This is a genomic window from Pseudoalteromonas porphyrae (assembly GCF_001298125.1).
In the GTDB taxonomy this organism is placed as follows: Bacteria; Pseudomonadota; Gammaproteobacteria; order Enterobacterales; family Alteromonadaceae; genus Pseudoalteromonas; species Pseudoalteromonas neustonica.
In genome coordinates, this window is record NZ_LHPH01000001.1 from 1 (window position 1) to 115,343 (window position 115,343).

Annotated in this window: 92 protein-coding genes and 4 pseudogenes; 48 read left to right on the forward strand and 48 right to left on the reverse strand. The window is 40.8% G+C overall.

Annotated elements, in window-relative coordinates; translation table 11 throughout:
- Positions 1-33: 33 nt before the first annotated feature.
- Positions 34-129, forward strand: a pseudogene (locus ADS77_RS22585) (phage integrase N-terminal SAM-like domain-containing protein); the annotation flags it as partial.
- A 75-nt stretch (positions 130-204) separates the two neighbouring features.
- Positions 205-1,131: an integron integrase gene (locus ADS77_RS00005; RefSeq protein WP_054452671.1), complete on the forward strand. Its 927-nt coding sequence runs from the start codon at positions 205-207 to the stop codon at positions 1,129-1,131.
- A 93-nt stretch (positions 1,132-1,224) separates the two neighbouring features.
- Here the strand turns inward: ADS77_RS00005 and ADS77_RS00010 are convergent, their stop codons facing one another.
- From ADS77_RS00010 to ADS77_RS00025, 4 genes are all read right to left on the reverse strand, one after another.
- Positions 1,225-1,893: a GntR family transcriptional regulator gene (locus tag ADS77_RS00010; protein WP_054205919.1), complete on the reverse strand. Its 669-nt coding sequence runs from the start codon at positions 1,891-1,893 to the stop codon at positions 1,225-1,227.
- 344 nt (positions 1,894-2,237) lie between these two features.
- Positions 2,238-3,734 carry an aldehyde dehydrogenase (NADP(+)) gene (locus ADS77_RS00015; protein ID WP_054452171.1) on the reverse strand — a complete coding sequence of 499 codons (1,497 nt, stop codon included), beginning with the start codon at positions 3,732-3,734 and terminating at the stop codon, positions 2,238-2,240.
- A 13-nt stretch (positions 3,735-3,747) separates the two neighbouring features.
- Positions 3,748-4,749, reverse strand: a complete 1,002-nt coding sequence (locus ADS77_RS00020) for a 4-hydroxyproline epimerase (RefSeq protein ID WP_054452173.1) — start codon at positions 4,747-4,749, stop codon at positions 3,748-3,750.
- Between the two features lie 3 nt (positions 4,750-4,752).
- Positions 4,753-4,971: a hypothetical protein gene (locus tag ADS77_RS00025; protein WP_054452175.1), complete on the reverse strand. Its 219-nt coding sequence runs from the start codon at positions 4,969-4,971 to the stop codon at positions 4,753-4,755.
- 269 nt (positions 4,972-5,240) lie between these two features.
- Here ADS77_RS00025 and ADS77_RS00030 point away from each other — a divergent pair, with 269 nt between their 5' ends.
- The 3 genes from ADS77_RS00030 (at position 5,241) to ADS77_RS00040 (ending at position 8,591) form a co-directional block, all read left to right on the forward strand.
- Complete coding sequence (locus ADS77_RS00030; protein ID WP_054452178.1) at positions 5,241-6,530, forward strand: NAD(P)/FAD-dependent oxidoreductase; 1,290 nt, start codon at positions 5,241-5,243, stop codon at positions 6,528-6,530.
- A gap of 25 nt (positions 6,531-6,555) precedes the next feature.
- Positions 6,556-7,776, forward strand: a complete 1,221-nt coding sequence (locus tag ADS77_RS00035) for a M24 family metallopeptidase (RefSeq protein ID WP_054452180.1) — start codon at positions 6,556-6,558, stop codon at positions 7,774-7,776.
- A gap of 155 nt (positions 7,777-7,931) precedes the next feature.
- On the forward strand, positions 7,932-8,591 hold the full coding sequence (locus ADS77_RS00040; protein ID WP_054452182.1) for a DsbA family oxidoreductase: 660 nt from the start codon (positions 7,932-7,934) through the stop codon (positions 8,589-8,591).
- Between the two features lie 75 nt (positions 8,592-8,666).
- On the opposite strand, the gene ADS77_RS00045 is transcribed toward ADS77_RS00040, so the two are convergent.
- The gene (locus tag ADS77_RS00045; protein ID WP_054205912.1) at positions 8,667-9,167 is read right to left on the reverse strand and encodes an AAA family ATPase; all 501 of its coding nucleotides are present in this window, start codon (positions 9,165-9,167) and stop codon (positions 8,667-8,669) included.
- A gap of 403 nt (positions 9,168-9,570) precedes the next feature.
- On the opposite strand from ADS77_RS00045, the gene ADS77_RS00050 reads away from it, so the two are divergent.
- From ADS77_RS00050 to ADS77_RS00065, 4 genes are all read left to right on the forward strand, one after another.
- Positions 9,571-11,607 carry an ATP-binding protein gene (locus tag ADS77_RS00050; protein WP_054452184.1) on the forward strand — a complete coding sequence of 679 codons (2,037 nt, stop codon included), beginning with the start codon at positions 9,571-9,573 and terminating at the stop codon, positions 11,605-11,607.
- Positions 11,600-13,813, forward strand: coding sequence for an EAL domain-containing protein (locus ADS77_RS00055; protein WP_054205910.1), 2,214 nt, complete (start codon positions 11,600-11,602; stop codon positions 13,811-13,813). Before ADS77_RS00050 ends, ADS77_RS00055 begins: the two co-directional genes overlap by 8 nt.
- A gap of 306 nt (positions 13,814-14,119) precedes the next feature.
- A complete protein-coding gene (locus ADS77_RS00060) occupies positions 14,120-15,415 on the forward strand; it encodes a hypothetical protein (protein ID WP_054452186.1) in 1,296 nt (431 codons plus the stop codon).
- A gap of 254 nt (positions 15,416-15,669) precedes the next feature.
- On the forward strand, positions 15,670-17,082 hold the full coding sequence (locus tag ADS77_RS00065; protein ID WP_054452188.1) for a YfcC family protein: 1,413 nt from the start codon (positions 15,670-15,672) through the stop codon (positions 17,080-17,082).
- 150 nt (positions 17,083-17,232) lie between these two features.
- On the opposite strand, the gene ppiC is transcribed toward ADS77_RS00065, so the two are convergent.
- The 4 genes from ppiC to ADS77_RS00085 all read right to left on the reverse strand — a co-directional run bounded on the left by ppiC (position 17,233) and on the right by ADS77_RS00085 (position 22,231).
- Complete coding sequence (gene ppiC / locus ADS77_RS00070) at positions 17,233-17,511, reverse strand: peptidylprolyl isomerase PpiC (protein ID WP_054205907.1); 279 nt, start codon at positions 17,509-17,511, stop codon at positions 17,233-17,235.
- A gap of 93 nt (positions 17,512-17,604) precedes the next feature.
- Complete coding sequence (locus ADS77_RS00075; protein ID WP_054452189.1) at positions 17,605-18,030, reverse strand: thiol-disulfide oxidoreductase DCC family protein; 426 nt, start codon at positions 18,028-18,030, stop codon at positions 17,605-17,607.
- Between the two features lie 63 nt (positions 18,031-18,093).
- Complete coding sequence (gene ygjK, locus ADS77_RS00080; RefSeq protein WP_054452191.1) at positions 18,094-20,472, reverse strand: alpha-glucosidase; 2,379 nt, start codon at positions 20,470-20,472, stop codon at positions 18,094-18,096.
- A complete protein-coding gene (locus tag ADS77_RS00085; protein WP_054452193.1) occupies positions 20,462-22,231 on the reverse strand; it encodes an MFS transporter in 1,770 nt (589 codons plus the stop codon). Before ADS77_RS00085 ends, ygjK begins: the two co-directional genes overlap by 11 nt.
- A 68-nt stretch (positions 22,232-22,299) precedes the next feature.
- On the opposite strand from ADS77_RS00085, the gene ADS77_RS00090 reads away from it, so the two are divergent.
- Entirely contained in the window at positions 22,300-24,792 is a 2,493-nt protein-coding gene (locus tag ADS77_RS00090; protein WP_082355564.1) for a hypothetical protein, read from the forward strand.
- Positions 24,793-24,842: 50 nt separating this feature from the next.
- Here the strand turns inward: ADS77_RS00090 and ADS77_RS00095 are convergent, their stop codons facing one another.
- The 4 genes from ADS77_RS00095 to ADS77_RS00110 all read right to left on the reverse strand — a co-directional run bounded on the left by ADS77_RS00095 (position 24,843) and on the right by ADS77_RS00110 (position 29,891).
- Positions 24,843-26,981 (reverse strand): TonB-dependent siderophore receptor, encoded by a 2,139-nt coding sequence (locus tag ADS77_RS00095; RefSeq protein ID WP_054452197.1) that lies wholly within the window; start codon positions 26,979-26,981, stop codon positions 24,843-24,845.
- A gap of 123 nt (positions 26,982-27,104) precedes the next feature.
- Positions 27,105-27,557, reverse strand: a complete 453-nt coding sequence (locus ADS77_RS00100) for a hypothetical protein (protein ID WP_054204175.1) — start codon at positions 27,555-27,557, stop codon at positions 27,105-27,107.
- A gap of 274 nt (positions 27,558-27,831) precedes the next feature.
- Positions 27,832-29,058, reverse strand: coding sequence for an MFS transporter (locus ADS77_RS00105; protein ID WP_054452199.1), 1,227 nt, complete (start codon positions 29,056-29,058; stop codon positions 27,832-27,834).
- Entirely contained in the window at positions 29,058-29,891 is an 834-nt protein-coding gene (locus ADS77_RS00110) for a nicotianamine synthase family protein (RefSeq protein WP_054452201.1), read from the reverse strand. Before ADS77_RS00110 ends, ADS77_RS00105 begins: the two co-directional genes overlap by 1 nt.
- Before the next feature lie 131 nt (positions 29,892-30,022).
- On the opposite strand from ADS77_RS00110, the gene ADS77_RS00115 reads away from it, so the two are divergent.
- Together ADS77_RS00115 and ADS77_RS00120 are read left to right on the forward strand one after the other, a co-directional pair.
- Positions 30,023-31,192, forward strand: coding sequence for an efflux RND transporter periplasmic adaptor subunit (locus ADS77_RS00115; RefSeq protein ID WP_054452203.1), 1,170 nt, complete (start codon positions 30,023-30,025; stop codon positions 31,190-31,192).
- Complete coding sequence (locus tag ADS77_RS00120; RefSeq protein WP_082355565.1) at positions 31,189-34,326, forward strand: efflux RND transporter permease subunit; 3,138 nt, start codon at positions 31,189-31,191, stop codon at positions 34,324-34,326. Before ADS77_RS00115 ends, ADS77_RS00120 begins: the two co-directional genes overlap by 4 nt.
- A 74-nt stretch (positions 34,327-34,400) precedes the next feature.
- On the opposite strand, the gene ADS77_RS00125 is transcribed toward ADS77_RS00120, so the two are convergent.
- Entirely contained in the window at positions 34,401-37,175 is a 2,775-nt protein-coding gene (locus ADS77_RS00125) for a collagenase (protein WP_054452205.1), read from the reverse strand.
- 151 nt (positions 37,176-37,326) lie between these two features.
- Here ADS77_RS00125 and ADS77_RS00130 point away from each other — a divergent pair, with 151 nt between their 5' ends.
- Positions 37,327-38,358, forward strand: a complete 1,032-nt coding sequence (locus ADS77_RS00130) for a LacI family DNA-binding transcriptional regulator (RefSeq protein ID WP_054452207.1) — start codon at positions 37,327-37,329, stop codon at positions 38,356-38,358.
- 373 nt (positions 38,359-38,731) lie between these two features.
- Here ADS77_RS00130 and gtfA read toward each other — a convergent pair whose 3' ends face one another.
- On the reverse strand, positions 38,732-40,204 hold the full coding sequence (gtfA, locus tag ADS77_RS00135; protein WP_054452209.1) for a sucrose phosphorylase: 1,473 nt from the start codon (positions 40,202-40,204) through the stop codon (positions 38,732-38,734).
- Positions 40,205-40,379: 175 nt separating this feature from the next.
- Between gtfA and ADS77_RS00140 the strand changes: the two genes are divergently transcribed.
- The 5 genes from ADS77_RS00140 (at position 40,380) to ADS77_RS00160 (ending at position 47,534) form a co-directional block, all read left to right on the forward strand.
- Positions 40,380-41,609: an MFS transporter gene (locus ADS77_RS00140; protein ID WP_054452210.1), complete on the forward strand. Its 1,230-nt coding sequence runs from the start codon at positions 40,380-40,382 to the stop codon at positions 41,607-41,609.
- Between the two features lie 168 nt (positions 41,610-41,777).
- A complete protein-coding gene (locus ADS77_RS00145) occupies positions 41,778-44,174 on the forward strand; it encodes a TonB-dependent receptor (protein ID WP_054452212.1) in 2,397 nt (798 codons plus the stop codon).
- 63 nt (positions 44,175-44,237) lie between these two features.
- Positions 44,238-45,188 carry a carbohydrate kinase family protein gene (locus ADS77_RS00150; RefSeq protein ID WP_054452214.1) on the forward strand — a complete coding sequence of 317 codons (951 nt, stop codon included), beginning with the start codon at positions 44,238-44,240 and terminating at the stop codon, positions 45,186-45,188.
- A gap of 180 nt (positions 45,189-45,368) precedes the next feature.
- Entirely contained in the window at positions 45,369-46,907 is a 1,539-nt protein-coding gene (locus tag ADS77_RS00155; RefSeq protein WP_054452216.1) for a catalase, read from the forward strand.
- A 105-nt stretch (positions 46,908-47,012) separates the two neighbouring features.
- The gene (locus ADS77_RS00160; RefSeq protein ID WP_054452218.1) at positions 47,013-47,534 is read left to right on the forward strand and encodes an ankyrin repeat domain-containing protein; all 522 of its coding nucleotides are present in this window, start codon (positions 47,013-47,015) and stop codon (positions 47,532-47,534) included.
- Between the two features lie 44 nt (positions 47,535-47,578).
- Here ADS77_RS00160 and ADS77_RS00165 read toward each other — a convergent pair whose 3' ends face one another.
- Entirely contained in the window at positions 47,579-50,080 is a 2,502-nt protein-coding gene (locus tag ADS77_RS00165; RefSeq protein WP_054452220.1) for a S8 family serine peptidase, read from the reverse strand.
- 134 nt (positions 50,081-50,214) lie between these two features.
- Here ADS77_RS00165 and ADS77_RS00170 point away from each other — a divergent pair, with 134 nt between their 5' ends.
- From ADS77_RS00170 to ADS77_RS00190, 5 genes are all read left to right on the forward strand, one after another.
- A complete protein-coding gene (locus ADS77_RS00170) occupies positions 50,215-50,424 on the forward strand; it encodes a hypothetical protein (protein WP_054452222.1) in 210 nt (69 codons plus the stop codon).
- A gap of 233 nt (positions 50,425-50,657) precedes the next feature.
- Entirely contained in the window at positions 50,658-52,172 is a 1,515-nt protein-coding gene (locus ADS77_RS00175; protein ID WP_054204159.1) for a curlin, read from the forward strand.
- A gap of 56 nt (positions 52,173-52,228) precedes the next feature.
- Positions 52,229-52,609, forward strand: coding sequence for a curli production assembly/transport protein CsgE (locus ADS77_RS00180; protein WP_231658990.1), 381 nt, complete (start codon positions 52,229-52,231; stop codon positions 52,607-52,609).
- A 16-nt stretch (positions 52,610-52,625) separates the two neighbouring features.
- Complete coding sequence (locus tag ADS77_RS00185) at positions 52,626-53,039, forward strand: curli assembly protein CsgF (RefSeq protein WP_054204189.1); 414 nt, start codon at positions 52,626-52,628, stop codon at positions 53,037-53,039.
- Complete coding sequence (locus tag ADS77_RS00190) at positions 53,040-53,825, forward strand: CsgG/HfaB family protein (RefSeq protein ID WP_054204157.1); 786 nt, start codon at positions 53,040-53,042, stop codon at positions 53,823-53,825.
- Positions 53,826-53,893: 68 nt separating this feature from the next.
- Here ADS77_RS00190 and ADS77_RS00195 read toward each other — a convergent pair whose 3' ends face one another.
- From ADS77_RS00195 to ADS77_RS22590, 5 genes and pseudogenes are all read right to left on the reverse strand, one after another.
- On the reverse strand, positions 53,894-54,265 hold the full coding sequence (locus tag ADS77_RS00195) for a hypothetical protein (protein WP_054452224.1): 372 nt from the start codon (positions 54,263-54,265) through the stop codon (positions 53,894-53,896).
- Between the two features lie 44 nt (positions 54,266-54,309).
- Positions 54,310-54,771 carry an HIT family protein gene (locus ADS77_RS00200; RefSeq protein WP_054452226.1) on the reverse strand — a complete coding sequence of 154 codons (462 nt, stop codon included), beginning with the start codon at positions 54,769-54,771 and terminating at the stop codon, positions 54,310-54,312.
- A 36-nt stretch (positions 54,772-54,807) separates the two neighbouring features.
- Complete coding sequence (locus tag ADS77_RS00205; RefSeq protein ID WP_054204154.1) at positions 54,808-55,500, reverse strand: helix-turn-helix transcriptional regulator; 693 nt, start codon at positions 55,498-55,500, stop codon at positions 54,808-54,810.
- Between the two features lie 163 nt (positions 55,501-55,663).
- Positions 55,664-55,771, reverse strand: a pseudogene (locus ADS77_RS22010) (trehalase family glycosidase); the annotation flags it as partial.
- Between the two features lie 99 nt (positions 55,772-55,870).
- A complete protein-coding gene (locus tag ADS77_RS22590) occupies positions 55,871-56,446 on the reverse strand; it encodes an RHS repeat-associated core domain-containing protein (RefSeq protein ID WP_054452231.1) in 576 nt (191 codons plus the stop codon).
- A gap of 514 nt (positions 56,447-56,960) precedes the next feature.
- On the opposite strand from ADS77_RS22590, the gene ADS77_RS00220 reads away from it, so the two are divergent.
- Together ADS77_RS00220 and ADS77_RS00225 are read left to right on the forward strand one after the other, a co-directional pair.
- Positions 56,961-59,057, forward strand: coding sequence for an LruC domain-containing protein (locus tag ADS77_RS00220; protein ID WP_054452233.1), 2,097 nt, complete (start codon positions 56,961-56,963; stop codon positions 59,055-59,057).
- 9 nt (positions 59,058-59,066) lie between these two features.
- Entirely contained in the window at positions 59,067-59,534 is a 468-nt protein-coding gene (locus tag ADS77_RS00225; protein ID WP_054452236.1) for a hypothetical protein, read from the forward strand.
- A gap of 29 nt (positions 59,535-59,563) precedes the next feature.
- Here ADS77_RS00225 and ADS77_RS00230 read toward each other — a convergent pair whose 3' ends face one another.
- From ADS77_RS00230 to ADS77_RS00240, 3 genes are read right to left on the reverse strand one after another with little or no spacing between them, the layout of a single operon-like run.
- Complete coding sequence (locus ADS77_RS00230; RefSeq protein ID WP_054204148.1) at positions 59,564-60,208, reverse strand: GDSL-type esterase/lipase family protein; 645 nt, start codon at positions 60,206-60,208, stop codon at positions 59,564-59,566.
- A complete protein-coding gene (locus ADS77_RS00235) occupies positions 60,209-60,733 on the reverse strand; it encodes a DsrE family protein (protein ID WP_054452237.1) in 525 nt (174 codons plus the stop codon).
- Between the two features lie 42 nt (positions 60,734-60,775).
- The gene (locus ADS77_RS00240; RefSeq protein ID WP_054204146.1) at positions 60,776-61,240 is read right to left on the reverse strand and encodes a flavodoxin family protein; all 465 of its coding nucleotides are present in this window, start codon (positions 61,238-61,240) and stop codon (positions 60,776-60,778) included.
- Positions 61,241-61,456: 216 nt separating this feature from the next.
- Here ADS77_RS00240 and ADS77_RS00245 point away from each other — a divergent pair, with 216 nt between their 5' ends.
- The 7 genes from ADS77_RS00245 to ADS77_RS00275 all read left to right on the forward strand — a co-directional run bounded on the left by ADS77_RS00245 (position 61,457) and on the right by ADS77_RS00275 (position 71,820).
- On the forward strand, positions 61,457-62,926 hold the full coding sequence (locus tag ADS77_RS00245; RefSeq protein ID WP_054452239.1) for an SWIM zinc finger domain-containing protein: 1,470 nt from the start codon (positions 61,457-61,459) through the stop codon (positions 62,924-62,926).
- On the forward strand, positions 62,917-64,455 hold the full coding sequence (locus ADS77_RS00250) for a DUF5691 domain-containing protein (RefSeq protein WP_054204144.1): 1,539 nt from the start codon (positions 62,917-62,919) through the stop codon (positions 64,453-64,455). The genes ADS77_RS00245 and ADS77_RS00250 overlap by 10 nt, the downstream gene beginning before the upstream one ends.
- A 100-nt stretch (positions 64,456-64,555) precedes the next feature.
- Positions 64,556-65,635, forward strand: coding sequence for an ATP-binding protein (locus ADS77_RS00255; protein WP_054452242.1), 1,080 nt, complete (start codon positions 64,556-64,558; stop codon positions 65,633-65,635).
- Positions 65,636-65,644: 9 nt separating this feature from the next.
- The gene (locus ADS77_RS00260; RefSeq protein WP_054452243.1) at positions 65,645-67,990 is read left to right on the forward strand and encodes a DUF5682 family protein; all 2,346 of its coding nucleotides are present in this window, start codon (positions 65,645-65,647) and stop codon (positions 67,988-67,990) included.
- Positions 67,987-69,210, forward strand: coding sequence for a VWA domain-containing protein (locus ADS77_RS00265; RefSeq protein ID WP_054452245.1), 1,224 nt, complete (start codon positions 67,987-67,989; stop codon positions 69,208-69,210). Before ADS77_RS00260 ends, ADS77_RS00265 begins: the two co-directional genes overlap by 4 nt.
- Before the next feature lie 29 nt (positions 69,211-69,239).
- A complete protein-coding gene (gene soxR, locus ADS77_RS00270; protein ID WP_231658988.1) occupies positions 69,240-69,728 on the forward strand; it encodes a redox-sensitive transcriptional activator SoxR in 489 nt (162 codons plus the stop codon).
- A gap of 238 nt (positions 69,729-69,966) precedes the next feature.
- On the forward strand, positions 69,967-71,820 hold the full coding sequence (locus tag ADS77_RS00275; protein WP_054452247.1) for a S8 family serine peptidase: 1,854 nt from the start codon (positions 69,967-69,969) through the stop codon (positions 71,818-71,820).
- A gap of 181 nt (positions 71,821-72,001) precedes the next feature.
- On the opposite strand, the gene ADS77_RS00280 is transcribed toward ADS77_RS00275, so the two are convergent.
- A complete protein-coding gene (locus ADS77_RS00280) occupies positions 72,002-72,436 on the reverse strand; it encodes a GNAT family N-acetyltransferase (protein ID WP_054452251.1) in 435 nt (144 codons plus the stop codon).
- Between the two features lie 9 nt (positions 72,437-72,445).
- A complete protein-coding gene (locus ADS77_RS00285; RefSeq protein WP_054204137.1) occupies positions 72,446-73,072 on the reverse strand; it encodes a LysE family translocator in 627 nt (208 codons plus the stop codon).
- An 88-nt stretch (positions 73,073-73,160) separates the two neighbouring features.
- Between ADS77_RS00285 and ADS77_RS00290 the strand changes: the two genes are divergently transcribed.
- From ADS77_RS00290 to ADS77_RS00300, 3 genes are all read left to right on the forward strand, one after another.
- On the forward strand, positions 73,161-74,555 hold the full coding sequence (locus ADS77_RS00290) for a PLP-dependent aminotransferase family protein (RefSeq protein WP_054452253.1): 1,395 nt from the start codon (positions 73,161-73,163) through the stop codon (positions 74,553-74,555).
- 340 nt (positions 74,556-74,895) lie between these two features.
- Complete coding sequence (locus ADS77_RS00295) at positions 74,896-75,531, forward strand: hypothetical protein (protein ID WP_054452255.1); 636 nt, start codon at positions 74,896-74,898, stop codon at positions 75,529-75,531.
- Positions 75,521-76,606 carry a rhomboid family intramembrane serine protease gene (locus ADS77_RS00300; protein ID WP_054204134.1) on the forward strand — a complete coding sequence of 362 codons (1,086 nt, stop codon included), beginning with the start codon at positions 75,521-75,523 and terminating at the stop codon, positions 76,604-76,606. The genes ADS77_RS00295 and ADS77_RS00300 overlap by 11 nt, the downstream gene beginning before the upstream one ends.
- A gap of 82 nt (positions 76,607-76,688) precedes the next feature.
- Here the strand turns inward: ADS77_RS00300 and ADS77_RS00305 are convergent, their stop codons facing one another.
- Positions 76,689-77,903 carry an iron-containing alcohol dehydrogenase gene (locus tag ADS77_RS00305; RefSeq protein WP_054452257.1) on the reverse strand — a complete coding sequence of 405 codons (1,215 nt, stop codon included), beginning with the start codon at positions 77,901-77,903 and terminating at the stop codon, positions 76,689-76,691.
- 45 nt (positions 77,904-77,948) lie between these two features.
- Positions 77,949-78,308: a DUF1294 domain-containing protein gene (locus ADS77_RS00310; protein WP_054452259.1), complete on the reverse strand. Its 360-nt coding sequence runs from the start codon at positions 78,306-78,308 to the stop codon at positions 77,949-77,951.
- Positions 78,309-78,357: 49 nt separating this feature from the next.
- Here ADS77_RS00310 and ADS77_RS00315 point away from each other — a divergent pair, with 49 nt between their 5' ends.
- Positions 78,358-78,885 carry a hypothetical protein gene (locus tag ADS77_RS00315; protein WP_054452261.1) on the forward strand — a complete coding sequence of 176 codons (528 nt, stop codon included), beginning with the start codon at positions 78,358-78,360 and terminating at the stop codon, positions 78,883-78,885.
- Positions 78,886-78,953: 68 nt separating this feature from the next.
- On the opposite strand, the gene ADS77_RS00320 is transcribed toward ADS77_RS00315, so the two are convergent.
- Positions 78,954-79,496 (reverse strand): carboxymuconolactone decarboxylase family protein, encoded by a 543-nt coding sequence (locus tag ADS77_RS00320; RefSeq protein WP_054204130.1) that lies wholly within the window; start codon positions 79,494-79,496, stop codon positions 78,954-78,956.
- 108 nt (positions 79,497-79,604) lie between these two features.
- Between ADS77_RS00320 and ADS77_RS00325 the strand changes: the two genes are divergently transcribed.
- Positions 79,605-80,195 (forward strand): TetR/AcrR family transcriptional regulator, encoded by a 591-nt coding sequence (locus tag ADS77_RS00325; protein WP_054204129.1) that lies wholly within the window; start codon positions 79,605-79,607, stop codon positions 80,193-80,195.
- A 66-nt stretch (positions 80,196-80,261) separates the two neighbouring features.
- Here ADS77_RS00325 and ADS77_RS00330 read toward each other — a convergent pair whose 3' ends face one another.
- The 4 genes from ADS77_RS00330 to ADS77_RS00350 all read right to left on the reverse strand — a co-directional run bounded on the left by ADS77_RS00330 (position 80,262) and on the right by ADS77_RS00350 (position 85,229).
- On the reverse strand, positions 80,262-82,382 hold the full coding sequence (locus tag ADS77_RS00330) for a methyl-accepting chemotaxis protein (protein ID WP_054204128.1): 2,121 nt from the start codon (positions 82,380-82,382) through the stop codon (positions 80,262-80,264).
- A gap of 124 nt (positions 82,383-82,506) precedes the next feature.
- On the reverse strand, positions 82,507-84,117 hold the full coding sequence (locus tag ADS77_RS00335; protein WP_054452263.1) for a PepSY-associated TM helix domain-containing protein: 1,611 nt from the start codon (positions 84,115-84,117) through the stop codon (positions 82,507-82,509).
- A gap of 21 nt (positions 84,118-84,138) precedes the next feature.
- Positions 84,139-84,426: a hypothetical protein gene (locus ADS77_RS00340; protein WP_054204126.1), complete on the reverse strand. Its 288-nt coding sequence runs from the start codon at positions 84,424-84,426 to the stop codon at positions 84,139-84,141.
- Between the two features lie 374 nt (positions 84,427-84,800).
- The gene (locus ADS77_RS00350; protein ID WP_054452265.1) at positions 84,801-85,229 is read right to left on the reverse strand and encodes an organic hydroperoxide resistance protein; all 429 of its coding nucleotides are present in this window, start codon (positions 85,227-85,229) and stop codon (positions 84,801-84,803) included.
- A 128-nt stretch (positions 85,230-85,357) separates the two neighbouring features.
- Here ADS77_RS00350 and ADS77_RS00355 point away from each other — a divergent pair, with 128 nt between their 5' ends.
- The 5 genes from ADS77_RS00355 to ADS77_RS00375 all read left to right on the forward strand — a co-directional run bounded on the left by ADS77_RS00355 (position 85,358) and on the right by ADS77_RS00375 (position 89,557).
- The gene (locus ADS77_RS00355; protein WP_054204123.1) at positions 85,358-85,789 is read left to right on the forward strand and encodes a MarR family winged helix-turn-helix transcriptional regulator; all 432 of its coding nucleotides are present in this window, start codon (positions 85,358-85,360) and stop codon (positions 85,787-85,789) included.
- Positions 85,790-85,887: 98 nt separating this feature from the next.
- Positions 85,888-86,898 (forward strand): zinc-binding alcohol dehydrogenase family protein, encoded by a 1,011-nt coding sequence (locus tag ADS77_RS00360; protein WP_054452267.1) that lies wholly within the window; start codon positions 85,888-85,890, stop codon positions 86,896-86,898.
- 569 nt (positions 86,899-87,467) lie between these two features.
- Entirely contained in the window at positions 87,468-88,814 is a 1,347-nt protein-coding gene (astB, locus tag ADS77_RS00365; protein ID WP_054452269.1) for an N-succinylarginine dihydrolase, read from the forward strand.
- A 3-nt stretch (positions 88,815-88,817) separates the two neighbouring features.
- On the forward strand, positions 88,818-89,156 hold the full coding sequence (locus ADS77_RS00370) for a hypothetical protein (RefSeq protein ID WP_054452270.1): 339 nt from the start codon (positions 88,818-88,820) through the stop codon (positions 89,154-89,156).
- Between the two features lie 26 nt (positions 89,157-89,182).
- Positions 89,183-89,557, forward strand: coding sequence for a GNAT family N-acetyltransferase (locus ADS77_RS00375; protein ID WP_082355566.1), 375 nt, complete (start codon positions 89,183-89,185; stop codon positions 89,555-89,557).
- Positions 89,558-89,641: 84 nt separating this feature from the next.
- On the opposite strand, the gene ADS77_RS00380 is transcribed toward ADS77_RS00375, so the two are convergent.
- The 7 genes from ADS77_RS00380 to ADS77_RS00410 form a co-directional block, all read right to left on the reverse strand.
- A complete protein-coding gene (locus ADS77_RS00380) occupies positions 89,642-91,960 on the reverse strand; it encodes a family 20 glycosylhydrolase (RefSeq protein ID WP_054452274.1) in 2,319 nt (772 codons plus the stop codon).
- Entirely contained in the window at positions 91,953-92,909 is a 957-nt protein-coding gene (locus tag ADS77_RS00385) for a sugar kinase (protein ID WP_054452276.1), read from the reverse strand. The genes ADS77_RS00380 and ADS77_RS00385 overlap by 8 nt, the downstream gene beginning before the upstream one ends.
- Positions 92,902-94,350, reverse strand: a complete 1,449-nt coding sequence (locus ADS77_RS00390; RefSeq protein WP_054452282.1) for a sodium:solute symporter family protein — start codon at positions 94,348-94,350, stop codon at positions 92,902-92,904. Before ADS77_RS00390 ends, ADS77_RS00385 begins: the two co-directional genes overlap by 8 nt.
- 166 nt (positions 94,351-94,516) lie before the next feature.
- The gene (locus ADS77_RS00395) at positions 94,517-94,900 is read right to left on the reverse strand and encodes a RidA family protein (protein ID WP_054452287.1); all 384 of its coding nucleotides are present in this window, start codon (positions 94,898-94,900) and stop codon (positions 94,517-94,519) included.
- Positions 94,893-96,362, reverse strand: a complete 1,470-nt coding sequence (locus ADS77_RS00400) for an N-acyl-D-amino-acid deacylase family protein (RefSeq protein WP_200909628.1) — start codon at positions 96,360-96,362, stop codon at positions 94,893-94,895. The genes ADS77_RS00395 and ADS77_RS00400 overlap by 8 nt, the downstream gene beginning before the upstream one ends.
- Complete coding sequence (locus tag ADS77_RS00405; RefSeq protein WP_054204114.1) at positions 96,362-97,213, reverse strand: MurR/RpiR family transcriptional regulator; 852 nt, start codon at positions 97,211-97,213, stop codon at positions 96,362-96,364. The genes ADS77_RS00400 and ADS77_RS00405 overlap by 1 nt, the downstream gene beginning before the upstream one ends.
- Before the next feature lie 12 nt (positions 97,214-97,225).
- Entirely contained in the window at positions 97,226-98,458 is a 1,233-nt protein-coding gene (locus ADS77_RS00410) for an amino acid deaminase (protein ID WP_054452289.1), read from the reverse strand.
- Positions 98,459-98,674: 216 nt separating this feature from the next.
- On the opposite strand from ADS77_RS00410, the gene ADS77_RS00415 reads away from it, so the two are divergent.
- Positions 98,675-101,632, forward strand: coding sequence for a TonB-dependent receptor (locus ADS77_RS00415; protein WP_054452292.1), 2,958 nt, complete (start codon positions 98,675-98,677; stop codon positions 101,630-101,632).
- A gap of 140 nt (positions 101,633-101,772) precedes the next feature.
- Here the strand turns inward: ADS77_RS00415 and ADS77_RS00420 are convergent, their stop codons facing one another.
- The 3 genes from ADS77_RS00420 to ADS77_RS00430 form a co-directional block, all read right to left on the reverse strand.
- On the reverse strand, positions 101,773-102,312 hold the full coding sequence (locus ADS77_RS00420) for a hypothetical protein (protein WP_054452293.1): 540 nt from the start codon (positions 102,310-102,312) through the stop codon (positions 101,773-101,775).
- Between the two features lie 429 nt (positions 102,313-102,741).
- A complete protein-coding gene (locus ADS77_RS00425) occupies positions 102,742-103,209 on the reverse strand; it encodes a GNAT family N-acetyltransferase (RefSeq protein WP_054452296.1) in 468 nt (155 codons plus the stop codon).
- A 166-nt stretch (positions 103,210-103,375) separates the two neighbouring features.
- Complete coding sequence (locus ADS77_RS00430) at positions 103,376-104,095, reverse strand: SIR2 family NAD-dependent protein deacylase (RefSeq protein ID WP_054452298.1); 720 nt, start codon at positions 104,093-104,095, stop codon at positions 103,376-103,378.
- A gap of 184 nt (positions 104,096-104,279) precedes the next feature.
- On the opposite strand from ADS77_RS00430, the gene ADS77_RS00435 reads away from it, so the two are divergent.
- Together ADS77_RS00435 and ADS77_RS00440 are read left to right on the forward strand one after the other, a co-directional pair.
- Positions 104,280-105,473: a TonB-dependent receptor gene (locus tag ADS77_RS00435; protein WP_054452300.1), complete on the forward strand. Its 1,194-nt coding sequence runs from the start codon at positions 104,280-104,282 to the stop codon at positions 105,471-105,473.
- A 27-nt stretch (positions 105,474-105,500) separates the two neighbouring features.
- Positions 105,501-106,523 (forward strand): annotated as a pseudogene (locus ADS77_RS00440) (TonB-dependent receptor domain-containing protein); the annotation flags it as partial.
- A 28-nt stretch (positions 106,524-106,551) separates the two neighbouring features.
- Here ADS77_RS00440 and ADS77_RS00445 read toward each other — a convergent pair.
- The gene (locus tag ADS77_RS00445; protein WP_054204108.1) at positions 106,552-107,577 is read right to left on the reverse strand and encodes a Kelch repeat-containing protein; all 1,026 of its coding nucleotides are present in this window, start codon (positions 107,575-107,577) and stop codon (positions 106,552-106,554) included.
- Positions 107,578-107,596: 19 nt separating this feature from the next.
- On the reverse strand, positions 107,597-108,622 hold the full coding sequence (locus ADS77_RS00450) for a GGDEF domain-containing protein (RefSeq protein WP_054204107.1): 1,026 nt from the start codon (positions 108,620-108,622) through the stop codon (positions 107,597-107,599).
- 486 nt (positions 108,623-109,108) lie between these two features.
- On the opposite strand from ADS77_RS00450, the gene ADS77_RS00455 reads away from it, so the two are divergent.
- Genes ADS77_RS00455 through dld form a run of 3 tightly spaced genes read left to right on the forward strand, consistent with a single transcriptional unit; the run spans position 109,109 to position 111,795 of the window.
- Complete coding sequence (locus ADS77_RS00455) at positions 109,109-109,666, forward strand: DJ-1/PfpI family protein (protein WP_054204106.1); 558 nt, start codon at positions 109,109-109,111, stop codon at positions 109,664-109,666.
- A 34-nt stretch (positions 109,667-109,700) separates the two neighbouring features.
- Positions 109,701-110,099 (forward strand): ribbon-helix-helix domain-containing protein, encoded by a 399-nt coding sequence (locus ADS77_RS00460; protein ID WP_054204105.1) that lies wholly within the window; start codon positions 109,701-109,703, stop codon positions 110,097-110,099.
- A gap of 7 nt (positions 110,100-110,106) precedes the next feature.
- On the forward strand, positions 110,107-111,795 hold the full coding sequence (dld, locus tag ADS77_RS00465) for a D-lactate dehydrogenase (RefSeq protein ID WP_054204104.1): 1,689 nt from the start codon (positions 110,107-110,109) through the stop codon (positions 111,793-111,795).
- A 115-nt stretch (positions 111,796-111,910) separates the two neighbouring features.
- Here dld and ADS77_RS00470 read toward each other — a convergent pair whose 3' ends face one another.
- The 3 genes and pseudogenes from ADS77_RS00470 to ADS77_RS00475 all read right to left on the reverse strand — a co-directional run bounded on the left by ADS77_RS00470 (position 111,911) and on the right by ADS77_RS00475 (position 115,148).
- Positions 111,911-113,653 carry an SWIM zinc finger domain-containing protein gene (locus ADS77_RS00470; protein WP_054452304.1) on the reverse strand — a complete coding sequence of 581 codons (1,743 nt, stop codon included), beginning with the start codon at positions 113,651-113,653 and terminating at the stop codon, positions 111,911-111,913.
- Positions 113,654-113,747: 94 nt separating this feature from the next.
- A pseudogene (locus ADS77_RS22935) lies at positions 113,748-113,861 on the reverse strand (hypothetical protein); the annotation flags it as partial.
- Between the two features lie 27 nt (positions 113,862-113,888).
- The gene (locus tag ADS77_RS00475) at positions 113,889-115,148 is read right to left on the reverse strand and encodes an IS4 family transposase (protein ID WP_054452306.1); all 1,260 of its coding nucleotides are present in this window, start codon (positions 115,146-115,148) and stop codon (positions 113,889-113,891) included.
- Between the last annotated feature and the right edge of the window lie 195 nt (positions 115,149-115,343).

The window sequence follows — 115,343 nt, forward strand, 5'->3', positions numbered from 1 at the left end:
AAATCCCCTTTTCTTAATAGTATTATCAACTATATGTATAGCCATCACTATGCTAAAAAATCTATTGAAACTTATGTATTTTGGATTACTGCCTATATCCATTTTCATAATAAGCGGCACCCTACCAGTATGGGCAATAATGAAGTAGAAATATTTTTAAATCACTTAACAGTCACTAAAAAAGTGGCAGGTATTATCAACTATATGTATAGCCATCACTATGCTAAAAAATCTATTGAAACTTATGTATTTTGGATTACTGCCTATATCCATTTTCATAATAAGCGGCACCCTACCAGTATGGGCAATAATGAAGTAGAAATATTTTTAAATCACTTAACAGTCACTAAAAAAGTGGCAGCGAGAACACAAGCAACCGCTTTAAATGCACTTGCTTTTTTATATAAACATATTATTAAGAATGAGCTTTCATTAGATTTAAATTTCATTAAAAGTAACCGTCAGCAGAAACTTCCTGTCGTACTTACACAAACTGAGGTATCGCTATTTTTTAGAAATATAAATAAACGACATTATTTGATAGCAAGCCTGCTATATGGAAGTGGTTTACGGCTGATGGAAGCAGTAAAAATAAGAGTTCATGATATTGACTTCGACTATAAAAACATACGTATTTGGAACGGAAAAGGTAATAAAAATCGTATTGTGACACTTGCTGAAGAATTAATACCAATGCTAAGAAATCAAATAATTCAAGTTGATGAATATTTACAGTTAGATTTAAAAAATGATGCGTACGCCGGTGTATGGATGCCTTATCGACTTAGTAAAAAATACCCAATCGCTAATAAGTCATTACAATGGCAGTTTCTGTTCCCATCACATAAATTAAGTACAGACCCTGAAACAGGAGAAATAAGACGCCACCACTTAGATCATTCAGGGGTAAGAAAGGCAGTAAAATTGTCTTCGGCAAGAGCACAAATTAATAAACACATTACTCCGCATACCTTACGCCATTCTTTTGCAACACATTTACTACAAAGTGGTGCTGATATTAGAACGGTTCAAGCGCAACTAGGCCATAGTGATGTGCGAACAACTCAGATATATACGCATGTTTTACAACAAGGTGCAAATGGCGTGATTAGTCCATTCTCTAGGTTATAAAACAGGTAAAAAGGACAGCCGTATATTTTTGTCAAATAAATTTAACGCGTTAAAGCACATTATATGAATGTGCTAGCAAAAGTTTACGAAAAGCTACCTTTTTTCGTCTTCTATTTTAAGTAGTAGCTTTTTAATGTCGTTTTTGGCACCCAATATATGTTTTTTCAAAAAGTCACAGGCTTTTTTAGTATCTTTTGCGCGGCAAAACTCTAGTAAAGTACGGTGTTCTTCTGGCGCTGTGGTTAGGCCACCGGCTAACAATATATGCATACGAACATAACGCTCTGAATTTTTACTATACATGTCAACCAGCTCACGGGTTTGTGGTCTCTCTGCGCGGCTATAGAGTTTGCCATGAAAACGGCTATTTAAATCGCCCGTTGCTAGGTGAGTATCGCCTGCATCCATGGCGCTTTCAAGCTCAGTTAAAATAAGCTCTGCGTCGATTAAATCTTGATCTGTTAAACCACCTATTGAATGGCTTAGTAGCTCGGCTTCAAGCAACGCTCTTAAATCAAAGATTTCATCAATTTGTGATGCTGAAAGCTCTGTGGCCGTGGCTCCTTTGTGTGCTTCGAAGTTAACAAGCCCTTCGGCTTCAAGCTGCAATAGAGCTTCACGTACAGGAATACGGCTTACGTTCATCTCTGTTGCCAGTGCCGCTTGACGTAAAGGTTCGCCGGCTTTAATTTCACCAGAAAGAATTTTTGCGCGAATTGCTTCTGCGACTAATTGGGTACGGGTTTTGTGCTCGATAGCCATGGTGATCCTCTTATACCAATCGTGTTAAGTTACTGACCAATTATAGCGACAGGTAAATGGAGTGATAACAAGGCATAAATTTTGACATGGTGTTGCTCTCGGCAATTGCTCCTGCATTGCTCTACCTCCTGCATCCATGCAGTCGTACATGAAAAATTTATAACGCAGTTAGCGCTTTATTTAGCTCGCTAGAATGGTTAAATATTTAAGTCGATTGGTATTATATTGCATTTGGCATACATTATACTCAAATTCACTCATATGCCAAGTTAGAATCTGCCTGAACCCTCTATAAATAGGGGATAAGCGGGAAAATACAATCTGTAAATCCCGCCCAATAAATCTTATGCTTGATAACAAATTGGTCGCATAAAACGTAACATTGCATTTGTGCCCACAGAGGTGCTGCGTACATCGGTTGAGCTGGGGAATGGCCCACCGTGGTTCATTGAACCGCACACTTCAACACCTGTTGGCATCTGATTTTTTATCAAACGGCCTACTTTATATTGCAGCGCTTCGATAAGGCTATCGGCTTTGTTTAAATCAGCTTCAGTGCCATGAACACTGGCTGTCAGCTGCCCTTGTAATTGGTTTATCAATGTCATGAGCTGGGCTTCACTGTCGTAGCGCACCACTAATGCAGCAGGACCAAACACTTCATCTTGCAAAGCAGGGGTTGTTAAATAATCATCGGCATTGCACGCGAATACATGCGCATTGGCATGAAACGCGTGCTCAAGCTTGCCTTTACCCAATACGCTTAGCTGATCAAGTTGGCAACGTTCTGCTATTTGCTGTTTAAACGTGTTAACAATTCCTGGTGTAAGTAAAGTGTCTGACGCGGCATCATTAATGCACGTGGTAATGTGTGCTTCAAGCTCATCACATCCGGTTGGTACTAACCAAAGCCCAGGGCTGGTACAAAATTGCCCGTTGCCCATAAGCATTGACTGGCAAAGTGACTGTGCGATTTCTTTGCTGTTTTCAATCGCTTTATTGGGCAAAATAACTTGTGGGTTAATACTGCCTAATTCGCCATAAAATGGGATTGGCTCTTCACGATTCGCAATCGTTGCTTGCAGCTTGCTTGCCACATTAAATGATCCGGTAAAACCCACCGCTTTAATTGATGATGCTGCAACTAGCTGATGCGACATGTCATACGCTTTGCTTTGTATCATTGCAAATACCCCTAAAGGCATCGCACATTCTTTTATAGCGGCAAACGCTGCACGTGCCATTAGCTCACCTGTACCAGGGTGCGCTGTGTGGTTTTTTACAATCACTGGGCAACCTGCTGCCAATGCTGCTGCCGTATCGCCACCAAGTGTTGAAAAGGCATACGGAAAATTAGATGCACCAAATACAGCAACAGGCCCCAGTGGTAAATAGTTAAGCTCAGTATGTGGTTTTGGTAACGGTGCTCTTGTTGCATCGGCCTCATCCACTATTTTTAAACCCAGTGGTGATGCAGGGTTTTCGCGCAAGGCACTGGCAAACGCTTTAAGTTGATTTACGGTGCGCATGCGCTCGCCTTGTAAGCGTGCAAGCGGTAGGTTGGTTTCTTGATGTGTTTGCTCAAGTAACTCATCCCCAAGCGCTAGAATGTGATCAGCAATACACGTTAAAAAATCAGCTCGTTGTGCAAAACTGGTTTTACGGTACTCATAAAATGCCGATTGCGCGGCCTCTATGGCACCGTCTAATTCAGTGGCACTGAGATTAAAAAAGCGCGTTGGTAGTGGTTCATTGCGTGCTGGAGAAAATGCGTTAAATTCACCATTCGCTGAATCACCAACCCATTGCCCTGCGACTAAACTTTGTCCTGTTAATGTCATGCTTTGCTCCTCATTAAATTACTTGAAACCCAAATGCGTATGGGTCATCGTCATCCACAGTGATCGCGCTTGTGCCCGTCACCCTAGACCAGCCTTGAATACTTGGTAAAATAGCTGTTATGCCTGCGATTTTTGTTACGTGTTCAATGCAACCAATAAACTGGCTGCCAATATAACTTTCGTGAATAAACTTTTGCCCTTGAGCCAACTGCCCTTTGGCAAATAGCTGTGCCATACGCGCGCTGGTGCCTGTTCCACATGGCGAGCGGTCAATGGCTTTATCGCCATAAAAAACAGCATTTGCTGCATCTGAATTGGCACTTTTTGGTGTGCCTGTCCATAAAACATGGCTTGCACCTTGAACGGTTGGATCAAGCGGGTGAGTACATTGAACTTTCGCGTTTATCGCATCACGCACCAGCGGGCTATACTGCAAAATTTGCCCAGCGGTTAAATGTTCAATGCCTTTATAATTACACTGTGGCTCAACAATAATGTAGAAGTTGCCGCCATAGGCGATATCTACTGTCAGCTCGCCCAGCTCAGGTATATCAATAACTATCGATTCGTGCGCTAAATAGGCAGGAACATTATAAATTTTTACCCACTGCACTTTGCCATCAGTCATTTCATAATTGATTTGTACACGCCCAGCAGGCGTGTCCAACAGCAGGATTCCGGGTACTTTTGCATGTAATAAGCCATGCTCTAAAGCAAACGTGACTATGCCCATTGTGCCGTGGCCACACATGGGTAAACACCCTGATGTTTCAACAAATAAAATGGCTGCATCGCCATCTTCTGTGGTGGGTGGATATAAAAATCCTCCCGACATCATGTCATGACCACGAGGCTCAAACATCAGTGCTTGGCGTATCCAATCATGATTTTGCAAAAAATCTTGACGCTTCTCACTCATACTCAGCCCGCTCAATTGTGGATGACCACTGGTTATGAGCCTAACGGGGTTACCACAGGTATGCCCGTCAATACAAAAAAAGGTCCCTTTGAGCATAACTTAGTCCAATTTAAATTTTGTTAAGTTAATAGGGCTTGCCATCACTTGACTATAAAGCGAGACGTCAGCTGCTTGCTCCTTTGCCATTACAATCATGCCGTGAACACCTTCGTTATTAAGTTCATCGATCATTTTTACTGTTGTTGCACAATTAATGGCGTCGTCTGCATAAAACTGAGTCGTTACTGCTGCACAGACACCTTGCCAAGTTACTGTCATTTTAATTACCTGATTGATGTTTAGACTTGATATAGTAAGTATATTGTATACAATAATCAATATCCCGACTTAAAGTTTGTTAGAAGGTTTATCTTTTGAGGCTTTTTAAAAGTTGGGAACAACCATTTAAGCAGCTGAAAAACAATGCTTATTTACTGATTTAAAACAGCAGGATTTTTTTCATAAATCACGGTTTAAAGTGAGATGCAATGTATACGCGCCTGTAAATCAAGTGCTTAGTATTACTTTTATAGAAGAGGTAAGTTATTTTGGCGGATAAAAAAAACCAGCAAGTCGCCGTTATCGGCGCCGGTATTATTGGTATTTGTAGCGCATTACAATTACAGCGCGCAGGTTTTGCAGTCACCTTATATGATGAAAGTGGTTTAGCGCAAGGGTGCTCTAAGGGCAATGCAGGCCACTTTGCTACTGAGCAAGTGTTTCCGCTTGCGCACCCTTCTCTATTAAAAAAGCTACCCGGTATGTTATTCAATCCATTAGGGCCACTTCGGATTGATTGGCGTTATGGGTTTAAAGCCCTGCCTTGGTTTTGGCAATTTGTTAAAAATATGCCAAGTAAAACTTATCGCGCTAACACACAGGCACTTAAGGCATTAAACCAACTAGCGATCCCCGCTTATGAGCGCTTACTCAGTGAGTATCATTTAGGCCATTTATTAACTAAAAAAGGCAGCTTATTGACCTTTGAAACCACTCCTCTTAGTAAAATTAAATCCATGCTAGACAGCTATCTTGATCAGGGTATTGCAGTGGAGTTACTTGATGACGAACACGTACGCCTACTAGAGCCCAATTTGGCTAAAACAATTACCTACGCTTTATTATTTAAAGACGTGGCCCACAGTGTTGATCCGCATTTATTTTGCCTGCACTTAGCTGAGCAATTCAGCGCTTTGGGCGGCCAATTTTGCCAACAAAAAATAACCGCGATACAACCAGTAAAGCAAGGTTATACACTCAGTTATCATGATCAAAAAGTCACAGCTGATAAAGTAGTCATCGCCGCAGGCGCATGGAGTAAAACACTCCTTAAACCTTTAGGCTATAAAGTCCCCCTTGATACTGAACGTGGTTACCATTGTATGCTAGCCAGTAATTACGGCCTTTCACGCCCAGTGGCCTCTGCCGAACGTCACTTTATTATGACCCCGATGAGTCAAGGCCTGCGTATTGCAGGCACCGTAGAATTTGCCGGCACCGAGCGTAAAATGAATAACAAACGCGCATTGGCATTATTACCTAATGCTAAAGCACTCCTTAATAAGTCAGCCATTTCATTACATGCTAGCAGTACCTGGATGGGGTGTAGGCCATCGCTACCAGATTCATTACCTATCATTGGCAGCGCCCCAAACCACGATAACCTGTATTTTGCTTTTGGCCACCAGCACTTAGGATTAACGCAAGGCGCTGTAACCGCAGAATTAATAACCGCACTGTGTTTAAACCACCCGCCGCAAATAGATATACAACCTTATTGTGTTAGCCGCTTTTCAACGCAACCCGCTTGCAGTAAAGCACAGCCACACGCACAATAGCCGCATATAAATAAAGGAGAGCACCATGACAACATTCGGTATTGGTACGCAAAATAAAGAACAAGCACTCGCAAGCCTAAGCGATATGACGGGCGATTTAACGCCTATTCAAGCTGATGAACACCTAGCACGTATTGCCAACGCACAAACCTACATGCAAACCAATGGTATTGATGCAATTTACCTAAATGCAGGAACTAACCTAACCTACTTTACCGGCATGCGTTGGTATGCCAGTGAACGAATGGTGGGTGCAATATTACCGGCTAAAGGCGACGTACAATACATAGCTCCGTTTTTTGAAATTGGCTCACTTAATGGTTTTAAAGTTATTGATGGGCCTATTCGCGGTTGGCAAGAGCACCAAAACCCTTATGCCTTATTTGTTGAAATACTCGCAGAAATGGGCATTGCTGCTAATGGCACTGTTGGCATTGACGAAAGCGCACAGTTCTTTATTTTTGATGGTATAAACAAAGCACAAACCGGCTTAAAACTGGTTAATGCACAACCCGTTACCGCACATTGTCGTATGCATAAATCTGCCAACGAATTAGCATTGATGCAACGCGCTATGGACATGACTTTAGCAGTACACCAAGCAACAGCCAGCATGCTACATGAAGGCATTAGCACGAGCGAAGTAGAAGCTTTTATCAAGCAAGCGCATCAAAAAGTCGGCGCGCCAGGCAATTACTTTTGTATCGTATTATTTGGGCTGGCAACGTCATTTCCTCATGGCGTAAAAGACCCACAAATTCTTAAAAAAGGCGATATGGTATTGATTGATACGGGTTGTAAAGTGCATGACTATCTATCAGACATTACGCGTACCTATGTATTTGGTGAAGCAACGCCGCGCCAACGCCAATTTTGGGATTATGAAAAAGCCGCGCAAATTGCCGCCTTCAACGCCGCAAAAATTGGTGCGCCTTGTGAAGCAGTCGATGCCGCCGCGCGCAGTTACTTGGCTGCCCAAGATTTAGGCCCAGAATATCAAACGCCAGGTTGCCCGCATCGCACTGGTCACGGCATTGGTTTAGACATACATGAATGGCCTTATTTAGTGGGTGGCAATAAAACCCCACTCGCAGCAGGCATGTGTTTTAGTAACGAACCTATGTTAGTTGTACCTGATGAATTTGGCGTACGCTTAGAAGATCATTTTTACATGACTGATAACGGCCCTAAATGGTTTACCCAGCCGAGCCACAGCATAGAAGACCCATTTGGTTTAGCTAATTAATTTACTCTCAACTAGCCTATCATTATTCACTGCACGGTAAATTTTTACCGTGCAGTTTACGCACTTATTTTTATAAATTGAAAATCACGCCACTTGAATTAACCCCTTAACGCCTGCATATAGACCTGTACACACTGTAAAAAATAAGCTCACCGATGAAAAAGCTAAAAATCGACATCGTTTCAGACGTAATGTGCCCGTGGTGCATTATTGGTTATAAAAACCTTGAAACAGCCCTTAAGCAATTAAGTGACGAATTTACAGCTGAGATCAGCTGGAAACCATTTGAGTTAAATCCGGATATGCCAATCGAAGGGCAAGATTTAAGCGAACATTTAGCACAAAAATACGGCCTGAGCGAAGAGCAAGGCGAGGAAAACCGCAAACGTATTTTAGAAATGGGCGAACAAGCGGGTTTTGCCTTTAACTTTGATGGTAAACGCATCATGATCAACAGCTTTGATCTGCACCGCTTACTCACTTGGGCTGCCAGTAAAGGCAAACAAACCGAGCTAAAACTGGCATTATTTAAAGCCCACTTTACCGATTTAGTCTTTTTGAACGAGCAAGAAAACCTACTTGATGTAGTACAAAGTGTTGGCCTTGATAGAGCCCGCGCAAAAGAGATTTTAGACTCAGGTGAGTATTTTCAAGACGTTCGCAGCGAGCAAAACGCGCTACAGCAAATGGGTATCACCTCAGTGCCAACGTTTATTATCAACGATCAATTCGCGCTTACTGGCGGCCAACCAAGCGACGCATTTGTGCAAGCATTTAAACAAATAACCGAGCAAGAAGCGCAACAACAGCAGTAAAATAACAAGCCACGTAATTCAGAAGGTCACCTCTTAACTTTACGTGGCTGTTTTAACAAATGATAAATTTTTATTCTAAGTTTTACTTCTTATTATCTCTTTGTAATTACTAAACTCGCTCGGGCTTGGCTCTTCAAAATACTGGGTAACTTGATTAAACACTGCTTTTGTATCAAAGTTAGCTCTTGCGGGCTGCTCAATGCATCGTTGCGCTATTTGCTTAAGACATAACTCATTACTGACTTTTAAATAAGTAAACTCAATTTTCGTATCAGTCGTAGTTGCTAAACTTTTTAACCAAGCTCGCTGCTTTGTGGTATTTGCGGGGAAGTCCATAACGACACTCGCCCCTGTTTGCAAAATATTTTTTACATGGATTGTGAGCAAAGGCCTGAGTAAACGTGAAAATTTCATGTAATCGTTAAACGATTCGATTTGTTCTGGGTAAAGTGCTGCTAACCACTCATCTTCACTGAGTAGTACTGCATTTTGCTCTGCAGCCACTTTTTTAGCGGCAGTCGATTTACCTGCCCCCATTTTTCCACAAAATAAAAATAACTTTCCTTTCACCAGCATAAACGTTCCTTAATTCATTACTGTACTTAAATTCAAGTATTATGTTTGCTGCACACAAAACATAGCATGCACCATAAAATCACAATACAAATTTAAATACCCACTTTAGGCAGTACTTGTTATCAGAATTTAGGCTTCTAGTATGAAGTAATATCATAAGATTAGCTTATCAGCCTAGTGAATAAAACTTTAATTACGCTAATATTAAAGGTTGTATTAAACGCATCACAAAAACACACTCTAACAGCGAACAACTACCTCTAAGTAAAACCAGTAATGCGTGTTCTTTCTTATTTTTAAATAACTTATGAATAGTTATATAAAATGTAAATGAATTAGCAAGTTTACTATTTCTGACTAGACTTAGTTAAAAGTAATGAGTTAAATTTAGTCAAGGCAATCAATGAGTACCAAAAAACAGTCCATCGCCACCCGCATTAATATTTTATTAGCCGTAGTTTCCTTAGTGATTATTACTTTTTCTACGACAGTGATCTATTTAAGTTCTAAAATTAGCAGTGCTACTGAACGAGTCGCTAATAATGACTTACCTGAAGCACTAAATACATTAGCGATGCTTGAAGAGTTAGGAGATATGAACTCCAACTTATTAGAATACTTATTAGGGGAAGAAGAAGAGCAGCAAGAGTATTTTGGTAACTTTGATGAATTTATTCGCTTTCATGCGCTTATCCCAAATACCACAAAAGATTATAATACACTTGAACAAGTCGTTAGGCTTGTTGAGGGTCATAAAAAACAAGCCATATCACAAGTCTTTGAAATATATCATCCTGAAAATGAGCGCCGTGCAACAAAACAAATTAATGATTTAATTATTAATGTGGGTAAACCATTAGAAGCATTGCTTGATGAAATGAAAGAAGAAGAAATTGCTGATGTAGGCTCAGGTGATGACCCAACCGATATTATTAATGATGACTTGCCTGGCGTACAGTATTACCTAGAGCTGGTGGACGAAGCTGGCGATATGCTCGCTGATTTAGATCGCTTTGTATTAGATGATACTGGAGCAAAACGTAGTTTTTATGAAAACGCACTACAATTTGAAAGCTATTTTGCTAGATTAAAACCGTTAGAACAAAAACCACAAGAGTTAATTCGTATCAATGAAATAGAGCGACTATTTTTTGAATTGAAAAATGGTGGTACTGAAATTTTTCGAGTTTATCAAACCAACAGTAAAGACATGGCAACCAAAGCCATTGACAACTTAGAGCATCAAACTTTCAGCGTCGCTGAAGATTTGCTAGATAAACTCTCAAACAATGCCCGGGCTGAAGTTCAAACATCAATGACTGATTTAGGGGGTATTTCGCAAGAGATTTCACTCGTCTTATTTTTTGCAACATGTTTACTCGTCATGTTAGTCGTCACTGTTATTTTTTATACTCGTAGAACTATTTTCACTCCCTTAACGCAAATAACCACAGCCATAGATAAATTACGTAAAGGTGAGCGTAATTTTGAATTGACCGACTATGGTCGCAATGACGAACTAACCGATGTGTTAACGAGTTTAAAAGAGTTTCAACTCGAGTTAATGGAATTAGATCAGCTGCGTTTAAATGAGCAAAAAATAAAACAAGAGCTACTCATCGAAAGAGATAACGCGAATCAATCTTTAAACCAGTTAAAGGATACGCAATCAAAACTAATAGCAACTGAAAAAATGGCTTCATTAGGTACGTTAGTCGCGGGAGTCGCTCATGAAGTTAATACTCCATTGGGGGTTGGTGTAACTATGTCGAGTGCTTTAGCGAGTAATTTAAAACAGTTTTTAAGTAAAGTGAAAACGGGGGTATTAAGTCGACAAAATTTAGATAGTTTTGAAAAAGAATCAGAACAATCTCTTGATCTACTCGAAAGTTCGTTACAGCATGCAGCAGAATTAATTCATAGCTTTAAACAGGTCGCTGTTGATCAAACGAGCAGTAAACGTAGAGAATTTAATTTACTAGAAACTCTCAATGAAATTGTGTCAACTTTACACCATAAAATTAAACGTACCGGTATTTCTTTATCTGTTGATGGGCCAGAAAACATCAAATTAGATAGCTTTCCTGGGCCTCTGGGGCAAGTGATCACTAACTTATTTAATAATGCAATTTTACACGGTTTTGATAATAGATCCGATGGTGAAATACACATACGCTTTAATCTAGTTGGTAACGAAGTCCGTATATTATTTGCTGATAATGGTGTTGGCGTACCCGAAGAAAATATTAAAAAATTGTTTGATCCCTTCTATACCACTAAGTTAGGTAAAGGAGGTTCGGGATTAGGGTTAAATATAGTACATAATATTGTTTGCGACCTGATGGGTGGCAGTATTCACGTGGAAAGTCGAATTGGCACCACCTTTGACATTAAATTACCGTTAATTGCACCAGCTCAAAAGGAGGAAACCAATGGGTGATTTTTTCTTAAACCTTATTGATGATGACGAGTTAGAAACAGTAGCAGACCAAAATCAGCGTCATTGGTTAATCGCTATTATTGATGATGAGCCATCAGTGCATGATGTGACTAAATTAGCACTTTCAAAAACAAAAATTCAAGGGCGCGATTTAAAATTCATTAGTGCTTTTAGCGGCAAAGAGGGCTATCAGTTATTAAATGATAACCCTGAATGTGCCGTTGTGCTACTTGATGTGGTAATGGAAACAGCCGACGCAGGTTTAGTTTTAGCGAAGAGTATTCGTGACGAAATGCACCGCGCTAATTTACAAATAATACTGCGTACTGGGCAACCAGGTTATGCACCAGAAGAAAAAATCATCTCAGAATACGAGATCAATGACTACAAAACAAAAAGTGAGCTAACTCGAGATAAGCTATTTACCTCGTTAGCAACCGCTATTCGTTCTTTCAGTCATTTGCAGGCATTAGAAGAATCTAGAACGGGGTTAAAAAATGTCATTCATGCTTCTGCTAGCCTGATGAAGGAGCGCTCTATTCATGAATTTGCATGTGGTGTATTACAGCAAATGAATGCACTCTTCAACCTATCATCACAAGGGATTTTTTGCGTTTCACAAAGGCCGCTTAATGGCCCTTTTTCAATAGAAAAATCAAAGAACGACAGCTTTTTAGTGGTTGCTACAACAACTCAATATAATGACTTTTATGGCAAAGACATTTATGACGATCTATCAGGCGTTGCACCAGATATAGCACAGCGAGCACTGGCGGCGAAAGAGCATATATTAGAAACAAATATAAGTGCATTGTATTTAGCTACACCATCACAATGGCAAGGCGTAGTCGTTATTGAAGGTAAATTAAACTTATCCGATATAGATCAAGAGTTATTGAAAGCATTTTGTTTAAATATTGCTATTGGATTAGAAAACGCAAAATTCTTCAGCCATTTGAACCGTTCAGCTTACTACGACTCGCTAACCGAAATGTACAATAGAGAAGGTTTAATCCACTTTGCGCGAGAAATTCGCTCACAAGCAAAGAGATCCCTAAGTTTATACATTATTGATATTGACTACTTCCATGACATTGTTGATAGCCTTGGCTTTGAATTTGGTAATGAAGTGCTCATATCTATGGCATCAGTACTTAAACGAATATTCTTAAAAAATGCCAGTATTGCGCGCTTACATTCAGATGTATTTGCGGTTCTGATTGCTGATTCTCAGTGGCGACTTAAAAACCTCATATTAGAATGCTCTCGCCCTATAACACTCTCAGGCAGCTCCATGCGTTTAGGGGTCACGCTTGGTGAGTCTAATTGTTCTGTTGACGAGGAGTTTGATGTCGAGTTACTTGTACGCCATGCAAAAATGGCATTAAAAGTCGCTAAAGAAAATAAACGCGGTATGGCGCAAGCTTTCGAGCCCAAGTTTGAAGAGGAAACTATTAATCGTTTAGGCATTTTAGCTGAGTTTAGAAATGCACTGGCTAATAATGAACTATTTTTAATGCTACAACCTAAAACATCCATGAAAACTGCCGAAGTCGTCGGTTACGAAGCGTTAATTAGGTGGCAGCACCCTCAAAAAGGTTTAGTTCCTCCTAATGCATTTATCCCTGTTGTAGAGCAGGCTGGATTATATTTTGAGTTAGATATGTATGTGTTTAGAACGGCATTAAACATCATTAAAGAATACCCACAAATAAATAAGCCTATATCTGTGAATATCTCAGCAAACTCACTGCATCATCATGACTTTATCGATGAACTAAAGAAGATAATTAAACAAGAAAAAGCCGATTTAGGCAATATTGAACTAGAAATAACAGAAAACTCACTGGTACGAAGTGATATGGCTATTTTACATTTAAATGCGCTAAAAGATTTAGGTTTTACTTTATGTCTTGATGACTTTGGTGCAGGTTACTCGTCATTAGCGTATTTACTAAAACTGCCTTTAGATGTAATAAAAATAGACCGAGCTTTTATTAACTACATCACGGAAGATAAGAGTGCACGGGTTTTACTCAAAGGCATGTTACAAATATGCAAAGACCTAGATAAAAGAATTGTAGTTGAAGGAGTCGAAACGCAAGAGCAAGTCGATATGCTTACAACGTATGATGTTGATGTTGCACAAGGTTTTTTTTACTACCGGCCTATGCCTATTACACAAATACTTGAAAAAGCATTATAGCCGACATTTACTCTCAATTACGATCGTTAACCTGAATTTTGGGAAATAAACCTCTCTCCACAAGCTGTTTTGACACCGATATAAGTAAATAAAATCCCTTATATCGGTGTCAAAAGTGGCTGTAATTTAATTTTGATCGACTAAAAAGTTTTAATTTAAAATCCTCATAGATATTTTGAGCTAACTTTCTTGGGTATATTAAACGCTTCTCCTACCTCTGCCTCATCATCCGTGTAATAGCGTGTAATAAACATCTTTTTAACATTCTTCTACAGTAGATTGTGAAATACTCAACAGGAGAAAACTATGAAAACATATTTCAAAAGGAAACGTTTTTTAACATCTCAGAATAATTTCATAAAAAACACACACAAAAAATGTAAGCCTGTGTTGCTCGCATTAACTGCGGTTATTGCATCGTCATCGCAGCTGGCAAGTGCGTCTACTTATCAAATGGCGACGCCTGCAAATGATGATGGGCAAGGCAATTTTGTTTTTTTTGATCGACACATTGTCGATTGTGGTAGTGATGCCATCAATTCGCTCCATCTGTTTAGGCCTACAGCAACACAAATTGCGTATGAATACGGATGTACTAACCTCAATAGCGCAATAAATAATGACGTATACACCCCAGCTAATGATGACGGCGGTGGTAACGTTATATTTTTAGATCGCCACACTGTAAATTGCGAAGGAAAGGCACTGCAATATTTGCATTTACAAAGAGCAACCGCCAGCACTGTTCAGTACCATTATCAATGCAGTGACAAGACACTTAGTGACGTAAGCGATTACTTTACTCCTGCCAATGAAGATGGTGGCGGTAATGCCGTTTACCTTGATAGACATCATGTAAACTGCCCAGAAAATGAGGTACTGAGCTACCTTAGACTTGAAAGACCCACGGCAACCACGATGCGCTATCACTACAAATGTGGTACTTTCAATGAGGCAACCACCTATGGATTTACAGACTCTTTTGCTGCTAGTAATTGGAATATAACAGGCGTTGGCACTGCAAATATGTCTGAATCAGCTTTAAGTGCGTCCGTAAATTACGGTGGGGGTGGTGTAACAGCTTCAATCACAATGCCAGTAAGCGGCGTTGTTAACTTTGATTGGGATATTGCTATTAACTCAGCGGGTCAGTATGGCGATGTTATCCGTTACGTTATCAATGGCGTTAACTTCGACTTATCTACAGCAGGGAGTGCCTCAGGTGCTGCGCAAAATATCACAATCAGCGCTGGCGATGTATTTGAATTTTTGACCTGGGGGACAACCAAATCATCAAGTTATAATGCGACGTTTGATAACTTTAGTTTTATACCTGACAATACGATAATTGCTCCTCAGTGCGCTTTCTCTGGTGATAATCAAGGTCGTAATGATCCAGGCTTTACCGGGCAAACATTTATATATCATAACACCAGTTATGGCACAGATAGATTTATGTGGGATGGCGTATCTAAAGGCGAAGTACCTATCGGTACGGGCTCTGTGACCGATGCTGAGGGTAATGTATTTACAGCCGGGGCGCTAGTATCTCATCCATACTCAGATTTATGGTATTACGAAATTTGTGTAAATATGCCGTAACGTTTATATATTTAGTTGAATGTATTTTTATATATTATTTAAAAAGGTTAACTCATGCGGGTTAACCTTTTTATTTTAATCTGAACTACCTAAATCAATAAAGTAAGCTTGAAACACGCTTAGTGTCTACAAGCCGTTACAATCCTTTACAGATAACTGTCCCTATTATTATCTCGTTTTAAGCAACTCGTGATATTCTTTGGAAAAAAGCAGCACCTCTTTTTTGCTGTGCAAATTACATTTATGGAGAATTTATGAGTAAAACACTCAAAGTCCCTCATACCTTAATTTTACTATTGGGTATGATGGTCACCGCTTTGATTGCTACTTGGTTAGTACCACAAGGTTTTTTTGATACTACATTGTCTGAGTCTGGCCGTGAAATGGTCGTAGCGGGTACCTACCAAACAGTTGCTGAACGCCATTACCTTACCCCATGGGATTTACTTACTGCAATTCCGCGTGCCTTTGCCGCTGCGCAAGATGTGATATTTTTTGTATTAATTGTTGGTGGTGTACTTGCCATAGCGCGTGCAACAGGCACCGTTGATGCACTAATTGGCCGTTTACTCGAACGCCACGGCAAAAAACCACAACGTTTGATTTTTATGGTGGTCTTTTGTTTCGCATTAGCCTCTAGCAGCATTGGAACGGCGGGTGAATATATTCCGTTTGTGCTAATTTTAGTGGCTTTGTGTAAAGCAATGCGCCTTGATGCAATGACTGCGGTAGGCATGATTGTAGCGGGTTACGGTATTGGTTATGGCGTATCCGCTTTTAACCCCTTTACTGTATTGATTGCACAACAAATTGCTGAAGTCCCTGTTTATTCTGGTTTATGGTTACGTTTAGCTATATTTGTGCCATTTGTACTAATTGGTTTTCATCATGTGTGGCAATACACTCAAAGAGTTGCAAACGATCCAAGTCAATCAATGATGCTTGATGTGCCTTGTCCGCTCAAAGATAAAGCAACTCCACATTACCCTGAACTTGCAATGCGTCATAAGCTTATCCTTGGTAGTTTCATTGTTACACTAGGTGTTGCTGTCTGGGGCATTGCAACCAAAGGCTGGTACTTATACGAATTAGGCGGTGTATTTATCGCATGGGGCGCATTAATTGCGATACTTGGGCGCCTATCTGCTGATGAAACTGCAAATCGCTTTATTGAAGGTGTTTCAGACTTAGTTACGACTGCTATTTTAATAGGTGTTGCTCGTGGTATAGCATTAATTTTAGAAGATGGACAAATACTTCACAGCTTAGTACACGGTATGTCACTGCCATTATCTTATGTGAGCGCTGAAATATCAGCGATTGGCATGTTAGTAATTCAAACAGTGTTAAATACCTTTATCCCATCAGGTTCTGGTCAAGCCTATGTCACTATGCCACTGATGGCACCACTGGGTGATTTAGTGGGTGTGCCACGCCAAGTTGCAGTACTTGCTTATCAATTTGGTGATGGCTTTTCAAATATGATTATCCCTACCAACGCAGTATTAATGGGTATTTTAGGCATGGCGGGTGTGCCTTATGGACATTGGTTCCGCTTTTGTTTACCACTATTAATTAAGCTAATGGTTGCCGCATCAATTGTGTTAGTGCTTGCTGTTATGTTTGGTTACGGCTTGGATGTACAACCAAGTGCCGTTGGCAGCTAACTTACTGAATACTTGAACGTAAAAAATCACCTTTTTTAGGTGGTTTTTTACGTTATAAGCCACTAAAATTGCTAACCGCAGTCGCAAGCTCTTTCTCGCTAAAGCGTGGCCTACAGCGCCATTATCGCTAACTTGCTGCTGGCTGTATTTTTAAGTTCTATAAAGCACTTTTATCACGTGCCAACCAAATTTAGTTTTTACTAAATGTGGTTCTAATATTTCTGCACCAAAGGCTACTTTATCAAATTGAGGAACCATTTGACCGCGCTTAAATTCACCTAAATCACCGCCTTTTTTACCTGATGGACAAGATGAGTGCTTTTTTGCGAGCACTTGAAATTTAGCACCTTTTTTTAACTGCTTGATGATATCTTCGGCTAACTCTTTATGTTTAACCAAAATGTGTAATGCGTGTGCTGTGCTAGCCATTGCTTATCTCTTCTATTTTAACTGCACCAATTTTAACACAACATCATACCCACATTATAGACTGAGGTAACTATATCAAAATGGATTGATATTTTATAAGTAATGCTGATCATAGTCAGCATTGGGTATAAGGCAGTAATCATATTTACCAAATAATGCATAACGATTAAACGCAATGCGATCATACGCCCAATTGCGCACGCGCTTAGGTATTATTCGTAATATTTTAGCCATACGCCACGGCCAACCAAGCTGTATTACAACATCAATAAACGCATCACTTTGCACAGTGCACATACTTTTTTCAATATAGAGCATGGTTTTAAAACTATCCGTTGGATAATTAAAGTACTTAAGTATCGCCTGGCCTTTTGAAGATTGCACACTGCATAATTTAAAACACAGTTTTTTGTCATGCTTTATTATAAAATTACACCACGCACTGCAAAGCTTACACTCTGCATCAAAGAGAATTATTTTATTACTCTCGATTATTTTTTTTGTATCAATTTTAGGCATTACTTACTCCATCTCATCTGAACAAAATGCCTTAAACGTGCACATTAAGCAACGCTTTGTTGCTTAATGTAACTCACACCAACGTCCTTGTTGCTGTGTTATTAGTAACAAATGTGCGGCGCTCCACGAGAAATTAGGCGCGCCTTGTTGCTCGCCCGTCAAAGGGTTATAATTTTCACGAATAGGGGCACTTGCCAATAAGCCATCTGCATGACTAAGTAACTGTTCACTTAGCTTTTGTGCCTTTTCACAGTAACCGTAATGGCTCATGCCCACTAAACCAAAATACAGCTGATCAAGCCATACTCGACCTCGCCAATAGATATCAGCACCAAAAGCAGGGTTGCTCAAAGCCGCGCTGCCAAGTGGTACATAGGTATTAAACTCTTGTTCATCAAGCATTACATCAACCACTTGCTGCGCTTGTTCAACACGTGCTACTTGATTAAATAGCGGCGACCAGCCTTCAGGGCCTTTACCGCGCTTAACTAACGGCTTGCCTGCGCAACCATTTGCTAACGGTTGTGGTGCTATTTCAATGTCATAATAATAGCCCGTTGTTTTATCGAACATACATCTATTTATATACGTTCTTAGTTTGGCCGCTTGTTTTAAAAAGTATCTCGCTTGGCGAGGATAATTAAGTACCCGCGCCATTTTACTTAAATAGCGATTATCTGCTGCCATGTATGATGCCTGATCAACGGATTCTTGTAATAATGAATAACCGATCAAACGCCCCGTTTTATCAAAATTTGAGGCAAAGCCTACGTGCCAGTCACTCGCTTTACCGCCTTTTTTTACATACTGCGCCAGTTGTTGACTATCAATAAAGCCAAATACCGCAGCATCATCTCGCCCCGACTCCCAAGATGCCGCCGTTTGTGCAGGGATCTTTATTTGTTTTTGCGGATGGGCCCTAAGCTCATTTTTATAGTTTTCAAGACCGCTTCGCTCAGCCCAACCCGCTGCTGCTAGCACCTCGAAGCGTAATTTACCGTCATCCGTTGTATGGGCTTTATCAACTGTTGCGCCATACTCGGGCACGCCATTGCCATTGTGATCTCGATTAGTTAGCCACCAGTTTCTATAGCCAACCAACTTTGGGAATATTTCAGCAAGCCACTGTTTATCATTGGTATATTTGTATACTTGCCACACAGCCCAGGCCGCTAAACTGGGTTTAGTATTACGTTCGTTCCAGTTAGTACCATCGCCACCACGTTCAGAACTGACATTGTAAGCCACTAAATCAGGAATAAACCCCACATCCCACGGCCTAACTTTATCCGCTGCCGTTATTTGATGCTCAAACACCGCATTTAAGTTCTGTTTTGCAAGCGCTGAGTTAAACGTTGCCAATGCAAATGCCTGTTTATAGCTGTCCCATGGCCAGGTTTGATTGCCCGAAAACCAACGCCCAGTTACCGCAGGGCTTACGGTATCAAAACCAACAGCACCTGCTTTACCTCGCCAATTACCGAGTAACGTTTCAACGCTTTTAACAGCTAACTTTTTATGTGTGTTGTCTGCACTGGCTAACGGGCGCAGTGCATTATTAATATAGCCCTGCCAACGCGCAGCACTGCTGGCTAAATATTGCTCGGGTTGTTTTAAAATATCTTTTATAATAGCCTGCTCGCTTGCCACTTCTTGGCTATTTAATAAGTACGAATAAGTTGTATAAAACGTGGTGTCGGTATCAATCGTTGTTTGGCTTACATAACTTAATGCATCGTGCGTGGTACTGACTGATAACGTTTTGTGTAATTGTAACTGCGAGCTGCCAGAAGTTAGCAACTGGCCATAAGCGCGTACTTTGCCAAATAATAGCGCGATAGCGTTATTACTCACTTGCCATTGAGGTAGCAGTTGCGGGTGCACTTCAAAAGGTGAACGCGCATCTTTTACAGTACCGTCTTGAGCTGTTAAGTTACTCACCAACCGCCCTTCCCATCGTAAAGTGAGTGGTTGATTGGTTGTGATCTGTGTTTTAACTAACGAAGTGCGATTGCTTACAAAACGTAACTCCATGCGAATACTTACGCCATCCCCCATTAATTCTTGTACTAAAGCGCCCGGCAAGCTGTAACTATTCATGGCGAGTTTAACTTTACGACCTTGGTCTTTATATACACTGAGTTTTTCTAAATAAGGGGCGATAAAATTAAGGTATTCTTCGGTAATAATTGCAGGCCCGGTAAAGCCCCCCATATTATCAACACTTGGTAGTAAATGACCATGCCATGCGCCTAAGTCAAATAATGGACTAAACCGTTGATGCCCGCCTTTAGCAAAATCTTGCATGTAATATGGACTACCAGTACGATCAATTAAGTTTTTATAATGACTATTTCCATCACTCACTGGTTCATTTGCTGTGGCTTGCAAACTCAAAGCCATCATGGCAGCCATTAAAACAAGTCGCTGTTTAAGTTTCACTGTTGGTATCCTTATTATTTCGCGCTAGAAGGTAAAAACCAAAGCCGGTGATAAGCGCAATCACTGCAAATAATAGCCACATGAGTGCCGGACGTTGCAGCTCTTTCACTAAGTAACCATAGCTCCACCCTGATAAAAAACCAGCAAATAAAAAGCCCAGCGCCATAGATACAAAATAGTAACCCATGAACATCGCAGCGCTATTTTTAGGGGCAATACTGGCTACATATTCTTGGCTTTTTGGGGAGGTGAGCATTTCACCAAAGGCGATCAGTAAAATAACGGTGATCATTACAGCTCCGCCCAGTTGCGTCATTAATAAACCCGCGCTCATTAGCAATAACAATAAAAAGGCACCCGCAGTAACAATCAAGCCACTGATCAAAACCGATATCACCTTAAATCCTTGGCATTTTAAACTAACGATTATTTGTAATAATACAATGGCCGCAAAGTCTAAATTAATCAGGTACTCGGGGTTAACTTGCCGGTAAACCAGCCATTGCTGGGCAAGTTGTTTGCTTTGTTGCTGAGTAAAATCGCTAGTTGCTATTTGCTCAATAAAAAGCGCTATTTCACTCACTGGCACGTTTACTTTTAGATGCACTAATTCAAGGCGTATTGCTTCAAGCTCAGTGCTCGTTAAAGGTGATGAAGATGTATAATTGACTGACAAAAGCTGAATTTTTTCACTCAATGCCCCACTATCAACAAACGCAAAAAAATCCACCGTTGATTGACCAAAATAACTGAGTAAAACAACCAAATCTTGGGTGTTTGTATAATCACGTATAAACAACGGTAAAGTGTAAAATAGCTGATTATACACAGTCCAAAATCCAGTCAATATGGCTAAGTACAAGGCAAAATTACGGTTACTTACCCGCACTGGCTGTAAATACCAGTTATGGCTTTGCTTAGTGCTAACGCTTTTATCCCACAACCAGTTTAATCCTAGCCATATTACAATTAATACAAAAGCTTGCGTATAACTGAGCCAACTCACTCCTGCGGTCATTAGAATAATCACGCAAGTAAATAACAATAGTGCAAAGCGGCTATTGCCCAATACTTGTTGAGCTTGTTGTAATACCTGTTTAAAGCTGGTATTTACTTGTGAAGATGGTGTGGCTTCGCGATAAAACAACAGCGGAATAAAGTTAAGCAATATCCACACGGCCGACATTACAAATACCGCATCCCAGCTGATCGCACGCATATAACCGGCGACTAATGGGCCAATAAAACCGCCCAAATTAACCATAGTGTAAAAAATACCAAACCCTAGGCCACGGTTAGTATCATTAGTGCTGCGACTAATCGTGCCAACCACGACAGGTTTAAAACACGCTGCGCCAAATGCCACCAACATTAGAATCATAAAGAACGAATTAAAGTCAGTTACTTGACCTAAAAAATAGTAACTAGGCGCCATAATTATAAATGAAATAATAAACAGCTTTTTATAACCATACCTATCGGCCAAAGCCCCGGTTAGCACAGGCAGCAAATATAAAAAGAAGGGAATAATACCTTGCACTGCGCCACGTTGTGCATCATTAAAACCCACCCCACCTTGCTCAACTGGGGTAGTCATATAGACAGATGAAACCGCAAAAAAACCATACCAAGCTAAGCGCTCAAAAATCTCCATGGTATTAGCAATATAAAATGCCAAACCAAAGCCTTTATTAGCTGGGGTTTGTTTACTCTGCTTTGCTGCTGAGTTGGTTGTTATTGGTATTTGATTATTATTCATAGTTTACTTTCACAATTAAACGCAGTATTTTATATTGCATACAATATACATATAAAACAACTATAATTATGAAAAAACTCTCACTCACTTTGTTATTACTGTTACTTGCCGCGTGTCAAAAAGAGCCGCAAGTTGATACTGCGCAGACCGTACAACTACAATCAACAACGTCAAGTGCTATGGTAACTGATCCACAACAGATGCAAGTAGACCTATCAGTACAAGGTTACACCAGTACTTTGCACAAAATGGACATTACATTCTTAGGGCAAACCATCCCCTATACATATAGCGATGGCAAAATTGGTAATAGCCGGGGCTATAATTGGTGGGTAAGTAAACATTTTGCACTGAAGAGCGATTTACCAAAAGAAAAAGTAACGCTGTATCTAGAGCTTTTAGAAATGGCTTACCCACACTATGTTGCGTTATTCGGTATGGAGCCACCTAATATTGAACGCCAGCGTATCGCTGTAGTGTATGGTAGCAGCCGCGATAGAGTGCGCGAGGCCATGCTTGATGATGGCTTTTTACGAGGCGTACATAAAACCGCAGGCGGCGAAACTATGTTTTACAACCGCGCTGGATATAACTTCCCAAGCCATCGTGAGCATCACCAACGCTATATTGTCATTCACGAAACCATGCATGCTTTTCACATGGCTTTAAACGGTCATTCAACCTGGGCGCCTAATTGGATCACCGAAGGCTTAGCCGACTCGGTCGCTCACCATGTTTACGATGCCAAGCAAAAACAACTGACTGTGATGGTGTTTGATCGCGCGCCCATGAATTATATTGAGACCGGTTTAAAGCAATATTACAGTGCCAATAAACCTACTATTGAGCAAATAAACGATGATCCTGCACTTAAACGCGGCCTTAATTTTTTCATCATTCATTACCTTTTAAGCTCCCCAGAACGCGCACAATATTTTGCATATTTTGTGCAGCAGCTTAGACTTGCCAACCCGCACAGTGACGCCACGCTCAGCACAGCCAATTCACTCCTTAAACACACTTTTAAAGATTGGCAGGCAATAGAGCAAGGCTTTGCAGATTTTGTGCAAACTATTAAGCCGAGTTTTCATATTGTATCAGGCCCGTGGGAGCAAGATGGTAATGCTTATTGGCTACGAAATACAGACTCAAATACCTTATCTCGATTGGATATAAACCCAACAAGCAATGCGACTCACCCTGTAATAGACTTTCCCGCGCCGCAACCAAGTGCTTTAATTAACCTAAATAATGAGCACCAAGTGGCTGCTTTAATTAAATTTGAACCAGCACAACTGCAGCGCGGTGAAATAGGCATCGCCATGCAAGGCAAACTCAGTGAACAAACCCAACAATACCGCGCTACGTTTATGGGTAATGAGCAAGCAAATGACGACCAATTACTTAAACTATTAATAGTAGATGCTGAGCGCATATTAATCAGCGAAAATAATATCAGTGGTTTTAACTCGGTGCAGGTTGCCCTAACAACTGAATTAAAAGCAGCTTTGACCACACATAAAGAACTGGGCTTGAATATCACGCTAGATCACAACCAGCTGAGCGTTAACTTAAAAGCAAATAGTGGCACTAAAATAATTACGCAAGTGTTTATCATCCCTTTCTCTGGTGACTTTACACACTTACTCAATACACAAAAAATCAGCTTATTGAGTAAAAATAATAACCATGCAATCACACCCTATTTATTTCCCCATAAAGACGATGATGATTATACATTCGATAAATCTCATACCCAATTACCTAACCCTTGGTTATTCGAAGAATACAGCCTGTTAAGCCGCTTATTTAAGACCTGTCAACAATATGGTGCGCAGTTAGTCGGTTGTGATGAAAAACTCAGTAACTTGATGAAAAAACTGCCCATAAAGGCTAATCATGCAGCAATTAATTCAGAGCTAATAATACTTCTCAATCGCTACAAAACCCTATTAGGAGATAATGGCTTTAGCGTGCTTTCTGGTATCAGTGCTAGCGTACACTATCATCAAGGCGAGGCTTTTTTAAGAGTGGTCAATCCAACTAATTTTAATCTCACACTTACAGCAAAAGTTAGCTTTAACAATAGTAAAGGCCTATTGCTTAATAACCAACAACTCAACCAAGCTATTAAACCCGGCATTCACAATATTGCTTTATTCAAAATACCCGATACAAAGACTATTACTATTGAGCAGACGCTTAATTGGCAAGGTTTAAATAACATAAGCCAATTACATGCCTCAGCCACCCCATTTAACGGCGTTGAGCTTTCCCTTACACAAAGTAAAGGCAACAACGGACACTGGCTATTTAAGGCACATTTATCAGGCCCGTACTCAGGTAGAACCAAAGGGGTACTAACGCTTACAACAACACCGTTTACTCAACCTGAGATCATCAAAACACAACAGCATAATGTTGAGATCGCACCTTATGAGCAGAAAATTCATGTATTTGAACTAGCACCAACAAAACAATCACAGCTTATTACTGTAACCGCATTGTTAGATGTCGATGGTGAAGAGATCCGATTAGTGAATAAGATAGTTATGAGGTAGAAAGCTTGCTAAATAAGACTGCCGCACATTGTGTGGCAGTCTGTCATATTTTAAAACTTATAACTTAACGCTAAGTCAACTGAACGAGGTTCGCCCGGCTGTACCCAAATTTGCGTGTATGAGTTAGGGAAATATTTACGGTCAAACAGATTATGGACCTGTAGTTTCACTTCAAATTGCTGCGTTAAATCATATTTAGCAAACATATTTGCCACAGTATACGATGGTAAGTAAAAGTCAGAACCACGTTGACCTAAACGCTCATCCACATAATTAGCGCCAACACCTACCGTTAGTGCACGATCAGCCACTGAGAATTGCTTGCTAATTTGTAAGCTTGCGCTATTTTTTGGAATATTAAGCAGCTCGTCACCTCGTTTTAAAGCAACACCTAAGCCTGTATCTTTTGCATCTTTGTCTACTTGCGCATCAATGTATGCGTAAGAAAACCACATATCAATATCACCTGGTAACTGGCCTGTTACATCAAACTCAAAGCCCTTACTGCTGGCTTGACCAATTGCAGTGTGGAAGCCCGGATTTGCAGCATCTGCGACGATGATATTTTTTTGCGTGCTATCAAAATAAGCAAACGTAACGCCTAGGTTATTATCGAGCAGATTAAATTTAGTACCGATTTCGGCCGATTTTGTTTCATTTGGTTTAAAACCTTGGCCACTTGCATCTGTGCCAAAGTTCAGACGATAACCTTCGCCATAACTTGAGTATAAAGACCAGCTATCGCTTAACTGATAAACCACCCCAGCTTGAGGGCTAAAATGAGTTTCAGATTGTTCAGCATCAAAATTTGTAATTTTATCATCAAGCGTTTGCTTTAAACGATCAATCCGCCCGCCAAGCCTAACATGCAAGTTATCAGTTAAGCGCATTTGATCTTGCAGGTATAATCCAGTTGCGAATTGCTTTTGTACTCTTACAATCGCAGGCACTGGTGTTGGTAATGCATGTTGTCCATAAAGAGGCTGATGAATATCAATTGCATGCAACTGTTCATTCGTTGGATTTGTAGATAACGCTGGGGAGCGGTAAACGCGGTAATCACGGTCATAATCAAACAAATCGTAGTCAATACCCACTATTAGCTCATGCGCAATTGAGCCGGTATCAAACTGCCCTGAGACTTCTGAGCGGATCACAAACTGATCGGTATCGTAGTCACGCTGGCGTCTTTGACGTGTTAGCGTACGACCATTGTAATACAGCTTTTGTCTCGCGGGAGATACCTCAGCGTCACTCGATGTGCCTGTTAAGCGTGTTGAGCGATAGCTTAAGCCTGAATTTAAGTACCAATCGTTAGAAAACTCATACTGCCATTGTAACTGGTGTCCCAGTACTTCTGTTACTGTGGCGCCATCGCCTGGTTCACCTAAAAAGCGTTCAATAGGCATCATGTCAAAATTGCCACCAATCGCAAGAATACCCCGATCGAATGGGATCTCTTGACGTGCAGCTTCTAATTCATATTGCCACACAGAGCGATCGCTTTGCTCAAAGTATACAGAAGCCATTACGCCTTTTTTATTAATTTCTATAGTATCGCGAAAGCTATCACCCGTTTCATAATAGCCTATAACACGCGCAGCTGCTTGCTCAGTTAAACCACCGCTATAGTCAGCCTCAAGGCGGCGTTTATCACGGCTTCCAACTTCTAGAGCTATTTTTCCTTGCTGCTCGAATGTTGGTTTTTTAGTGACTAAATTAATTGTCCCTCCAGGCTCTCCGCGACCATAAAGGGCTGCTTTTGGGCCCTTTAATATTTCAACTCGCTCAATACCAGATAAGTCTCTGGGCCCTGAAAAGCCACGCCCTGCATTAAAACCATTAACTAAATAGCCGCTTGGGACATTTTCATCACCAAAAAAGCCGCGTATAGCAAAGCTGTCCCATAAGCCACCGAGGCTATTTTGTCTCGATACTGAAGCTGATAAATCTAACGCCTCAGTTAACCCTGCCACACCGGTATTTTCGATTAACTGCTGGTTTATCTCCGAGATGGCCTCAGGTGTTTCCAGCACATCAAAGTTACCACGATAAGCCTGTCGCTTTGCAGTAACTTCTATTATTTCGAGTGATTCATCTTTTTTTGCGTAGGCTGCAGTTGAGCATAAGCTAAGTGCAACCCCTAGGTGGATAGAGCAAAGTTGGAATGAGCGAAGAGAAAAGTGCATTGTAGTTCCTTTAACAATATGACATTCAAGATTTGTTATATCATAACACTTACTGTACCCATATTGTAAAGAGCTTATTTATAGATTAATTCTTTCGCTGTTTAAAATTAATATACTTACACTTCATTTTAAAGGCACCATAAAGCTTGCACTGCCAATAAACGCGCCAGATTCAACAATTATTTTTGCATCTTTGTAATACACTAAATCCTCTGATAATTTCTTTTTACAGTGTTTAGGGAAAAAACCTTCAAAACTCACTTGCTCTGTTTTATTAATCGTACGTTTAAACTTAAGATCAATATCTCTCAAATACACTTCACCTGCTTTTGTCTCTAATTGATTATCCCAACAGCCATATATTATCCCTAGCTGCGAAATCCAAATCATTGCGCTTTGCGCACTAAAATGAAACTCGCCATCTCCTGGCATTTGAAAATATTTAACATCTATTAAGCCTTTGATATAACCAGGTTCAAGGTGAACGGATGAAAACTCCATCACTTCTTGTTTCCAGCCTTTTTGCAAGTAATCAGACATCAGAGCCTGTTGTTGCTGTGTATTTAACTGTTGCATAAATTATCCTTTTAAGTGTTGAATGTGTTTAGGGCGTGTTGACCTTTGTGGATTGAAATTTGTTCAATCTAGGGGCGATTTAATCGCGGCGCGAGGTTTGTAACCTAGCGGGCTAAGTAAAAACCGAGCAACAAAGAGTCAATCGCCCCTAGGAAGAACCCTTTGGGCAGCGCATGTTTGGCATTTATACTGCGTTATCGCCTATTTATGGGGAACAACCACACTGCATAGGCGCTGCCTTGCCTAAATACCAAACATACTGCTGCAAAATTAATCACGAAAGGTCAACACGCCCTAGCTTTTCTTCTTTATTTGGCGAGCTTAAATATAAATGTGCAAGTGCGCTTACTCCTCCTATTAAAGCAAATAAATACCAAATTAAGCCCGGTACTTGTTGCTCTAAATCTAAGGCATAACCAGCTAAAGCACTGCCTATGATTAATCCAAAACCTGCAAATAAGTAAAAGAATCCATAGTGAGTAGACACCGTTCCTGGCGGTGCCGAGTTCGCAATTTGTTTCATAATAAGCGGTAAGCTCATTGCAGTTGCTACACTAAAAAATAAGGCTAACAGCCCCAATTGAAGGTATAGCTGCCACTGACTCTGTACTTCAAATAACATGACTAAAAAACCACTCCCCATCAATGTAAGCCCTGCACTAATAAACAGAGCATCTTTATTAATACGCTCAGTCAGCGCCGTAATGGGTAGTTGTACTAGGATTGAAATCAATGCGCACATACTTAATAACCAAGTCACACTATGCAGCGGCATATCTAATTGACCTAAAAAAATGGGCATCGCAAATGAGATTTGGTTGATCAGCATAAAGTAGCCAATCATCACTGCGCAAAGTTGTAAAAATGCACGATTACCCAACACTGTTTTAATTAAATCACGAGTATTAAGTCCTGCACTTTTTTGTGATTTTTTTGCTGTTGGTAAATAATAAATAAACGCGATACCAAAACATAAAAAAGGAAACGCAGCTACGCCGCACAGTAAACCAAAACTCATTGAAATTAATAATAAACCGCACACAGGACCAAGCAGCTCGCCAGCGTTTCTTGCAACACCAACGAGCGCAAACATGTTTGCTTTACTGATCCCTTGCGCATGTGCAAAATAGGCTTGGGCAGCAGGTGTAAACAATGCCCCCGCAAAGCCCGTCAAAAATGCAGCTAAAAACAAAACAACAATGTGATCGGCCCATAAAAACAGTAAAAAACCGACTGCTCGTAAAAAACATCCTCCTATTATCAATCGCTTAACACCAAGCTTGTCAGCTAACACACCACCGACTAAAAACAAACCTTGTTGACAAAACGAGCGAACTCCCATGACTACGCCGATCAATGTGGCGCTCAAAAGTAAGTTCTCTGCTAGATAATGGCTCAATAATGGGATCAACATATAAAAACCTAAGTTAAATACAAATGCAGCAAACAGCATCAATTTGTACTCAGGGGTTAATCCACGAAAAGGTGCTAATGCGTGCATTAAGGTTGCTCTTCAAACGGCTTTTGCGCGATCAAAATAGAATGAAAATTATCGCTATAGGTCTGAATTTTTAATTTAGGAGTAAAAGGCATTAAATCACTCAGCTCAATACTGGGGTAAAGTAGCTGACGTAAATTAAATGCTGTTCTCACTACAACAAAGCTTCCCGCTCGCATGCGCGTAAATAAATGCGATAATATTTGCCTTTTTACATCGCTTGACCCCGCTAATGCAGCCAGCCACACCACATCAAACTGTTCAAGGTCTTCAAATTCACAAATATCTGCACAACTAAATTTTTGATTCTGCTGTGGGTAAACATGTTTTTGCACACGCTCACCAACGGTTAATGCCTGTGCGTCAATGTCTAGATTGCTCACCTTCATACCTTGCTGAGAAAGGAGCATTGACGTAATAGGCAGCGGCCCACTGCCAGCCATTAATACGTTTAAATTTTGCTTACCTGATAAGGCATAAATAGCATTTGACTCTAAACCAACCGCTCTTTGGTAATGACTAAACCAAGGGTAATCAGACTCTAAGGTCAAGATAGGCACGGTAGAGGCAAGTACTTTTTGCGCCCAGTAATGTTCATAGCGCCCCGACGCGGCTGCAAAAAGTGACGCTATATCACTTTTAATTGTATTGAGGCAAGGTTCAGCTAAAACTTGGCTAGCAAATTTTTCATCTTGTTGATTAGACAGTAAAGCCATAAAGCGCTCATACAATGCCATGTTCGGCGCTTCAAAAGAATCCATCTTTATATTTTTGATCATTTGAAATACATCACAAATTTGCAACGCATGTTGATAGGGTGAAATTGTTTGAGACATACATACCTAATTTAGGAAAAATTGTTACACATAATTAACTAAAAATGTTATAACATATCAAAATAGATAATTACAAGCATTTCCCTGTATTTAATAAGGGTCCTTGATTATACAAAAAGGAATGAATTTTCATGCTCAAAATGTTTTACGGCATCAAAGGACGATGGTTTTTAACACTCTTAATGATTATATTAATCGTGTTGGCTGGCTATTTTATTACACCTTCGTCAAAGGCAAACTCTGAGCCAACTAGCTCTTCAGCTAAGCCTTTGCCACTTATAAGTGTAACGCCCATAACGCCTAAATTGATGAATACTAAGCTTGAATTATCAGGCGTTGTAAAACCAATCGAAAACACTGATATTGCTTTTGAAGTTGCAGGGAAAGTAATCTACTTACATCCGAGCTTTATTGATGGCGGGATCGTTAAAAAAGGCACTGTGTTGATCAAACTTAATCCATTTGATTTAACGGCCGCAGTGACACTTGCAGAGGCTAAAGTTGCAAAAGCCAGCGCAGAGCTTGAAGAAGAAAAAGCCAAAGCAAGCGTTGCCAAAGCCACGCTTTTACTCGCTAACACGCCTTCGACTAACCCCCTTGCAAAACGAGAGCCGCAAGTTAAAAGTGCCAAAGCTTTATTACTTGCAGCACAAACACAATTGCAAATTGCACAAACAAACCTTGCCCGTAGTGCATATAGGGCACCTTACGACGCACTCGTTCAAAACCGCGCAGTAGGCCTTGGTCAAGTTATCAGTCAAGGGCAAACGCTGGGGCGTTTAGCTAATGTTGCTAAAGCCGAGGTTCATGTTGCCATTGCAGATAACAAATTAAGCGTGTTACCAAGTTTACCAATAAACAATGTGATTATTAACCATCATCATGTTATTCATACTGGCCGCTTAACACGCAGTATTGGTACGCGCTCTTCTTCAACTCGTAGCGCCATTTATATTGTTGAAATTACGGATCCCTACGGATTACTTAATCAAGGTAAAAGGATCGAATTTGGTGAATTTGTACACGTCTCTGTACCAACAAAACACTTTGAGAATGCAGCAGTTGTGGCACAACATATGGTTACTAATAGCCGTATATGGGCTTTGTCTGCAAACAATACCTTACAGTCAATCCCCGTTGAAATCTTAAACATGCAAAAACACAATTTAATGATTCAACTACCTAGCGATGAATCAATTATTTTAGTCGATAAACGCCCTGAAATTGTAAGAGAAAACATGGCAGTAAATGTCATTAACTCAGCTCTAGCAACAGCCCCTCTTGAGGGCAACTCACTATGACGACACAGCACACACCAGCAGCACCTTATAAAAACAGTGTGATCGCTTTTTTTTGTCATCGCCCATTGGTTGCTAACTTATTGATGTTATTTATTATTGCGATGGGATTGTTAAGCTTTAACAGTATTCAAAGACAAATGTTCCCAATAGCTAAAAACCCTGAGATCCATATACAAATTCAATATTTTGGTGCCTCTGCAAAAGAGCTTGAAGAACAGGTCGTAGCCAAAATAGAGCACGCCCTCAATGGCCAAGCGGGCATTAAACGAGTTCAAAGCCAAGCTAGGCAACATAGCGCCAGTATGACCATTGCTTTATACGCAGATCAATCCAGTGAGCAAAGGCTAAATGAAATCAAACACAAATTAGATGCCATCGCTGATTTACCAAAAGCAATGGAACCTATCATTTTACAAAATAAGCCGCAGTTACAAAATGCAGTAAGCTTAGTACTAACCGGGCCAGACGATAAACTCGCTTTAAAGCAGTTTGGTGAACATATTAAAAGAGAGTTGTTAGCACGTGACCTAATTAGTCACGTACAAGCAACAAACTTACCCGATGTTGAGTTTTCAATAGAGGTAACTCGCTATCAATTACAACGCTACGGATTGTCATTACAGGACATTGCTGATCTTATTAGTCAACATTCGCAAAATATCAGCGCAGGTCAAATTGCTACTAAAAATGGCAAAATCAATCTACAAATGCCAGCCCGAAAAGAAACAATAGCTAGCTTAAACTCCCTGCCAATATTGAATACTGAGCATGGCGAATTACTCACATTAGGCAATATTGCCACTATAAAAAAATCACTCACTGAGCAATTGCACCTAGCAAAGTTAAATGGCAAAAATGCTTTTTATATGCGTATTTTAGCCGATGAGTCACAGTCAATTACCGCCGTGGCGCAAAGTGTACAATCTTATTTAGCGTATAAAACCCCTCTGCTGCCTGCGGGGTTTTCTTTGTACCAATTAGTCGACACCACCTACTATTTAGAAGGACGACTTAATATGATGTTAAACAATTTAGCCCAAGGGGCATTGTTAGTTTTTATTGTATTGAGTTTATTTTTACGGGTGCGCTTGGCCATGTGGGTAATGCTTGGCTTGCCAGTTAGCTTTTTAGGCGCTATTTGGTTAATGCCGTTTATCGGCGTAACGCTTAATGTTGTATCACTTTTTGCGTTTATTATGGTGTTAGGCATAGTGGTAGATGATGCCATTGTTATTAGTGAAAGCGCTGCGAACGAAACAACCGATTACGGCCATAATGTTGAAAATATAATCACGGGGGCTAGTAAGGTCGTTGCCCCTGCTACATTCGGTGTACTCACCACAATGGCTGTGTTTATGCCATTTATGTTTAGCACAGGCCCTAACTCAGGGCAATTTATCGCCATTGCGGGCGTTGCTCTACTGTGCTTATTTTTTAGTTTGATAGAATCCAAAATGATTTTGCCCGCACACCTTGCTCATAGCCCTATCAAGCCTCTTTCTAAAACCCACTGGAGAACAAAGTTTGATCACGCCTTTAATCAATGGCTAGCGGATACATTTGTGCCAGTTTTAAAGCATATTATTCACTTTAGGTATCCAGTATTAATGCTCTTTATTGCATTTTTAGCTGGCGCTATTTTACTTGTAAAAACAGGTTTAATTGGCTTTACTGCCGTACCTAAAGTTCCGCATGATTTTCCATCTATTCATATTCAAATGGATAACAATGCGTCGCATCAACAAACATTGCATGCTGTTAAAAGTATAGAACAAATGGTTTTACAAGTAGAGCAACAAACACAGCAAATCTCAGGGCGTTCGCTTGTAAAAGACACCTACATTTGGCTCGATAATGATACCGAGGGCGAAGTGCTCGCCCCCTTGGTTGATGAAGATAAGCGCCCCTTTGATGCATTTGAATTAGCACGTCACTGGCAAGCTGCGATGCCGACGCTACTTGGCGTTAAAGCAATTACCATTGAATCTGATGTTATTGATATTAATCAAAAGCCTGAACTAAGCTATCAATTATATAGCGATAATTTAAGTATGCTAACTGCTGCCACTTTAGATTTGAGTACCGCTTTATCTGAACATGAGGCCATCACACAATTAACATCAAACTTAAACACAAATCAGCAAGAATGGAAAATTCAGCTAACACCTAAAGGACGCCATTTGGGGCTAACTTCAAACCAAGTTGCTAAACAGGTATTTGCCTACTTTTATGGTATTGAGGTACAGCGAGTTGTTACACAACAACAAACCGTCCGATTTATGGTTCGAGGGGATTTAAACGAACGCCAATCTTTTTCATCTTTAAATAACCTACCTATTAGTGTAAATGAGCACTCACAAGTGTTTTTTTCAGAGATAGCAACACTCACTACAACGCAAAGCAGCCATGAAATTCATACAGAACAAGGCAGAAGAACATTTAATGTCTCTGCGTTTATTGTTCCAAGTAAAAAGCCGCAAACAAAAGCGATACATTTAGCAATTGAAACCCAAATATTACCCGCTATAAAAGCCCGCTACCCTGATGTGTCTTTTGATTTAGGTGAACATTTAAAGGAGCAGCAACAAGAACAAAGCCAAGTCACTTCGTTTGCTATAATCGCGTTATTAATGGTGTATAGCTTATTAGCAATACCACTGAAGAGCTATAGCCAACCGCTCCTGATTATTTTTGTTATACCGTTTGCCACGGCAGGCGCGTTGTATGGGCATTTACTGCTGGGGTATACACTAAGTATGATGTCGATTTTTGGCATAGTTGCCGCATCTGGCGTCGTTATAAACGATGCTCTCGTACTATTAACACGAGTTAACCAACTGCGTGATAAAATGCCTCTAAATGAAGCAATTTACCAAGGTGCTGCCGCTCGCTTTAAAGCAATTTTAATAACATCACTCACTACATTCATTGGTTTATTACCCTTGATGTTTGAAAGCAGTTTACAAGCACAGTTTGTGATCCCAATGGCTGTTTCATTAAGTTTTGCTGTGCTATTTGCCACGCTAACGTCTTTGATTCTTTTGCCTTGCTTACTTTATATTGCGAATGAGCTTAAAACCATACCGCAGCAAGGTGCAAAAGCAATTAAACTACAGCTATTAAAGGCATTTTAACTATTTAAAAAATCTACAAAAAAGCCCATTTACATGGGCTTTTTGTGGATTTTTATTACATTATTGGTTTCACTTTAACGGCAACCACCGCTGTTAAAGTCAACGACTAGGCTTGCACCCGTGCTATTGCCTGATACTTTTAAATAACCCCAATATTGATTCTGGTTGCTAATGTAAATACATTCGCCATTCCCTGTATTGCTTGACTGTGCTTGTTCATTCACACCATTTGGCCAGCCACTATTTGAATAGCTAAGGCTAATATCGCCACTGCCATTTGCGGTCGTGATCGCCACACCATTTTGTCCTTGCACATCGCCAATACTAAACCACATTGGGTCGTTGTTACCTAAACAAATCACATCGCCATCATTTAAACGCCCACTACTGCGGCTCCCTTGTGTTGCACATACATTTGGTACGTTACTCGCAGCGCCAGTGTAAGACGCTGTAAGTTGCACGTTATCAAACATATTATAGCCCCGAACCATGACTTGATATGTACCAACTTGTGCAGGGTTTATTGCACATTGCTCACTGTTACCACCCACATACGGACGACAATCGTAGCTATTTACAGTTGGGGTAGCTTCATAACTGACATATAAATCAGCATCGCCTGTGCCACCATTTAAGTTAAACACTAAATCAGTCGCACCTAGTGGTACATCAAAACTAAAATACAACAATTCGTTCTGAGCACCACTTATCATTGTTGCCTGACCATTAACTAGTTCACTATCTCCAACACTTGTATCTGCTTCAACACTGGTAAGCGTTGTTACTGTTTGGCTACTACCTTGATTATCAACAACCGTTAGTGACACTGTATATTCACCCGCAGTCGTGTAAATGTGTGCAGGATTTGCTTCATTAGAGCTACTACCATCACCAAAGTCCCACTGGTAGCTTGCAATTGACCCATCGCTATCAACACTGCCATTGCTTGTAAAACTGATTTCACTATTTTGCATGCCAGCATATGGGCCGTTGATCTGTGCTGTTGGTGGATTATTGGTCGGTGTACCTGCAACTAAATCATCACACCATTGCACAAACTCATTTTCGTAACTATTTGCCCATTGAACTGTTTTAGCTTTGTATCCATTCCAATCGCCAACACGAGTATGAGCAAGCATGACATTGATTTCGCTATTATGGCGCTCAAACATAAAGCGAACGGCTAAATAGCCCCAGCGATAAATTCGGTCTTGATCAAAGCCATCATAATTAGTGGCAAATACCTGCGCGAGTGTATAACGAGAGCCATCACTGATGGTATTTTTAGCGGCTTCATTATTATCTAAATTAGCAACGTATTCTGCAACGCCTTCAGACCACCAAACAATATCTTGCGTTGGTGAATTAAAGTTACCGTATAAATCAAAGCGGCCATCAAGATAATGTACATATTCATGCTCTAAATTCCACACGTAATGCTCTGCATTGGCGTAACTTGCTTCATAAGCAATAAAATTTGCTTGATTACCCACAACAGAAGGGTCACCTTCTAAATACATCCCACCATTATTTGTATTAATACCAAAAATAGCACCCGCATATTTACCGTAATCGTCGCTGCTATCAAATATATTTACTTGTAAAAAACTGTTGTTATCATCAGCTACTGGTGTGTTATTTGTTGCTAGTTTATTATGAAATAAGCCCTCTTCCGCCCCCATTGCATCACATGCCGCAGCGTGTTGGATTGCAGTCATATTTTGCGAGCGAATTTTAATGGTGCTGCTACAACTGTAGCTTTGCGAAAGTGCTTGCTGGGTAAGTTGCTCCACAAACCCACAAATACCATAATCATTACAATCCGCGTAATAGCTGACAGAATCCGCTGTCGCAAGCCATACTGCATCGCCATAACCAAAACTGTTATAGGTGCTGAAAATAGCTTTAATGCCTGTATCTACCGTCGCTTGAATAACAGTGCCTGAATATTTCTTAAGCCGCGCTAGTTCACTTGCCGCATTAACAATTAAGTATTGTGCATCTGATCCAATCATCCATTGCTGTTGCGTAAACGTATTCAGTTTAACTACCAAGTCGGTATCTTTGCCTACAGCAGTAACAAACGCATCATTCCACTGACCACGATAAAGTAAGGTAAATATACCATTTACGGCACTGCGCATATTCCATTTTGCAGCATAACTTTCGTTAAAACGTGTAAGCCACCCCTTAACCACACCTAAGTAGCGGTGCTGTTGTTCTGCACTATCCATAGTAATTATCACTTCTGAAAGTGTTTTACCGTGGCCGTCATTATCATCATAAAAATGGGTATTATTAACAAATGCATCAATTGCACCTACAACCGCTGGCGTAACCCATGTCGCAAAACTAACACTATCGTTATAAAACTCGGCATAAAAGCCTGTGCGAAGGTATAAAAACAGCGCCTCTAACTCAACATTACCACCGCCTGCATAAGTCTGTGAGAGCGACTTTGCATGGTTGGCAACAGCGAACATTTTATCAGACGTAAACACCTGACTTTGTATTGATGCTGAGGCACTAAATAGTTCATTAATGCATTGTGAACCTTGGTTTTTAACTTCAGTAATAATGGTTGATGTACTCGCCGTTGCTAATGCATCCAAATCACATGTAACAGCCGCGGCTTGCATTGTCATCATACGCGCGCTCAAAAGCTGCGGTTGGCTCTGCACTTTAGCAATTGGTGCTTTTTCGTTATGGTTTTGTTCAACACCATGATGATGTACACGCTCAACAGCTGCTGACTTAGGCTTAAATGTACGCTCCCCTACTTCCTCAGCCAATGCCATTGTACTCATGCCCAATATTGGTAACGCCAGAATCAGTGTATTAATTTTCATACTCTACCTTCAATTATTAGTGTGTTCTCAATCCAGAACGGGTTATTGAGGTACGCTTTGTAACATTTAATTATCATTGTATACAATATATTTTATATAACATTAACGAATATTCATATATTGGTTTTAACATATCGTTTGAGTAGGTTATATGAGTACAAAAAACCATTGGACACTAAAAAGTATTGCAAAAGAATTAGGTGTTTCAAATGCCACAGTGTCAAATGCGTTTAACCGCCCGGATCAATTATCTAAAAATCGCAGAGAATCAATTTTAGCGGCATGTAAAGAGTTGGGATATTTTGGTCCGAACAAAGCCGCTCAGTCTCTACGCCGAGGTAAATTTAATATTATTGCGTTAGTGCTTCCTGATAGCGTTGAATATATGGTGTCAGATCCGGTGGCGAGTAGTTTTATGAGAGGGGTCGCGTCTGTGCTAGAAAAAAGCGGCAATAATCTTTTATTGTTTTCTGGCAATAGTGACAATTTAAACAGTGTGGTTGATTTTGTTGATGGCTTTATTTGCTATGGCCGCCCACGAAACCAGCTCTTAGTAGAACAACTAAAAACTGTGCCTAAACATGTGGTGACTGTTGACTTTGACATAGGCCGCAATGCCTCTGTAAATATAAATAATGAACAAGCTAGCTACGAAGTTGCAAAACATGCCCTGCAACATAAAGATGACCAAGTCGCTATTTTAGGCCTGCGTTTGCTCGATGAAAATGTATTATGCCGCGTATATGAACACCATGAATTTGAAGCTGGGCAATCAATCGCGCACCAACGATTACGCGGCTATCAAAAAGCCTTAGCAGAACAAGATATTACCATTGGGGAAGATCGCATTTGGAATATTCCTGAAAGTACTGAGCGCTATGCAAGTATTGCTGCTAAAGAGGCGCTGAGCTGCCTACCTCGCCCTTCAGTCATGCTGTGTATGAGCGATCTTATCGCCCTTGCGACAATGCGAGAAGCGATTAAAATGGGCCTAACAATTCCTGACGATATAAGAATTGTGGGGTTTGATGGCATTGATGAAGCGCAGCGATTCGTACCCAAGTTAACTACAATCCACCAAAACAGTGAAGAAAAAGGCGCATTAGCTGCTAATTTGTTTATTACCAAAGAAGAAAATAAAGCACTCATTAACCACGAACTGCAATTGGGTCAAAGTGGCTAGGGGTTGTTGACTTTGGCGGATTAAAATTTGCTCAAACTAGGGGCGATTTAACCGCAGCGTCAGGTTCGTAACCTTGTGGGCTACATCAAAACCAAGCAAAGCTTCCGCGTTCTGTTCACGCCTTTTACCACCATCCATGTAGGCAACAAAGAGTAAATCGCCTTAGGCAAAACCTTTTGAGCAGCGCCTGTTTGACATTAATGCTGTGTTATCGCCTATTTATGGCGAATAACCACACTACATAGGCGCTACCTTGCCTAAAGAACAAACAGACTGCTGTAAATTCAACCTTGAAAGGTCACATACCTTAACCTTTCAAGGTTAACACCTGTTTAATTTTCAAAGGTAACCACACGCACTGTCTGAGCTCTCATTAAGCTAATAAATCATTTAACGAAGTAAGTACTTGCTCTGATGAGGTATGCTCAATGATGAGTGCTTCACGAGTTTCAAAGTTTATTTTGAATTCAATAGCATTGTCATCTTTACGCCATTTTAGGCAACAACTATTTGTGTTTCCTGTAACACTAAACTCGCCATTAAATGCGTTATGTGTATTGCGAATAGTAATCAATTTAAGAAGCCCTTTAACCACTGGCTTTGCTAATGATTCACAGATGATATCGGCATCTAAATACGGGCGGTTAATATCGCGACCCACGTTTGATTCTGCCAATAATGTCATATCATTTTCACAAGCAAACAGTCCGCTATAATAAACTTGGGGCACACCTGGGGCAAAAAACTGGATTGCTCTTGCAACTAAGTAATCAAAATCACTCGCGCCTAAGGCATTATAATAGGTGCAATTAACTTGATATAAATCGACATTACTCGCAGCAGCCCCAGTCGCTTGGCGACTTTGGTTATTACTATTTGCGTGAATAGTCTCGACTAAGTTATCTATTTGCGCCGCATTTAAAAGGCCCGGCTTCTCGCCCATAGGACCGGCATCGATAATGCCAATGCCATCGTGTGTATCAAGCACGGTTAGGCAGTTTCGAGGTGAAATTTTAAGCCATTGCACTAATGCATCGCTATTATTAGTAAATAAGCTATGCAAAATCAGCGGTGGTAATGCAAAGTCATATACCATATTAACGCGTTTAGCGACTTCAACCTGTGTTTGGTAGTGGCTATGAATTTCAGCAATAGTTTCCATGCCTAAATCATTAGCCTGTGCTGATAACTTATCTAAATAATCAAAAGTTTGATCTAGCATAAAACAGTTAGTTCCAGCTTCTTTTATCGCATAACCTGCGGCATCTAAGCGGATGATATTGACATTATTCTGCGAAAACTTTGTCAAAACATTATCTAAATACTCAATACCTGGCGTTGACTTTACATTGATATCTATTTGATTATCAGTAAATGTTGTCCAAAACTCATACGTTTCCCCATCTTCACAGGTAATAGGCGTAAAACAACTCCCTGGACGTGGACGGTAGATTGCTTTTTGCTCTTGTTCACTCATACCACCAGGGAATACATCTTCTTTTGTTAAGAATAGATCCCAGTAATCTGATTTCTTACCATTTTTTAATACATCTTTAAACTGAAAAGACTGTGCTGAAACATGATTTACAATTAAGTCAGCCATTAAATCATAGTGTTCACCTAACGCTTGAATATCTTGCCATGTGCCAATTCGCTCATCAACAGCACTATGGTCTATCGGGTCAAATCCCGCATCACTGCCATCTATTGGATTATAAAAAGGCAGTAGATGTACACCACCAAACACATTTTCTAGCGGGCCATTGAGTAAATTGGATAAAGCATTGATGCCTTGTCCTGTGATGCGATCTGCATAGGTGATCAGTTGAACTTTATTCTTCATCATGTGTAAATACCAAGTTGAATCTTAATCGATTAAGATATATCTTTAACTAGGAAACCAATTTTTACAAGAAGTTTTTACAACTTTGATACAAAAACGGGATGGTTAAACTATCATTTTATAATTAATGTACTGAGTTAATTATAAAAATGCTTAATCACCTAACGAGGATATAAAGATGAATAAAACGCACACTCTCGTTAGCAATACTTCATTGCAACACATACGTTGGCTCACATATATGATGTTCTTTATGTTTGCTATGACCTCAGATGCAGTTGGCATGATCATCCCTGAGCTTATAAAAGAATTTAACCTAACGATGACACAAGCCAGTGCATTTCATTATGCTCCCATGGCTTTAATCGCTCTAAGCGGGCTTTTCCTTGGGTTTTTAGCTGATAGCTTTGGCCGCAAACAAACTATTATGTTGGGCTTATTACTATTTTCTATCAGCTGTTTTTTGTTTGCCGTTAGCAGCAGCTTCATTATTTTTGTATTACTTTTATGCTTAATAGGCTTAGCCATCGGTTTATTTAAAACCGGTGCACTGGCGCTACTTGGCGATATTTCACAAAGTAATAACGAGCATACAAAAACCATGAATAAGGTAGAAGGGTTCTTTGGTATAGGCGCTATTGTTGGCCCAGCTTTAGTGAGCTTTTTACTAACCCAACAAGTAAGTTGGACTTATTTATATGTCATTGCAGGTATTATGTGCTTAATTTTAGCTGTACTTGCTTGGCGTGCTGACTACCCACCCGTCGTAAAAACCACAGCAAAACCAACCTCACTTGCAACCACCATGAAGATGGTGAAAAACCCTTATGCACTGGGCTTTTCATTAGCTATCGCACTGTATGTGGCAACTGAAGTGGCTATTTATGTATGGATGCCGACCTTACTCGCAGATTACACAGGATCATGGACACTGATGGCGACATATGCTCTGACTATCTTTTTTATCCTGCGTGCCGCTGGCCGTTTTATCGCCGTGTGGTTACTTAACCGCTTTAGCTGGCAAAGTGTCATGGTTTGGCTAAGCTTAGGGATAGCTGGTTGTTATATCGGAACATTGATAGGAGGCGTCAATGCAGCAGTCCTGCTGTTGCCTCTTTCAGGCTTGTTCATGTCGATGGTATACCCAACACTAAACTCTAAGGGTATTTCATGCTTTGCGGTGCAACAACATGGTGCCGTTGCGGGTGTTATTTTGTTTTTTACCGCCTTGTCAGCGGCTTTAGCGCCTCTGTTTATGGGTATGATTAGTGACATGTTTGGACATGTAAAATATGGCTTTATTCTAGCAACAGGCTTTGCAATATTGCTCTTTGTCGCTATGTTATATAACTACTTTAAAGACCCTTCAGCGCAGGCATTGCATCACATTAACGCACAACACGATTAATTTGGTGCAAAAAAGTAATATAAAAAGTCGTTTAAAAACAATGAAAGAGCAAAAAACAAACATTTAAATACAAAAATAAGTTGCTTAATGTAAAATCTTTGTTATTTTTACTTAATCGATTAAGTAAAAATAACAAGCCCATTGGGTCAGTAATCAACGAGGCATATTATGACAACACACAACACAACACTTTATTTACTAAGCACACTTGCTTTAGCTGTTAGCCAAGGTTTATATGCGCAAGAAGCACAGCAAGAGACCGAAGCTAAAAAAGGCCTTGAAACCATTGTCGTAACCGGTGTACCAAGACGCACTACTATCATGGCTTCAAGCGTTTCAGTTAGCAGTGTTTCTTTGAATGAGATTCAAGTTGCAACTCCTCGTTCAACAGCAGAAGCCTTTAGAATCATTCCGGGTGTTCGTTCAGAATCGACCGGTGGTGAAGGTAATGCAAATATTGCTGTTCGTGGTTTACCTGTTGCCTCTGGGGGCGCAAAATTTTTGCAACTCCAAGAAGATGGCCTTCCTATTATGCAGTTTGGCGATGTTGCATTTGGTAACGCCGACATTTTTATGCGATTAGACAGCACAGTACAAACGGTGGAGTCAATTCGTGGCGGGTCAGCTTCTACCGCGGCCAGTGATGCCCCTGGCGGTATTATTAATATTATTTCAAAAACAGGTGAAGAAGAGTCTGGCTCTGTTGCGACCACAATTGGACTTGATTATGACTCGTTACGAACTGATTTTGAATACGGTACTTACTTAAACGACAGTGTGCGCTTTCATGTGGGCGGTTTTATTCGTCAAGGTGAAGGCCCTCGTGAAGCGGGTTATACCGCTAACAAAGGCGGTCAAATCAAAGCAAACCTGACAAAAGAATTTGATTCAGGCTATGTTCGCCTTTATTACAAGCATTTAGACGACCAAAGCATTGGCTACTTACCAATGCCAATGTACGCTGATGGTAGCTCAATTAAAGGGTTCGATGCACAAACAGACACGCCACATTCAGCACAGTTTCTATCTACCACTCGCTTAGATGGTAATAACCAAATTAGCCGCGGTGATATGCGCAACGGCATGAACCCGCAAGTCGACGCAGTTGGCTTTGAAGCCGTGTTTGATTTAGACAACGATTGGCGTATTGAAAACCGCTTTAGAAAATCATCCGTTAGCGGTAACTTTACTTCTTTGATCCCCGCAGAAGTTGGTAACGCAGGTGATATTGCCGCAAGTATTGCGGGCAGTGGCGCAACATTAAACTACGCAACGGGCGGTTCAAAAGGGCAAGCCTTTACAGACGACCTTGCAATGCGTATTCATACCTTCGATGTCACCATGAATGACTTTGGCTCAATCGTCAATGACTTAAAACTAACCAAAGAGCTCAGCGACGATACCAGCGTAACCCTTGGCTATTATGCATCGAGCCAAACAATTAGTATGTCGTGGCTTTGGAACTCATACCTTATGGAGCTAAAAGGCGATAATGCAGCGCTCCTTGATGTTTTTGCACAAAATGGCGATAGCTATTCTGATAGTGGATTATATGCCTATGGCACTCCTTTTTGGGGTAATTGCTGCCAACGTAACTACGACACTGATTACGAAACCCGCGCACCGTATGTTGCCTTTTCAACCAAGCTTGGTGATGTAAGCATTGATGCCAGCGCTCGTTATGACAGTGGTGAAGCACGAGGTACTTATGCTGGCGCTGTAACATCAACCGTTGATATGAATCGTGATGGAACGATTTCAATCCCAGAACAAAATGTTGCCGGTATTGATATCAGTAATCCAAGTATAGTTGATTACGACTGGAGCTACACTTCTTACTCTGTCGGCGCTAATTATCAAATTGACTCAAGTCTTGCTGCATTTGCACGTATTAGCCAAGGTGGCCGCGCCAATGCTGACCGCTTATTATTTGGTAAAGTTCAAGCAGATGGCTCTGTTGCTGATGAAGACGCCGTTGATGAGGTAAACCAATACGAGTTTGGTGTTAAAAAGCGCTTTGATTCACTCTCAGTATTCGCAACCGCATTCTATGCTGAAACAGAAGAGCAAAACTTTGAAGCAACATCACAAAAGTTCTTTGATCGTGAATACGAAGCAAAAGGGATTGAGCTTGAATCCACCTACTTTTTAGATGCGTGGGATTTTCGCGGTAACTTTACGTGGACCGATGCTGAAATTGCAAAAGATGCGCTAACACCTGAAGTTGTGGGTAATACACCACGCCGTCAAGCTGACTTTATTTATTCATTGATGGCCCGTTACAACTTTAACAAAGGTTCTGCTGGCATGAGCTTTATTGGCACCACTGACGCCTATGCTCAGGATAATAATGATCTTAAATTTGACGGCTACACGCAGGTCAATGGCTTTGTAAGCTACGATCTAACTGAAAACCTTAACCTTGCTTTGAACGTAAACAACCTGTTCGATACTGTTGGAATTACTGAAGCTGAGGAAGGCAGCGTGCCAGATAATAATATTATTCGTGCCCGCGCCATCAATGGTCGTACAACGTCATTAACGTTAAAGTACTTATTTAACTAAACGAATACTCTCTCCCTTGTTGAGTGCCCAGCTATTTTGCTGGGCTTTTTAAGGTATTAACACATGAAAAAATTATTGAGCTTTGGCGAACTACTGATAGATATGCTGCCGGTTGATAATGACAATAGTGCCTACGCACCTATCCCTGGCGGAGCACCTGCAAATGTCGCTGTTGGGTATCAAAAATTAGGCGGTAACGCTTATTTTTGTGGTGGCATGGGCGATGATCATTTTGCACGTCAATTGCGACGCTCACTTGATCATTATCAAGTCGATACCGAGTATTTGTTTACCATCGAAAAGGCACAAACAGCGCTTGTTATCGTCAGCCTGGACGAAGTGGGTGAACGTAGTTTTAATTTTTATCGTCATAACACTGCGGACTTGTTAGTAACTAAAGCACATATTGATAAAATAAATTGGTCAGCATTGAGTACATTTCATTTTTGTTCTAACACATTGACTCACAGCAACATTAACACGACGACATTGAGCGCATTACAGGCCGCTAATACCAATAACATATTAGTGAGTTTTGATGTTAATTTACGCTACAGTTTGTGGTCAGACACTGCTGATATAGCAGATCGTGTGTTTGCTTGTTACCGTTTTTGCGATGTTGTTAAATTGTCTTATGAGGAATTAACGTTTTTAGCAAAGCAAGCTGCTATTTCGCCATTAGAATACACTCAGTTACTGTTAGATGAAGGCGTCACCTTAGTGTTTTTAACTGACGGTGCTAACCCAGCTAAAGTCTATCATCAAACATTCGTTATCGAACAACCGGCCCCCCAAATTAAGCCTGTTGATACAACTTGCGCAGGCGATGCCTTTATTGCAGGCGTGCTCTATCACTTAAACCATGCCCATACAGCAGTTGAATTAACTGAAAAGTTAAACCACAGTCACTATGTGAAAGAAGCGCTGAGTTTTGGCCTTAAATGTGGCTCGAAAGCCTGTTTAATCAAAGGCGCTTTCCCTGCATTACCCTCTAAGCAGACTTTAATCGACTAAGTTTTTACCTAAAAAGGCCTGATGAGGCCTTTTTAATTACACAACCTTCGTAGTTATACATTCAAAATACAAATCACACCAATCTAAACAATCAATTTTACCGAACAACGTTCATTACATACACTGAGCTCAGTTAAAAAGCTTGCGAGGCGCAAGCGCTAAAAATACATGAGGTCGACTATGAATACTCAATTAAACAAAATTAAAAATAAACCAGCACTAACACTGAGTGCACTTGCTTTAGCCATTGCGCTTCCAACAAGTGCCAGCACAACATTAACCAAAGACAACGGTGCGCCAGTTGGCGATAATCAAAACTCTATCACCGCCGGTGAACACGGCAGCGTATTACTTGAAGACGTTCAGTTAATTCAAAAACTGCAACGTTTTGCTCGTGAACGTATACCTGAACGCGTAGTTCATGCCCGAGGTACTGGTGCGCATGGGGTATTTGTTGCGAGTAAAGAATTAGATGATTTAACTATTGCTGCCCCCTTCAGTGAAGCGGGTAAAGAAACTGACGTATTTGTACGTTTCTCATCGGTTATTCACTCTAAAGGAAGCCCTGAGACACTGCGTGATCCACGAGGCTTTGCTACCAAATTTTACACTGATGAAGGGAACTGGGATTTAGTGGGTAATAACCTGCCAGTATTCTTTATTCGAGACGCCATTAAATTTCCAGATATGGTGCATTCATTAAAGCCATCTCCTGTTGATAATATTCAGGATCCAAATCGATTTTTTGATTTTTTTTCGTATGAGCCGGGATCAACACACATGCTAACTTGGGTTTACAGTGATTACGGTACGCCAGCAAGCCTGCGTAAAATGGATGGCTGGGGCGTACATGCTTACAAAATGATTAATAAATCGGGCGATGTAAAATACGTTAAATTTCATTGGGTAAGCCAGCAAGGTATTGATAATTTAGACGCTAAAGCCGTGGCAAAAGTACAAAGCCAAGATTTCCAGCATTTAACCCGTGATTTATACACCGAAATAGGCAAAGGTAATTTTCCAAAATGGGATCTTTACATTAAAACATTAGATCCATCACAACTTGATGACTTTAATTACAACCCATTAGACGCCACTAAAATGTGGTTAGATGTCAAAGAAACCAAAGTCGGTACTATGACCTTAAACCGTATGCCAACTAACTTTTTTCAATCTACTGAACAAGTTGCAATGGCACCTGCCAATATTATTCCGGGTATAGAGCCATCTGAAGACCGTTTATTACAAGGGCGTGTATTTTCGTACTCAGATACACAAATGTACCGCTTGGGTGCTAACCACCAGCAATTGCCAATAAATCGTGCAAAAGTGGATGTTGTAAATTACAACCAAGACGGCGCAATGAATTACGGTAACACGACGAGCAACGTGAACTACCAACCGAGTCACGAAAACGTCGCTGAAAACCCTACCGCTCGTAGGAGCCAAACAAAGCTTCAAGGCTATGTACAACAAGCCGCTATCAAAAAGCAGCAGAACTTTGCTCAAGCTGGCGTGTTATATCGTGGCTTTAGTAAGCAAGAGCGTACTAACCTCATCAATAACCTAGCTGGTGATTTAGGCAAAGTACAAAACAGCGATGTGAAACACAAAATGCTCAGCCATTTTTACAAAGCCGATAGCGAATACGGCACCCGTTTAACCAAAGCCGTAAACGGTGATATTAAAATGGTTAAACAACTTGCAGCTACCTTGTAAATAGCCAGTTGTTTAAGTTAGTCCCAACTAAACGAACACTTATATAAGCAACCACAACTATGAGGAAGGGGGTAAACTCTCTCCTCTTTTTAAAAGGCGACTGTTATGCGTAATTTATTAATTATAGCAACTGTATTAATAAGCTTTACCAATAGCGTTAATGCTCAAAATACAACAGATACACAAATAACGAGTACGCAAGCTGAAAACCACAACTCGCCACAAGCACAGTACGATAGTTTACTCGCTTACTACTTTGCCGCAGCACGTACCAACGATACCGACGTAATTGAACAATTTGTAGAGGCTGGTATTCCTATCAATAGCTATAACATTAAAGGCTACACCGCGTTGATGATTGCCACTTATCATGGCAATAAAAACACGGTCAACACGCTTTTACACTTAGGCGCTAATGCCTGTTTAGAAGATAACCGTGGTAACACAGCGCTTATGGCTGCAATTTTTAGAGGTGAATTTAGTATCGCTAAAACACTCGTATCACTTGATTGCGACAACGCACACCAAAACAACGCAGGTCAAACAGCTGAACAATTTGCACATACCTTTGGCCAACAACATGTAATTGAACTATTAGCAGCAACTAATGACAAAAGCCAACCATAAAAAAAGCCCAGCGGGGAAACTGGGCTTTGAACAGTTCAAAAGTTTTAGTTAAATGTAACTGTCACTGTGTTCGAACATGCTGACTCAGTAACACATACTTGATAGTCGTAACTATCTAATGTTGCGTTACGCTCAAAATCACGATAGCGACCATTGTCAGATACTGTGTCTAGTAACTCACCATTACGGTATATGCTCACTTGCTCTGCAGCGACTGTTGGCCAACTAAGATCAACTCGCATCGTACCCAAGCGTGTTTTATTAGCTCGTTTTAGTGACAGCTCAATTTCAACATCAGTTACTACCACTGTTTGTGTGAATGTATCGGTGAGTCCTTCACTGTCAGTGGCTGTCAGTTGCACTTCATAGCTACCAGCTTGTGCAAATGTATGTACAGGGCTGCTGTCTGTTGATGTATCACCGTCACCAAAATCCCATGCCCAACTAACAATATCATTATTGCTGTCAGTACTCGTGTTGTTAAAAGTCACCATCAGGCCTTGTGTGTCAAACTCAAAACCTGCTTGCGGAGGTTGGGGGCTCACTTCACCAATGGCACTAAAAGTAATAGACCAATTGTTTAATGTGCCAGTGTCTGCTGAAAGCGTATCTTCAACATGGAGAGTCCAATCACCTGTTGCTACTTCACCATTAAAATTAGCGAGTGTATAGCTTTGTACTAAGCCATCAGCTCCGCCTCCGGTTTGACTATGAAGCGTTGTTGCAGTACCTGCAGGTGAAGTAAGCGTTACAACCAAATCACCGATATATGTGTGTGAAATATCAATATTCGCTTGCGTTGCAAATACCGTTAATGGGTCAGCAACGGTGATCACTGAATCTATCCCATCAACATTACTATCAGGAATATCGATAGATGTGTCGTTACTGTAAGTAAAGTCATTTAAACCAACTGGATCAACTAATAAACTTACCGATTTTTGCTTCGCCAGTTCGCCTGAAGACGCATTCACAGTAAAGCTATAGCCCCCCCATTGCGTCGACTCTTGAGTAGGTACTGACAATGTAATAGCTTCACCTGGCATAGCAGTATTAGCAGATAAACTGGCACCAGCTAAATCACCCACAAGTTCAAGGTTAACAACACCATCCCACTGCGCGATTGACCCAATCTCAAATGTATAGGTTGCCACATCACCCGCGGTTATTTGCTGAGAACTTGGCGTAACTGATAATTTAAAGCTCGGCGTAGGATCTGCCTGCTCTAACGCTTGGTTCGCGTTTAAGCGTTTACCCGATACGGTTTTACCTTGCAGTTGTGCATTGTCATCACCACTGTCCATTAACAGTTGTTTGAGCTCACTGGTTGAAAGATCTGGATTGATCGATAATACCAATGCAGCCACACCCGCAACATGAGGTGTTGCCATTGACGTACCTGAATAACTTGCGTAACCATTACCTGGGACAGTTGATAGAATGGCGCTACCTGGCGCGCCTAAATCAACAGTCGTTGCACCCCATTGTGAAAAATCAGACATATTATCGCGGCTATCAGTACTAGCTACGGATAACACACTTTCGTGCTCATAATTTGCCGGATAGCTTGGGTTTTGATCGTTATCAACAGCATCATTACCCGCTGCTGCAACAAAAAGGATGTCGGCTTGTTCACTGGCTGTGATCGCATCAGCAAGTGCCTGACTAAAGCCACCACCGCCCCAGCTATTATTAAGCACACGAATATTTACACCGTCATTTTTTAAACCCACCATGTAATCAATACACTTGATTGCATTAGAAGTTGAACCACTACCTTGTGCGTCCAAAAACTTACAACCAACAATTGCAGCATCATGGTTTACACCCACTACCCCGTTATTGTTATTACCTGTGGCACCAATAGTACCTGACACGTGCGTACCATGGCCTTGATCATCCATTGGATCACCTGCACTAGTAATCGCATTAATACCATAAATATCATCAACATAACCGTTATTATCATTATCAATACCATCACCTGCAATTTCACCTGGGTTAACCCACATGTTTGCAGTTAAATCACTGTGACTATAATCAACACCAGTATCAATTACACCCACAACAACATCTTTACCACCCGTGGTAATAGACCATGCCTCTAATGCATCAATATCGGCATCAGCAGTACCACCCGTTTGTCCTTCATTATGGAGGCCCCATAATTGTGAAAAATCAGGATCATTGGGTGTATTAGCAATACTTACACGGTAATCGGGCTCAACATACTCAATCGCGCTATGCGTTTGTAGTAACTTGATAGCCTCTTTGGTACTCATTCCTGTTACTTCAAACTTAGCTAAACGCCCTGACAAAATAGACGAATAATTATCATCAACTCCATCTTTATTCAAATCACTGATTTTAGCCTTTACCAAACTACGCGCTTGTAACCGAATAGCCTGTGACGTACCTTTTTTATACATGACTAACAATGAGTCTTGGCTCGCTTGAATAGAAGACTGCGCAGAAATATTCGTTACTTGTGCTGCTGCAAGACATGGCAAAATAGCCAAGCTTAAAATAGATAATTTAGTTTTCATTTACTGTATCCATAGTTAGAAAAATTAACTCAATGCAAAAGTGCAACTAAGTTTTGTTAACTTCACTACTTTGAAAAATATTACATGGCAAGATCAATAAATGACCACAAAAAAGAAAACACACAAGAAAAATTATGACCGCAACTGTAAAACCATTCTTTAACATGGGTTTTACCCATAACCTTCAAGAAAACCCATTCATTTTTACTGGTAAATCTATAGCTGCTCGACTACGCCAGTCTCATCATTTTTTACCAGTTACCAACAACAAAAACTTAACAAATTGGCAACATAAAATTAAGTCTTTGAAATTAAATGAAAATAAAAACCCTAAAAAAAGATGATTTAAGTCATTTCGATAACACAATACAGTAAATCGTCAGTTGATTTCGGCTCGCTTTTAAATAACACACAATACAGCACCGCCATCAACATAACTCTTCACCTCTTTGATGAATGAGTATTTTGCTCTTGATATTACAAAACTTAAATCGGCAAGGCATGCCGAACACAATGCAGGAATTGGCGGTATACCCATCAAGTCACTGCGCTAATAATTATAAGTTAAGGAAAAATCATGACATTGAAAAAATCTTTATTAACATGTGCAATCGCAGTTGCGTTGAGCTCAAGCTTTGTTGCACACGCAAATATAGAAGATAAAAATCAATCAACTTCGGTACTAGCAAGCCAAGTCTCAAGTACTGCGGTAGGAAATGTTCTAACAATTGAACAAACATCATTACAAGGTATAGGCAATGATGCCACCGTAACACAACAAGGCGATGGCCTTGAGGCTAACGTAAAAAGTTTAGGCGATAACAACAGTATTACGGTCGATCAAAAACAAATTCAAAATCTATCACTAACTTACACTGTCGGTGACAACAATACGTTAAGCCACAGCCAAGACGGTGAACTCAATGGCGCATTATCAGACGTAACAGGTAACGACAACACGATTGATGTCGCACAATATGGCAGTGGCTTTTTTGGCATTAATAATGAAGCTATCAACATCATCCAAGGTGATAACAATGATGTTGCAGTTACGCAACAAGACGGTGGCCATTGGTTCTATAATCTAGACTTACAAGGAAACGATAATACTCTTAGCGCATCACAATCAGGGTTATTAAACGAAGCAAAGATTGCATTGATCAGCGGTGATGAAAACTCAGTTGAAGTCAATCAAATTGGTCTGTTTAATGCTTTTGCAATTGACGAGCTTGTTGGCAACGAAAATGAGCTTTCAATCGACCAAGATGGTAATTTCAATGACGTTACAATCACTTCACTGCGTGGTGATGATAACCGCTTAGAAGTAGAGCAAGCCGGTGATTCTAACAAAGCAACTTTCGCTGATGTAGAAGGCGATGACAATAGACTCTCAATAGATCAAGAAGGTAATAACAACGTATTTACTTCTGATTTATTTGCAGGCACTGATAATGAAGTATCAGTAAATCAACAACAAAATGACAACCAAGTTGGCGCTGATGTTGTTGGTGATAATAACGAACTCACCGTTGTACAAAACGGTTCTACAAATGAAACATATTTAGGTGTTATTGGTTCAAATAACGAATTCATGAGTAACCAAATTGGTAATGAAAATAGCGCACACATTGCCAACTTTAATGGCGAAGGTAATGATGTAGACCTCGCTCAAGCGGGTGATATGAATACCGCGTTAATTCAGTCCTCGTACCCAGATACTACAATTGCATCAAATAACAACGACATCAACATTTACCAACTAGGCACTGCGAATGAAGCAGTTGTTACTTTTGGTAGCGTAATTGATAGCAATAACAACAGCGTTGATTTTTCTCAAAACGGTGAACTCAATGCGATTGATTTAGTAATGGAAGGTAATAACCATTCAATCGATATTTCCCAAGAAGGCGACATGAATATGGTGGCTGGAATTGGTAGCGGCGCATTTATTATCGGCGGCGATAATATCAATTTCGAAGTTACTCAAGTAGGTAACGGTAACCTTGTAGAAGGATCAATCATTAACTCAAATAGTTCTGTGATCATCACCCAAGTAGGTGATTTCAACACAGCAACCATTACACAAGAGTAAGGATATAGGGGGGTTATCGCCCCCCTATACGTTATACCATGTTAATTAAAACACTTATGACTTCATTTAGCTTGCTGTGTGTATTGACCTACAGCGCTTTTTCTCATGGTGCTGATGAATTAGAAATAGATGGTTTGGTACTTGATCGCAGTATTAGCCGCTTTGGTCATCAATTTTATTTTGAATTTTCTAACTTATGGCGCGATCTCCCTTCAACTGCGGGTTTTAACGTCGAAATAAAAGAAACAGTGTTACCTCGCGCTGGCACTCAACTTACCCTTATGATGAATAATCAAACTGTTTACGTAACCTATTTAGGACGTCGACTTGAACCAATTAGTGATCGCGTTGAGCACGCACTCTATGGCGTTATGGATGCAATGGCACGCTCAAATTTACACAAAGCTTCGCCAGATATGGCAAAAAACGGATGGTAAAATGACTCCCAATTTTATGAAATATATAATAACAATTATTACAACGGTTTTTTCTTTCACCTTGTGTGCAACCGAGCTTGTCTATACCCCAATAAACCCTAGTTTTGGCGGTAGCCCATTAAACGCTAATATGTTGCTCAATAAAGCGCAATCACAAAATAAACATAAAGCCCCGATTATAGAGCAAAGTTATGCTGAAAAATTTCAAGATTCCTTAGAGCGTACGTATTTAAATCGTATGGTACGTGAAATCACAGATATTGCTTTTGGCGAGGATATTGATGACAGTATTTTTAATCAAGATTCTATTTTCTTAAGCGGGGATTATGAGATTCAAGTGATCACTAGTACTGTTGATTCAATAACAGTACGTATTACCAACACCACTGATGGCAGCATTGTAGTTATTGAAGTCCCGAGGTTTAGCTAAATGAAAAAATTATCAATTACAGCATTTGCCATTGCATTATCTGCTCTTTTATCAGCATGTAGTAATGTGGGCCACTTGATCCCACCATCTAAAGAGTTAGCCGCTACTTTAGCACCTACTGATACCTTTACAGCACTGCAACAACTCCCTAAGCCAGCAGGTAGCATTGCCGTTTCTGTGTATTCGTTTCGCGATCAAACAGGTCAGTATAAACCACAAGGGAATGTGAGTTCATTTTCTACCGCCGTCACGCAAGGTGCAAATTCAATTTTAATGCAAGCACTGCATGAGTCTGATTGGTTTATCCCTGTTGAACGAGAAGGCTTACAAAATATACTAACAGAGCGAAAAATCATTCGCGCTTCTCAAGCAGATCAACCCAATGCTGTTGAACTCCCACCTTTAACGACGGCAAAAATAATCTTAGAAGGGGGTATTATTAGCTACGACACCAATGTAAAAACAGGTGGATTTGGCATGGAATATTTTGGCATTGGCGCATCAGAGCTATACCGAGAAGATGCAATCTCTATTTATTTACGTGCCGTAGATGTACGTACAGGACAAGTTTTACTTTCGGTTGCTACAAGCAAAAAAGTACTTAGCCAAGAAATGCGGGCAGGCTTTTTCCGTTATGTCAGCTACAAACGTTTAGCCGAAGCTGAAGCAGGCTACAGCGATAACGAGCCAATGAGTATTTGCGTCACTCAGGCAATTGAAAAAGCCCTCAGCGATTTAGTCATTAAAGGCATTGATAAAGGAATATGGGCAACAAAGCGTAGTTAATCTTTCCCCAACAACAGCCTTAGTAAATAGTTAAGTCTATTGCCAAGGCTGTATCTAAATAGCCTTCGCTAGTAGTTATTACCAACTGCAATGCATAATCCTGCGATGCAAAAAAAGAATATCCACGACAAATGCTTACCTCGGGTAAACGTTAGCGACATAATACCACTTAGGATAAATACCACAGCAATAATGTGCAGAATATCAATGCTATAATTGCCACTTGGGTACAGTATAAAGTAGATGATCGCCGCAAATCCCCACCAAGCAATGGTAGTTAAATGCCAAGCGAAACGTAATACACGCTTTGTAAACCAATCACTGCCAAGTAATTTAGGTAAATTGTCGCGTTTAAATAAGCGGATCAAAATATACTTTTCACCCAAGTATGAGTGAACTATTCCGCAAAATACTAATAAAAGTGCTGCTGCCTCTAACATGGTGCTCCCTAAGTCAGGTCAAAATAATCTCATCATTTAAAACGTCACGCGTGCGCTCTTAATACCTCAGCTAAAGCGGCAAGATCACTATCGTCCGCTCTCTCGCAGTCATGAGATGATAAATACCCTTGATACTTTTCTATAAAAGGCCCAAACGTCGGCTCTATATGATGAAATTCAGATCCACTTCCCGTACCATGCATAGGTGATAATTTACTATGTAGATGATCAATTTCATAGCCTTCTAAAAACATACCTGTTCGCCCTACTCCATCGAGTACAGAGTCTAAAATAAGCGCTACTTTTTTAGTTGCGACTATAAGTTTTTCAAGAACTTGATCCGGTTGTGCAAAGGCATAACTTGAAAGGTGCTGTTTAGGGATCACAACCGTGGCCCCTTTCGTGTTTGGGTAAATAGTTAAAAAAGCCAAATGTTCATCGTCTTCCCACACTTTGTGGCAAGGTTCTTTGCCAGCGACAATATCGCAAAAAATACACGTATTCATGCTATTTCCTATCTACTCAATAACTATAAAAAGCATTTAATCATGCAACGGCAATCTAACCGCCATATAACGCTGTGCCCAATTAGCAAGTTCAATACGATTACGTGAGCTGGTTTTTTTAAACGCACTATACAGGTGCGTTTTCACCGTGTGATCACTGATATTTAATCGATCAGCAATATCATGATTACTGGCACCTTGAGCAAGTAAGTATATAACTGATTTTTCACGTTTAGTTAAATTAACTAATTGCTCGTGTGTGCTATCGATATTGAGGGTATTTGACTGTTCATTATTTGTGACCATCGCGAGGATTTCAATGAAAGTAGATGAAATGATCTTACGGCTAAACCACAATTCATCATTAATTATGCGGACTAATCCTTTAAATACATTTTCTGGTGCGTCATGATCATAAAACACACCTTTAAAATTATTAAGCAATAGGTTTTTTTCACATGTTGCATCAGGATTAGCATTAAAAACAATAACAGGGCGTAATTTTGCTAGCATAATTAAATCTGCGGGCACTAAATCTTGCCAATTACTGCCGGCACTGTCGACTAAATAAAGGTCAAAATCATGGCGCTCACTCGTATGCGGCAAGCAGTCTTCCATTTTAACCTTGCCAAAAAACGCCTCTAGTATTTTTATCAAGTAAGAGTAGCTTTGTGTTTGAGGGCGTACGTTTTGAACTGTTTTTATAAATACAGAAGTCGGTTGAATCATCTGCTTTCGTCCTTGAAATATTTCATTCACAATACCCAATTAAATAACAACATTCAACCGTTATTTATTGATTAATACTATGATATATATAGTGTTTACAAGGATAGACGTCTAGCTATTTAGATTGAGACCGCAAAATAATATACTCTACAAATATAGTTTATTAAGAACCAGCCAAAAAGACTAACCTATAAAACCGCGAAGTCACGCCATTTGTCCAGCCAAACCCTTGCTGTACACTGTATTCACCGCCACCAGCACAGTTATCTGGTTCGAATAAACTAGACAGCCACTTTAATTGAGTAAATAAAACTGCGCTACTAAGTTTACTCTTTTGGGCTAAAAGTTTATCTCTTCTTGCATTCAAGTATCAAACTTTAGGATGGGTGTCATCTTTGTTTACGCCGCCTAGAGAGCTTGCCAAACCAACTGCACCACCAACTGCCGATGCACGAGCAACAGAAGAAAAACTTGCGTTATCGTTTGTCAATAGTTCTGTCGCACCACCTATTACAGCACCAATTAGTATTGCAGCTATTTGAATGCCAAATTCACCATCCGGATCTACGTATGTATAAGGATTATTATTTGCGTAGGTATATCTATTAAACCCATGTACAGGATTCCCACGAGCCATATGCCCCATTGAGTCAACCGGATCATTCGAATAAAAACGCCCGATAACTGGATCATAGTATCGTGCCTGCATATAACTCAACCCTAAGTCGGTGTCGAATTTATGCCCTGTGTACCCTACGTCATCTTTGGGTGCTTCTATCGATTCACCAAATGGGCGGCTGTGCTGTCGGCTTTCATTCACTGTTTGCGGTGTTACGTCTCCGTACTTGGCAATCAGTTTTTTACCTAAGTAAATATAGTTAGTGCCGTTGCCTGTTATGGTCTCGCCTTTTTCTCTGTACAGTAATGTACCACCTTGGCTGTACATTGAATAGCTGGTGCCATTGCCATCGCTCTGTTTTACGCGGCGGTTGTGACCATCATATAAATAGCTATTACCTTTTGCTGTAGTAAGCTGGTTTGCCGCATTAAAATCTAAACTATATGCACCGTTGTTAGTAATATTTCCGCGGGTATCATAGCCTATTGAGCCATGCCGACCACTTACGCCGGTTACACTGCTTAAGCGATTTTATAAAATAACATTTTTAATCAATTGTTTTACTTAAATAAAAATGACAAGCATATATTTTTAGCTGCTAATTACTCATCAGGAATAACATTACCCCTTGCGCGCTGTTAACTGTATTACTCAGAGTTGAGCTATCTAACTGGAATATCAGGCGGATACAAAGCAAACCTGGTTGAGTAATTGAGTCGCAATTCGTATCGCAAATTGCAAAAACATTGATCAGCAATGCCACAACACTTTGAAGTATATAATAAAAAAAGTTGGCTTGAGTAATGCACTTCCAAAGTAGCTTACCCATTGGAGTCTTTATATGAAAACTAAACAACTTTATGTAGCTGTCACTTTGGCTCTATTGAGTTTGGATTTACACGCAGATCCTTTTACGACTTGTCCGTCAAAAGCTTTTTTAGTACAAGAGTCAGTTGCTAAATTATATGGTGTTAACTTAGCAACTGGTAGCAATGCTGTTTTAAGTGATAATTTAGGCACTACTGGCAAAATCAATGGGTTGGGATTTAATCTACATGACCGATATTTATATGGCTGGGGATACGACGCAGCAACCATAGTAAAAATTGGCAACGACTTTCAAATGATTCCATTAGCAGTTGCTAACACACCCGCAAGCACTAACTTTTATGTTGGTGACGTTTCTGTTCAACAAAATTATTACTACAGCTATAGAAAAGGCGCTAGCTATGGCCTTTATCGTACTGATTTAGATGAAAGTAGTAGCGACTACTTAATTATGAATCTGGTTGTTTCTGGAGATTTACTCAATTTAAACATCTTTGATTTAGCATTTCACCCTGATGCAGACTCAAACCCTAACGCAGACCGTGCTTATAGTGTTGATAGTAATGGTAATTTACATAAAATAACTATCCAAAAAGATGGCTCAACCGCAGTATCAACCAATTTAGGTAATGTGGGAGTGTCCGGTACATTTGGTGCAGTTTATTTTGATGTTGATGGTAATTTTTATATCAGCAGAAATAGTGATGGTCATGTTTTCAGAATTGATGTTTCAGCAGCATCACCTAATGCAACGCTGTTTGCTTACGGGCCAAGCTCTTCTAATAACGATGGTGCAAGGTGTGCGACAGCACCGATCATAGATGAAGATGACACCACAATTGATTTTGGTGATGCGCCAACTAGCTATGGCATTTCATTAGCTGATAACGGTGCAAGACATGAATTTGATGAAAATGGCATTTTTCTAGGTGATATTGTCAATGGCGAACCTGTACCTAAATCTACAGATGATAGCGATGATGGCGTTCAATTTGTCACAGCCTTAGAGGCTGGCCTTGATAGTTTAATTATTGTTAAAGCATCAAAAGAAGGTTATTTAAACGCTTGGTTTGATTGGGATAACAATGGCAAGTTTGATGATACGCAAGCGATAAGCCAGCACTTATTGGTTGAAGGGTTAAATGCAATATTAGTAGATATTCCAAGTAATGCATTTGTAGGTGATACATGGTCAAGGTTCAGAGTATCAAAAACAGCTGATATAGGCTCTATTGGCGGGGTATCTGATGGTGAGGTTGAAGATTACCCAATTAGCATATCAGATCCAGGAATTACCAGTATTAGCTATCCAGGGGCAAATGATTGGGTTGCATTGGCTTATGAGGATTTATGGCCTGAAAAGGGTGATTATGACTTTAATGATGTTGTTGTTAATTACCGTACAACCACTGATTTAGTGGGTTCTGATGTTGTGAGATTTACAGTAGAGGGCACGTTAAATGCTGTTGGGGCAAGTTATCATAACGGTTTTGCTGTGCGCTTAGATTCAATATTGTCTAGTAACATCAATGAAGATTTAATTCGTTATGAAATAAACGGTGTGCAGCAAACTAGCTCTGCGATCGAGCCAGGGCGTAGTGAGGCTATCATAATCGTTATGGCTGATACTAAGAGCTGGTTTGAAACCTCAGCGTCATGCACATATTTTAGAACACAATCCGGGTGCGAAAACAGCCCTAAAGTTAGCTTTAAAGTGACAGTGCCTTTAATTACACCTGTGGCAAGTGAAAGCGCTCCATCCGCATTATTTGACCCCTTTATTTTTGCTGTAAATGGTTTTTATCATGGCCCATTTGTCGATGTTAACAATGCTAGAAGTTGGGAAGTACATCTTAAAAACCAATCTCCCACAGAGGCTTTTGCAATCTCATATGGTCAAGCCGATGATAACAGTGGTTCAGAAATGTATTATCAAACAGCACAAGGGTTACCTTGGGCATTAGAAATTGGTGTGAACTGGTCTCATCCTAAAGAGGGCGTTGATCTACTGAGTGCTTACCCTGATTTTGCCGAGTTTACACAATCATCAGGATCAGAAAAAACAACGTGGTTTAATACCTTTAGTGAATCAAAAGTCATCAATAATTAGGAGTTTAATATGAAAAATTTAATCATGACTATTTTGGCGGCAACAGGGTTTATGTTACAAGGCTGTGGTGGTGGATCGGATGATACAAATACATCAACTCCTATTCAAGGAGAAACACCTGCACCAGTTTCACCACCAGTTGTTACGCCGGTTTCAACAGCTGATTTAGTCGCAACACCCGAATTTGATTTTTCGACGCAATTTGAATTACTAATAGACGTTAAATTGACTGAGATATCTCAACGAGCGTATTTAAATGTATGTGTTAAACCTCAACTTGAGCAACCTGTGGACTATAATAACTGTATTTATAGAAGCCCGATCAGCAGCTTAGGCATTAAACAATCTGTAACAATCGCTAATAGTGAAACAGAGTTAGTCGCATTGATATGGTTTTATGATGGCAGCACTGAACCTCTCACTTACCAATGGATGTATGAATCAGGCCAAACAGAGCAAAGCTTTATTGTTCGATAAACTCTAAGGCGCGTTGCTACTATTTTAATTTAGTCACTAATTAAAACAGCCCGCCTTAAGTAACCTGAGTATTGGTAAATAAGCTCAAATACAGCATTTGCTAGCTTTTTGTGCTCTGTGGCTGGTAAATGAATTCCCTCGTTTTTACAGGGTGTTATTAATGTGTGACCGTCTAAAAAAAGGCAGTTGTGTGCGTGTGCTATACGCCTACACTCGTGAGATAATTGCACGGCTTTAGCCTGTGCGCCTGCGTAAATGCGTTGGTATTGGCCTACTTCAAACACTGTAAATGGGCTAATAATAACTAAACGCGGTTGAGGTGTTGATTGATAAAACAACTCAATTTCATTAATAAATTGCGCTAAACCTTCAGCAATTTTCTCTGCTGTTAACGCAAAGCGTGCTTTTAGATCATTCGTACCCAGTTGTATGATGATTACATCAAGCTGATGCGCTTCAAGATAAGGCTTTAAGTACGTAACCCCTGATTTGTTCCCGGTAAATGGTGGGTTATTTACAAGTGTGCGGTTAGGTTGGCCTGCTTCAATTACTTTATGTTCGTCCCCGATCGCTTGTTTGAATAATGTAGGCCAACGTTCAATTTCAGATAAACGCGAGCCATCTATTGCTGAAAGCCCAAAGGTATTTGAATCACCAAAACACAAAACATTCATTTAAAACGGGTTCAAGGTATAACCTTGCTGCTGTAATTTTGCGTGAGCGGTCATTGCTGATAGCGACATTTTAACACCTTGGATAAGCTGCTTTTTAGCTACTTTCATATGCGTTGCCGACTGGCCGCATACATAAATGTCGGTGTTATTAGCAAGTAATTGCTTTATAAGTGATTGGTTTTTGTTACCTACACCAAAACGCTGCGTGTAAAAACTGTTTTCAAGCACATCAACACTGGCACTGCCATGAACAACCAAAGCAAGCTTGATATTGTCAGGGTTAACGCCATGCGCCACATGCATATTAATAAAACGCGCCAACGAATTTATATGGTTATTTTGCTGACCTTTTTCAGCACCCTCACCTACATCAAAAGCTATTTTAAACTGCGCCTGCTTTAGATCAGATGTGTGCTCTGTAACATTATAAAAAAAGCCAAAATCTTTAATAACAGGCTCGGGTTCCTGTGCTGATACTGCGAGGCTTGTTAAAAGTAGGCTAAAACCCATAAATAACGTTTTCATAAATTACCCTTTTTTGTTTTAGCCTACCCTGTTTAAAACAGTTTAACTAGCTTGAATATGTGAATGTGCTTTAAACGTCATGCCTAAATAGTTAAAGGTATGTTTAAACATATCTATAAATGCAGATGGGGCCTCTGCTGAGGCTGCATTTGAGAGTAAAGAGTAATGCTTTTGGCGCAATGTTCTTAACTTTGGCTTTAGCGCCTCATCATCCATGTAATCGGTTATTCTATCCATAAACGCTTTCATTTGTGGGGTCGTGTTGTACCAGTAAACGGGGGATGCAAATACCCAATGTTCATAACGTAACAGCACTTCGAACAAGTTATAAAAGTCGTCATTGTTATATTGCTTATCATATCGGTAAGGGGCAATAACATAATCATCTAAACAAAAAACAATGCCGCTTTTTTGTTTACTGTATGCGTTCACCTGCGCTGTTGTATTACCATTTTTTCGGCCACTTGAATAAATAATCGCTGTATTATGTACTGATTTTTGTTGCATTGGGTTAACTCCTTTTTAATGATGCAACCAAGCATAAAACCTCAAGCTAAGTTAAGGTCAACAACTATTTTTTTACCTTTTTTAGGCGCTATTTGTGATCAATTTTTTACTTTGATGTACCTATATTAACTATTAGCGTATTGTATTTACGAGAATTATAGATAAACTGGCGCTATTAACCTTATTCCACATTAGTAATGTAGTAGGCGTTTTATCATGGAAGTATCCGACACGCTCGTGCAAGAGTTGGCACCCGATCAGCCATCAATTAATGCCGCAAAAAAATTACTCAAACCCGCCAAGTGGCCAGTGCTTGGGCAAGCCCAAGACGTAAATACAATTTGGGGAGAGTGTCAGGGCTCAGGCTCCACACCCTACTACACTATGGCTGATGTGAGCGATCACGGCTATAAATGTACATGCCCGTCGCGTAAGTTTCCGTGTAAACATGTGCTTGCGCTATTTTGGCAGTTTTCTGACTTGCCTGATAACTTCGCTAAAACTGCGCCGCCACAATGGGTGAATGACTGGTTAGGCAGACGCAGACGCTCCACCAGCACAACAGACGAAGCCTCTGCGCAGGACAACGCAGCAAAAATAAGTAAATCCGCCGCCCCCCTTTCATTGCATAAAACCAATGTTGAGAAAGTACTCACCGATGAAGAGCTCGCTAAACGTGAAGAAGATAAAGCTAAACGCGCAGCGCAAAATCGAGCCAAAACTCTTGATTCAGTGGCACAAGGGCTGACTGAGTTACAACAGTGGATAAACGATCAACTTAGCAGTGGCATTGTACAGTTTTTAAAAGACAGCCGAAATAAGTGCCGCCAAATAGCGGCGCGTTTAGTTGATGCCAAAGCAGCAAACTTGGCAGCAAGAATTGACGAATTACCAGCAAAAATACTGGCTCACCCGGTGCAACATCAACCCAGCGCGGCGCTCCAAGAGCTCGCTAAATTAGCGTTACTCAGCGAAGCATGGCTAAGTAACCCGCAAGACATTGATGCCTATCGCAGTGTTGTTAGCAGCGAAAATCGTGAACAAGTACTCAGCCCCAATACTGATGAAAATAGCACTCAACCGCTCACTATCAATGGTACGTGGCAAGTTATTGGTGAAAAATCACAAATGCGCCGTAATGGCTTACTAGCGTCTATGCGCTGGTTAAAGTTACTCTCGCCAAGCGATGAACAAACATCGACTCCTGCAACTGCGATTGCTATGTTGCTCGATTTTATTCCTGTAAAAAGTGGCAGTAGTAAAACGCAAAGTGCGCTGGGGAAAACCCTAAAAGGTAAAGTAACTTTTTATGCTAGTCGTATGCCATACAGGGCTATTTTAGGTGAGCATGAATACATACCCCAAAGCCCAACTAATCAGCAAATGAGCCATATACAAGAACCACTTCAAGATTGGCGACTACATTTTTTGCAGCATCATGCCCAATTGCCATGGCTTGAAGAAGTGCCTTTTATTACCCCTGCAGGGCGTATTAGCCAAGACAAGTCAGGTCAATACTGGTGGCAAAATAACACTAAAACAGTGCATTTGCCTTTAATAAATGAAGTGCTAGATCCTTTAATATTGGGAAGCCAGCTTGATACGGCCTTTGTATTACTCGATGGACAATTTGCTGAGTTAATAAGTGTTGAAACAGCATCATGGGGCGTTATTTTATGTCAGTAACTATCATCGACACTCATGCTAACGAAATCGAAGCGCGTAATGAGCAGCTTAATAACGCATTGCAAGCAGCTCAAAAGCTCGAGAAAAAATGGCTCGTTGGGCATGATCAAATCAACCTAGTTGAACTCCCCGATGATTGGCAAACATTACTAAGTGCGATAACACCGAGCAAACAAAACATGTATGCGCTGATACTTTCTCAGCAACAACAATTGATTATGCACTACCCATCACCCGAGGCGGAGTTAGTATCAGCACCTGATATTCCGACACTTGCACTCCCGTGTATTACAACCTCATTGCGGCCTCTATTTAGCCGTGTAATGACATTTTGTAAACAACAAACAAGCTCAGGGTTTGATGCCGTACTTAATTTACTTGCTAGTCGTGGCGTATGTGCCCACCCAGCCGATTGGATGCCAACAAAACACTCAGACTCTGTGCCCAGTATTTATTTACCTTGGGTATATTGGTCTAATGATCAATTATGCCAATGGCAAGCGCAGCAAAATACAGCACTTGAACAACTACAGTGGGACGACCTTTACCCAGCAGAAAAACGTGCCCGCTTAACCCAACTTAGGCATACAAACCCACAACTAGCAGCGCAGTATATTCATCAGGTTGCGAAAACTGAGTTAGCAGAAAATCGGCTGCGTTTGTATCACATTTTAAGCATTCATTTAAGCCATCAAGATCAACCCCGATTACAAGAATATTTGACCGATAAATCAAAAAAGGTGGTGGCCTTTGCCAAACAATTACTCGCACGTTTAGCTGTGGATGTTGACGATACCCAAAGTGATCAACACGCACAAGAGTTAGCACCTTGGCTAGAAGTAAAAACCAAAGGTTTGTTTAAAAAAACCACCATAGTATTGCCCGCAAAACTCAAAAGTAAAACACAACAGGCCATGCGAACCGAGTTTATTGCTGAGGTTTCATTAGCAGCATTAGCAAAAACACTTAACATTTCGGTTACACAGCTATGCAACGGCTGGCAATTTGATCAATACCGTGAGCAAGATAATATTGGCTTTATTAACAATGCGTTTGATTCCCTGCCAGAAACAACACTCAATGACTTTATAACCCGCAGTTGTGATGAACTCTTCACGCACAGCTTGTTATGGTATGTACTGCGTGGCGTTAAATCTCGTTTATCACCGCAACATGTTGCCACTGTTATTTATACGCTGCTTGAAAAAAAGCATATGCACTTCAATTTTGGCAATTTGCTGTCGCTCATTGATTCGCCATTAACAGAGCTAACTTGGCAACAACTAAGCCACACTCAAGCTTGGGCACAATTACAGCAAGATATTAAACAGGAGCTCACTGATAAACATTACCTTGAGCATTACGCCATAATGAGTGAGTTATTAGCACTTGGGCTATTTTTACCCCAAGCACTGGCACAGCGAATTTACGATGGCGTGATTGCATTAGGTGTGATGCCTGCAGATCCCATGCTAGACGCACTTAAACTTAATGTTGGCTTAGTCGCTGTAAAGGCACAAACACCATGAAATTTAATAAAAGCCAAGCCGCACAGTCATTTTACAACCCTTTATTAGCCGCCCTAAATATAAACAGGACGCGCAACACACATTATTCAAGGACACTATAATGAGCGATATCCTTCGTTTACCCGTTGAGCAAGTATACCAAAGTGAATTAGATGCATTAAAAGCGGACGACACCGGTAATAAACCCTATAACTGGGCAATGTCGCCACAAGCAGTGGTTACTTATTTAATGGGTGGTAAAACTGCATCGGGCGTTGATATTTCAGCAAAATACATTGGCCACCGCCGCATTATAGAAACCGCCGTTGCCACGTTGGCGACCGATCGCGCATTATTACTTTTGGGCGTACCTGGTACAGCCAAATCATGGGTGTCTGAACATTTAAGCGCAGCCATCTGTGGCTGTAGTACCCAAGTTATCCAATGTACCGCTGGCACAGACGAAAACCAAATTCGCTACGGCTGGAACTATGCGCAGCTATTAGCACATGGCCCGAGTAAAGAAGCCCTTGTTGCAACGCCACTATTGCGTGCAATGGAGAATGGCAGCTTGTGCCGCTTAGAAGAGCTAACCCGTATGGGCTCTGACGTTCAAGACACCTTGATCACCGTACTATCAGAAAAAATGCTCCCAGTACCAGAGCTAAACGATGCCATATTTGCACAGCGCGGTTTTAATATTATTGCCACCGCGAATAACCGCGATAAAGGCGTTAATGAACTATCATCAGCGTTAAAACGTCGCTTTAATGTTGTGGTACTGCCGCTGCCAGATTCGGTTGATCAAGAAGTCGAAATTATTAATAAGCGCGTTGCTGAAATGGGCCAATCGTTAGATTTACCAGTACCGAAAAACACCGCTGACGAAATTGCCAAGGTTGTTGCCATTTTTAGAGAGCTACGTGGCGGCGAAACGCTCGACGGTAAACTCACATTAAAAACCCCAACCGGGAACCTATCAACCGCAGAGGCTATTGCCGTTATGGTTGGCGGGCTCAGCCAAGCAAACTGGTTTAGCCAAGGCCAGTTAACCGCAGCCGAAATTAGCCAAAGCATGCTTGGTGCAATTGTGAAAGACCCCGTTCAAGATCGCGCCGTATTAGAGGAATACCTTGAAACAGTGCTCAAAAAGCGTAAAGGCTATGAAGACTATTACCACCATTTAAATCAGGTGCTATAAGGTTAACTAATGGCACATTCTGATATTCATTATTTTGGTATTCGACATCATGGTCCGGGCTCAAGTAAACGATTACTTGCCGCCCTTGAGCAGCTGCAACCGCAGTATATATTGATAGAAGGCCCCGCTGATTGCAGTGATCTTTTACCTTTATTAGCGCATCAGCAAATGAAACCACCCGTGGCATTGCTAAGCTATGCGGTAGAGCATGCACAAAGCAGCATTTTTTATCCCTTTGCTGAGTATTCCCCTGAATACCAAGCCAGTGTCTGGGCAAAGCAACAGCAAATACCCAGCGCGTTTATTGATTTACCCATTGCAGTGCGCTTAGCACAAATGCAAGCTGAGCAACTACACAGTGAAGATGAAGAACACACCAACGCTGAGCAACTCACACCAAATAATAATCAAAGCGATGGCAAAAGCGATGATCAAAGCAATAACCAAGAAAATACACCACAGTTAACCGCACTCTTACGCGATCCCATTGGTGTCTTGGCAAACATTGCAGGCTATCAAGATGCAGAGGCTTGGTGGAATGACCTTATCGAGCAAAATCGCGATGACAGCTTAGCTATTTTTGAACAAGTTGAACATGCAATGACTGCACTAAGGCAGCCTGTCGCACAAGATTCGCCAGAGCTGGCACATGATCATCAACGCGAAGCATTTATGCGCTTAGAAATAGCCAAAATAGCTAAACTATGCGACGGCCCCATTGCCGTTATTTGTGGTGCTTGGCATGTACCCGCACTTAAAGCCAAGCATAGCGCTAAAGATGATCGGGCATTAATAAAAGCCCTCCCTAAAAAGCTTGCAGCCAGTAAACATAAATCCACTTGGATCCCGTGGACTTCAGCACGTTTAGCCACGCAAACAGGCTACGGCGCAGGTGTTGCTGCACCTATGTGGTATCAGCATTTATGGCAACATCGCCAACAGGATGATCATATTGCGCCTTGGTTAGTGTTTATTGCACAAAATTTACGAGAGCAAGGGGCGGTTATTTCAACTGCATCAGTCATTGAAGCCCAGCGACTTTGCCTAAGCTTAGCCGCAGTAAGAGACAGGCCACAACCAAGTTTTGAAGAAATCACTGATGCGGTTATAAGCTGCATGTGTTTTGGTGAACACGCCTTGTGGGAACAAATACATAACACTGTTTTACTGGGTCAACAGGTTGGGCAAATTCCTGATGATACTGATTTGGTGCCACTGCTTGAAGATTTACAAAAGCGCCAAAAAAAATACAAACTCAAACCCGAAGCCCTCGCACGCGAACATTCACTCGACTTGCGCAGTGATATTGGCCAAAACAAATCTATTTTATTACATCAACTGCAGTTGTTAAATGTGCCATGGGGCGAGCTACTTGACTCAGGTAGCAGCCGAGGTACGTTTAGAGAAAAATGGCGCTTAACCTGGCAGCCTGAATTTGCTATTAAACTCGTTGAACATATTGTTTACGGCAGCACCATAGAGCAAGCCGCCAATAACAAAGTGATGGCGTCACTAGCAAAAGAACAAAACTTAGCCGTGCTCGCCGACTCAGTGCTTAACTGTTTAACTGCCAACCTTTCGCAAGCCACTGAGTTTGGTTTAACCCAGTTAACACTGCGCGCCGGCCAAGTCAGTGACTGCAATGATTTACTTACCAGCATTGCGCCCCTTATTGATATAAGCCGTTATGGCAGCGCTCGTACGCTTTCTTTGAGTCAAATAGATGCACTGATCGAGCGTTTAGCAATTCAAGCAGCGCTTGCTTTGCCTTACGCGTGCCGTAACTTAAATGATGAAGAAGCGCAGCACGTTCAGCAAAATATTAACAGCGCACATCGTGCCTTAGTGCTGCACCTTGGTGATACCGACATTTTAGCTAAATGGTGGCAAGCGATAGAGGCTATTGCTCACAGCGATCAATCCAGCTATTTACTCATTGGTTTATGTGCACGATTACTTTATCAAAATGAGCGTTTAAGCCGTGAGCAACTAAGCACTATGCTTGATAAAATGCTCTCCCCTGCGTTGCCACCGGCTCAAGCTGCACGATTTTTTGATGGCTTTTTTACAGATTCGGTCGACCAACTGCTATACGACTCACTGTTACTCAACGCCATAAATAATTGGTTACTCCAATTAGAAGAAACCACCTTTGTTGAGTTTTTGCCTTTGTTTAGGCGGGTATTTTCAAACCTTGATGCAATGGAGCGTAAACGCTTGTTCGATACGCTTTTTAATAACAAAGCACACGCCGAGATAGTTCAAAACATCGATACAAATCAACATACATATTGGCAGCAACACATGGAAAAACTGGCTAAACTCGCTCAACGCAATAAGGATTGGTTGGCATGAACGATAAAACAACCTTAACCGAGCCAAACTCAGTGACAGAACAATCATCAACTACATTGATAGATGAAAAATCACGCCGCTGGCAATTAGCACTGGGGGTTGATGACGATCAACAAGGCACATTAAACGACAGAGATAAGCGTTTATCTGGCGCACTTTCAGCCCTTTATAACGCAGAGCAAAGTACAGCGCGTGGGCGCGGGAGTTTAAGCCGCTCAGCCCCTAAAATTTCAAAATGGCTTGGGGATATTCGTGAGTTTTTCCCAGTTCCCATAGTCCAAGTGGTACAACGCGATGCATTTGAGCGACTCGGCCTAAAAGAAATGTTAATGGAGCCTGAGTTTCTTGCCGCCATTGAAGCTGATGTGCATTTAGTGGCTGATTTAGTAAGCTTACGCTCAGTCATGCCTGAAAAAACCCTTGATACAGCGCGTCACGTGATCGATAAAGTGGTTAATCAATTACTCGCCAAGCTTGAACAAAAAACAACCGAAGCTATTCGTGGTGCAGTTAATAAATCCAAGCGCAGCTTTCGCCCTCGTTTTAGTGACATAGACTGGCCGCGCACTATTAACGCTAATTTGCGTCACTATCAACCAAAATACAACACTATAGTCCCTGATAAACTCATTGGATTTATGCGCCAACAACGTCGTTTAGCCGATCTTGATGAAGTGATTTTATGTGTTGATCAATCAGGCTCTATGGCAACGTCTGTGGTGTACAGCTCAATTTTTGCCGCTGTTATGGCCTCTATCCCTGCGGTCAAAACAAAATTGATTTGTTTTGATACCAGTATGTTAGATTTAACTGAAGACTTGGCCGATCCCGTTAGCGTATTATTTGGTGTGCAATTAGGCGGCGGGACCGATATAAATCAAGCCATTGCTTACTGCGAAAAACAAATTGAACACCCCAGTAAAACGCATTTGCTGCTTATTTCTGATTTATATGAAGGCGGCGACGCAAGTCAATTAAAACAACGTATTGCTCAATTAATAAAACAAGATGTTAATGTCATCACCCTACTTGCCTTAAGTGATGACGGGCGGCCCGCGTACGATAGCGACATGGCAAGCGAGTTTGCAACATTAGGTAGCCCGGTATTTGCCTGTACGCCAGATCAATTTCCTGATCTAATGGCCACCGCCTTAAAGCGCGAAGATGTTATGGCATGGGCGGCAGAGCAAGATATTAAAGCCATTAGGCCACACGAATAGCAATACACTGTGTTTAATTTGAACCAATAATGAGTAAAAACACGATGCCAACAACGACCACCACAAAAAAAATCGTCGACGCCAATTTAAGCGTTGGCTTTGTTGCCAAACGCAGCGGTGTTAATGTCTCAGCCCTACATTTCTATGAATCGAAAGGGCTAATTCGTAGTTGGCGTAATAACGGCAACCAACGCCGTTACAAGCCAGATGTATTACGCCGTGTTGCGGTGATCAAAGCCGCTCAAACTATGGGCATTACACTTGATGACATTAAAAGCACACTTGACACGTTGCCAGAGCAACGTACTCCTACAAAAAAAGATTGGTCTGCCCTGTCTAAGAAATGGCAAGCTCAGCTTGATGAACGAATTGCTTATATGCAGCGTCTTCGCGATAAAGTTGATGGCTGCATTGGTTGCGGTTGCTTATCAATGAACAACTGCCCAATTTACAATAAAGATGATCATCTAGGCGACGAACAAAGCGGTGCTGTGCTTTTAAATACCCCTCAAAAATAATTCCTCCAATAACATCAATACGCTCAATATTAAAAATACCTAGCACGCGTAATTGCACTAAAAAACAAGCGCGCGTTAGGCTCATGATAAAGCGACAGAAAAACCTAAAACAGTCACACTTGTTTACATATCTTTACATTTAAGTTAAATAAAAGTTAATGGAATGTTTACTTATTGCTATTCAGGGCTATCTTTTGGAGTGCGTTTCAAACAGTAACCATCCAAAAAGGATTAAACAATGCGTAAATTAAGTACTCTAAGTTTTGCTGTATTAGTCGGTTTATCAGCTGGGCAAGTTCATGCCGCAGAACTTATGTCTGTCGACACAAGCCGTGCGATTGAAGGTAAATATATCGTTGTATTTAAAACTCCCTCGGTTTTAAATATTCAAAGTAGTGACGCAATAGCAGACTTTGCCAGTTCACAATCGGCCAGTTTAAGTAACCTATACAACATCGACGTGGCTCAGGAATTTGGCGGCGTTTTAAATGGTGTTGTTGTCAATGCATCGGATAAAACAATTCAACAAATGCTTAGCAATCCGAATATTGACTATATTGAGCAAGATCAAATGATGTCGGTTAACCCTTTAGCACAAACAAACGCAAATCAACCAAATGCAATCTGGGGCTTAGACCGTATTGATCAGCAAGATCTTCCTCTCAATTCAAATTACTATTATGACTTTGATGGATCTGGGGTAACAGCCTATGTCATTGATACTGGTGTACGTATAAATCACAATGAATTTGGCAATCGCGCATCTCATGGTTATGACTTTATCGATAATGACTCAGATGCAACAGACTGTAATGGACATGGTACGCATGTAGCAGGCACGATTGGTGGTGGCGCTTACGGGGTTGCTAAAAATGTAAACATTGTTGGCGTGCGTGTACTGGGCTGTAATGGTTCTGGCTCAAACTCAGGGGTTATTGCAGGTATTAACTGGGTTAAAAATAATGCATCGGGTCCTTCTGTAGCCAATATGAGCTTAGGCGGTGGAGCTTCGCAAGCAACCGATGATGCTGTAAATAATGCCGTAGCCGCAGGAATTAGTTTTGTTGTAGCTGCCGGTAATGACAACAGTAATGCCTGTAATTATTCACCAGCTCGCGCAGCTAATGCCATAACGGTTGGCTCAACAACCAGCGGCGATAGCCGTTCAAGTTTTTCAAATTATGGTAACTGTTTAGATATCTACGCACCTGGTTCAAGTATTAAATCAGCGTGGTATAACTCAAATACAGCAACAAATACCATCAGTGGTACATCAATGGCCTCACCTCATGTTGCTGGTGCCGTTGCACTATACCTTGATGAAACACCTTCTTTAAGCCCATCACAAATCGAAACCATGCTCAGCCAACGTAGTACTAAAAACAAAGTATCCGATGCAAAATCTGGCTCACCAAATGAGTTACTTTACACATTAGAAGGTGGCATTATTGTACCGCCAGAAGAAAATGAACTCACCAATGGACAAAGTGTTACCGTATCAGGTGCTCAAGGTACAAACACCTTTTATAAGCTAGTTGTACCTGCGGGCTCTGAATCGTTGTCATTTGATACAAATGGTGGTTCTGGCGATGTTGACATGTATGTACAGGTAGGGCAAAAACCTTCAACGAGTAGCTACAACTGTCGACCATATAAAGATGGCAACACAGAAAACTGCACGTTCACCAACCCACAAGCTGGCGATTGGTGGGTGATGCTCAATGGCTACAGCCAATACAGTGGAGTAAGTTTAACTGGCACTATTGGCGGCGGCACTAGTTGTGGCAGTAATTGCTTAACAAATGGTGTACCAGCCACAGGGCTTTCTGGCGCACGTAATCAAGAACTCGTTTACACTATTGATGTACCCGCAAATGCCACGTTAAATGTCAGTATGTCTGGTGGCACGGGCGACGCTGATCTATATGTTCGTAAAGACGCTCAAGCTACAACGAGCGTGTATGACTGTCGTCCATATGCAAACGGTAATAATGAAAGCTGCAACCTAAACTCAGGGCAAGGCGGTAAATACTACATTACATTAAGAGGATATAATACATTCTCTGGCGTTAGCATTGTCGCATCTTACTAATTTGCAATAACCATTGAGTAAAAACACGGCCTATTTTTATAGGCCGTATTGTTTATTGTTACCCTGAGCACTCATGTTATTAATAAAGCGGCTATAAATAGAGAAAATGAGTTGAGCTGAAAAATAATAAGAATATTTAACTAATATCTAACTGCACGCGTCAAAACGTTCAATCCTGGTTTTATTTTTGCCGCTGTAATACTGTTGAGTACCCGCCAGCTAAACATTTTTCCATTGCAAGATTGGGGTTTGCTTGGCTTTGAAAACCAAATTGTTGATAAAGTGAATGAGCGTCTTTTGTTGCTAGTGTAAAACGGCGCAACGATTGCAATTCAGGGTGACTCATTACATGATCCATCAGCTTTTTACCCAGCCCTCGGCCTCTAAATGCCTCTAGCACGAATACATCCAGTAAGTTTGCAAAAGTGGCTTGGTCAGTCACCACTCGTGCAAATGCCAATAGCTGGTTATTTTCAATTAATGCAAAGCACAGCGAATGTGCGAACGCTTTTTCTAACCGTTCGCGACTAATGCCTTGACTCCAATAACTTCGCTCAGATAAAAACTCAAACGCTTGGGTAAATTGTTGTGGTGACAATTGGTGAGTAAATTTCATTTTATACCCCTACTGGATGCTTGTATTGGAAAGAAAAACTAAAGGAATTGATGCCGCAAGAAACAGTGACATAATCCAATTAAAACGTTTAAAGGTATTTGGCCTATTTAAAAATTGGCGCATGTATTTACCAAAATTCACCCAAAACAAGCCTGAGCAAGCCGCAACAAGGTTAAAAATAATCACGCCCAAAATTGCAGAAGGCCAATAAGCACCTTCAGGTAAAGTAAGTGCAGTACAAAGTGTCATTAACACCGCATATGACTTAGGATTGATCAACTGAAAAAGCATGCCTTGAAAAAAACTCAAAGGCTTCACCTTGGCATTTACGCCGTCTACTTGGGTTGAATTAGCCACTTTATACGCCAGATATAAAATATAACCACTGGCACAAAGTTGTAGAAAAAAATGCAGTTTTGGCTGCATTAAAAACAATTTCCCTAACCCCAATAACATTGCCAAATGCATTATCGTCATGCCAACACGAATACCTAATAAGTGCGGTAGGGTTTTGATCACGCCAAAATGTGTGCCTGAGTGAGTAAGCAAAATATTATTAGGCCCAGGCGTAATTGACGCCGCAAAACAAAATAAAATGAGAGCCGGGGCAAGCTCAAAAACAGTAACTGTATTCATAATGGTTAATTGTATTGATACAATATTGTGATTGTTTAATAACTATTAATTGTCATACTTATACAAAATCATCAATATTTTTATTGTTATGGATACAATTTACAAACCTGATCGGGCTCTGTTTAGCAACTTATGTGACACACAACCCAAATACCGTGCATTAGCTGCTTTGATTGAGCATGCTATCGACAACAAAATGCTGGGTTTTGAGCAAAAGTTACCAGCCCAACGACTACTCGCTGACAGCCTAAGTGTTACACATGGTACGGTAACGCGTGCATACGCTTTACTTGAGCAGCGAGGGTTGGTTACTGCAAAACTAGGGGCTGGTACCTTTGTAAGTAAAGTTATTGAGTTAAGTCACTTTGAGGGCGACACCGACTTTGCTTCGAGCATGCAACCTATGATGGGGCAACAACATGTTATGACCAACGCCCTGCAATCGCTATCAAAGGATCAAAGTGCATTAAAAGATGTGATGATTTATAAACTCAACGGGCTTACCTCACATCAACATTTTTTTAAGCAATGGCTAGCGGATAAGGGCATTGATTGCTTAAACCATCCGTTGATATTTACCCAAGGCGCTCAGCAAGGAATATTCACTACGTTAGCAACCTTGTGTGAAAGTGGCGATACTGTCATTGCAGAGTCGATGTGTTACCCCGGTTTTTATCATGCGTGTCATTCGCTTAAACTTTCATTAGCGCAAGTAAACGTGTATAACGAAGGGATTGATCTTGCGCAAATTGAAGCTCTGTGCAAGTCACGGACAATCAAAGCAGTGTATATCACGCCAAACTGTCAAAACCCGACCAATATTTGCTATAGCAGTGACAATTTAGATGCTCTACTGGCGCTGAGTCGCCGATATAATTTTTTCATTATTGAAGATGACGTAAATTACTGTTTGCCAGAGCATTGGCGATTACCATTATGGCAACAAGCTCCCGATCGCGTTTTTTATATCTCAAGTTTTTCAAAATACTTTGCCGGCGGGCTACGAGCGGGTTACTTATTACCTCCACGACTTTGGGAACAACCAATTTTAAAACAACTTCATAGTGAATGTTGGGCGGTGTCCTCAATGAACTTTGAATTAATAATGCGCGCTATTAAAAGTAACGAGTTTGCTTATAATCAAACCAAGCTTGCCGATGAAATCAGATATCGTATTGAAGAAACTAAAAAACGACTCAAAGCCTACGAAATAGACGCACATTTTGCCAGTTTAAACGTGTATATCCCCCTAGCTCCGTCGCAAAATATGTTTGAATTTTGCGGCGTATTAAAAGCACATAAAGTAATAGTGAGGACATTAGACGCTTTTGTCCTCGACGATCCCACCAGCAAAGCGAATTGCCAAAATGGTGTACGCCTCACCCTAGGCGGACCAGCAACTCGGGCTGAATTCGATTTAGGCATAACCCGCGTAGAAGCCGCATTAAAGCAATTTAATCAAACTTTTGAGGTAGTTATTTAAATAATTAGATATACATAAGTTTCATCAGCTTTAGGTCAGTTTATTGTGAGGGGTTGGGGTTGGTTTTAATGATAATTAATTGCCCCCCCGAAGCGCCAGATAGCACCACTTATCAAAAGTAAACTATTTACCTATTCCCGACAATGTAAATAACCACTGTATTCGGGTAACATAATACCTCTAAACAATATAAATAAACCTATATCCCTTGTAATTCCTTCTAATTCAAAACACATTACATAAAATATGAAACAAATTAACAACAACTGATTGTTAAAACCAAAAAATTCAAGTAGCCTATCGCGCTCAAAAAGGAAGCAATCGCATAAGGAATAAACACGTGGAACCAACACAACCTACCTCTGAAGATAGAGCACCAACACCTAAACCTAAATTGGCTGAAGCATTAAAAACGGTTGATAATAAAGAATTAAAAAGTACCGGTTTTTGGCTAAATCAGGTATTTCTTGTGCTTTCAACAATTTTTGGGGTTTACCTAGCCGCGCAAAGTGGTTTAGAGCAAGCGCTTAAATTTGATACATATAGTAAAATGGAAGATAATTTTTATCTTCGCACCTCACTTTATGACGAAGTAAAAGACAACGCAGCAAATGTACGTGCTTATGCAGAGCGACTCGCTAAAAGCCCACCGAGTTCAGAAATGCAATATCACAAACCAAATCTTGAGCAATATATTTGGCAAACAATGCAATACTCACCCACAACACTTGAAACGCCGAGCATATTTTTAACTCAAATACGCCGCTTTTATAGCCGTGCTGAATTTGTGATTGAAGCGGCGTTAAAACGTCAAATGTCTGCGCGTCAAGCTTCGCTAGAACTCAATAAAATTGCTGATATTATTGAGTTACAAACACTGCCTAAGCTTCAGGCGAGTGCATTAAACTTGCAAAAAGAATTAAAGAAAAACGATATAATTATTGGTTCATTAAAGGACACTAATAATGCCAACTAAGCGCTGTCCACATTGTATTACCCATCCATTAGAAGTGACGCATTATCAAGGTGAAGAAATTGATATTTGTCGTGAATGTGGTGGACTATGGTTTGAAAAAAACGAAGTTAATAGAATGATTGCCGAGATCAATGAAGGCCCAATCGGCGATAAATACGAAACTCATTTTGGTGAGTCGTTGGGGATCTCCAAACTAGATTGCCCTGATTGTAATAAAAATTTAGAGCGTTTTCATTTACTCGAAGATTTCCATACAGAAATTGATGTGTGCCGTCATTGTGATGGTAGTTGGATTGAAAAAGATCAATTAGAAAGCGTTGAAAATAGCCCTGAACTTAAAGCGAGCTTAGACAAGCTAAATCAAAAAGTTAGTTGGAAAACTTACCTGTTTCAATTTTTAACGCAAATGCCGGTTGAATATAACCTAAAACCAAAACAAACGCCGTGGGTAACACGCAGTTTAATTGCTCTCAATGCCATTATTTTTGCCTTGTATTTTTTTAATACCACCGCATTCAGCACCACACTCGAACTGTTTGCCATGAACCCAAGTAAGATTTCTCAAGGCGAACATTTATGGAGCGTGATTACCTGTGTGTTTTTACATGGCTCAGTAATGCACCTTATCGGTAATATGTACTTTTTATACATTATTGGCGATAACCTAGAAGACGTATTAGGCCATAAAAAGTTTTTAATGTGGTATATGGTCTGTGGCTTGGCGGCGTCTTTTGCTAGCTTTATCGTTGATCCAAGTTCAGCAATTCCAAGTGTAGGAGCAAGCGGCGCTATCGCAGGTTTATTTGGTATGTATTTAATGTGGTTTAGGCACGCAAGCTTAACCTTTATGATCATCATTTATCAGAAAAAGTTATCTGCGGTTTGGTTTTTTGTAATTTGGTTAGGGATCAATATTTTTGGCATGATCTCTGCGCCAGATGGTGTTGACTATGGCGCTCATATTGGTGGCTTTATTGCAGGCTTAATTATTGGCTTTGCTTTAAAATCAAAAATAATTGAACAAAATCCAGTTATTAATTTACTAAACCAGCCTGAGGCTCAGCTAAGGCGTTGATTTAATTTCGTGAATTCGTTCCTGCGATTTTCTCTTGCAGGAACGACGCGCTTCTTTGCCAAACTCATACGCTTAAAGCTTATTACTGACTTGATTGCTGACTTGATTGCTGAGTTAATTGCAGAACAATTGCTTCACATTGTGAATGACTCATAAATACTGGCACGGGATAATCTGGATGCGCTTCTTTCATTGCCGCTTGTGAGATACCCGATATATCGTTTACTTTTATCTCAGGTAACGTTTTCGGTATGGCTAAAGATGCTAATAAATCATCAAACGTTTTAAGTAATAACAACGCCTTTTGCTCAGTACTTTGCTGGGGCTGTGTCAACTTACAATAATCCGCAATCTCAGCCAGTTTAGGGTATATTACTTTGCCATAAAACCTCAAAACAGGCATTAATAGTACACTATTAGCTAAACCATGTGCGGTGCCATATTGCGCGCCAAATTGATGGGCGATAGCATGCACATACCCTACCGATGTACGAGTAAATGCCTGTCCAGCGTAAAAAGAGGCCAGTAACATTTGCTCTCTGGCAACTAAGTTATCACCTTCGTTATAAGCAACTTTAAGGTTTTTTAAAATAAGATCTATCGCCTGGAGTGATTTTTCATTGCTAAATGCTAAGCCAATAGTCCCTATATACGCCTCGATGGCATGCGTTAACGCGTCGATACCCGTTGCAGCTGTAATAAAGTCAGGCACACTTTGTGTTAGTTCGCCAATTAAAACCGCATCATTTGGCACCAATGAAAAATCAGTTACGGCATACTTTGTTTTGGTATTAGGGTCGTTAACAACGGCTGCAACAGTGGTTTCTGAGCCTGTTCCTGCTGTTGTTGGAATAGCACACAAAGGCGGTAAAGATTTAAGTACTTTAAAAAGCCCTTTTAATTGTTTTACCGATTTACTAGGCCTCACGGCACGTGCTCCAATCAATTTAGCGCAGTCCATTACCGAGCCCCCACCAATGGCAATAATGCCTGTGCAATGATGTTCTATATACATTTCAAGGCCATGCTCAACATTGTCTATGGTAGGATTTGGAGCAACATCAGTATATAAATGCCAAGTTATTTTTTTCTCGTCAAGTTGCGCTAGTGTCTGCTTAAGCACGCCAAGCTTTTGTAAGGTCGCGTCACTGACGACTAACACAGGTTTTTCGCTATTCCATTGGGCTGTCCATTGCTCTAGCCCCGAATAACCTTGATATAAACGTGGGTGAGGTATACCAATGAAAATGACAATACATTTTAAAATAAAGTGATAACAGCGGTAAAAAACATGCATAATATTTAGCTTTTTTATTTTTATATAACCTGATAATGCAGCAATTTAAATAAATTGCCAGTAATACGCCGCACCTAACACACTAATATTTAGAAAAATGGTTAGCCACAGCACAACAATAAATGAACGCTTTTGTGATTTATGCCGAAACCATTGCTGTGCAATCAATGCCCCTGGCCAGCCGCAAACTAACGCTAAAATATGGAAACTACGTTCAGGTACTCTTGTTGATTGCTTTGGCTTTGCCATAGCTAAATGCTTATCCCATTTATAAACACAAATAGTTATAACCGTCATTAGAACATACGCACAGCTTATAATTGCAGCCCAATAGCCAAGCAAGCCGCCTAGTACTAACACACACAAAAAACTACTCGAAAAAATAACTAAGATTTTTTTAATCAATGAACTATCGCCTATACTATGCAAAGAATAACAACTAAAGGCGCTAATTATGTCATATATAAAAACACTTACCTTAACCTTTCTTCTCACTTTGGCGTTTTTTGCTCACGCCCAACCTAGCGAGCTAGCCCCTGAGCTAGCAGTATTTAAACCTTACCTTGGTACATGGCAAGCTGATTTCAAGGTTGCTGATAACAAACCAAAAATTCAAGATGTAGGTATATGGGAACGTGCGTTAAATGGGCAAGCAATTCATACCAAACACTCGATAAACAAAGGTGAGTACGGTGGCGAGTCGATGATTTTTTGGGATCGTGAGCAACAGTCACTGGTATTTTATTATTTCACTACTGCAGGCTTTTACACTAAAGGTACTATGAAGGTATTGAGCCCAACACAGTTTGTTGCATACGAAACTGTAACAGGATCAAAAGAAGGGATTACTAAAGTTAAATCTATTAGTGACTATAAAGACGGCGAGTTTATAGTGTCGACTTCTTATTTAAAAAAAGGTGAGTGGACTAAACCTGAAAAGCGTATATACACGCGTAGTGATAAGCAGGTTATTTTTAAATAACTTTAAATACTATACCCAAGCCACCTCAAGATACAGCGCAGGAAAGTCTGCGCTGTAAAAGCAACTGATTATTTTACAAACTTTTTGAATGGTGCATCGATTGGGGTATCTGCCAGATGATTTGTGTAATTACTCATTACTTTTTGTGATAAACCTACAATAATTTCCAATAACTGTTGCTTAGCATAACCTGCAGCAAAAAAGGCAGCTATTTGCTCATCACTTATTACGCCACGACTACGCGTCATTGCCAACGTTGTCTCGCGAAGTGCTTCAAGTTTAGTGTCTGCTAACGGTGTTTTATTTACCAATGCATCAACAATACTTTGATCAACTTTCATGCCCGCAGCAATCGCACTGTGTGCTGGTACGCAATAATGGCAATCATGTTCGACATTTATAGATTGCCAAACCACGGTTAACTCTTCAGCGTTAAACGACGTATTTTGAAATAGTTCATGCAGTACTTGGTAGCCCTCAAGCAAAGTTGGCGCCTCTGCCATGACAGCATGTAAATTAGGTAACATACCAAATGCAGCGACTGATTTAGTCAGTAAAGGTTTTGCGGCTTCAGGTGCGTTATCTTGAGTATATAAAGTAAAATCGGTCATTATTTAACTCCAAAGTTGTCATTTAAATGTATTTACCTGATCTAGACTATTTGATTTTGAGCGATTGTTCAAGTTAAAATTGAGCATTCGTTCAAGAAGGTGATGATGATGGTCAATAAAGTTAAATTCGAGCGTGATGCGGTTGTACGCACTGCCAGCCAATTATTTTGGCAAAAAGGCTTTAACACCACTTCAACCCGTGATCTACAAGATGCAATAAACATGCGCCCAGGTAGCATTTATGCTGCGTTTGGTTCTAAAGAAGGTCTATACTGCGAAGCATTAAAAGACTACGCATTGCAAATGCAAAACAAGTTAAATACCTGTTTAGCTGCACACTCAAAAGTGCTTGATGGGTTGACAATGTTTGTAACGCAGGTATTGATTGAAGACCAGCATCATGCTCCTAGCAACTTATGCATGCTTATTAAAGCAAATAGCGAATTTGGTGACGATCAACCAACGCTAAAAACATTAAGTCAAAATTTGTTAGGTCAATTCGAAGAGTTCTTAAGTATTATTTTTACAAAAGCACAGCGCCAAGGTGAGCTCGCTGAGGATTTAACAGCACTTGAATATGCGCGTTTTTTTCAAATACAATTTACTGGCTTGCGTAGTTATTTAAATAGACCAAATTCAAATAGGCTAGCTGCGGGACTAATAGCGCAAATGTTTCTATCTTTACAGCTGTTAAAATAGCATAAAAGCAGTGTGTTTTAGATCTCAACATTTTTGTATTAAGATCTAAAACACCTGTTGGCGGGTTTAAGTCTTTAATTTATTCAATGCATCATCTTGCTGTGCAACGAGTTGATTCAGCATTTGACTACCGTCTCCCGCTTGCGTTGATAAATCAGCTAATTGTGATGCTGCATCAGATATAAGCGTTAAATTCCGATTGATTTCTTCAGTCACAGAGCTTTGCTCTTCTGCAGCTGTCGCTATTTGTGTAATTTGGTTGGTTATTTCTTCAACCTTAACAACAACACTGTGCAATGCATCAAATGCGACTGTCGTTTCATCAACTGCCGTTTGGGCACGAATTACCCCTTTTTCAATTACGGTTGATGCATTACCCACCTCTAACTGTAGGTTATCAATTAGGCCACTTATGTCATCTGTTGATGCACGCGTTTTCGATGCTAGCGCACGAACTTCATCAGCAACTACAGCAAACCCTCGGCCTTGTTCACCAGCACGTGCAGCTTCAATTGCGGCATTAAGAGCAAGTAAGTTTGTTTGCTCCGAAATAGTCCGAATAACATCTAAAATTTGTGTAATATCGTTACTTCTTGCCGCTACTTTTTCAACTGCTTGGTTAGCCTGCTTGATTTCTTCAGACATTGTTTTAACTTGCGTTACTGCAGACGACAAACTTGTTTCACTGCTAACAACTAAGCTATTAATCTCATCAGCTTGCTGAGCCGATTGCTCAGATGCACGAGCCACTTCCAATGCCGTGGCGCTCATTTCATTCATGGCAGTCACTACGCTTTCAATTTCTTGAAATTGCGCTTGTACATTTTGCTTTGTATCTACGGCAACATGCGCTGCAATTTGCGCTTGATCTTTTGTTTGGCCTGACACATCTTTGAGCTGAGCAATCATATCGCGTAGCTTTTCTAAAAATGCATTAAAGCCAGTTGCTAAGGCCATTAACTCAGCATGAGTATCGACAGATAATGTTTGCGTTAAATCGCCCTCAGCACTGGCTAAATTATCAACTCGCTGTTGAATTTGCTTAAGTGGCGCAACAATACTTTTGATCACTAACGTCATGATAATAAATGCAGCCCCAGCAATCACTAAACCAGACACGAGTATAAGCCCGCCTAACGTATTAGCATTATCTTGCATACTTGCGCTAAGCGCTTGCGGCCCTTCTAAGGCAAGCTCTATGGGTACTTCAACAAGCAATGTCCACTGGCTACCCGCAAGCTTAATGTCAATTGGGTAGTTAACTAAATATTCATCACCTGACTTTAGTACGCCTGCATTCTTTTTCAGCGCAACGTAATCATCTAAAATATTCCCAGGAACCGCTTCTTTAAGTGGACGACCTAACTTTTCTTTGTAGTGACTACTGCCCACAATCAAATCGAGTGAACTTAACAAAGTAACCCGAGCTTGACCGTTATACAGTTCTTTTGATAATTGCTCTGTCATGGTTTGAAAAACAGGTAAGGTAATATCCACTCCACTGATCCCAATAAACTTGCCCGAGCGCAGGATAGGTACCGTTAACGAAGTCATCATTTCAGAATAACCCGGTGATATTTCGTATAGGTATGGTTCCATTATGCAAGCTTTTCGATTGTCTTTTGCACACAAGTACCATTCAGCTTCACGTAGGCCAAATTCATTTTTAGTTGTGACGTATTTTTCTGATGCGTCATCGACAATTTGTTGATCAATCACGCCTTCACGGCTGCGAGTAAAATATATCTCTAAAGTACCTGAACCTGCGACCGAATGATCAAAACCGTTTTTAAATTGCTGATCATTACCATCAAAACCGTTCGCCTCAAATTGCGAATAAATTGATGAAAGTATTGAATTACCAGCAATAATGGAACGGTTAAGTTGTACAACAGAATCACGGGTTAGTGTTTCGTCTGCCGCTTCGTTACCAAGCGTAGCAGCCAATGAAAAAGGGACACGATAAGCCTCATTAATAAAACCGGCTATTTTTTCGCCGTATGCAGCTGCATTTGTTGCTAGCTTTTCTTCTACTTCAGCCACTATTAACGTCTCAGCCTGTGCTGAAAGTACCTTATTACTACTTGAAAGTTGCCACCAAAGCACACTTGATAGCACTAAAACGGTTATAAAAATACTGCCTAAAGTAAGCCATAGTAACTTTTTCGCCAACGCTAATTGCCGCATTCCACTTATCCTTTAATTAAAACTACGTCTATATTCTAGTCTAATTACAAATAATTTAACTACATTTATTGGGAAGATAGTATTAATTAATGATTTCATACCATAAATTAGTAAATATTTTATATTAAATCGTGGATAACGGCTTAGGTAATGCCCATACGCTGTCTTTAGGCCCGTACAGAGCACGATGTTTTGTAATTTTATAAAAATACATAAACGCAAACCCCGCTAAAAGCGCAACAATATCAACACCGATACTCGTAAAGTTAATTACAACGTATAAACCTAGTTGTGGTAGTAACATTGCTACAAGTGACGTAGCAGTGATTGCAAAACAACTAAACATACATACTTTTAATAATGTAATTGCCGCTTTGGCAGCTCCTTTGTAAAAGCTGTAAAACACAAATGAAAAAAATACACCGTAGTAACTGTATAAATACGCATGGTTTATATTATCTACCAACGGATACAACCACTTTGCTACCACCATCGTGATTGCTACACCCGCTATCGATCCTAAACACATCCCCACAGTAGCTGCAGCCATTAATCTACAAGCACGTGTTTGTTTTACATTTTCAGCACTTTGTTGTTTAACACGACGTTTTTCAAGCCACAATAAGTTACCACTGTAAAATAAAAATGCGCCGCCCAAACCAAGTATAAAATAGCTCCAACGGCCAATATCACCACCAAAGCTACCAAAGTGCAGCGCATAAAAACTGGCTACAATGCGATTCCATATTGCATCATCCGCTGTACTGGCTGAATTATTACTTACTTCAAGTGTAAAAGGATGCATAAAAATATAGTCGGTGGTTGGCCCGCGCATCAACGCTGTTGGGTTGTAAATCCCCAGCTGTGCAAATGGCCATGCTGTATCAAGACCAACAAAACGAAGCTCTTTGATAATATAGCCAGGGGCTTGCTCATCTACAATTGCTTGAAATTTCGCTACCGGTGGTAACTCTGTAAATGGATAAACGTGAGCTACGGTGTTGCTCCTTGGAAATAATGGCTGATCGCCATATACCGCTGTACCTAAGCTTGCATAGATCTGGCTATTAAAAGTAAAGACCACAACCGTTAAACTAATAACAAGATGAAACGGTAAGCTGGTTATACCCACTAAATTATGGGTATCAAGCCAAAAACGTTTTTCGCTTTTATCTTTACGGATCGCAAAAAAATTTTTAGTTAAACTGGGTAGTAAAAATATGATGCCTGACACAATTGCCAAAAAATACACGATTGCGGCAGTGCCTAATACGTATTCTCCCGCTATACGGTAACCAATAGCTCCTGCTATTCCTGCACTACGGTGTAATTGATCAATAAGCTCAGCCAATACGCCTTGCTCTGCTCGGTGTGTTATCAGTTGTCCTTGTGCATTTAAACTTGCATGCTGTCGTTGTTTATCTAACGCTAAACCTCGTGCAGTACCCTGCTCGTACCACATCATTGGCGAACGAGTTGTATCATTTAAATAGAGGCTAAACCCGCTACGGGCTTTGTCGTGGCTGCTGGTTGCCTGACTGATCAAGCTGTCTAACTGCGTAAACTTTACTGGCGCTAATACATGATGAGGCGGGGTAGCCCATTGCGCTATCTGATCTTTAAACATAGTTAATGAGCCCGCAAAAAAACCAATAAACAGTATGATCCCTGCGAATATGCCAGTCCAACTATGAATTAATTGATAAATGCGCAAAACATCGCTGCGTATCTTCATCTACATACCTTAATAAATAAACTATTTAAATAAATACAGCGCGCCATACACCACACAATTACTTGCCGATAGCCATAAAAAAGCACGTAAACCACTTTTAAACAAAAAGCTAAAACTTACAATTAATAACCATATTAGTGGCGTTAGCCATACATTAAATTGTACTTTACTCTTTGCGTCTATTCCTCCGGGACCAAACCAAGCAAATAGGCCAACTAACCCCAGTGCTAATAAATACCCTAGTAATGTGGCGGCAATGGTTTTTGTCCACCAATCAGGTGCAATTCTGTTGCTTTTTTTTATACGCACTTATTTTGCCTTACTACTACGGTTTATTAGCAATGGCGCACAACCCAGTGTGACCATATTAATTACAACCCAAGTAAAAATTGCGTTACTAATCGTAAACAACCAAAGCCACCCCAGTAGTGATACGAATAGAAAAAAATAACCTAAAATTCGCCACGGTTTAACAGCCAATGTATTAATTAAAGCACCTTGATGTTTATTCGTTAAGTAGAGAAAGCAACACCCAAGGATTGAAAAAATCAAAAAAACACACTGCCACATGGCTACCACCCTTTATTTGTTGTACGTAAAACGCCCTGGATTATAAACTAACGGTCGTAAAAAAGGCGCATTTTGATTTAAAATGCGCCTTTTTAAAATTAATTTAACAAAACTTAGATCACCGATAATTCAATTGCGATATTACCACGAGTGGCATTTGAGTATGGGCAAACTTCGTGCGCTTTAGCGACTAATTCTTCAGCGGTGGTTTTATCTAAATCACCAACAAATACAGCCAGTTTTACAGCAATCCCAAAGCCCCCTTCGATTGGACCAATTGATACTTCTGAATCAATACGGGTATCAGCAGGTAATTTAATTTTAGCCTGGCCCGCTACTAATTTTAATGCACCAATGAAGCATGCGGCATAGCCTGCTGCAAACAATTGCTCAGGGTTAGTACCTTGACCATCATCGCCACCTAAGCCTTTAGGGGTTGAAAGCGCGACATTTAAACGGCCATCGTCTGATTTTGCAGACCCTTCACGGCCACCTGTTGCAGTTGCTTTAGCTGTATATGCGACTTGTAGTAATTCTTTCATGGTCTTTTCCTTATTTAAGGTTAAACGTTAAAGTATTTTGCATGCAAAATAATAAAGCAGAAAAATCATGATTGCAAATACTTTGTGTGCAAATTAAAATGTATTGTCTAGCCGTATAGAGAGCATTCATGAAATACCCACAATTAAAATTAGAGAACCAAATTTGTCATCGCTTGTATATGGCGTCAAATTCAGTGGTACGTGCTTATCGAGATGCATTAAATCAACTGGATCTCACTTATCCTCAATATGTGGTTATGATGGCGCTTTGGGAAGAAGACAAAGTCAGTATTGCGCAACTATTAGAAAAAACGATGGTCGATGGTGGCGCAATGACACAAATTCTTAAAAAAATGGCCGATAAACAGCTCTTAGCGGTGGTCAAAGGTGAAACAGATAAACGTAAGCGAGTCGTTAAGCTGCAACCTCACGGCCTACAACTACAACAACAGGCTGCTGATATTCCTGAAAAAATTCGCTGCCAATTCCCATCTATTAATGAGCAAGAAGCAGCCCTGCTAATCAGTTTGCTTGATAAACTCAATACTGACTTAAGCTAACTATCAAAAAATATTTGATAGTGTTTTAGATACAACCCTCTTTTTCATATAAATTAATCAGCTATAGTAGGTTCATAAACACATTAAGGAGTTACCTCATGAAAGCCATTGGATATCTAGCAGCAACAAAAACACTTAACGAACAATCTTTTGAAATTATCGAGTTACCGACACCAATGGCGCATGACCACGATTTGCTAGTCGAAGTAAAAGCCATTTCGGTCAACCCTGTGGATGCAAAAATTCGCGCTAATGTAAGTCCTGATGAAGGTCATAAAGTCATTGGTTGGGATGCGGTGGGTATTGTAAGAGCAGTCGGCGATAAAGTGAGTTTATTTAATATTGGCGACCGTGTTTATTACGCCGGTGACTTAACTCGTTCAGGCAGTAATGCAGAGTTTCAACTGGTTGATGAGCGCATTGTTGGTCGTGCGCCTACCACTTTAAATGATGCCCAAACCGCAGCATTGCCACTGACCAGTATTACTGCATGGGAATTGTTGTTCGATCGCTTACAAATACCTCGCTCCAGTGATGCAAAACCCGCATCTTTATTAGTAATTGGTGCTGCTGGTGGTGTAGGTTCTATCTTAGTGCAACTAGCTAAAAAGTTGACCAATTTAACTGTTGTAGGCACCGCAGCACGCGCACAAAGTGTTACTTGGTTGCAAGAATTAGGTGTTGATCAGGTACTTGATCATTCACAAAGTTTAGATACACAAAGAGCGCAATTAAAGCTTACTGAATTTGATTATGTAATAAGCCTTACCCATACAGAGCAACACCTTGATGAAATTATTCAAGTGCTAAAACCGCAAGGTAAATTAGCGTTAATTGATGATCCAGCCAGTTTTGATATTTTAAAACTTAAACGTAAAAGTATCTCGCTACATTGGGAGTTTATGTACACCCGTTCGATGTACCAAACCGACGACATGATTGCGCAACATCAGCTACTTACTGAATTAGCAGAGCTAGTTGATAACGGCACCATTAAAACTACCTTAGGCCAACATCTAGGGAAAATCAGCGTTGAGAACTTAATGAAAGCGCACCAAATTTTAGAGTCTCATCAATCACGCGGTAAACTAGTACTCGAAGGGTTTTAAGCACATTTCTTTTTGCACGAAAGCCGGCCATTTCGTGCAAAAAACCCCACACAATTTAAATTCTAATGCTCCAGTATTGTGCATTTTAGTCATTACTTTTCACTATATTAGTGCTTACACTCAAACATTTACTCTCCAAAAAACCTAATTATTTGATTTTAATATCATAAAAATAATTTTCCGTACTGGCATAGATCTTCCTTATATAAAGTTAACTCACATAAAGTGTGGGATTTAACTTTATCACCTCGTTAACAAGGAGCGGGCTATGAGTAATTTTTTGTATTTATTATGGCACTTAGACATCAGCGTTTGGCATGTTCATGATGCTAATGAAACACACTCTATGTCAGAAAAGGAGCGTAGAGATGTTAAATAACTATCCGCACTTAGACTAAGCGCTAAAAAGCTACCGGTACATCAATTAACGATCAGTGAAGCATCTGAACACTATGATTAACCTGAGCGCGTTATTTATAAAGCATAAAATTAGCTCATTTTAATTAAACTATTACTGGCTATTTTATGTATAGTTTTAATACACAAGATATTAAAATTACGAGATGACAATGAAATCAGTAGAAGTGAATTTTGACGGCCTTGTTGGCCCAACTCATAATTATGCCGGTTTATCATATGGTAACGTAGCTTCGCTCAACAATGCAGCTAGTTACTCAAACCCAAAAGAGGCTGTGTTACAAGGCCTTGCAAAAATGAAAGCAATGCATGATTTAGGGCTGACCCAAGGCGTATTTGCACCGCATGCCCGCCCTGATATCAATGTGCTGCGCCGTTTAGGATTTACAGGCACTGCTGAACAAGTGATCAGTAAAGCATTCAAAGCTGATCCGGTGTTAGTTCGTGCATGTTATTCAGCATCATCAATGTGGACTGCCAATGCCGGTACAGTGTCTCCATCAGCCGATACACTTGACGGCAAAGTGCATTTTACGGCCGCTAATTTAAATAATAAATTTCATCGCTCTCTTGAGCCCCAAACTACTACTCGCTTGCTTAAAGCCATGTTTAATAACGATGATTATTTTAGTCATCACACTCACTTGCCCGATCAAGGTTTTTTTGGCGATGAAGGCGCAGCTAATCACACACGCTTAGGCGATGAGCATGGCGAACAAGGACTTGAGTTATTTGTGTATGGTGCCAGCGCATTTAACAGCGCATTACCAAAACCAAGTAAGTTTCCGGCACGCCAAACTCTCGAAGCATCACAAGCAATTTGTCGACTGCATCAGCTAAAACCATCTAGCCAATTGATGATCCAACAAAATCCTGACGTGATTGATCAAGGTGTATTTCATAATGATGTGATTGCAGTTGGTAATGCCAATGTTCTGCTATGCCATCAACAAGCTTTTTTAAATCAATCGCATGCATTACAACAAATAAAAAATGCCTATATGGGGAATAAAACGCTGCATATTATAGAAGTACCCACCGCCAAAGTAAGCGTGCAAGACGCCGTTACCAGCTATTTATTTAATAGCCAACTCGTTAGTCTAAAAAACGGAAAAATGTTATTAGTCGCCCCACATGAATGTAAAAATAACCAAGCCGTTAACTCCTATATTGAAGAAATGATCATGGCTGACAACCCCGTTGATCAAGTGCAATTTTTTGACTTAAAACAAAGCATGCAAAATGGTGGTGGCCCTGCTTGCTTACGTTTGCGTGTTGCGTTAAATCAACCAGAACTTGCGGCCGTCAACCCTGCTGTCATTTTAAATGATAGCAAGTACCAACAATTATGTGATTGGGCTAATAAACACTACCGCGACAAACTCAGCAATGATGACTTTGCGGATCCTAATTTACTTATCGAAAGCTATAATGCACTTGATGAGCTTACCCAGCACCTTGAATTAGGCGCTGTTTACCCATTTCAACTAGAAGGTTAAGCAATGCACGATGTCGCCGCTGGCTACTCTCAAGTTTATAAAATAAATTCACTGCATGAATTTAAAGATTCGCTGAGTAATTTACTCATTGATAGTGTTAACTGCGGGGCATCAATTGGTTTTATCGCGCCATTAACCCACAAAAATGCTGATCAATATTGGTACAGTATTGAAAACGATTTACTAGGGCGTGCTGACCTTTGTGGATTGAAATTTGTTCAATCTAGGGGCGATTTAATCGCCCCTAGGAAGAACCCTTTGGGCAGCGCCTGTTTGGCATTTATACTGCGTTATCGCCTATTTATGGGGAACATCACACACCATAGGCGCTGCCTTGCCTAAATACCAAATAGACTGCTGCAAAATCAATCACGGAAGGTCAACACGCCCTAAACAACAACCGTGAGTTATTTATTATCACGGTTGGAACTGAGGTGATTGGTGCTGTGCTATTATCGTTATGTAGTAAAGCCAATGGCGCACATCGTGGTGAAATTGAAAAACTCATGGTGCACAGCCAACATCAAGGTCAAGGGTTTGCTAAACAACTGATGAATACCCTTGAACAAAGCGCGTTACAGCAACAACTAACACTGCTGGTGCTTGATACTCGTTTAGGTGATGTAGCCTCACGTTTATATCATAAATTAAATTATATAGAAGCTGGGCAAATACCACAGTTTGCACTGAGTTCATCAGGTGAACTTAACGCTACTGTGTATTTTTATAAACCGCTACTTTAAAATGACATCCACTTTAAAATCATTGCGTTTAAAATAGCAACGCAATGATTTACAAACAAACGTAACCTATTCCTCATTAAGTCCCTATTGCCCACACCCTAAGCGTGCTTTCTTTAAACGGTTAATTGATGCGATAACTTGGGGAATAGTGCCGTTGTTATTTTTCACTAAATGCTGCTTAGTCAGCTTATCGTGTTGCTTGAGTGCAAGGAGTATTGCCGAATAACTTGCTTGCCATTGTTGAACCGCTAAAAACAGCGGCTGCTCGCGTTCTAGTAATTGTTGCCACTTTAGTAGTTTGCTGTGTAGTAACAATAATTGCTGATCGTCACACGATTGCTGATAGTCATCCACCGCATAGTCAAATTGTTTTAACGTCAGGCTCTCTACGGGCAGTACATCCACAAGTTTATCCAGTGGCGCTAATTGATGATATTCATCACGTAAAAACGCTAAATGATGCAAAGTATAATAGTGCGCAGGTTCGATCAGCTGGCTAAAAGTAACGAGTGCATCAAGATCGTCTTTTGAACTAATTGGTAATTGCTTTAAACGCTGAATAAATTGTTGCTGATGTTGTAAACCAATTTTTTCAATCGCATAACGGTTCATAACATCAAGCCTGTTATACATATCGCGCTCATCTATTACACTCGCAGGTGACCAGAAGCGCTCACCTATGGCATAAAGCCTTGGCCAAATGCGTGAATCTAGATTATCAGTGGTGATCAGTTCAGCCCAAATTGTCGCTTCACCACCGAGTACATTGCCTGATTTAACCCGTTGCTGCTCATGTATTAACTGCTGGTTTAACTGTATAAGCGATACCTTATCTGCGCCATGACTGGTAAACGCATAAGGCGTGTTACCCACATATGCCGAGATACTAGCAGTATTTGATAAATTAAAGGTCAGTTGCGTAGGGCCAAGCCAAGTGTCGATTAACAGCTGATAGTTATCTGCCGTTTTAGTCACGTTATCGGTAATAAATGCCCCTTTACCAACAATGTTTACAATTGCGTGTATGCCAGCATGATCATCGTCACTTTCAAATACGGTAATGTCGCCCGTTACCGCACTGCCTTTTAAACGTGTTAGCGTAAAATCAACATGTCCTATCACAGCGTTTGCCGTTACCCTGGGCTTAACCGGTTGCTGCGGGTGGTTGCGATAGTGATAGCTACTCCACTGCGGTTGATCAATATAAAAACCACTCGATAGCAACCCGTCGTAGCCTGCTTGGGTGATCGCCGCGAGTGAATGGTGCCCGCGCCATGATTGCACTAAGGTATTTTTAGGTAAGCTTGGGTGCAGTACTTCATCCCAGCCAATCATTTTTTTATTGTACTTTGCTAATATTTTCGCAACCCGCTGATTAAAATAAGCATGTAGTGCATGGCTGTCAGCCAATTTTTGCTCGCGCATAAAAGCCTGTATTTTGCTGTTTGCTTGCCAATCTGTGTCGTCAATTTCATCGCCACCAATATGTAAATACGGATCAGGAAACAACCCCGCAAGCTCTGCCACTATTTCATCAACAAATTTATACACCTTAGGATTACTTGGATCGAGTAGCGGTTTAAATACCCCCCAACGTCGTTCCAGCTCAGTTAAAGTTGTACCGCTACCAAGCTCTGGATACGCCATTACAATGCTGCTGGCATGCCCTGGCACATCAAACTCTGGCACCACACGAATACCTAACATTGCAGCATACGCAACCACGTCTTTGATTTGCGCTTGGCTATAATACAAACCATCTGAAGCCTGTTGATGCAACTTGGGGTAGCTATTTAGCGCTATTCGCCAACCTTGATCATCAGTTAAATGCCAGTGAAATACATTGAATTTTGCTGAGGCCAAGCCACGTAACGTGCGTTTTACGTCTTCTATAGGCAAAAAGTGGCGCACACTATCAAATAATAAACCACGCCATGGATAAGTAGGCGCATCCGTTATAACTAAATTGGTCAGTTCGCGGGGCTTTTCGGCACTAAACATTAACTGCGATAAACTCGCAAGGCCACGTAAAATGCCATACTGATTACGACTGCTGAGTTTAATTGAGTTATCTGCAATCACAATTTTATAGCTTTCATCCATACCTAAATAAGGCAGAGCTGAAGCGCGTTGGCTGATACTTATTTGTAACTGTGCGTTTTTAACATCACGCCAATCAAGCTTAGTAAACTGCTGCGCAAACGTTGAATTCAACACCAATGGCGTTAATAACGCTTGATGCTGTTTACTAATATGCACACCAAGCTCAGCATTTAATTGGGTTTTACCTGTCAGCATGATTACCTTTGCAGGCTTTGGCATGAGCGCAGGTTGAGCGCTTGCAGTTCTGGGCAGCACTACGATGAGCATGATTATGCCAATCAAATAAATAAACTTATTCATAATCAGTGTCCTGTTCGGTGGTGCTAAGTAGATTACTCGTTACTGTTGTAAGTGTTGTGCTCACAATTGCGCCGTTTGCAGCAATAACCTGTGCAGCAAGTTGTTGCGCCGTATTAACCGCAGCATCACACTGTTGCGATATTAAGTATTCAGCCAAAAACCCTGCGGCAAACGCATCTCCAGCGCCAGTAGTATCAACAATACGTTTTACAGGCTGCACGGGGTAACGCCTTAACAGCTGCTGTTGTATTACCAAGGTATCGTTAACCCCTTGTTTAATAATCACTAAGGTATGTGCGTATGCTTGATAAAAATTTACCAGTTGCTGATGCGAAACAAGCCCAAAAACACCAAAGTGATCATCATCCGTGACCAATAAAATATCGGCACACGCGTAGGCTTGCTTATAACTACTTTGCGCTTTGGCTTTATTTTGCCAAAGTACTCCACGGTAATTGCTGTCAAAAATAACCTTGCCACCCGCATTTTTATAAACCGCAATCGCGGCCATAAATAGCTGCCTACTTTGATCGTCCAAAATAGCGAGACTAATCGCCGAAAAGTACACGTAATCAAATTGTTTATCCTCAAGATCCGCTAAAAAAGCCTGCTGTTGATCTAGTTTAAAATATTCTCTGGCAGCACTATTTTTACGGTCGTAATGAAAGGTCCGCTCGCCGCTATCATCAAGAGAAATGCCATATGAGCCTAAAGTACGTGCATCACTGCGTAATAAGTACTGTAAATTAAGCCCTTGGTTTTGCCAGCGAGTGTAAGCCTGTTTACTTAATTCATCATTGCCGATTGCCGATGCAAAATATACCTCAGCGCGACTCATTAATAACCGCTTTAAATACACCGCACTGTTATAGGTATCACCACCAAAACACAGTGTATTATTTAGCGATAACTCGCGCATCGCTTCACCAAAAAACGCTATTTTAATCATGCTGCATTTCCTCGCGTTGCGCTTGTAAAATAGCCAAAGCTTGTGCTGATGTACACGTTTGCACAGGAGTGAGTAAAGTGACGATTGCCGCTAACGCAGCGGATGCTAAGGTAGCTGGAATAATAGGATTACTCCAATAAGCCAGCCAATTGGGCATTAAGATAATCGCCAGCGATACACACAGCGAAACAACCAAAGCGGTGATCGCGCCTTGCCAATTAAAACGCGGCCAAAAATGGCCAAATAACACACAGACACATAAGCCGGACATCAAAGTAGCGATCATATTGGTAATGTAACCAATCACGTCGTTAGTCAGTAGCGCCAATAATAAAGCAATACCTATGGTCATCACTAAACCGATACGCGACAGCATCACCACGTCTTTGGCGTGGGGCATACGTTTAAACACTAAACTATAAAGGTCGCGTATTAATACACTCACTGCGGCAATGGCATCAGAGCTGGCACTGGAAATTGTCGCCGACAGGCCCGCAATAATGACCAGAGCCGCTAAGCCAAACGGTAATAATTCAAACGCCATATACGGGAACGAAAAGGCGCTGTTTTCTAATGCGGGGTTAAGTGCATAGGCCACCATGCCAATAATGGCAGGCACAATAGCAAACACTAAATACAACCCGCCTGATAAATAAAACGATTGGCGAATACTTTTTACATGTTTGCCTGAGTAAATTCGCTGGCGAAATGATGGCGCCACTAACACACCAATCAATACCGCAAAAAATAATGATAAACCATGTACGTAACCAATTTTATCGAGTGATAAAAAGCTTTGATTAACAGCTGGCTGCGCACTTGCCATCTCTGCTAAACCGCCTATCTCGTACAGCGCGACTCCCGCCATCAAGAAAAACCCAACAAATAATATCAACGCCTGAATCGAGTCAGTCCATACCACGGCAACATAGCCACCAATCACCACATAAATACTAAAACCTAAGGCAATAATCAGTTTGGCTGAAAACGGTGATAGCCCAGTCAGCCACGCTAAATACATACCACCGCCTAGAATATGTGCCCCTAACCAGCCAATACTGGCGACAAAAATAAACACGGCAATGGTATTTTTGACTAATGGGTGGGCTCCAACATAGTAAGAAACTTCTTCACTCATGGTCATAAATTGATGCTCGCGCACCGGCGCAAATAACTTGGCCAGCAGCAAAATGCCACACGCGCCGCCAAGGCCGTAAATCATCCCTGCCCAGCCATTTAAGTAGGCAAAACCGACCGCCCCCATTGACGAGCCGGTGCCAACCATAGTGGCAACGGTAGTGCCTAACGTAAGAAAAAACGGTAAGTTACGTCCACCCAGTAAAAAGTCATCTCCCCCTTTAGAATTGCGGCTTACCCACCAGCCAAACCAGATCATAAAACCTAAGTAACCTAAAAAGGCCATTAATAATTGCCACTTCATAAGACACCCTGCTGCACCAATCCACGTTGTACCTTACGGCACTTATCATTATTAATTACGAGGTTGATGTTAGTTATTATTCTGTTGATTAATATATCTAAGCCACCTAAGAGCCGTTATTATTTTTTATGCTCTTAGGTATAAATTTTGATGTTGGCAGGAGAAGTTAAGGTGCTTTATAACACGTCACATCCACTTCAACTTTACAGTCGACCACTAAATCCGCCACAGCACAAATACGTGCTGGTGGATTAGCACCAAAATACGCTTTAAATACTTTATTAAACGACTGAAAATAACGTGAATCGGTTAGAATAACGGTAACGTGAACCACATCTTCGAGGCCGTAACCTGCTTCTTTCATAATATCGAGGCAATTTTCAATCGCTAACCGAGACTGATCAATAATGCCACCTTCAACAACTTCGCCATCTTTCATCGGGGTTTGCCCTGACACCATTAACCAACCACCCGCCTCTACTGCACGTGCAAACGGTAAATGTTGACCACCCGTGCCTTTACCGCCCTCAATACCAATTCGTCTAATCATGTTTACTTGCTCCTAAGGATGTTAAAAATTGACCCGAATACGCGGGTAAAACTCGTTTATCTTTAAATGTAGTTTGGCCATTAGTCCAGACTTGGTGAATACCTGAGGCCGGTAATTCTGAATCGACAAATGTTGCGTTATCAATAACCTCATCGGCATCAAATAGCACTAAATCGGCAAAGTTACCGACTTTGATCACGCCACGATTTTCCAACCGATAATTAGCGGCACTGAGCCCGGTCATTTTATGAATAGCGGTTGCCAGTGAAAAAATCCCTTCCCCGCGGCTATAATGTCCCAGCACACGTGGGAATGATCCCCATAACCGTGGATGCGGATGCGGGTCGCACGGTAAACCGTCAGAGCCAATCATGGTTTTATCAAACGCTAAAATAGTTTTTACATCGTCTTCGTTTAAACCATGATATACCGCGCCCGCAGGTTGCAATTTTTTAGCGGCGTCAAGCAAACTCATGCCCCATTGCTTAGCTATATCTGCCAGTAATTGCTCTGCCATTTCTGGATGGGCTTCTGACCAGGTAATAAAAATATCAAAGTCATCGGTCACTTGGTTTAAATCTAAGGTGCTGGAGCTGGCTGCATACGGATAAGCATCACAACTGCATTTTGAGTGCTCACCTTGCGCTGTAAATTTTGCCAGTAGTTCAGGGGCACGCCCCCAATTATTTTTACCCGCACACTTTAAGTGGGAAATAATCACTTTAATACCAAACTCTTGCTCCATTGCAAACGCTTCATCCATTGCTTCAAGTACGGCATCAAATTCGGTGCGTAAATGGGTGGTATAAAGCGCATCGTGCTTTTTTAAAATACCGCCAAATGCGTATATTTCTTGTTCGGGCGCACAATGTGCATTGCGATAGGCAAGGCCCGTGCTAAGACCAAGTGCGCCTTGCGCTATGGCTTCATCTAATTGCAATTGCATCGCAGTAATTTCATCAGCGGTTGCTGGGCGCAGTAAATCAGTCATAACATTGTTACGCAGCGTAGTGTGCCCGACTAAAGCGGCCACATTCACATTGGCCTTTTTACGATTAAATGCATCGATATAATCGCGCATCTGCGCAAAGGTAAATTCGCTTTTCTCGCCCAATAAATTCATTGGATCTGGCGCATCGGCGTTTAATTTTGCAGGGGCGGCACTGATCCCACAATTGCCTGTGATCACTGTAGTCACTCCTTGGCTTATTTTTGCGGCCATATTCGGGTTTCTTAGCAGCTCAAGGTCATCATGGGTATGAACATCTATAAACCCAGGCGCAAGGCACAAACCATTGGCCATTATTTTGTGCGTCGCCTGCCACTGTGATAACTCGCCCAGAGCAACAATGTACTGCCCTTGTATTGCGACATCCATGCGCTGGGGATCATTGCCTAATCCATCAAACACGTTTGCTTGATAAATAATTGTATCTACTGATTGCGAGGTATCGTGCATCATTAATCTCCTAGTGGCGCTCTATCTGGTCCTTCACGGTACTCATCTAATTCATGCTTAATGCGACGCAGTTTTTCTCGAGATTTTTTCTGAGTCAAAATAGCCACTTCACTGGCCAATATGTCTACGGCCGCAAGCATGGCGTAGCGCCCTGTACTTGGCGTAAAAATATAATCTGACTCATTGGTTTTTATTGGTAAGTGAATCGTTGCGATATCAGCAAGGGCACTGTCTGGGCAAATGGCAATCACTTTAGCACCGTAATCTTTGGCAATACTTGCCGCGTCAATTAGGTCATTTGGTAAGCCAGTAAGCGATAACACCACCACCACATCACTGATATCAACACTTGCTGCGGTCATGCGCATCATCACCGGATCGCTATAGGCATTGCTTAGTACATCAAGGCGAAACAACCGGTTGTGGCACTCTTGTGCGACCACCGAGCTGCCGCCGCCAACGCCAAAAATTAAAGTATGTCGGCTCCCCGCAATACAACGTGCGGCTTCTTCCACCAGCGATTGCTCAATAAGCCCGGCATTAATATCTAAAATATCGTGTATAGCTTGATAAATGGCCGGAATATCTTCACGTACTGAGCTGCTTTCACTAATAAAGCGCTCACCTACTGCCAGTGATTGCGCAAGCTGGAGTTTCATATCACGTACATTATCGCAACCTAATGCTTTAGCTAAACGAGTAATTGATGCATGGCTCACTTTAGCGCGCTGTGCTAAATCACTTATACTTGCGGATGCTGCATATTGCAGATCGGCTAAAATTAATTGTGCAACAAGCTGTTCTGATTGGCGTAAATGACCTAAACGCTCTTTAATTCGCGAAACAATATCCAATTACTTATTCTCCTAAAAATACGTGTCAAAGATATCAATAACGTTATAGTTATCGTCTATGACATTAATATAACGCCATTTATCAAATGTAAGGCAAGGATGCGAAGTCCCAAACGCAATAATATCACCGACTTTTAAATTGCTATTTTGTTCAACACGGAGCATGGCATGCTGGTCCATTATTTTTTCAACTTTCCAATCAGCACCCGCTTTAGTAACAACACCGTGTTGATCAATATGTAAATTGGCAATGGGCAACCCAGCATCAAACGCTACATCGCGCTTGCCCATTCCTATAATTGCACGCCCAGGTTCAGGTATTGATTGCACATACGCCCAAATTTCTAAGCATGACTGTAAATCACTGCCAATATTACACGCTAATGGATTACGTGCTAAAACCTGCTGTTGGGCAGCATCATAAATTCCCTGATCATGAGCCACATAACAGCCAGGGCGGATCACCGGCACCATATTTTCAAGCATATTGGCAGGGGCAAAGGCATCACAGACTAAGTCGTACCATGCAGAGCCGCCGGCGGTGATCATCACTTGATCGGTAGCAAATGCATTATCGGCAATCAACTCTTTACACTGCGCAACAGCATCACTTAAAAACGCTGCAACTTGGCTTTGAGTATTTAGTACGCCTTCATACACTTCAATACCCGCAAGCTGTAATGATGGAAACTGACTAATATGTTTAGCCAACTGCTGTAGTTTTTTACTATCAACAACACCACAACGCCCACCGGGCACACCCAATTCAATTAACAGTTTGAGTGTTACACCTTGCTCGCAAAAAAACTCAGCCAGTGACGTCACGTTATCAACATCATCAACTAAGCAGTAAAAATCAATTTCAGCACTGTGCAATAAGTTTGCTAAGTGCTGACAGTTAGCTTTGCCGACCAACTGATTTGCCATAATAATACGCTTAGCACCGGCCTGCGCTGCTACAACCGCTTGATGCACCGTGGCGACCGTAATCGCATATGCGCCAGCACTGAGCTGCTTTTTAAAAATGCCCGGTGCCATCGTTGTTTTACCATGGGGTGAAAACGCCACCTGACTTTGTTTGGCAAACTTTGCCATCCACGCAATGTTGTTATCCAAGCGTGTTTGGTAAATACATGCACAAGGGAGGCTCACTTGTTGCTTAGCAACATTGCAATCACCTTGTATGAGCGCATCGTTAGTGCCTAAGCCTTTATTCACAGTATAAATTTTTGCGGCGTGTTGCATGACTAACTTTCCTATAAATAAAACTCTTATTTTAAATCATTACCTTAGATAGCAACGTTACATTAAAAATCAAAAAATTATCAAATGTTAATGTAATTGTTATTGCATTTTGCTTGAAAGTAATGTTAATTAATAACAAGCAAAGAGTCAACATGTGTTACAAATTAACATAAAATAATAATTAACGTCTAAATATACAGGATGAGGTACATCAACATGAGCATTAAAAACCGTCGCCAGCCTACTCTAAATAAGAGCTTAACAGCGAAAGCAGTCGCCGCTATCATTTGTGGATACGCCAGCTTTGGCGCTTTTGCCGCTGATCAAGCCCAAACAGCAAGTGACGACATAGAAACTATTGAAGTACGGGGCATTGCCGCCAGTAAAAAACAAGATATTAACAACAAGCGTTTTAGTACCGGGGTAATGGACTCTATCACCGCTGAAGATATCGGTAAATTACCCGATGTCACTATTACCGATACCCTGCAACGGATCCCGGGGGTGCAAATTCGCCGCTCAGCAGGTGAAGGTTCAACCATTAACGTACGTGGTATGCCCCAAGTTACCTCATTGCTCAATGGCGAACAATTTTTAAGTGCTGGCTCTATCACACAGCTACAACCTGATTTTACTGATATTCCAGCCGCACTCTTATCCGGTATAGATGTGCTTAAATCGCCACAAGCAGACACTTTAGCTGGTGGTATTTCTGGTACTTTAGATTTAAAAACTCGTCGCCCATTCGATCTTGATCAAGGCAGTACATTGTCATTGACTGGGGAAGCGACACGTGGGAGCTTATCGAAGCAAACAGATCCTAAATTCGTCGCCTTTGCTGGTTACAACAACGATATCTTTGGCATTATTGTCACTGCCGCTTACGACGAAAGCACCTTAGCAAACTATCGCAACGGCACTATTTTAAACTCATCAGAAGTGCGAGGTGAAACGCGCATTGACCTTACAACTGACAGAGACTTTAACGGTGATGGTGATTTTAATGACAGTTTTTACAGCCAGCGATTTTATGGCGTAATGGACCGTGAAACCGAGCGTGATCGCCTTGGCTTAAACACTACCATTCAATATCAAATAGCTGATTCACTGACATTCACCGGTGATTTGTTTTATACAAAAATGGATGATGCCGATCGCAAACAAGGGGTGATGGTTGATAGCGCGCGAGGAGATATCTGGGCTTACTCAGATAATTTCATCCCACGTCTAGATAATGGTAAAGGTGGGCAAATATACACTGTTAACGATACAAACTTAAAAGTACGCCGTGTTAGTGCCTACTCTGAAAGTTTAACGAACGATCGCGAATCAACCAACGCCAGTTTTTTATTCGAATACCAAGGTGATGGCCCATTATCTGGCGAGTTTAAGTATATTCATGGTTCAGCAGAGCGCAGCCATACAGAAAACGTCGCCCATGGCTTTTTAACCTCTGGTGCACAACATGGTTTATTGAAAAATCACGGTGATGGCATTACGCCTGTTAACCCCAATGGTTACGGCCCTGATGAAGTGGATGTAAGTTTTTCTCGCAGTGGCGAGTACCTCACACTTGGCTTTGACGAAGGGTTTGGCAACGACATAAACCAATATAATCTGGTCTCAACCTACTCTGAGAATAACTTTGAAGAAGAAGCGACCCTTGATGTTGCCCGTATTGATGGTCATTATGCCTTTGAGACAGATCATCTACAGAAGGTTGATTTTGGTCTGCGCGCATCAAAACGTGATGTAGAGCGCGAAACCTATATTTTAGTTGCCCCATTTACCACTGGGGATATTACTGCCGATGTGATGTGGAAGGATTCAGGCGCATCTTTGGGTGATACTAACGGTGATGGCGAAAACAGCGTAGCAGGTGGTGATTTAACGATAGGTAAAACCAACTTCTTTAGCGATATGCCTGCCGGTTGGGTAAACCAAGTAAATGGTTTAGGCCCAGGTGGTAGTGGGCACAGTTTTTACTTAATCGACCCAAAAGTGATGGACGACCCAATGGCATTTCAAAATGCCATTTATCCGGGTAACAAACGTTTAGCTAATCCCTCACGTACCTATCAAGTAAAAGAGCAAACCCAAACCGCCTACTTTAAAGCGAACTTTGCCGGCGAATTAGGGGATTTAAGTTACACCGCTAATATCGGCGCGCAATACATTAAAACCGAACTCGACATGCTGCAAAACCAGTTAGGCTCAGCACGCCCTTGCTCATTATGTACCGCCAGTGAAAAAATCGGTGAAAAATGGTTAAGCAGAGATTACTCAGACTTTTTACCATCAATGAACTTTAACTTAAACCTCACCGAAGAGGTTATTTTACGTGCCGGTTACGGTAAAACCATGACCACTTTAGATATTGGTAAGCTTGCTGGTGGTATTAGTGTTGGTCGTACCCGTGCTGGCGATGTACTAGCCGCAGAGCTTGGTGTTAGCCCTGATTTATTAGTGGCTGTACAGGGTCGTCAAAATGGTAACCCTGATTTAGAACCGTGGCGCGCAACAAACTACAACTTATCGGCCGAGTGGTATTTTAACGACAGCGGCTTACTGAGTATTTCAGCCTTTTTAATGGATATGGAATCCTTCATTCAAAGCGGTATAGTAATGCAAGGCCTGCCCGATATTGATGGCGTGGTGCGCCGAGAAGTGCCCGTAAGCACAGAAATAAACGGCAAAGGCGGAAATATCAAAGGCATTGAAGTGGTTTACCAACAAGCGTTTGATTTTTTACCTGCACCATTTGATGGCTTAGGGACGTCAGTTAACTTTACCTATGCGCCAAGTGACAGTGCAAATGTGGATGTTTATGGCGAAAGCTTACCGATTCAAGATAATTCAGAAAAATCAGCCAATGCGGTACTTTGGTACGAAAAAGGCCCATTACAACTACGCCTCGCGGCTAACTACCGTAGCGACCGTTTAGATAGCCTAAGCTCGCCGATGGGAGAGGGAGTAATGCCATTTTGGACCGACAGCACTTTGTACTTTGATATGTATGCCGGCTATGAATTTGCCGAAGATATGAGTATTTATACGTCGGTGAGCAACTTAACTGAAGAGAAGGAAGATATTTATGCGCAGTGGTCAGATCATGTGATCACTCAAAATATCTTTGAGCGCCGTATAACCTTTGGTATTCGTACTCGCTTTTAATTGTAAGTCAATTTGATAGCACCAAATTTGGTATACTTCTGCCCAGGAGATGAAAGACTTAGCACAGTTATTTAAATAAGCTTTTTGCCAAATACCAAACCAGTACAGCCTATAAAGTTGTACTGGTTTTTTTAACAAGCTTACTGAGTTGATTGCCTATAATGATCAACAGCAAAACTAAACAATACTTTAATCATAAAAAATACACTAACCATTAAAAACCACGTAGGAAGAGATAAGTAAATTAGTAAAAAAATCCCGTAGCACATTAAGTTTGCAGCAATAAAACCCTGTATCGATTTACCGTGTAATGCATTTACAACACATGCTGTCACTATCGTATATGTCCAAATAATCAGCGCAATATCCATTGGCTGCGAAAGTAACCATGCAATTGCTACTATATGAACATGAATGGCAATAAAGATAAGTCGGTTTTTCGGGCGTTTTGCATAAAACGCATTCGTGCCAAGGCTAAAATTAGCAATACAGCCCGCTAATACATCAGCGATTAATATAAACGCTAAGATTACCTGCCAATTGTCGAGCTTGATGTCCGCAACAAAATAAACAAGCCAACTTCCTACCAGCGCAAATAATACAGTGCAACTCACCTCTAGCATCGATTGCTTTTCACCAAATACCTCATGCAAAAATTGAGGGGTTTTAAAGTACGCCATTGGTTATATAACTCCTTTTAAAATTTAATAACATTCCTTTAACGCACTAACTTCGCACGCTTTGTTTGCTTTAATCACGACATCAACATGCCTCAATAAGCCACATGCGCGGCGTAAAGCTCACCTACACAAACTTATAATGAATGCTGGTATATATCTATATCAAACCCTCGAAATACAGAGGACTCAATAAACGAAAACCCAGTTCGATTAACCACTTTAACCGAGTTCACGTTGTCAGGCTCAATCAGTGCATATACTCAAATCACCTCAAGATGCGAGTTTCAGTTGGAATTTAAAGCGATTTAGACAAGGCATTGATTGCAAGTAATAGTGGTTCTATTGTTAAAATTAATAACGCAGTATAAATCGCTTTAAAACCAACCCGCAGGGCGTTTCACAGTAACTTACTCCCACCGTTGTTACTTCTTAAAAGGGGCTGCCATTGTTGCAAAGTAACGCCTTGGTATTAAGCCCCTGTGAAACGCTGAATTCTGCATCTTGAGGTGGCTTGGGTATACCGCTTAGCGCAAGTGTATCCTTGGCAAAAGAGAGTACCCCTTGCGTCGACTCAACTGCATAGCCTTTACCTTGCTGCGAAGTAGCCAGCCGATAATTAATGTGTACAAGCTCTTTGTCACCTACTTGATGCTTATTTAGCCCGCACACACCAACAAATTCATTGAAATTGTTATAAATAATCCAATGACCATAGCCGTTTATTCTATACAGCTGCTGGCAGTTTTTTATAAAATCATTTATTTGCAGTTCAGAATGCACACCCACTGTTGAGTGTTTCATTACCAGCGGATCCGCAAGCACAAATGCTAAATCCTCAGCATCACTTGGCGTGATTTCACGTACACTAAGTCTTTGAGTTTCAAAAATAAATGCCACATCATTCCCATTATGTTGTTAGATACTAATAACTTCCTAGGGGCAATTGACTCTTTGTTGCTCGGTTTTTACTTAGCCCGCTAGGTTACAAGCCTCGCGCGCGATTAAATCGCCCCTAGATTGAACAAATTTCAATCCACAAAGGTCAACACGCCTTAGCGCAAACCTACCCTTGCTGTTGAATATATTCCAGTGCCGTCATTTTTTTATAGCTCACATTAGGGTGCATAATGTGTGCAGGCTCAGGGTCGACTACCTCAACAGGAATAGCATAACTGCGTGCGACCTCAAGTGCCATTTGAGTAATGTTTACACTAAACGAAGTGCCCATAAAGACTATTTTGTCAGCATCCGCCATACGTTGCTGCGCTTCACTAATACGGTAAAGCTCGGTGTAGTATTCGTCAAATAACAACACAAAAGGTTTGAAAGACTGGTTCAATACTGGCTGTTGATTATCGATTTTAAACAACTCAAGTAATGAGTCGTGTAAACAGCTTTCGTCTACATCATCCCACGGCGTAGTGTGCGGTGTTACGTCATCGCCCTGATGATGAAACACCGTCATTTGATCAAGTCTGCCATGAATAGCAATGTAATTTTTATTACCTGCTTTACCATCGAGTCCGTCTATATTTTGAGTGATTAAGTTTTTATCGCTAAGCCAGTGATGTACTTCATTAGGTCCATGATTACGATAAGTGGCAAATCGATGGTAATACCACGCTAAAAACTGCCGTGGGTTGTTTTGATACATTGCCCGAGTAGCCATTTCCATCGGTGTGTAGTTTTTACTGCCGATAGTCCAGTAGCCGTCTTCGCCCCGAAAAGTCGGGATACCACTGGCGGCACTGACACCCGCACCAGTGATGTATAGAGTATTCATTATTACTTCTTATTAAAATCATAATCTTGCTCAATAAACTATCGTAAAAAACCAACAAGGTGAATCGATATTAATAATTTTGAGTAATTCATCAGCTTTATTTGATAATAAGATTAAAAACCATTACCATTCGTGCAATATTGTACCCGAAATAATATATTCCCCAATCTTACTAGGAAGTAGCATGAAAAAAACGCTTTTATCCCTTGCAATCACTAGCAGCATTGCCCCTTTTTTATTCAGCTCAGTTGCAATTGCCCATCAAAGCGCGGATAAAAATATTGAACGTGTTGTAGTAACAGCTAACCGCACACAAACTGCAATCAGCGACATTGCAGGTACAGTCTGGTTGGTTGATTTAGAGCAAATTGAAACTCAAATTAATGCCGGTGTTGATTTTAAAAATGCGTTAGCGCAGTTAATTCCTAGCCTTGATTTAGGGAGCCAAAGTCGTGCAAATTATTCTCAGAATATGCGTGGCCGTCCAATGATGGTCATGATTGACGGCGTATCACTGAACTCCTCACGAGGTGTAAGCCGTCACTTAGATGCTATAGACCCATTTAATGTTGCACGTATTGAGGTTATCTCTGGGTCTACCGCAGTTTACGGCGGAGGCAGTATTGGTGGTGTTATTAATATAATCACCAAAGAAGGTGACGGTAATCATGAATTTAATGTCGGTATCAAATCAGGTTTTGCAGGTCATGATGATTTAGGCACAAACTTAGCCGCAGCCACCAGCTGGAAAAATGCACGCTCGAAAGGACGCGTATCTCTGGCTTATAGTCAAATAGATGCCATGCATGATGGCAACGGCGATCCAATCATGATGGATACCACACAATCTGGCCTGCAATATACGCAATCTTTAGATTTAATGGCATCAACAACATTTAAAATTAATCAGCAGCAATCTATTTCGATGTTAGGGCAATATTACAATAACGAAAGCGATGGCAAGCACGGTTTATATTTTGGTGATAATTCAGGTTCTTTATTTGGTGATATGACAGGTGTTGGTATTCGCGCGGGGCTTGAATCTGAGCATGTCCCACAAACCAAACGTAGCCTGTTTAATGTTGATTACCAACATCTTGATTTTTTTGGCCACAACTTAAATATTCAAGCCTTTATGCGCTCTGAAGATTTTGATTTTTACCCCCGCCCTCGTTTAAATTCAACCCAAGACGCTATTTCAAGCTTTTCCAGCTCAGAGCAAAGTACTGATGCTTACGGCTTTAAATTTGTACTTAATAAAAAGTGGCAAGCAGTTGATCTCGCATATGGTTTCGATTACGACAGCGAAGAGTTTGAAGCACTGCAAACCTATTATGATCCAACAATTGCACAAGCCAGTGGCGGCCTCACTATTTAGTCGTTATTTAGTGTCGATCGTTACCCTGGTTTTGAAGTAGACAGTAAAGCATTTTTTGCACAGTTAAGCTGGCAAGTAATTGATAGCCTATCGCTCTCCGCAGGTATGCGACAACAACGTATGAACAATACAGTGTCCGATTTTGTTGCAGGTAGTGCATCAACTCAAATAGCCCAAAACACGGCCCAGTCAGCCGATGCTATTTCCGGTGGGTCAACCGATTATGATGTGACACTATTTAACTTAGGGGCTGTTTTTGATATCACTGATAATCAACAAATATGGACTAACTTTGCACAAGCATTCGAGCTCCCAAATGTAGCCAAATACTACGGTAAAGGTAAATACCTCCCCGCCGATGCAAATGGTCATCTAGCATTGCAAGAAGGCTCAACTGTCAGTATTGGTAATTCACGCTTAAAAGGCATTAAAACTGATTCTTATGAGCTTGGTTGGCGTTTTAATAATGAAGATTTAACCGCGCAAGTATCTGTTTACCAAAGTCAGTCTGATCAAAGTATTGTTACTAACCGAAAAACATTACTAATCGACGTAAAAGAAAGCCCATTACGCACCCGAGGTATTGAAGGTCAAATTGACTACGACATTAATACCGCGTTTCGACTTGGCGTTAATGCACATTTTGTACGTGGGCAGAGTAAAACTGCACAAGGCGACTGGGCAAAAATTGATGTTACTAAAGCCAGCTCCTCAAAATTCACCAGTTATGTCGCGTGGCAAGGTGATACTTTAAATGTGCGTTTACAATCTAAAACCATGTTTGATTTAAAAGATGATGGCAGTAAATTCAATGCTAAAAAAGCAGATCGCCAAATTGATGGTTACACAGAGCTTGATTTAATAGTTAACTACCCGTTATCAACAGGCACTATAAACTTTGCTGTTACTAATTTGCTAGATAAAACATACACAACACAATGGGGCAAAAGAGCTATTTACTTCTATAGCCCAGGCTATGGCCCAGAAGCACTTTATGATCATAAAGCGCGCGGGCGTAGCTTTAACTTAAACTACAGCGTTAAGTTTTAATATAGTAAAAATCATAACCAAAACGCTGCTACTTTGCAGCGTTTTGTATTTTATAACCAAGCACTTTATTACTCACTTGCTGATGATTATCCATCCCGCCAATGCGGTACAACACACCGTTATGTTCAAGTAAACCACGGTGATCCATGCTTGAGGATTCAGCCGGGGTAAGCACATTCCAGCGATTACTTACAATATCAAAACGCCACACGTGGTTGCTCGCTGGTGCTGGTTTACCGTTGTACCCCATGCCATCGTAATTATAGGGATTTGACGATCCTGCAAGCATATAAATAGCACCGTTAAAGCGGGTGGCCGCCATACGATAATGTGATGTTCCCGTTGGATGTGGCAACGTGCGCCAATCAATTTTTAATGGGTTATTCTCATCAATAGTGCCTTTTAAACACTGAGCAACGCTTGCAAATGATCGACGTTTATCAACGTTTGCCTGCGTTTTTACGCCATCACACACCACAATTGTATTCCCACTAATTGCAGCGGCTTGACCAAATACCGGTTCACCTAAAAATGGCGATGCCTGTTGCCATGTATCGGTTTTTATATCGTACACTTGCACAAGATTTACATTGCCATCGTTATGCCAACCGCTGACTAAGTAGATATAACGCTGCTGATAAGTGAGTGCTACGCTGTCGTCAACTGGAACCGGCATTGTACTAAGCTCAGTGTAGCTATCGTTTTTTAAATCATAACGGTATACATCAGGGCTGGAAATTTCGCTATGATCTGCGCTTAGCGTATAACCACCAAATACATACGCATATTCACCTACACCAACGGCTGTACTGGCTAAACGGCCTTTAATTGATAAGCTACTGGGAACGGGTGCTTTAGCGTGCCATTTAGCGTCGCCTAGTTTTAATGCCCACACTTTATTGTGCACACTGGTATGATCTTTACTCGCGCCAATGCCCATAAAACTTAAAAAATAGGGCTGCTCATTCACAATTACTTTTGCTACTGCATTATTTGCAACTGGTTCGGGTAATACTGGAAGCGCGCTAAGCGCAATCGACAACAATAAACTCATTAGACCTCATTAAACCTCATTAAGCACAAGTACGGTTTTTACCACTATTTTTTGCTTGATAGAGTAAAGCGTCGGCATGTTGAATGTCGCGCTCAATTGCAGATGAATCTGTGATCTCAGCAATCCCCATACTCACGGTGATGCTTATAGTATAACCGTCAATATGCAGCGGCTGTGATTTAAGTGCGCCATGCAACGTATCTGTTAATTGTAACGCTTTTGCTTTGTCTTTATTTGGTAAAACAAATAAAAACTCCTCGCCGCCCCAGCGTGCCACTAAGTCGTTATGTGTAAGCTGCTGCGTAAAAATACCAGCAAGGTGGGTTAATGCATGGTCTCCTACAAAATGACCATACTGATCGTTTATTTTTTTAAAATCATCTACATCAAGCAATATAATCGAAAAGACAGGATTAATATCGTTACTTTTTAATTCCGCCAGCTTTGCCATCATACTACGTCTATTGGGTAGGTTAGTTAGTGGGTCTATAGTGGCAAGTAATTCATTTTTTTGCGCTAAAAGCGTCAATTTTTCACTGTGGTGTTGCCTAAAGTGTTCATATAATCCACTTAGTGCAGCCACTATAATAAACGTTAAAATAATACGGGAAGGAAAATGTAAAGTACCGTAATCGGTAAATTGAAAAGTAGACGCTAAATAAAAGGCATACAACATTACTAATACAAAAAAGAAAATATCAACAATGCCTTTTTTAAAACCACGAATAAAAAAGGTGATCGGTGCAACAACATAAATCCACAATGGCCCAGTTCCGTGACTCCCTCCGGTTAAAACCAAGTAGAACATCAAAATATAAATGGTGTATAAAATAGTGGTCGAAGCAAGTAATAACCGCTTATGTAAAAATGCAGTAACAAAAAATGAAATTACAAAACAGATGGACGCTATAACAAGTACTAAACTTAGTACCCCTAAGCCGCCCCAAAATGCCATAACAGACATAAAACTGGTAGTTAAAAAACCAATTACGGAAAATAATTTTATTATTAGCTTTCGTTGCGCTAAATCTGAATAGTTACTCACTGATAAATCTACACCATATAATTAAATCAAATACGTACCTAAATCCTAAAAGCTCCGCCGTTAATGCTGTGCAGGGGGATTTATTTGCTAATACGTTATGGCCATTTATAAACTTTAAATTATAAATATGCTACTAAAAACGATATATATTATTCCATTTAGTTTAGTACCCAAGAATTTTAGGGACATAACCATAATTTAAGCTTTAGCGGCATTTAAAGCATCATGATTTAATATTAAGCGCCCATCGACGCAGTGATCTCTTCTTTTTGAACTAAAACACCCTTTAAGAGATTACCTATTACAAACTTTAAATGTGATTTAGCCAACGTTTAATAATATGCAAAAACCCGACAAAATAGCTCTGTGTAGTATTTGGATATTACCCGCTCCGGATCCACATATGTTTTACTAGACTCTCTTATATTTTTGTATTTGAACGCACTTAAAGCAGCGAGCAAATACCTATTAAATTTGGAGCACAGCATGGCTAGAGTACTAATGATCACCGGTGATTTTGTCGAAGACTATGAAAACATGGTGCCTTTTCAAGCTTTATTAGCAATGGGACACGATGTTGATGCCGTATGCCCTGATAAAAAAGCAGGCGATACAATCGCAACGTCAATTCATGATTTTGAAGGCGACCAAACTTATACAGAAAAACGCGGCCATAACTTTGCATTAAACGCGACATTTGCCGAGCTTAATGTAAATGACTACGATGCGCTTTATTTACCCGGTGGCCGTGCCCCTGAGTATTTACGTTTAAACCCTAAAGTAATCGAAATTATTCAACACTTTGCAACGGCAGATAAACCCATTGCTTCTATTTGCCACGGCCCACAATTACTCACCGCTGCAGGAGTGCTTGAAGGTAAAAAAGTATCAGCATACCCAGCTTGCCAGCCAGAAATAAAAATGGCGGGTGCACAATACGTAGATTTACCGATGGACGGCGCAATCACAGATGGTAAATTAGTAACGGCCCCGGCATGGCCTGCACACCCTGCCATGTTAAAGCAATTTGTGGCATTGTTATAAGCACTGCTAATACAGCATCGAGAGGTTAATTTTTATGTGCCAACTTTTTATTAATGCCGACAGCCGCTTATGGACCTGTCGTACCAAATCTTTGCGTATTGATGGCGTTGTTACCTCAATCCGTTTAGAAGAGTTTTTTTGGGATATTTTAGAAGAAGTCGCATTTCGTGATCAAATGACCGTAAACCAAATGATCACTAAGTTGTATCTTGAGTCTCTTGATGCTGATCACGACATAGGTAACTTCACGTCATTTTTGCGTGTGTGCTGTTCGCGCTATTTATCGTTGGTTGCCGATGGCAATTTAACCCGAGAAGACGCATTACCCTTAAATGATATAGACGCAACGCATTTGTTAGAACAAGAAAAACTACGTACCAGCGTGCGTAAAAACCTATTTAATGACACATCATTAAAGCCTTCACTAAATTAGAGCTCTTATGTCACAGTCACAGTTAGTCGCATCATTAAAAGAAATCGTTGGCGTTCGTTATGTATTAACAAGCGACCGCGCCACCGCGCCTTATCGTACAGGCTTTAGAGAAGGCCATGGCCCCGCGCTTGCGGTAGTAAAACCTGCCACACTATTACAGCAATGGCATATTTTACAAGCCTGTGTAAGCGCCAATGTCATTGTTATTATGCAAGCGGCCAATACCGGCTTAACGGGCGGCTCAACCCCAACTCAAGGGTGTGACCGTAATACGGTTATTATTAACACAACACGAATTAGCGATATTCAAGTACTGCCCGCGCAACAACAAATTGTGGCATTTCCAGGGGCTAGCTTATTCTCACTAGAAAAAGCCCTCGCCCCGTATGGCCGAGTGCCACACTCCGTTATCGGCTCCTCGTGCATTGGCGCATCGATTGTTGGCGGCGTATGTAATAACTCAGGTGGCGCATTAGTGGAACGTGGCCCAGCGTATACTGAGCTTGCCTTATATGCACAAATAAACAGTGATGGCAGCCTAAGCTTAATTAATAATTTAGATATTGACCTTGGTGACACACCAGAGCAAATACTCACTAACTTACAAAATAAGAAATACAGCGAACACGATGTAAAAACAACAGCAAAAAAAGCCTCTGATCGAGAATACGCTAACTGGGTGCGTAAAACGGATGATGATACCCCTGCACGCTTTAATGCTGACCCACGGCGCTTGCACCAAGCCAGCGGCTGCGCAGGCAAACTCGCTGTTTTTGCAGTACGTGTAGACACCTTTGCCAAAAACGAACAAGAACTTACTTTCTATCTTGGTACTAATTCATCGACCGCATTACAAGCTGTCCGCAAAATATTGCTAGAGCAAGCCACCAGCTTGCCTGTTTACGCTGAGTATTTGCACCGCGATATTTTTGAACTTGCTGATAACTACGGCCGCGATACGGTTTTACTCATAAAAAACCTAGGCACAAACTGGCTACCTAAGTTTTTTAATATTAAGCGCCAACTTGATGCTGTATGCCAAAAACTGCCTTTTTTACCAAAAAACACCATTGATAAATTAGTTTATCGCCTTGCTAAGCTGTTCCCAAGCCAAACGCCAAAGAAACTCCAACAATGGAACAAGCAATACCAACACCAATTAATTTTGACTGTCAAAGGGGATGCTCACCAGCAAACTCTAGCACTGCTTGAGCAAGTTAAAAAAGACTACCAACTTGATTTTTTTCAGTGTAGCGAACAAGAAGTAAAAGCAGCGTATTTGCTGCGTTTTGCAGCCGCAGGCGCAGCAGTACAATATGCAAAAATAAACCATAACGAAGTTGAAGATATTCTCGCGCTAGATATTGCACTCAAGCGTAACGACAACGAATGGTTTGAAAAGCTACCACCCAGCATTACCGATAAACTAGTGAGTAAACTTTATTATGGCCATTTTTTGTGTCACGTATTTCATCAAGACTATTTAGTACGTAAAGGCGAAGACTGCAAAGCCGTAAAAGCGGCTTTACTCGCACTGTTAGAGCAACGTGGTGCCGAATATCCTGCAGAGCATAACGTAGGGCATCATTATCATGCCAAACCTGCCTTGGCCGATAATTACCGACACTTAGACCCAACCAATACCTTAAATGCAGGCATCGGCGGTATGTCTAAAAAGCGTGATTACGCAGAGTAGCGTATAGCTGCGGGCTTACCGTGTGTAAGTCCGCGTTAAATCCACGCTAAATCATTGCAAGCCCAATAAAAAAAACCAACTCAATTTTGCAGACACCGTCTGCAAAATTTAATTATTAAAAACACTCAGGAAAGTATTCTCGCAATAGCTTCATCATATTACGTTTTTGTTTAAAGCTTTTAGCGAGTGTACCAATCATGTCATACAATAGCGTGCAGTCAGCGTTGGTGTCTTTTAAGTTTTTTTCTATTTTAATTAATAAATTAGTTGCTTCACGGTAAGCGTCATTATTGGTTTGTCCAATTATGTTGCCAAGTGATTTGTGATACAAGTCAATCGACTCTTGTGGGTATTGCGCCATAATTAAACCAGCCAACGTTATCAATTGGCTCGACTTAACCTCATGTTTTGCAGCTAATGAACGTGCTTTTGCAATGTCGTTTTGATCAATATAAAAATCCAGTAACTCACTCGGATAATTAGTAAAGCGATAAGCACCTTGGTTTGATTTAGCCGCTTTATCTGACAAAGAAAGTAATAATTGCTCTACCTTTTGCGTAAACTCTGCATCAATGATACCGGTTTTTAGTTGTAGCGTTTGTAAGTTTTTAAAGCCATTAAAACTCGGGCTATCAACAAATAACTGCCACGCTATTGCCCATGCGGCCTTAAATTCTGATAACTCAAGGCGAAGTGCTATTTCATCACGTTTACATGCCAACACTTCATGGGACTTATTTGCCCGTTGATACGCTTGCTTTAAATAGTACTCGGCATCTAATAAGTCATTACGCGCTTTGCAAAGTGCAGCTATTTTTAAATAATCATCTGAATCATGGGCTGTTAGTTTAATTAAATGCAGTTGCTCTTGCCAATCATCCTGTTCTTGCGCTTGTTTTATCAATACCGAGGTAAGGCGTGTAAGTGCGTTTTTTTGTCTCCAGTCATCAAAATCAACGCCTGCTTGCAGTCGTTTTTCTATTGCCGCTGTACACTGTGATAAAAACAAGGTATTTACACTTGGCGTTATGTCAAAGTCATGCGGCACACTCGGGAATACATCGTATTTATAATCTTCAAAATGTTCAAAAATCCACTGCGCTTTTTGCTCATCAGGCCAAGATAGTTGATTAAAAAGTTCGCTCAATTTTTGGTTAATACTCCCCTCTATCTCAAAGCGAAAGCCGCCCGAGTCATCTATCCCCTCAAGCACTGTATTTAAACGTACCAAGGCTTTAAGATTCAGCTGCCATTGCTGATCAACAGGCAGTTTTTCTATTGCAGGGAATATCATTTCAAACAATGAGTCTGCCTCAGCAAAATAGCCTCGCACTTCACTCCAGCCCCATATTTGCTTTTTAGGCAACGCCTTGGTGATAAGTTTACTTAGCTCCCCTGCGCCCATTGCCTGTTTATCGTTTGCCATTATAAGTACCCATTTGTCGTACTCATGCTCTGACTCGTCTAAAAAAGCCATGATTATATCGGTCAGTTCAGTAGTGGGTTTATCCATAAACCACGCGATGAGTTCACTGCGCTCATTATCTTGCGCTGTTTCATCATTAGCATTTGCATCAGCGAATTCAGCAGCGGATAAACTATTTACTTTGAGCGCCACGGCAACGCCATGTTTGCATATCTCTTGATAATCGCCTGCAGGGCATGTACAGCTAGCCAAAAATTGCCCTGCCGCGTTATTTTCTAAAGTGACTTTGTATTTAAACTGCCCCGCCACGGTTGCCATTGCCTGGTTATCAATAATAAGCAACTTGCTAACATGGTTTGACGCAAACAACTCACAACCCAGATCGAAGGTTTTGCTGGCCGCTCGTTGTTGTATATCATTTAAATCAAACATGGTAATCAGTCCTTATCCACATAATTAAAATGCATTAATCTTTTTCCAATTCTTACTAAAGCATAATCTAATTGCGATACTAGCCATAAGCTGTTTACCCCTCTTTATTCGCTTTCACGCTCTGCGCTTGTTCAAATATTTCTTTGTATACTTCATCGCGGCTGATTGGTGGGTACTTAAATTTAGCCAGTATTAAAATAAGCTCTACTCTTAGGGATGATTCATAGCTTAGTTCTTAAGGAACATTGATCGCGTAACTTCCTATTTTAAAACGGCAAATGTCACTCTCTTTTTCAATGGATTGACGCTTACAATTTTCCGCTAGTAGCTTTAGTACACGGTGTATCTTGTGGCTGCACCGTGTTTGCTCCATGCAACCTAGAATATCATCCAACCAAAGATAACTGCACTTGCTCGCTCTAAATGTCGAGATCGCACACTTAAACATCGTCGCTGCACTATGGCAGATAAAACGCTTGATCAGTGTTTGCAGTATGCTCAACCAAACCAGTGATTCGGCAATATGTAGGTCTCGTGTGATAAATCCCTTAAGGTTGTTCCATGACTTTAGCTCTTTGAAAAGTAGCTCAATTTGCCAACGAGTTGCGTATATATCGAGTAACTCGTCAAAGTTAAACTGTACTTCTTTTAAATTAGTAACAAGAAAAACGGGGCGCTTTTCATCCGGTAAATAGATAAGTCTGTACTCGGGTCCATTTTTCTTCCAACGTACTGTTAATTCAAGTGGTTGACTTGCGAATTTATCGAGTAACGTTTTGAGTTTAATATTCTTCTCTTTGAGTTCTATACCCGCGCAATAAGCTGATGTAACGATTGGGTTGATGTTTTTATTTGCTCTGACCAAAAAATAGCCGCCATCTTGGGATACTTGCTCAAAGTAATCTAAGTCAAAATACCCTGCATCCGCAAGTAATAACGTATCTTCAAGTGTGTGACTACCCGGTAAAAAGGCTCGCTCAGTTTCAACATCAGGACGGGTATCTATTTCGCAGGGTTGTTCATTAAATAGGTCATAAGTAACATGCAACTCAATTGCGGCAGGACTTATAGCAGTAAAACGACCAGCAAAAACCTGAGCTAATTCATCATGTAGAGCAAATGAAGAGCCATCTTGTAATAACACGCGTTGTATTCCACGCTGGATAAAAAAGGTTTTATCCAGCGTGTTTAGAGTTAATTTAGACATCGCTTGAATAACGAGTTCACGGAGTAATTCAGTCAAGGCTGGTTTTCGGATTTGGTTATGAAAAGGTTTATAACTGATTGTGCAATCAGTCTGCGTTTTAAGGTTTTGATGGATATCTGACAAGTTAGCGTCTTGCAAGCAAGATAAGCTTTTGAATACGGCTTTGAGTAAAGAAACAATCGACAAACATCGATGGCGGACTTGAAACCCAGAGGTTTTTGCAAGCGCGATTAGGTGCTTTTCTGAGATGAGGGCTTTTAATTGATTTGAAACTTGGTTAATCTGCATGTGAACTCTGTTTTTAGTCATTTTTTTATTGGCGTAACTATTTGATCATTAACAGAGTTCAACTTCAAGTTTCTTAAGATCCAACCTATGTGCAAATATTAGAGTAGTGCTTACATATTGCTATACAACTTTGTCTTTGATTACAAAACCTATAAAGGGCTTTACTAGGTGGTGCAGATTGATTTCTTCTAAAAG

Coding starts and splice junctions, on each gene's coding strand:
- ADS77_RS00005 (WP_054452671.1), top strand. CDS start 205: ATGTATAGCCATCACTATGCTAAAAAATCTATTGAAACTTATGTATTT.
- ADS77_RS00010 (WP_054205919.1), bottom strand. CDS start 1,893: ATGGCTATCGAGCACAAAACCCGTACCCAATTAGTCGCAGAAGCAATT.
- ADS77_RS00015 (WP_054452171.1), bottom strand. CDS start 3,734: ATGACATTAACAGGACAAAGTTTAGTCGCAGGGCAATGGGTTGGTGAT.
- ADS77_RS00020 (WP_054452173.1), bottom strand. CDS start 4,749: ATGCTCAAAGGGACCTTTTTTTGTATTGACGGGCATACCTGTGGTAAC.
- ADS77_RS00025 (WP_054452175.1), bottom strand. CDS start 4,971: ATGACAGTAACTTGGCAAGGTGTCTGTGCAGCAGTAACGACTCAGTTT.
- ADS77_RS00035 (WP_054452180.1), top strand. CDS start 6,556: ATGACAACATTCGGTATTGGTACGCAAAATAAAGAACAAGCACTCGCA.
- ADS77_RS00040 (WP_054452182.1), top strand. CDS start 7,932: ATGAAAAAGCTAAAAATCGACATCGTTTCAGACGTAATGTGCCCGTGG.
- ADS77_RS00045 (WP_054205912.1), bottom strand. CDS start 9,167: ATGCTGGTGAAAGGAAAGTTATTTTTATTTTGTGGAAAAATGGGGGCA.
- ADS77_RS00050 (WP_054452184.1), top strand. CDS start 9,571: ATGAGTACCAAAAAACAGTCCATCGCCACCCGCATTAATATTTTATTA.
- ADS77_RS00055 (WP_054205910.1), top strand. CDS start 11,600: ATGGGTGATTTTTTCTTAAACCTTATTGATGATGACGAGTTAGAAACA.
- ADS77_RS00060 (WP_054452186.1), top strand. CDS start 14,120: ATGAAAACATATTTCAAAAGGAAACGTTTTTTAACATCTCAGAATAAT.
- ADS77_RS00065 (WP_054452188.1), top strand. CDS start 15,670: ATGAGTAAAACACTCAAAGTCCCTCATACCTTAATTTTACTATTGGGT.
- ppiC (WP_054205907.1), bottom strand. CDS start 17,511: ATGGCTAGCACAGCACACGCATTACACATTTTGGTTAAACATAAAGAG.
- ADS77_RS00075 (WP_054452189.1), bottom strand. CDS start 18,030: ATGCCTAAAATTGATACAAAAAAAATAATCGAGAGTAATAAAATAATT.
- ADS77_RS00085 (WP_054452193.1), bottom strand. CDS start 22,231: ATGAATAATAATCAAATACCAATAACAACCAACTCAGCAGCAAAGCAG.
- ADS77_RS00090 (WP_082355564.1), top strand. CDS start 22,300: ATGAAAAAACTCTCACTCACTTTGTTATTACTGTTACTTGCCGCGTGT.
- ADS77_RS00095 (WP_054452197.1), bottom strand. CDS start 26,981: ATGCACTTTTCTCTTCGCTCATTCCAACTTTGCTCTATCCACCTAGGG.
- ADS77_RS00100 (WP_054204175.1), bottom strand. CDS start 27,557: ATGCAACAGTTAAATACACAGCAACAACAGGCTCTGATGTCTGATTAC.
- ADS77_RS00105 (WP_054452199.1), bottom strand. CDS start 29,058: ATGCACGCATTAGCACCTTTTCGTGGATTAACCCCTGAGTACAAATTG.
- ADS77_RS00110 (WP_054452201.1), bottom strand. CDS start 29,891: ATGTCTCAAACAATTTCACCCTATCAACATGCGTTGCAAATTTGTGAT.
- ADS77_RS00115 (WP_054452203.1), top strand. CDS start 30,023: ATGCTCAAAATGTTTTACGGCATCAAAGGACGATGGTTTTTAACACTC.
- ADS77_RS00120 (WP_082355565.1), top strand. CDS start 31,189: ATGACGACACAGCACACACCAGCAGCACCTTATAAAAACAGTGTGATC.
- ADS77_RS00125 (WP_054452205.1), bottom strand. CDS start 37,175: ATGAAAATTAATACACTGATTCTGGCGTTACCAATATTGGGCATGAGT.
- ADS77_RS00130 (WP_054452207.1), top strand. CDS start 37,327: ATGAGTACAAAAAACCATTGGACACTAAAAAGTATTGCAAAAGAATTA.
- gtfA (WP_054452209.1), bottom strand. CDS start 40,204: ATGATGAAGAATAAAGTTCAACTGATCACCTATGCAGATCGCATCACA.
- ADS77_RS00140 (WP_054452210.1), top strand. CDS start 40,380: ATGAATAAAACGCACACTCTCGTTAGCAATACTTCATTGCAACACATA.
- ADS77_RS00145 (WP_054452212.1), top strand. CDS start 41,778: ATGACAACACACAACACAACACTTTATTTACTAAGCACACTTGCTTTA.
- ADS77_RS00150 (WP_054452214.1), top strand. CDS start 44,238: ATGAAAAAATTATTGAGCTTTGGCGAACTACTGATAGATATGCTGCCG.
- ADS77_RS00155 (WP_054452216.1), top strand. CDS start 45,369: ATGAATACTCAATTAAACAAAATTAAAAATAAACCAGCACTAACACTG.
- ADS77_RS00160 (WP_054452218.1), top strand. CDS start 47,013: ATGCGTAATTTATTAATTATAGCAACTGTATTAATAAGCTTTACCAAT.
- ADS77_RS00165 (WP_054452220.1), bottom strand. CDS start 50,080: ATGAAAACTAAATTATCTATTTTAAGCTTGGCTATTTTGCCATGTCTT.
- ADS77_RS00170 (WP_054452222.1), top strand. CDS start 50,215: ATGACCGCAACTGTAAAACCATTCTTTAACATGGGTTTTACCCATAAC.
- ADS77_RS00175 (WP_054204159.1), top strand. CDS start 50,658: ATGACATTGAAAAAATCTTTATTAACATGTGCAATCGCAGTTGCGTTG.
- ADS77_RS00180 (WP_231658990.1), top strand. CDS start 52,229: ATGACTTCATTTAGCTTGCTGTGTGTATTGACCTACAGCGCTTTTTCT.
- ADS77_RS00185 (WP_054204189.1), top strand. CDS start 52,626: ATGAAATATATAATAACAATTATTACAACGGTTTTTTCTTTCACCTTG.
- ADS77_RS00190 (WP_054204157.1), top strand. CDS start 53,040: ATGAAAAAATTATCAATTACAGCATTTGCCATTGCATTATCTGCTCTT.
- ADS77_RS00195 (WP_054452224.1), bottom strand. CDS start 54,265: ATGTTAGAGGCAGCAGCACTTTTATTAGTATTTTGCGGAATAGTTCAC.
- ADS77_RS00200 (WP_054452226.1), bottom strand. CDS start 54,771: ATGAATACGTGTATTTTTTGCGATATTGTCGCTGGCAAAGAACCTTGC.
- ADS77_RS00205 (WP_054204154.1), bottom strand. CDS start 55,500: ATGATTCAACCGACTTCTGTATTTATAAAAACAGTTCAAAACGTACGC.
- ADS77_RS22590 (WP_054452231.1), bottom strand. CDS start 56,446: ATGTACAGCCAAGGTGGTACATTACTGTACAGAGAAAAAGGCGAGACC.
- ADS77_RS00220 (WP_054452233.1), top strand. CDS start 56,961: ATGAAAACTAAACAACTTTATGTAGCTGTCACTTTGGCTCTATTGAGT.
- ADS77_RS00225 (WP_054452236.1), top strand. CDS start 59,067: ATGAAAAATTTAATCATGACTATTTTGGCGGCAACAGGGTTTATGTTA.
- ADS77_RS00230 (WP_054204148.1), bottom strand. CDS start 60,208: ATGAATGTTTTGTGTTTTGGTGATTCAAATACCTTTGGGCTTTCAGCA.
- ADS77_RS00235 (WP_054452237.1), bottom strand. CDS start 60,733: ATGAAAACGTTATTTATGGGTTTTAGCCTACTTTTAACAAGCCTCGCA.
- ADS77_RS00240 (WP_054204146.1), bottom strand. CDS start 61,240: ATGCAACAAAAATCAGTACATAATACAGCGATTATTTATTCAAGTGGC.
- ADS77_RS00245 (WP_054452239.1), top strand. CDS start 61,457: ATGGAAGTATCCGACACGCTCGTGCAAGAGTTGGCACCCGATCAGCCA.
- ADS77_RS00250 (WP_054204144.1), top strand. CDS start 62,917: ATGTCAGTAACTATCATCGACACTCATGCTAACGAAATCGAAGCGCGT.
- ADS77_RS00255 (WP_054452242.1), top strand. CDS start 64,556: ATGAGCGATATCCTTCGTTTACCCGTTGAGCAAGTATACCAAAGTGAA.
- ADS77_RS00260 (WP_054452243.1), top strand. CDS start 65,645: ATGGCACATTCTGATATTCATTATTTTGGTATTCGACATCATGGTCCG.
- ADS77_RS00265 (WP_054452245.1), top strand. CDS start 67,987: ATGAACGATAAAACAACCTTAACCGAGCCAAACTCAGTGACAGAACAA.
- soxR (WP_231658988.1), top strand. CDS start 69,240: ATGAGTAAAAACACGATGCCAACAACGACCACCACAAAAAAAATCGTC.
- ADS77_RS00275 (WP_054452247.1), top strand. CDS start 69,967: ATGCGTAAATTAAGTACTCTAAGTTTTGCTGTATTAGTCGGTTTATCA.
- ADS77_RS00280 (WP_054452251.1), bottom strand. CDS start 72,436: ATGAAATTTACTCACCAATTGTCACCACAACAATTTACCCAAGCGTTT.
- ADS77_RS00285 (WP_054204137.1), bottom strand. CDS start 73,072: ATGAATACAGTTACTGTTTTTGAGCTTGCCCCGGCTCTCATTTTATTT.
- ADS77_RS00290 (WP_054452253.1), top strand. CDS start 73,161: ATGGATACAATTTACAAACCTGATCGGGCTCTGTTTAGCAACTTATGT.
- ADS77_RS00300 (WP_054204134.1), top strand. CDS start 75,521: ATGCCAACTAAGCGCTGTCCACATTGTATTACCCATCCATTAGAAGTG.
- ADS77_RS00305 (WP_054452257.1), bottom strand. CDS start 77,903: ATGCATGTTTTTTACCGCTGTTATCACTTTATTTTAAAATGTATTGTC.
- ADS77_RS00315 (WP_054452261.1), top strand. CDS start 78,358: ATGTCATATATAAAAACACTTACCTTAACCTTTCTTCTCACTTTGGCG.
- ADS77_RS00320 (WP_054204130.1), bottom strand. CDS start 79,496: ATGACCGATTTTACTTTATATACTCAAGATAACGCACCTGAAGCCGCA.
- ADS77_RS00325 (WP_054204129.1), top strand. CDS start 79,605: ATGGTCAATAAAGTTAAATTCGAGCGTGATGCGGTTGTACGCACTGCC.
- ADS77_RS00330 (WP_054204128.1), bottom strand. CDS start 82,382: ATGCGGCAATTAGCGTTGGCGAAAAAGTTACTATGGCTTACTTTAGGC.
- ADS77_RS00335 (WP_054452263.1), bottom strand. CDS start 84,117: ATGAAGATACGCAGCGATGTTTTGCGCATTTATCAATTAATTCATAGT.
- ADS77_RS00350 (WP_054452265.1), bottom strand. CDS start 85,229: ATGAAAGAATTACTACAAGTCGCATATACAGCTAAAGCAACTGCAACA.
- ADS77_RS00355 (WP_054204123.1), top strand. CDS start 85,358: ATGAAATACCCACAATTAAAATTAGAGAACCAAATTTGTCATCGCTTG.
- ADS77_RS00360 (WP_054452267.1), top strand. CDS start 85,888: ATGAAAGCCATTGGATATCTAGCAGCAACAAAAACACTTAACGAACAA.
- astB (WP_054452269.1), top strand. CDS start 87,468: ATGAAATCAGTAGAAGTGAATTTTGACGGCCTTGTTGGCCCAACTCAT.
- ADS77_RS00370 (WP_054452270.1), top strand. CDS start 88,818: ATGCACGATGTCGCCGCTGGCTACTCTCAAGTTTATAAAATAAATTCA.
- ADS77_RS00380 (WP_054452274.1), bottom strand. CDS start 91,960: ATGAATAAGTTTATTTATTTGATTGGCATAATCATGCTCATCGTAGTG.
- ADS77_RS00385 (WP_054452276.1), bottom strand. CDS start 92,909: ATGATTAAAATAGCGTTTTTTGGTGAAGCGATGCGCGAGTTATCGCTA.
- ADS77_RS00390 (WP_054452282.1), bottom strand. CDS start 94,350: ATGAAGTGGCAATTATTAATGGCCTTTTTAGGTTACTTAGGTTTTATG.
- ADS77_RS00395 (WP_054452287.1), bottom strand. CDS start 94,900: ATGATTAGACGAATTGGTATTGAGGGCGGTAAAGGCACGGGTGGTCAA.
- ADS77_RS00400 (WP_200909628.1), bottom strand. CDS start 96,362: ATGATGCACGATACCTCGCAATCAGTAGATACAATTATTTATCAAGCA.
- ADS77_RS00410 (WP_054452289.1), bottom strand. CDS start 98,458: ATGCAACACGCCGCAAAAATTTATACTGTGAATAAAGGCTTAGGCACT.
- ADS77_RS00415 (WP_054452292.1), top strand. CDS start 98,675: ATGAGCATTAAAAACCGTCGCCAGCCTACTCTAAATAAGAGCTTAACA.
- ADS77_RS00420 (WP_054452293.1), bottom strand. CDS start 102,312: ATGGCGTACTTTAAAACCCCTCAATTTTTGCATGAGGTATTTGGTGAA.
- ADS77_RS00430 (WP_054452298.1), bottom strand. CDS start 104,095: ATGAATACTCTATACATCACTGGTGCGGGTGTCAGTGCCGCCAGTGGT.
- ADS77_RS00435 (WP_054452300.1), top strand. CDS start 104,280: ATGAAAAAAACGCTTTTATCCCTTGCAATCACTAGCAGCATTGCCCCT.
- ADS77_RS00445 (WP_054204108.1), bottom strand. CDS start 107,577: ATGAGTTTATTGTTGTCGATTGCGCTTAGCGCGCTTCCAGTATTACCC.
- ADS77_RS00455 (WP_054204106.1), top strand. CDS start 109,109: ATGGCTAGAGTACTAATGATCACCGGTGATTTTGTCGAAGACTATGAA.
- ADS77_RS00460 (WP_054204105.1), top strand. CDS start 109,701: ATGTGCCAACTTTTTATTAATGCCGACAGCCGCTTATGGACCTGTCGT.
- dld (WP_054204104.1), top strand. CDS start 110,107: ATGTCACAGTCACAGTTAGTCGCATCATTAAAAGAAATCGTTGGCGTT.
- ADS77_RS00470 (WP_054452304.1), bottom strand. CDS start 113,653: ATGTTTGATTTAAATGATATACAACAACGAGCGGCCAGCAAAACCTTC.
- ADS77_RS00475 (WP_054452306.1), bottom strand. CDS start 115,148: ATGCAGATTAACCAAGTTTCAAATCAATTAAAAGCCCTCATCTCAGAA.